The organism is Streptomyces sp. A0958, from assembly GCF_004795035.1.
Lineage (GTDB): Bacteria > Actinomycetota > Actinomycetes > Streptomycetales > Streptomycetaceae > Streptomyces.
In genome coordinates this window covers 57,672-173,014 of the sequence record NZ_SSBK01000002.1, presented here as the reverse complement: position 1 = coordinate 173,014, position 115,343 = coordinate 57,672, and the positions used below count along the sequence as shown (strand labels likewise).

General features: G+C 71.8%; 92 protein-coding genes, 3 tRNA genes and 4 pseudogenes (2 of these 99 cut by a window edge). 49 read left to right on the top strand and 50 right to left on the bottom strand.

Annotated features, from left to right (window positions below; genetic code table 11):
* Positions 1-509, top strand: the 3' portion of a protein-coding gene (locus E6P78_RS02850; RefSeq protein ID WP_136201882.1) for a M6 family metalloprotease domain-containing protein. The gene continues 706 nt to the left of window position 1, outside the view; the window shows 509 of its 1,215 coding nt (coding positions 707-1,215); its start codon lies off the left edge, out of view; it ends in the stop codon at positions 507-509.
* Positions 510-567: 58 nt separating this feature from the next.
* On the opposite strand, the gene E6P78_RS02845 is transcribed toward E6P78_RS02850, so the two are convergent.
* The 7 genes from E6P78_RS02845 to E6P78_RS02815 all read right to left on the bottom strand — a co-directional run bounded on the left by E6P78_RS02845 (position 568) and on the right by E6P78_RS02815 (position 6,977).
* Positions 568-641 (bottom strand) — tRNA-Lys (locus E6P78_RS02845).
* Positions 632-1,330: a bifunctional DNA primase/polymerase gene (locus E6P78_RS02840; protein ID WP_136201881.1), complete on the bottom strand. Its 699-nt coding sequence runs from the start codon at positions 1,328-1,330 to the stop codon at positions 632-634. The genes E6P78_RS02845 and E6P78_RS02840 overlap by 10 nt, the downstream gene beginning before the upstream one ends.
* A 225-nt stretch (positions 1,331-1,555) precedes the next feature.
* On the bottom strand, positions 1,556-1,897 hold the full coding sequence (locus E6P78_RS02835; protein ID WP_136201880.1) for a hypothetical protein: 342 nt from the start codon (positions 1,895-1,897) through the stop codon (positions 1,556-1,558).
* A gap of 107 nt (positions 1,898-2,004) precedes the next feature.
* Positions 2,005-3,339, bottom strand: a complete 1,335-nt coding sequence (locus E6P78_RS02830; protein WP_136201879.1) for an AAA domain-containing protein — start codon at positions 3,337-3,339, stop codon at positions 2,005-2,007.
* Positions 3,336-4,946 (bottom strand): hypothetical protein, encoded by a 1,611-nt coding sequence (locus tag E6P78_RS02825; protein WP_136201878.1) that lies wholly within the window; start codon positions 4,944-4,946, stop codon positions 3,336-3,338. The genes E6P78_RS02830 and E6P78_RS02825 overlap by 4 nt, the downstream gene beginning before the upstream one ends.
* Positions 4,937-5,977: a hypothetical protein gene (locus tag E6P78_RS02820; RefSeq protein WP_240799019.1), complete on the bottom strand. Its 1,041-nt coding sequence runs from the start codon at positions 5,975-5,977 to the stop codon at positions 4,937-4,939. Before E6P78_RS02820 ends, E6P78_RS02825 begins: the two co-directional genes overlap by 10 nt.
* 28 nt (positions 5,978-6,005) lie before the next feature.
* Positions 6,006-6,977, bottom strand: a complete 972-nt coding sequence (locus E6P78_RS02815; RefSeq protein ID WP_206307704.1) for a phosphatase PAP2 family protein — start codon at positions 6,975-6,977, stop codon at positions 6,006-6,008.
* A 281-nt stretch (positions 6,978-7,258) separates the two neighbouring features.
* Here E6P78_RS02815 and E6P78_RS02810 point away from each other — a divergent pair, with 281 nt between their 5' ends.
* Positions 7,259-7,855 carry a histidine phosphatase family protein gene (locus E6P78_RS02810; RefSeq protein WP_136201876.1) on the top strand — a complete coding sequence of 199 codons (597 nt, stop codon included), beginning with the start codon at positions 7,259-7,261 and terminating at the stop codon, positions 7,853-7,855.
* Between the two features lie 392 nt (positions 7,856-8,247).
* On the opposite strand, the gene E6P78_RS02805 is transcribed toward E6P78_RS02810, so the two are convergent.
* Entirely contained in the window at positions 8,248-9,612 is a 1,365-nt protein-coding gene (locus tag E6P78_RS02805; RefSeq protein ID WP_136201875.1) for a tetratricopeptide repeat protein, read from the bottom strand.
* A 240-nt stretch (positions 9,613-9,852) separates the two neighbouring features.
* Here E6P78_RS02805 and E6P78_RS02800 point away from each other — a divergent pair, with 240 nt between their 5' ends.
* Positions 9,853-10,299: a hypothetical protein gene (locus E6P78_RS02800; protein ID WP_206307703.1), complete on the top strand. Its 447-nt coding sequence runs from the start codon at positions 9,853-9,855 to the stop codon at positions 10,297-10,299.
* Between the two features lie 78 nt (positions 10,300-10,377).
* Positions 10,378-11,298, top strand: a complete 921-nt coding sequence (locus E6P78_RS02795) for a fused MFS/spermidine synthase (protein WP_136201874.1) — start codon at positions 10,378-10,380, stop codon at positions 11,296-11,298.
* Between the two features lie 17 nt (positions 11,299-11,315).
* On the opposite strand, the gene E6P78_RS02790 is transcribed toward E6P78_RS02795, so the two are convergent.
* Positions 11,316-11,855, bottom strand: coding sequence for a hypothetical protein (locus tag E6P78_RS02790; protein WP_136201873.1), 540 nt, complete (start codon positions 11,853-11,855; stop codon positions 11,316-11,318).
* Positions 11,856-11,966: 111 nt separating this feature from the next.
* On the opposite strand from E6P78_RS02790, the gene E6P78_RS02785 reads away from it, so the two are divergent.
* The 3 genes from E6P78_RS02785 (at position 11,967) to E6P78_RS02775 (ending at position 15,750) form a co-directional block, all read left to right on the top strand.
* Positions 11,967-12,671 (top strand): response regulator transcription factor, encoded by a 705-nt coding sequence (locus tag E6P78_RS02785; protein ID WP_136201872.1) that lies wholly within the window; start codon positions 11,967-11,969, stop codon positions 12,669-12,671.
* Complete coding sequence (locus tag E6P78_RS02780; RefSeq protein WP_136201871.1) at positions 12,668-14,089, top strand: HAMP domain-containing sensor histidine kinase; 1,422 nt, start codon at positions 12,668-12,670, stop codon at positions 14,087-14,089. Before E6P78_RS02785 ends, E6P78_RS02780 begins: the two co-directional genes overlap by 4 nt.
* A 170-nt stretch (positions 14,090-14,259) precedes the next feature.
* Positions 14,260-15,750 (top strand): cellulose binding domain-containing protein, encoded by a 1,491-nt coding sequence (locus E6P78_RS02775; protein WP_136201870.1) that lies wholly within the window; start codon positions 14,260-14,262, stop codon positions 15,748-15,750.
* Positions 15,751-15,854: 104 nt separating this feature from the next.
* On the opposite strand, the gene E6P78_RS02770 is transcribed toward E6P78_RS02775, so the two are convergent.
* Positions 15,855-17,675 (bottom strand): 2-isopropylmalate synthase, encoded by a 1,821-nt coding sequence (locus tag E6P78_RS02770; protein ID WP_136202048.1) that lies wholly within the window; start codon positions 17,673-17,675, stop codon positions 15,855-15,857.
* Positions 17,676-17,849: 174 nt separating this feature from the next.
* On the opposite strand from E6P78_RS02770, the gene E6P78_RS02765 reads away from it, so the two are divergent.
* From E6P78_RS02765 to E6P78_RS02740, 6 genes are all read left to right on the top strand, one after another.
* Positions 17,850-18,545: an FCD domain-containing protein gene (locus tag E6P78_RS02765; RefSeq protein WP_136201869.1), complete on the top strand. Its 696-nt coding sequence runs from the start codon at positions 17,850-17,852 to the stop codon at positions 18,543-18,545.
* A gap of 588 nt (positions 18,546-19,133) precedes the next feature.
* The gene (locus tag E6P78_RS02760) at positions 19,134-20,462 is read left to right on the top strand and encodes an extracellular solute-binding protein (protein ID WP_136201868.1); all 1,329 of its coding nucleotides are present in this window, start codon (positions 19,134-19,136) and stop codon (positions 20,460-20,462) included.
* Between the two features lie 208 nt (positions 20,463-20,670).
* The gene (locus E6P78_RS02755; RefSeq protein WP_136201867.1) at positions 20,671-21,669 is read left to right on the top strand and encodes a sugar ABC transporter permease; all 999 of its coding nucleotides are present in this window, start codon (positions 20,671-20,673) and stop codon (positions 21,667-21,669) included.
* A 15-nt stretch (positions 21,670-21,684) separates the two neighbouring features.
* Positions 21,685-22,605, top strand: coding sequence for a carbohydrate ABC transporter permease (locus tag E6P78_RS02750; RefSeq protein ID WP_136201866.1), 921 nt, complete (start codon positions 21,685-21,687; stop codon positions 22,603-22,605).
* A gap of 126 nt (positions 22,606-22,731) precedes the next feature.
* Positions 22,732-24,195 carry a GH1 family beta-glucosidase gene (locus tag E6P78_RS02745; protein ID WP_136201865.1) on the top strand — a complete coding sequence of 488 codons (1,464 nt, stop codon included), beginning with the start codon at positions 22,732-22,734 and terminating at the stop codon, positions 24,193-24,195.
* A gap of 268 nt (positions 24,196-24,463) precedes the next feature.
* Complete coding sequence (locus E6P78_RS02740; protein WP_136201864.1) at positions 24,464-25,495, top strand: LacI family DNA-binding transcriptional regulator; 1,032 nt, start codon at positions 24,464-24,466, stop codon at positions 25,493-25,495.
* Between the two features lie 239 nt (positions 25,496-25,734).
* Here E6P78_RS02740 and E6P78_RS02735 read toward each other — a convergent pair whose 3' ends face one another.
* From E6P78_RS02735 to E6P78_RS02720, 4 genes are all read right to left on the bottom strand, one after another.
* Complete coding sequence (locus E6P78_RS02735) at positions 25,735-27,276, bottom strand: FMN-binding glutamate synthase family protein (protein WP_136201863.1); 1,542 nt, start codon at positions 27,274-27,276, stop codon at positions 25,735-25,737.
* An 84-nt stretch (positions 27,277-27,360) separates the two neighbouring features.
* Positions 27,361-27,433: transfer RNA gene (locus E6P78_RS02730), tRNA-His, on the bottom strand.
* Positions 27,434-27,559: 126 nt separating this feature from the next.
* On the bottom strand, positions 27,560-28,162 hold the full coding sequence (gene orn, locus E6P78_RS02725) for an oligoribonuclease (protein ID WP_136201862.1): 603 nt from the start codon (positions 28,160-28,162) through the stop codon (positions 27,560-27,562).
* Positions 28,163-28,172: 10 nt separating this feature from the next.
* Positions 28,173-29,396: a helix-turn-helix domain-containing protein gene (locus E6P78_RS02720; protein ID WP_136201861.1), complete on the bottom strand. Its 1,224-nt coding sequence runs from the start codon at positions 29,394-29,396 to the stop codon at positions 28,173-28,175.
* A gap of 890 nt (positions 29,397-30,286) precedes the next feature.
* On the opposite strand from E6P78_RS02720, the gene E6P78_RS02715 reads away from it, so the two are divergent.
* Positions 30,287-30,808 (top strand): universal stress protein, encoded by a 522-nt coding sequence (locus E6P78_RS02715; protein WP_136201860.1) that lies wholly within the window; start codon positions 30,287-30,289, stop codon positions 30,806-30,808.
* Positions 30,809-31,010: 202 nt separating this feature from the next.
* Here the strand turns inward: E6P78_RS02715 and glmS are convergent, their stop codons facing one another.
* Together glmS and E6P78_RS02705 are read right to left on the bottom strand one after the other, a co-directional pair.
* Entirely contained in the window at positions 31,011-32,840 is a 1,830-nt protein-coding gene (gene glmS / locus E6P78_RS02710) for a glutamine--fructose-6-phosphate transaminase (isomerizing) (protein WP_136201859.1), read from the bottom strand.
* Between the two features lie 57 nt (positions 32,841-32,897).
* Entirely contained in the window at positions 32,898-33,173 is a 276-nt protein-coding gene (locus E6P78_RS02705; protein ID WP_136201858.1) for a hypothetical protein, read from the bottom strand.
* A 334-nt stretch (positions 33,174-33,507) separates the two neighbouring features.
* On the opposite strand from E6P78_RS02705, the gene E6P78_RS02700 reads away from it, so the two are divergent.
* On the top strand, positions 33,508-35,169 hold the full coding sequence (locus tag E6P78_RS02700) for a beta-N-acetylhexosaminidase (protein WP_136201857.1): 1,662 nt from the start codon (positions 33,508-33,510) through the stop codon (positions 35,167-35,169).
* Positions 35,170-35,222: 53 nt separating this feature from the next.
* Here E6P78_RS02700 and E6P78_RS02695 read toward each other — a convergent pair whose 3' ends face one another.
* From E6P78_RS02695 to E6P78_RS02665, 7 genes are all read right to left on the bottom strand, one after another.
* Complete coding sequence (locus E6P78_RS02695) at positions 35,223-36,206, bottom strand: ABC transporter substrate-binding protein (RefSeq protein ID WP_136202047.1); 984 nt, start codon at positions 36,204-36,206, stop codon at positions 35,223-35,225.
* A 116-nt stretch (positions 36,207-36,322) separates the two neighbouring features.
* On the bottom strand, positions 36,323-37,006 hold the full coding sequence (locus E6P78_RS02690; protein WP_136202046.1) for a YdcF family protein: 684 nt from the start codon (positions 37,004-37,006) through the stop codon (positions 36,323-36,325).
* Complete coding sequence (locus tag E6P78_RS02685) at positions 37,006-37,797, bottom strand: GntR family transcriptional regulator (protein ID WP_136201856.1); 792 nt, start codon at positions 37,795-37,797, stop codon at positions 37,006-37,008. Before E6P78_RS02685 ends, E6P78_RS02690 begins: the two co-directional genes overlap by 1 nt.
* 443 nt (positions 37,798-38,240) lie before the next feature.
* Positions 38,241-39,407, bottom strand: a complete 1,167-nt coding sequence (locus E6P78_RS02680; RefSeq protein WP_136201855.1) for an acyl-CoA dehydrogenase family protein — start codon at positions 39,405-39,407, stop codon at positions 38,241-38,243.
* Between the two features lie 31 nt (positions 39,408-39,438).
* On the bottom strand, positions 39,439-40,389 hold the full coding sequence (locus tag E6P78_RS02675; RefSeq protein ID WP_136201854.1) for a hydroxymethylglutaryl-CoA lyase: 951 nt from the start codon (positions 40,387-40,389) through the stop codon (positions 39,439-39,441).
* Positions 40,386-42,479, bottom strand: coding sequence for a biotin carboxylase N-terminal domain-containing protein (locus E6P78_RS02670; protein WP_136201853.1), 2,094 nt, complete (start codon positions 42,477-42,479; stop codon positions 40,386-40,388). Before E6P78_RS02670 ends, E6P78_RS02675 begins: the two co-directional genes overlap by 4 nt.
* A 7-nt stretch (positions 42,480-42,486) precedes the next feature.
* Positions 42,487-44,094 carry a carboxyl transferase domain-containing protein gene (locus tag E6P78_RS02665; RefSeq protein ID WP_136201852.1) on the bottom strand — a complete coding sequence of 536 codons (1,608 nt, stop codon included), beginning with the start codon at positions 44,092-44,094 and terminating at the stop codon, positions 42,487-42,489.
* A 121-nt stretch (positions 44,095-44,215) separates the two neighbouring features.
* Here E6P78_RS02665 and E6P78_RS02660 point away from each other — a divergent pair, with 121 nt between their 5' ends.
* Entirely contained in the window at positions 44,216-44,836 is a 621-nt protein-coding gene (locus E6P78_RS02660) for a TetR/AcrR family transcriptional regulator (RefSeq protein WP_136201851.1), read from the top strand.
* Here E6P78_RS02660 and E6P78_RS02655 read toward each other — a convergent pair.
* Positions 44,833-47,811, bottom strand: a complete 2,979-nt coding sequence (locus E6P78_RS02655; RefSeq protein ID WP_136201850.1) for an SGNH hydrolase domain-containing protein — start codon at positions 47,809-47,811, stop codon at positions 44,833-44,835. The two genes, E6P78_RS02660 and E6P78_RS02655, sit on opposite strands and share 4 nt — an antisense overlap.
* 15 nt (positions 47,812-47,826) lie before the next feature.
* Positions 47,827-49,500 carry a cellulose synthase catalytic subunit gene (locus E6P78_RS02650; RefSeq protein WP_168712544.1) on the bottom strand — a complete coding sequence of 558 codons (1,674 nt, stop codon included), beginning with the start codon at positions 49,498-49,500 and terminating at the stop codon, positions 47,827-47,829.
* Positions 49,501-49,745: 245 nt separating this feature from the next.
* Here E6P78_RS02650 and E6P78_RS02645 point away from each other — a divergent pair, with 245 nt between their 5' ends.
* Both E6P78_RS02645 and E6P78_RS02640 read left to right on the top strand, forming a co-directional pair.
* Positions 49,746-50,525, top strand: a complete 780-nt coding sequence (locus E6P78_RS02645; protein WP_136201849.1) for a phosphatase — start codon at positions 49,746-49,748, stop codon at positions 50,523-50,525.
* 107 nt (positions 50,526-50,632) lie between these two features.
* A pseudogene (locus E6P78_RS02640) lies at positions 50,633-51,076 on the top strand (epoxide hydrolase); the annotation flags it as partial.
* Positions 51,077-51,170: 94 nt separating this feature from the next.
* Here E6P78_RS02640 and E6P78_RS02630 read toward each other — a convergent pair.
* The 5 genes from E6P78_RS02630 to E6P78_RS02610 all read right to left on the bottom strand — a co-directional run bounded on the left by E6P78_RS02630 (position 51,171) and on the right by E6P78_RS02610 (position 56,698).
* Complete coding sequence (locus E6P78_RS02630) at positions 51,171-52,178, bottom strand: cation diffusion facilitator family transporter (protein ID WP_240799018.1); 1,008 nt, start codon at positions 52,176-52,178, stop codon at positions 51,171-51,173.
* Positions 52,179-52,244: 66 nt separating this feature from the next.
* Positions 52,245-53,117: an acyl-CoA thioesterase II gene (locus E6P78_RS02625; protein ID WP_136201846.1), complete on the bottom strand. Its 873-nt coding sequence runs from the start codon at positions 53,115-53,117 to the stop codon at positions 52,245-52,247.
* 32 nt (positions 53,118-53,149) lie between these two features.
* Positions 53,150-54,307, bottom strand: a complete 1,158-nt coding sequence (locus E6P78_RS02620; protein WP_136201845.1) for an acyl-CoA dehydrogenase family protein — start codon at positions 54,305-54,307, stop codon at positions 53,150-53,152.
* Positions 54,308-54,469: 162 nt separating this feature from the next.
* Positions 54,470-54,931, bottom strand: coding sequence for a hypothetical protein (locus tag E6P78_RS02615; protein ID WP_136201844.1), 462 nt, complete (start codon positions 54,929-54,931; stop codon positions 54,470-54,472).
* A 159-nt stretch (positions 54,932-55,090) separates the two neighbouring features.
* Positions 55,091-56,698 (bottom strand): PucR family transcriptional regulator, encoded by a 1,608-nt coding sequence (locus E6P78_RS02610; RefSeq protein ID WP_136201843.1) that lies wholly within the window; start codon positions 56,696-56,698, stop codon positions 55,091-55,093.
* 116 nt (positions 56,699-56,814) lie between these two features.
* Between E6P78_RS02610 and speB the strand changes: the two genes are divergently transcribed.
* The 4 genes from speB to E6P78_RS02590 all read left to right on the top strand — a co-directional run bounded on the left by speB (position 56,815) and on the right by E6P78_RS02590 (position 64,452).
* The gene (speB, locus tag E6P78_RS02605; protein ID WP_136201842.1) at positions 56,815-57,783 is read left to right on the top strand and encodes an agmatinase; all 969 of its coding nucleotides are present in this window, start codon (positions 56,815-56,817) and stop codon (positions 57,781-57,783) included.
* Positions 57,780-59,465, top strand: a complete 1,686-nt coding sequence (locus E6P78_RS02600; protein ID WP_136201841.1) for a thiamine pyrophosphate-binding protein — start codon at positions 57,780-57,782, stop codon at positions 59,463-59,465. The genes speB and E6P78_RS02600 overlap by 4 nt, the downstream gene beginning before the upstream one ends.
* 124 nt (positions 59,466-59,589) lie before the next feature.
* Positions 59,590-60,549: a serine hydrolase gene (locus E6P78_RS02595; protein ID WP_136201840.1), complete on the top strand. Its 960-nt coding sequence runs from the start codon at positions 59,590-59,592 to the stop codon at positions 60,547-60,549.
* Between the two features lie 114 nt (positions 60,550-60,663).
* The gene (locus tag E6P78_RS02590) at positions 60,664-64,452 is read left to right on the top strand and encodes an ABC transporter ATP-binding protein (protein WP_136201839.1); all 3,789 of its coding nucleotides are present in this window, start codon (positions 60,664-60,666) and stop codon (positions 64,450-64,452) included.
* Between the two features lie 12 nt (positions 64,453-64,464).
* On the opposite strand, the gene E6P78_RS02585 is transcribed toward E6P78_RS02590, so the two are convergent.
* Positions 64,465-64,962 carry a hypothetical protein gene (locus E6P78_RS02585; protein ID WP_136201838.1) on the bottom strand — a complete coding sequence of 166 codons (498 nt, stop codon included), beginning with the start codon at positions 64,960-64,962 and terminating at the stop codon, positions 64,465-64,467.
* A 246-nt stretch (positions 64,963-65,208) separates the two neighbouring features.
* Between E6P78_RS02585 and E6P78_RS02580 the strand changes: the two genes are divergently transcribed.
* Together E6P78_RS02580 and E6P78_RS02575 are read left to right on the top strand one after the other, a co-directional pair.
* The gene (locus tag E6P78_RS02580) at positions 65,209-65,565 is read left to right on the top strand and encodes a hypothetical protein (protein WP_240799027.1); all 357 of its coding nucleotides are present in this window, start codon (positions 65,209-65,211) and stop codon (positions 65,563-65,565) included.
* Positions 65,566-65,664: 99 nt separating this feature from the next.
* Positions 65,665-67,140 carry a S28 family serine protease gene (locus tag E6P78_RS02575; protein WP_136201836.1) on the top strand — a complete coding sequence of 492 codons (1,476 nt, stop codon included), beginning with the start codon at positions 65,665-65,667 and terminating at the stop codon, positions 67,138-67,140.
* A gap of 53 nt (positions 67,141-67,193) precedes the next feature.
* Here the strand turns inward: E6P78_RS02575 and E6P78_RS02570 are convergent, their stop codons facing one another.
* From E6P78_RS02570 to E6P78_RS02560, 3 genes are all read right to left on the bottom strand, one after another.
* Entirely contained in the window at positions 67,194-69,044 is a 1,851-nt protein-coding gene (locus tag E6P78_RS02570; RefSeq protein WP_136201835.1) for a glycoside hydrolase family 3 protein, read from the bottom strand.
* 203 nt (positions 69,045-69,247) lie between these two features.
* A complete protein-coding gene (locus E6P78_RS02565; RefSeq protein ID WP_136201834.1) occupies positions 69,248-70,036 on the bottom strand; it encodes a sugar phosphate isomerase/epimerase family protein in 789 nt (262 codons plus the stop codon).
* Positions 70,037-70,117: 81 nt separating this feature from the next.
* Positions 70,118-71,182, bottom strand: a complete 1,065-nt coding sequence (locus E6P78_RS02560) for a LacI family DNA-binding transcriptional regulator (protein WP_136201833.1) — start codon at positions 71,180-71,182, stop codon at positions 70,118-70,120.
* 130 nt (positions 71,183-71,312) lie between these two features.
* On the opposite strand from E6P78_RS02560, the gene E6P78_RS02555 reads away from it, so the two are divergent.
* From E6P78_RS02555 to E6P78_RS02545, 3 genes are read left to right on the top strand one after another with little or no spacing between them, the layout of a single operon-like run.
* Entirely contained in the window at positions 71,313-72,464 is a 1,152-nt protein-coding gene (locus E6P78_RS02555) for a Gfo/Idh/MocA family oxidoreductase (RefSeq protein WP_136201832.1), read from the top strand.
* A 37-nt stretch (positions 72,465-72,501) separates the two neighbouring features.
* Entirely contained in the window at positions 72,502-73,647 is a 1,146-nt protein-coding gene (locus tag E6P78_RS02550; protein WP_136201831.1) for a dihydrodipicolinate synthase family protein, read from the top strand.
* Positions 73,644-74,471, top strand: a complete 828-nt coding sequence (locus E6P78_RS02545; protein WP_136201830.1) for a sugar phosphate isomerase/epimerase family protein — start codon at positions 73,644-73,646, stop codon at positions 74,469-74,471. The genes E6P78_RS02550 and E6P78_RS02545 overlap by 4 nt, the downstream gene beginning before the upstream one ends.
* Positions 74,472-74,564: 93 nt before the next feature.
* On the opposite strand, the gene E6P78_RS02540 is transcribed toward E6P78_RS02545, so the two are convergent.
* Entirely contained in the window at positions 74,565-75,365 is an 801-nt protein-coding gene (locus tag E6P78_RS02540) for a hypothetical protein (RefSeq protein WP_240799017.1), read from the bottom strand.
* 199 nt (positions 75,366-75,564) lie between these two features.
* Between E6P78_RS02540 and E6P78_RS32635 the strand changes: the two genes are divergently transcribed.
* From E6P78_RS32635 to E6P78_RS02525, 3 genes are all read left to right on the top strand, one after another.
* Complete coding sequence (locus E6P78_RS32635) at positions 75,565-75,765, top strand: hypothetical protein (RefSeq protein WP_168712534.1); 201 nt, start codon at positions 75,565-75,567, stop codon at positions 75,763-75,765.
* 372 nt (positions 75,766-76,137) lie between these two features.
* Positions 76,138-77,538, top strand: coding sequence for an ATP-binding protein (locus E6P78_RS02530; protein ID WP_136201827.1), 1,401 nt, complete (start codon positions 76,138-76,140; stop codon positions 77,536-77,538).
* Positions 77,535-78,293: an HNH endonuclease gene (locus E6P78_RS02525; protein WP_240799016.1), complete on the top strand. Its 759-nt coding sequence runs from the start codon at positions 77,535-77,537 to the stop codon at positions 78,291-78,293. Before E6P78_RS02530 ends, E6P78_RS02525 begins: the two co-directional genes overlap by 4 nt.
* Before the next feature lie 52 nt (positions 78,294-78,345).
* Here E6P78_RS02525 and E6P78_RS02520 read toward each other — a convergent pair whose 3' ends face one another.
* Both E6P78_RS02520 and E6P78_RS02515 read right to left on the bottom strand, forming a co-directional pair.
* Complete coding sequence (locus tag E6P78_RS02520) at positions 78,346-78,567, bottom strand: DUF397 domain-containing protein (RefSeq protein WP_136201826.1); 222 nt, start codon at positions 78,565-78,567, stop codon at positions 78,346-78,348.
* On the bottom strand, positions 78,542-79,378 hold the full coding sequence (locus E6P78_RS02515; RefSeq protein WP_136201825.1) for a helix-turn-helix transcriptional regulator: 837 nt from the start codon (positions 79,376-79,378) through the stop codon (positions 78,542-78,544). Before E6P78_RS02515 ends, E6P78_RS02520 begins: the two co-directional genes overlap by 26 nt.
* 192 nt (positions 79,379-79,570) lie before the next feature.
* Here E6P78_RS02515 and E6P78_RS32630 point away from each other — a divergent pair, with 192 nt between their 5' ends.
* Positions 79,571-79,711: a hypothetical protein gene (locus E6P78_RS32630; protein ID WP_168712543.1), complete on the top strand. Its 141-nt coding sequence runs from the start codon at positions 79,571-79,573 to the stop codon at positions 79,709-79,711.
* Positions 79,708-80,046 (top strand): hypothetical protein, encoded by a 339-nt coding sequence (locus E6P78_RS02510; protein ID WP_136201824.1) that lies wholly within the window; start codon positions 79,708-79,710, stop codon positions 80,044-80,046. The genes E6P78_RS32630 and E6P78_RS02510 overlap by 4 nt, the downstream gene beginning before the upstream one ends.
* A gap of 54 nt (positions 80,047-80,100) precedes the next feature.
* On the opposite strand, the gene E6P78_RS02505 is transcribed toward E6P78_RS02510, so the two are convergent.
* Together E6P78_RS02505 and E6P78_RS02500 are read right to left on the bottom strand one after the other, a co-directional pair.
* Positions 80,101-80,655, bottom strand: coding sequence for a hypothetical protein (locus tag E6P78_RS02505; protein WP_206307702.1), 555 nt, complete (start codon positions 80,653-80,655; stop codon positions 80,101-80,103).
* A 144-nt stretch (positions 80,656-80,799) separates the two neighbouring features.
* Positions 80,800-82,023, bottom strand: a complete 1,224-nt coding sequence (locus E6P78_RS02500) for a PASTA domain-containing protein (protein WP_240799015.1) — start codon at positions 82,021-82,023, stop codon at positions 80,800-80,802.
* A 369-nt stretch (positions 82,024-82,392) separates the two neighbouring features.
* Here E6P78_RS02500 and E6P78_RS02495 point away from each other — a divergent pair, with 369 nt between their 5' ends.
* Complete coding sequence (locus E6P78_RS02495; RefSeq protein WP_136201823.1) at positions 82,393-83,235, top strand: endonuclease/exonuclease/phosphatase family protein; 843 nt, start codon at positions 82,393-82,395, stop codon at positions 83,233-83,235.
* Between the two features lie 201 nt (positions 83,236-83,436).
* Positions 83,437-83,835 (top strand): VOC family protein, encoded by a 399-nt coding sequence (locus E6P78_RS02490; protein ID WP_136201822.1) that lies wholly within the window; start codon positions 83,437-83,439, stop codon positions 83,833-83,835.
* 184 nt (positions 83,836-84,019) lie between these two features.
* On the opposite strand, the gene E6P78_RS02485 is transcribed toward E6P78_RS02490, so the two are convergent.
* Positions 84,020-84,376 carry a hypothetical protein gene (locus tag E6P78_RS02485; protein WP_136201821.1) on the bottom strand — a complete coding sequence of 119 codons (357 nt, stop codon included), beginning with the start codon at positions 84,374-84,376 and terminating at the stop codon, positions 84,020-84,022.
* 107 nt (positions 84,377-84,483) lie between these two features.
* Between E6P78_RS02485 and E6P78_RS02480 the strand changes: the two genes are divergently transcribed.
* Positions 84,484-86,784 carry an ATP-dependent RecD-like DNA helicase gene (locus E6P78_RS02480; RefSeq protein WP_136202041.1) on the top strand — a complete coding sequence of 767 codons (2,301 nt, stop codon included), beginning with the start codon at positions 84,484-84,486 and terminating at the stop codon, positions 86,782-86,784.
* 129 nt (positions 86,785-86,913) lie between these two features.
* Positions 86,914-88,212, top strand: a complete 1,299-nt coding sequence (locus E6P78_RS02475) for a citrate synthase (RefSeq protein WP_018518088.1) — start codon at positions 86,914-86,916, stop codon at positions 88,210-88,212.
* 540 nt (positions 88,213-88,752) lie between these two features.
* Here E6P78_RS02475 and E6P78_RS02470 read toward each other — a convergent pair.
* On the bottom strand, positions 88,753-91,176 hold the full coding sequence (locus E6P78_RS02470) for a heavy metal translocating P-type ATPase (RefSeq protein ID WP_136201820.1): 2,424 nt from the start codon (positions 91,174-91,176) through the stop codon (positions 88,753-88,755).
* Positions 91,177-91,282: 106 nt separating this feature from the next.
* Entirely contained in the window at positions 91,283-91,591 is a 309-nt protein-coding gene (locus E6P78_RS02465) for a heavy-metal-associated domain-containing protein (RefSeq protein WP_168712542.1), read from the bottom strand.
* Between the two features lie 371 nt (positions 91,592-91,962).
* On the opposite strand from E6P78_RS02465, the gene iolC reads away from it, so the two are divergent.
* From iolC to E6P78_RS02440, 5 genes are read left to right on the top strand one after another with little or no spacing between them, the layout of a single operon-like run.
* Positions 91,963-93,084 (top strand): 5-dehydro-2-deoxygluconokinase, encoded by a 1,122-nt coding sequence (iolC, locus tag E6P78_RS02460; protein WP_136201818.1) that lies wholly within the window; start codon positions 91,963-91,965, stop codon positions 93,082-93,084.
* Positions 93,081-93,998, top strand: a complete 918-nt coding sequence (locus tag E6P78_RS02455) for a deoxyribose-phosphate aldolase (RefSeq protein WP_136201817.1) — start codon at positions 93,081-93,083, stop codon at positions 93,996-93,998. Before iolC ends, E6P78_RS02455 begins: the two co-directional genes overlap by 4 nt.
* Positions 93,995-94,876 carry a 5-deoxy-glucuronate isomerase gene (iolB, locus tag E6P78_RS02450; RefSeq protein ID WP_136201816.1) on the top strand — a complete coding sequence of 294 codons (882 nt, stop codon included), beginning with the start codon at positions 93,995-93,997 and terminating at the stop codon, positions 94,874-94,876. The genes E6P78_RS02455 and iolB overlap by 4 nt, the downstream gene beginning before the upstream one ends.
* A complete protein-coding gene (iolD, locus tag E6P78_RS02445) occupies positions 94,873-96,789 on the top strand; it encodes a 3D-(3,5/4)-trihydroxycyclohexane-1,2-dione acylhydrolase (decyclizing) (RefSeq protein ID WP_136201815.1) in 1,917 nt (638 codons plus the stop codon). The genes iolB and iolD overlap by 4 nt, the downstream gene beginning before the upstream one ends.
* Before the next feature lie 12 nt (positions 96,790-96,801).
* Positions 96,802-98,301 carry a CoA-acylating methylmalonate-semialdehyde dehydrogenase gene (locus E6P78_RS02440; protein WP_136201814.1) on the top strand — a complete coding sequence of 500 codons (1,500 nt, stop codon included), beginning with the start codon at positions 96,802-96,804 and terminating at the stop codon, positions 98,299-98,301.
* A gap of 180 nt (positions 98,302-98,481) precedes the next feature.
* Here E6P78_RS02440 and E6P78_RS02435 read toward each other — a convergent pair whose 3' ends face one another.
* Positions 98,482-99,771: a sporulation protein gene (locus E6P78_RS02435; protein ID WP_240799014.1), complete on the bottom strand. Its 1,290-nt coding sequence runs from the start codon at positions 99,769-99,771 to the stop codon at positions 98,482-98,484.
* 534 nt (positions 99,772-100,305) lie between these two features.
* Entirely contained in the window at positions 100,306-101,031 is a 726-nt protein-coding gene (locus tag E6P78_RS02430) for a VC0807 family protein (protein WP_136201812.1), read from the bottom strand.
* 247 nt (positions 101,032-101,278) lie between these two features.
* On the opposite strand from E6P78_RS02430, the gene E6P78_RS02425 reads away from it, so the two are divergent.
* Positions 101,279-102,109, top strand: a complete 831-nt coding sequence (locus E6P78_RS02425; RefSeq protein ID WP_136201811.1) for a hypothetical protein — start codon at positions 101,279-101,281, stop codon at positions 102,107-102,109.
* Positions 102,110-102,154: 45 nt separating this feature from the next.
* A pseudogene (locus tag E6P78_RS02420) lies at positions 102,155-102,316 on the top strand (DUF4291 family protein); the annotation flags it as partial.
* Between the two features lie 53 nt (positions 102,317-102,369).
* Here E6P78_RS02420 and E6P78_RS02415 read toward each other — a convergent pair.
* From E6P78_RS02415 to E6P78_RS02400, 4 genes are all read right to left on the bottom strand, one after another.
* The gene (locus E6P78_RS02415; protein ID WP_136201810.1) at positions 102,370-102,669 is read right to left on the bottom strand and encodes a hypothetical protein; all 300 of its coding nucleotides are present in this window, start codon (positions 102,667-102,669) and stop codon (positions 102,370-102,372) included.
* A gap of 31 nt (positions 102,670-102,700) precedes the next feature.
* Complete coding sequence (locus E6P78_RS02410; protein ID WP_136201809.1) at positions 102,701-103,294, bottom strand: hypothetical protein; 594 nt, start codon at positions 103,292-103,294, stop codon at positions 102,701-102,703.
* 47 nt (positions 103,295-103,341) lie between these two features.
* Complete coding sequence (locus tag E6P78_RS02405; protein WP_240799013.1) at positions 103,342-105,654, bottom strand: site-specific integrase; 2,313 nt, start codon at positions 105,652-105,654, stop codon at positions 103,342-103,344.
* 130 nt (positions 105,655-105,784) lie between these two features.
* On the bottom strand, positions 105,785-106,834 hold the full coding sequence (locus E6P78_RS02400; protein WP_136202039.1) for a tyrosine-type recombinase/integrase: 1,050 nt from the start codon (positions 106,832-106,834) through the stop codon (positions 105,785-105,787).
* Positions 106,835-107,063: 229 nt separating this feature from the next.
* On the opposite strand from E6P78_RS02400, the pseudogene E6P78_RS02395 reads away from it, so the two are divergent.
* Positions 107,064-107,465: pseudogene (locus E6P78_RS02395) on the top strand (DUF4291 domain-containing protein); the annotation flags it as partial.
* 74 nt (positions 107,466-107,539) lie between these two features.
* Here E6P78_RS02395 and E6P78_RS33175 read toward each other — a convergent pair.
* Positions 107,540-107,668 (bottom strand): annotated as a pseudogene (locus E6P78_RS33175) (adenylyl-sulfate kinase); the annotation flags it as partial.
* Between the two features lie 175 nt (positions 107,669-107,843).
* Here E6P78_RS33175 and E6P78_RS02385 point away from each other — a divergent pair.
* The 4 genes from E6P78_RS02385 to E6P78_RS02370 all read left to right on the top strand — a co-directional run bounded on the left by E6P78_RS02385 (position 107,844) and on the right by E6P78_RS02370 (position 113,637).
* The gene (locus E6P78_RS02385; RefSeq protein ID WP_168712541.1) at positions 107,844-110,507 is read left to right on the top strand and encodes an alpha/beta fold hydrolase; all 2,664 of its coding nucleotides are present in this window, start codon (positions 107,844-107,846) and stop codon (positions 110,505-110,507) included.
* A complete protein-coding gene (locus E6P78_RS02380; RefSeq protein ID WP_136201808.1) occupies positions 110,504-111,382 on the top strand; it encodes an ABC transporter permease in 879 nt (292 codons plus the stop codon). Before E6P78_RS02385 ends, E6P78_RS02380 begins: the two co-directional genes overlap by 4 nt.
* Before the next feature lie 133 nt (positions 111,383-111,515).
* The gene (locus E6P78_RS02375; protein WP_136201807.1) at positions 111,516-113,096 is read left to right on the top strand and encodes a von Willebrand factor type A domain-containing protein; all 1,581 of its coding nucleotides are present in this window, start codon (positions 111,516-111,518) and stop codon (positions 113,094-113,096) included.
* Between the two features lie 91 nt (positions 113,097-113,187).
* Positions 113,188-113,637: a DUF1772 domain-containing protein gene (locus E6P78_RS02370; RefSeq protein ID WP_136201806.1), complete on the top strand. Its 450-nt coding sequence runs from the start codon at positions 113,188-113,190 to the stop codon at positions 113,635-113,637.
* A 157-nt stretch (positions 113,638-113,794) separates the two neighbouring features.
* Here the strand turns inward: E6P78_RS02370 and E6P78_RS32625 are convergent.
* Positions 113,795-113,875, bottom strand: a tRNA-Arg gene (locus tag E6P78_RS32625).
* Positions 113,876-114,041: 166 nt separating this feature from the next.
* Between E6P78_RS32625 and E6P78_RS02365 the strand changes: the two genes are divergently transcribed.
* A protein-coding gene (locus E6P78_RS02365) for a tyrosine-type recombinase/integrase (protein ID WP_136201805.1) crosses the window boundary here: on the top strand, positions 114,042-115,343 show its 5' portion. The gene runs 81 nt beyond the window's last position; 1,302 of the gene's 1,383 nt are visible here — the first part of the coding sequence; its start codon is at positions 114,042-114,044; its stop codon lies beyond the right edge, outside the window.

The following is a 115,343-nucleotide window of genomic DNA, read 5'->3' as shown; positions in this document are numbered from 1 at the left end:
CCTACGTCGGCGACTGGGACGTCATGGGCAGCCAGTTCGGGCTCGCCCCCGACCTCTTCGGCTGGCACAAGTGGAAGCTGGGCTGGCTGGACGACCGGCAGGTGGTCTGCGTCCAGAGCGGCCGGGTCGTCACCCTCGAACCGATGGCCGCCGTGCCCGTACCCGGCGCCTCCCTCGGCACCCGGCTCGCCGTGATCAGGACCGGCGAGGGCAACGCGGTCGCCGTCGAGGCCCGCAGCTCCACCGGCAACGACCGCTCGACCTGCGCCGAAGGCGTCCTGCTCTACCGGGTCCGCAACGAGACCCCGTCCGGCGGCGGCCCGGTCGACGTCCTCGACACGCACCCCGACACCGACGCCTGCTGGGACCAGTCGGTCTACCCGCCGCTCGCGGACGCCCCGCTGCGCGTCGGCGAGACGTACTCCGTCCCCGGCGCGCACACCACGATCGAGGTCGCCGACCGCACCCCGTCGGGAGCGTGGACGGTCCGCATCACCACGGGCACGTGACGCAGGGGCCGCACACGAAGAAGCCCCCTCGCTCTCGCGAGGGGGCTTCTCCCGTCTGTGCGCCGCCAGGGACTCGAACCCCGGACCCGCTGATTAAGAGTCAGCTGCTCTAACCAACTGAGCTAGCGGCGCCTGCTGACGTCGTAGACCTTAGCACCCGGATCGGTGAGAGGAAAAATCGAAATACGGGGAGTCGGAGCGGGCACCGACCGGGCCACCCGGACACACGCCCAGAGCAGTACGTCGGGTCCCGGCAGCCACGGGCTGCGGGTGTCCGGGGCGACCAGCCAGCGGGGCCCGGAGTAGTTCGCGCCGCAGGTCAGGGGCGGGACCGTCACCGCGTCACCGGTGCCGTGACAGAGCAGCGGAGGCACCTTCGCGCCGCCGCCGTGCGGGCCCCGCGGTCCGCCCGCGCCCCACTCCTCCCAGTCGAGGAGCGAGGGCAGCCGCTGGGCCGTGCCGGGGGAGGCGAACAGCAGCATCCGGCCCCGGTGCGAGGCCACCGGACCCGAACCCGGGCCGTCCGCCCACAGGTGCTCCAGCATCCGGCGCCCGAACAGCGTGGGCACGTTCACCACGTCGAAGGCCGAACCGCACGGCAGCACCCCGGGCGCCGTGGGGCGCGACTCCCACTGGGCCAGGGTGCTGCGCGGATACGCCGTAGCCCCGGCCAGCCACGCGGCGCCGGCCGCGGTGACCTGGGCCGTCTGGTGCCCCGCCTGCTCGCGCAGGGCGGAGAAGAGGTCGGCCTCGTGGCCGGCGGGGAGGCAGGGTCCGTCGCCGTGGTGCAGGGTCGTTTCGTCGGGCAGCCATGCGGTCATGCACACAGGTCTACCCGGAGTGATCAAGTGGATTCCGAGAGTTGCCGAAAACCGGGACAGGCCGGGGCCGCGAGGCGTAGGGTGCACCCGGGCATATGCCAGCGGTTGTACCAGGAGTCACGACCGGGCCCGGCCGAGACCCGGAAAACCTGGGCCCTGTCGTCGAATTCCCGTCTGCCGCGCGGCCCGCCCTTCGGGCGAACGACGGGAAGTCGACGACAGGACCTAGGACTGCGGGGTGTTCAACAGCGTCCGGCCGAACTCCACCATCTTCTTCGCGTAGTCCTCGGTCCACTCCGCGCGCTCCGCGATGTCCGCCGTCGTCAGCCGGTCGAACCGGCGCGGATCGGCCAGCTGGGCCGCCGCCATCGCCTGGAACTCCACCGCGCGGTCCGTCGCGGCGCGGAAGGCCAGCGCCAGTTCCGTGGCCCGGCCCAGCAGCTCCTTCGGGTCCTCCATCGACTCCAGGCCGAAGAAGTGCTCCGGGTCCGCGACCGCCGCCGACGGCTCGAACAGCAGGGGGGCGGGACGCAGCCGCTGCTGCTCGCTCCGCTCGGGTTGTGCCATGTGGACTTCCTCCTCCGGTGGACCGCCAGACGGCCACCCTCCATTCTCCAGCCCCCCGCAAGGGCGCCAGGAGCGAACCGACCGGGGCGCACCGCGCCCCGGCGCACTCAACAAGCCCAGCGCACGCGGTGTTCCGCCAGGTGCGCCAGCACCGCGTGGTTCGCCTCCCAGCCGTCGGGGAACTTCACCGTGACGCCCAGCTGGACCGGCTCCGTCGAGGGGTGCTCGTCCAGCAGGTCGGCCACGCCCTCGCGGCAGACCACGATGCAGGCGTGCCGGTGCCGGGAGGCCAGGACGCAGAGCCGGCCCGTCTCCAGGTGGAACGCGGTGGCGTCCGGGCGGCCCGACAGCGGGTGGAGCACCACCGTCACGTCGAACTCGCGGCCCTGGAGCCGGTTCGCCGTGTCCACCGCGACCCCTGCCACGCCCAGCTCCGCCAGCGCCGCGCGGACCGCCGCCGCCTGGTCGCGGTGGGCCGTGCCGACCGCGACCCGGTCCGCCGTCACCGGGGCCGGCTCCGGGGCGCGCTCGCTGGTGGCCGCGCCGCCCCGGTCCAGGAGCCGGCGCACCACCAGGGCGACGGCCCGCACCGCCTCCGGGTCGGTGCGCGGGGTGTGCCGGGCCGGCAGCTCCAGCAGCCCCCAGCCCGACTCCGCCGCCTCGTCCAGCACCCGGTCCGCCGCCGAACCGTCCGACGCCATCCCGAACGACAGCCGCCGGTCGCCGTGGCCCGTACCGCTGCGGAACGGGGTGTACGGGTAGAACGCGTCCGACACCAGCGGCGCCGCCGAGGCCGGGAGCCGCCACGAGACCGGCAGCCGGTGCTGCGGCAGTTGCGGGTTGTGCGCGAGCAGCGTGCTCACCGCGCTGGCCGACGGGTCGTAGCTCAGCCCCGCCCACTGGTCCGCGCCGACGATCGAGAACGGGTCCAGCTGGCCCGGGTCACCGACGAACAGCGCCCGCTCGAAGAGACCGGCCACCGCCAGCAGCGCGTCCGATCGCATCTGGTACGCCTCGTCCACGATCGCGTGCCCCCACGGCTCCACGTTCTTCACATGGGCCCACTTCGCCGCCGTCGAGATCACGACGTCAAGACCCGCCAGATCCGCCGCCTTCGCCGACTTGCGCACGTTCTCCAGGCCGTCCAGCACCTTGTCGTACGGGTCGGAGTCGTTGCTGTGCAGCCGGCCGACCGGCAGGCCGGGGTCCTTCTCGGCGAGCCGCACCACCAGGTCGTCCACCTGCGCGTTCGTCTGCGCGACCACCATCAGCGGGCGGCCCGCCGCGGCCAGCTCCAGCGCGGCGCGCACCACCAGCGTCGACTTGCCCGCGCCCGGCGGGGAGTCCACCACGACACCCCGCGCCGTGCCCTTCAGCGTGCCGTCCAGAATCGCGGCGGTCGCCAGGCCCGCAGCCGCCCCCGGGTCGAATACGGCCGTCACAGCAGGTCCTCCGGGGTCACGGGGTCGGGGCGCTCGGCCGCTTCGACCGCGCCCGGCGGGCCGCCGTGGGTCCACGGCGTCTCCTCCGCGTCCGGCAGCTGCGGCCCGCCGCGCTGGTCGTGCTCGAACAGGGTCCAGGCGATCCGGTCGCCCCGCTCCGGGACGGACCCCGGGGCCGGCTCCTTGCCGCGCCCCATCCGGTCGGTGATCCGCAGCACCAGCGAGGGCGCGCCGCCCTCCTCGTCCGCCGGGTCGTGGCGCACGAACTCCGCGGTCTGCGGCTTGCCGTCCAGCGAGCGGTAGACCTTCACCCGCTCGCTCAGCTGCGGTCGCTCCTCGGTGCGGACCGTGACCAGCGGGCGCGGAGAGGGCCGCTTCGACTCGCTGTACGCCATCTCCACCGCGCTCACCTCCCCGATGAACGCCTCCCCGGCCAGCCGGCGGCCCGCCAGCACCAGCGGATCGTCCAGCGCCTCCTGGGCCTCCAGTTGCGCCTGGGCCGTCTCCCGCGCGGCCAGCTTGCGGGCGGCCGTCACCGCGTCGTCCCGGCGCGGCTGGGGCGGCTCACCGGCGCGCACCCGGTCGCGGTGGGCGGTGAACGACCAGCGGTCCCGGGTCCAGCGGTCCTCGGTCCTGGTCCCCTCGGGCAGCTCCCGCAACAGGTCCAGACCCCGCCACACCGCGTCCCAGGTCGGCCGCAGCACCCCGGCCAGCAGCGCCCTGATCTCCCGCTCGGCGCCGGTCAGCTCGGCGAGCCGGGCGTCCGCCGCCAGGCCGTCCTCCGCCGCCGCGAGCGAGGAGCGCGCCCGGTCGTACTTCCCGATCGCGGGGGCCAGCAGCCGGTTGTCGAAGTCCGGGTCGGTGGCAGGACCGGCCGGCGGGCACAGCAACTGCCCCGAGCCGTCCCGGGCCAGCTCGGCGCGGAGCGCCGCCTCGGCGCCCGACTCACCGGCCGGCGGGTCGATCCAGGCGAGCAGGGCCCCCAGATGCTGGTCCTCCAGCGTCGACTGGCCGGTCGCCCAGTGCCGGTTGAGGAGATCGGTGCAGGACAGCAGGAGCGAGGAGCCCGGGACGCGGGCCCGCTCGCCGTAGTGCGTCAGCCAGCGGCCCAGCAGCGGAACCCGGGCGGGCGCCGGATACGGGGTGTCGGGGTCGTCCTCGGCGGTGCGCCGGAAACGCATGGAACGCCCCAGCAGCCGGACGAACTCGATGCCCGCCCGGCTCGGCACCACGATCTGCGCCGCGTCCACGCACAGCTCGGTCTCGACCTTGACCCGCTTGCCGGTCGCGGGATCGGTCTCGTTGCGTTCGGCGGGCTCGACGACGTCGGCGTACGCCTCGATGTGCGGCAGGACCGCCTCGGCCAGCTCGGCGAGGAAGGCGGACCGCAGGTCGCGGTCGCGCGGCTGGGGCACGGCCAGCAGCCGGGGCGCCTCGCGGTCGGTGCCGACGAGGGCGCCGAGCGGGGCGCCCGCCTCGCCCGCGGTGGTCAGCGGCACCAGGACGAGCGGCCGGTCGGTCAGCCGGCGGTGGCGGACGGTGGCCGTCGGCCGGGCCCGGCCGCTCTCCACGGCCTCCAGCCGGGCCAGTGTGCTGATCAGTGACATACGGGACGGCCCTCCAGTGCCTCGGCGCGCAGGGCCGCCGCGCGGCGCAGGGCGGCGACCGCGGGATCGGCCGGATCGCCCTCCTTGCCCGCGGCCGCCGCCAGCACCCCGGCGACCGTCGTCAGCCCGCCCAGCTCGCCCCGCACACCGCGGCCGAGCGCCTCCACGGCACCCTCGGCGCGGGCCCGGGTCCGGCAGTGGAACGCCAGCTCGCAGGAGGACAGGCACTCCGGCGCATAGGCCGCGGTCACCGCTTCGACGGCCGTCTCCAGCTCCTCGGGGGAGCGCTCCGGGTCGAACGTGGTGCCCTCGGGCAGGGCCGCCGCGATCTCCTCGACGCGGGTGAGCCTGGTCAGCTGCCGGCGGGTGACCGCGCGCTGCTTGCGTACGTCGACGACGGAGGCGGCCGGCAGGTTGGAGAAGTCCTTCGGGCACACCAGCAGCACCCGGTGGCCGACCCGCGCCCCGTCCGTGACCTCCGCGACCCGTTCGAGCGCCAGCACGTACACCGCGGACTGGCGGGCCGCGGCGCCCACCTTCGCGGCGTCGGCCGAGCCGTCGATCATCGGGAACGACTTGATCTCCACCACGGTCCAGGTGCCGTCGGGGTGCACCACCACCGCGTCCGGCTCCAGATAGGCCGGGGAGCCCGCCACCTCCAGGGCCAGCATCGGGTGGTCCAGCAACGCCCAGCCGCCCGCCCCCGTCGCCTCCCGCAGCGCCAGCGCGGTCCTGGCCGCACGGCCCTCGGGCCCGGCGGCCGTCAGATCGGGCACCCGGACCTCGCGCGGCGGCTCGCCGGGCCCGCCGAGCCGTTCGTACAGCAGGCGCATCAGCTCCGTACCGCCGTCGGCCTTGACCCTGGCCTCGAAGGCGTTGCCCCGCATGAAGGCGAACTGGGACTGGCCGAAGGGGGCCGGCGAGCCCAGCGCGGTGGCGAGCGCGCCCTTGTCGACGCCCGCCCCGTCGAGCAGGGCGCGGCGCTTGCAGCCGGGATTGGCGGCGAGGGCCGCGAGCGCGCGGGCGTCCAACGGGCGCGGGAGCGCCGGGCCCCTCAGCTCAGCGAGCCGCCGCCGCAGTGTCCCCGTCGGGGGCTCGTCCGGCCGGGGCGGCGGCGTCTGCCCGGGCGGGCGGGCCGGCCGCCGCTGCCGCGTCGGATGGTTCTGCGGAGGAGGTCCGCTGGCCGGGGATTCGCTCACCCGCCGAAGTCTTGCACCCGGCACTGACATCCGGGGACTCCGCGGTCGCGGACACCCCTGCGAAGCGGGCGAGTACCGCCTGCTTGACCCGGTCGGCGAGGCGCATCACGGGCCGGGCCAGCACCGCCCCGATGCCCATCACGGCGGCGCCGGCGACGGCGTCCAGCAGGTAGTGGTTGGCGGTGCCCATCACCACGAACGTCGTGAGCAGCGGGTAGGCGACACCGGCGGCCCGCAGGAGCGGGTGCTTGCCGTGGCGCCACAGGAGGATGCCGCACCACAGTGCCCAGCCGACGTGCAGGCTCGGCATCGCCGCGTACTGGTTGGTCATGCCGCCCATGCCGCGCGGGGCGCTCGCCTCCGTGCCCCACCAGCCGTACGAGCTGTACTGGGCCATCGTGTCGACGAAGCCGTGCCCCGCGGCCAGCAGCCGCGGCGGGCAGGTCGGCATCAGCGTGAAGCCGATCAGGCCGAGCATGGTCGAGGTCATCAGCCAGGTGCGCGCCCTGCGGTACGCGGCCGAGTGGCGTTGGAACATCCAGATCAGGACGGCCGGGGTGACCACGTAGTGCAGGGACGCGTACGCGAAGTCCGCCGGAATGCCTATGGAGGCGTGCGCCGTGAAGAGGCGGTTGAGCGGGTGCTCGGCGTTGAGGAAGAGGACCTTCTCCAGGTGCAGGATGCGCAGCCCGTGGTCTACGGCCGTCGACACGTCACCGCGCGCCAGGAGCCGGCCACCGGAGTACGCCGCGTAGACCAGGGCCAGGAGCGGCAGCTCGGTCCACCAGCGGGGCCGGTGGCGCGGCGCGGGCGCGGTGGTGGCATGCGGCATCCGGAACTTCTCCATCACGTGTTCATGCGGCCGACTGCGGGCGTTCAACCGTACGGTGCGGGTCGGCCGCGTTTCCCCCGGGGGTGTGGTCGGCACCCCTCAGCTGCTCGGATTCGTCTGTGGTCAGTGGGACGCCGCTGCGGCCCCCCGGGTTGCCCCACGGGCAGGTGCGGGATGATGGAAAACCGGACGATACGTTCGCCTCTGCTCCGTTGCTCCGCTCCGTACCAAGATCTCAGATTCCGCATCTCAGGTCTCAGCTTTTCAGGGAGAACCCTCTTATGGCACCGCGCATCCTCCTCGCCCGGCACGGGCAGACGGAATGGTCCCTCAACGGCAGGCACACCGGCAGGACGGACATCCCGCTGCTCGACGCCGGACGGGACGGGGCCAAGCTGCTCGGCGAGCGGCTGCACCGGGGGCCGTGGGCCGAGCTGCCCGGCCTGGAGGTCCGCACCAGCCCGCTCGTACGGGCCGCCGAGACCTGCGAGCTCGCGGGCTTCGGCGACCGGGCCGAGCGGTGGGACGCGCTGATGGAGTGGGACTACGGGGCGTACGAGGGGATGACGCCGGCCGAGATCAAGGCGGGGCGGCCGGACTGGTTCATCTGGCGCGACGGGGTGCCGGAGGGCGAGACCCCGGCCGAGCTCGCCGCCCGCGCCGACGAGATCGTCGCCTGGGCGCGCTCGGCCGACCGCGACGTCCTGGTCTTCGCCCACGGCCACATCCTGCGGGCGCTGGGCGCGCGGTGGCTGGGCGAGGACGTCTCCTTCGGCGCCCGCATCTGGCTGGCCCCGACGTCCCTCTCGGTCCTGGGCTGGGCGTACGGCGAACCGGCGATCCAGCGCTGGAACGACACGGGGCACCTTGAGCGGTGAGCATGAGCATTTCCAGCCGGTCCGGCGTTTGGGGACGGAGCCGGTGCGCCGTTGAAGCCCAGCCGGTCCGGCGTTTGGGGACGGAGCCGGTGCGCCGTTAACACCCAGCCCGTCCGGCGCTTGAGGACGGAACCGGTTGCCCCGGGGCAGGGCAAGGCTTCTGGTTCCCCGGGCCGGAGGGCCGAGCGGTGCGCCCCGGACCGGGGCCGAGGGTTCCGTCCTCAATCGCCGGACGGGCTTGATTGGGCGGGCCGAGGGTTCCGTCCTCAATCGCCGGACGGGCTGGAACGGGCGGGCCGAGGGCTCCCGGCTCAGGCGCCGGACCAGCTGGAATGGGCGCCGGACCAGCTGGAATGGGCGCCGGACCGGATGGAATCGGCCCGGCAGGGCCGCTACGTGGTGGCCGTCGCCACCTGGTAGCGGTCCAGGAAGTCCGCTACCTCCGCCGAGCCCCCGGCCCGCGGTCCCAGGACCGCCACCGCGTCCGTCAGCATCGTGCGGATGCGCGAGGACTGGACCTGCTCCAGGAGGTCCAGGACCTCGTGGCCCGTGGACGCCGCCTCCTCCGTACGGCCCGCGTGGGCCAGGTCCGTGGTGAGCTCGGCCCGGTACAGCGCGAGGTTCCGGGTGAAGTGCGGGTCCTGCAGCCGCACCGCCCGCCCCGCGTGCCGCGCGGCACGCGACCAGTCGCCCAGCGCCGCCCAGCACTGCGCCTCCAGGATCTCCAGCTCCGCCTCGCGGAAGAAGGTCATCCACTCCGGGTCCGCCCCCGACGGCCCCCGCGAGAACGCGGTGTGCGCCCGGCCGAGCGCCCGCTCGCAGCCCGTGCGGTCCCCGAGCCCCGCCCGGCCCCCCGCCTCCCGCAGAGCGAGCAGCGCCCGCAGCCGCGGTGAGCCCAGTGGTTGGGCGGCCCGCTGCCCGGCCTCCGCCGCGCGTACCGCCTCGCGCGGCCGCCCCGTGTCGCGGGCCAGGAACGACGCGTTGCAGAACGCGTGCGCCTCCAGGGCCGGGTCGCCGGCCACCCGCGCCGTGGCCAGCGCCTCCGCGTAGTGCGAGCGGGCGTCCTCGAAGCGGCCCGAGTCATGGGCCAGCCACCCCACCGAGATGGCCAGCTCACCGGCCCCGGAGTGCAGCCGGTCCGCCGTGGCGCCCCGGCTCGCGGTCCCGGCGTCGAGCAGCGCGTACGCCGCCCGCAACGGCTGCGAGGCGCGCCGGTAGAGCCAGTCGCCGCCGTGCCGGTCGTCCAGCAGCCGGATCTCCCGCACCGCCCGCTCGACGGCGCTCACCTCCGCCTCGCCGAACCGGCGCTGCGTGGGCAGGGAGGCGGACGCCGGGCCGCCGAGGCCCAGCCCCAGGGAGGCGGCGGCCACCGCGGTGGTGCCGCTCGTCATGAATACGCGACGCCGCACGTCGCTCTCCTCGTCGGTGTCGCTGCCGGGCGCGAGCAGCGGGGCAGTCGGGGGTTGCGGGGCGTCCGCAGCGGGCCTGGCCGCCCGGCCGCGTACCGATGCGCGCGGCGAGAAACCGAGGTCCTCCAGGGTCGTCCCGGGGAACATGTGCAGGAAGACCCGCTCGTACGCGTAGTTCGGGCAGCGGATCTCGCCCGACTCCACGCGCCCGATGTACCGGGCGTCGCACGCGACCTGCTCGCCGATCTCGCGCGCGGCCCTGCGTACCGCGGCGGCGAACTCCCCGGCGGAGCGCGGACCGCGCAGCCGCCGGAAGGCGAGGTTGGGAACTGCCCGTGTCGACACCATGGCGGGGCCCTCTCTGGTGCGAGCCGGGCGTTGTTTCCGGTGTCCCGGCGGAGCAAGAACGTACCTGGCGTGATGGGGCGCACACGCAGCGTTTAGCAACAAACCGGGCATCTCGGCCACGATCCGCCATGAACTGCCACCCTTTGCGGCAGTGCTGCACCGTAGCCCTTGACGCGGTTGGGGCGTTGGTCCATGCGGAGACGGATTCCGGCTCCGCCCGGCGATGAGAGGAGAGGTCCCTTGTTGCATATCGACATGGCGACCGGCTCGCGGACGACCGCGACGACGACCGCGACGACGACGGCGACGACGACGGCCGGCGGTACGGTACCCGCCGACGAGCCCTGCGATCTGGTGACCGTGCCCGCCCGACAGGGTCTGGAGGCCGTGGACATCCTGCGCCGGGGCGCGGACCAGGAGGCCGTGGGCCCGGTCATCCACGACGGCACCTGCGACACCCTCGGGTTCCTGGTGCCGCCCGGCACCGCCCAGGGCTGGGACGTACCCGGCAGCGCCTGTACGCGGACCGACGGCCGCGGGCTGCGCATCCCCGCCGAGCCGCCGGTCTCCGGCAGCGGCTGGCTGCTGCCGCCCGCCGAGGACATCCCGGTCACCGACCCGGCGGCGCTGCGGGCCGCGCTCGACCAGGCGGCCCGGCTGATCGAGGCGGCCGACAACTGCCGCTGAGCCCATAATGGCCGGACGGCGGGTCGTACCGATCGGCCCGTCACCGGACGCGATGAGCAGTGAGCAGGGCGAGAAGCAGTGGCACGTCGAGGAGCGGCCGGCGGCGGCGACCGCAAGCAGCGCGCGGACCGCAAGGCCGACCGCAGGGCCGCACGCGGCCCGGCGGCGGCCGGCAACGTCTGCGAGCAGGTCGACGGCGGCCTCGCCGAACTCGTCCCCGACCGGGAGCGCCGGCGCGCCTGGACGCTGACGATCGACGGCGCCCCGCAGTCCCATGTCGACCTCGACGACCCGGCGTACCTCTCCTTCGAGTACCAGCGCCGGATCGGCCACATCGCCGACCTGGCCGCCCCCGCCGGGCAGCCGCTGCACGTCGTGCACCTGGGCGGCGGGGCGTTCACGCTCGCCCGGTACATCGCCGCCACCCGCCCCCGCTCCACCCAGCAGATCATCGAGGTGGACGCCGCCCTGGTGCAGCTGGTGCGCCGCGAACTGCCGCTGGACCCGCAGGCCAGGATCAGGGTCCGGTCCACCGACGCCCGCGCCGGGCTCGGCAAGATCCAGGACGGCTGGGCCGACCTCGTCATCGCGGACGTCTTCAGCGGCGCCCGCACCCCCGCCCACCTCACCTCCACCGAATTCCTCGCCGAGGTGCGCCGCGTCCTGAAGCCCGGCGGGAGTTACGTCGCCAACCTCGCGGACGGGCCGCCGCTGGCCCACCTGCGCGGCCAGATCGCCACCGCCGCCACGGTCTTCCCCGAACTCGCCCTCGCCGCCGACCCCACGGTGTGGCGGGGCCGCCGCTTCGGCAACGCAGTCCTGCTCGCCTCGGACGTGGCCCCGAAGGCGGCGGAGCTGACCCGCCGGGTGGCGACCGATCCGCACCCCGGACGCGTCGAACACGGGCGTGCGCTCGCCGACTTCACCGGTGGCGCGGCCCCGGTCCACGACGCGGACGCCCGCCCGTCACCGCCGCCGCCCCCGTCCGCCTTCGACTGACAGTCCCGCCGACGGCTCTACGACTTGACGATGTCCACCAGCGGCGGATGGTCGTTCCAGGTGCAGAAGACGGAGACCGTCGTGCCGTCGTCCCGGGCGAAGTCCACACGAATCCAGGTGGTGTTCGTCCAGACCCGCATCGACCAGCCCGGTTCCGGTGTCGCGGACACCAGTTGCGCCGAGTGGGCGCCGATCTCGAACACGATCCGGCCGCCGTCCGTCGCGTAACTCCTCGCCTTCCCGGCGGAGGCGGTGGCCCCGGACGCCGGACGGGGCGTGTTCGCCGGGGTGCGCGACGGCGACGGCGTACGGGGCGTGGACGCGGCCGGCTTCGGGGCGGTGGCCCGGGACGTGGGGCTGGGGGAGGCCGAGGGGGACGGGGCGGGGCGGTGCGTCGAGGATGCCAGGGTCTGGGTGGTGGGCGCCGAGATCGGCACCGCGCGCGGCGGGTCGTACACCGTCCCCGCCAGTACGGCGTGCACACCCCACCACGACAGCGCGACCGCCGCGCCGGTGGCGAGCGACCACGCCAGCGCGTGTACGAGACCTCGTTGCATCGGGCACATCCTGCACCACCGCCGGTCCCGCCGTACCACCAGGGACCTGCGTGACGGCCCTTGTGCCCACCCGCCGGACCGGGCCGGGTCCGATGGCGTACGGTGCCGCCCATGCCAAGTGTGCTCGTGGTCGAGGACGACCAGTTCGTACGTTCCGCCCTCATCCGGCACCTGACGCAGGCCTCCCACACCGTACGGAGTGTCGGCACCGCTCTCGAAGCGCTGCGCGAGGTCGCCCACTTCCGCTTCGACGTGGTCATCCTCGACCTCGGGCTGCCCGACCTCGACGGGTCCGAGGCCCTGAAGATGCTGCGCGGCGTCACCGACGTCCCGGTCATCATCGCGACCGCGCGCGACGACGAGAGCGAGATCGTCCGGCTGCTCAACGACGGCGCCGACGACTACCTCACCAAGCCGTTCTCCGTGGAACACCTCTCGGCCCGCATGGCGGCCGTGCTCCGCCGCGCCCGCGCGTCCGGCGGCGAGGCACCGCCCTCGCGCGTCATCCGGGTCGGCGGGCTCGCCATAGACCCGCTGCGCCGGCAGGCCGAACTCGACGGCACCGCGCTCGACCTCACCCGCCGCGAGTTCGACCTGCTCACCTTCCTGGCCGGGCGGCCCGGCGTCGTCGTCCCCCGCAAGGAACTCCTCGCCGAGGTGTGGCAGCAGTCCTACGGCGACGACCAGACCATCGACGTCCACCTCTCCTGGCTGCGCCGCAAGCTCGGCGAGACGGCCGCCCGGCCCCGCTACCTGCACACCCTGCGCGGCGTCGGCGTGAAGCTCCAGCCCCCGGCCCCGGAGCGGCCGGCATGAGATGGGCGCTGGTCAAGGTCTGCCTGGCCGTCACCGCGATGGTCGTGGTCGCCTTCGCCGTGCCGCTCGGGCTCGTCGTCAAGGAGATGGCCCGCGACCGCGCGTTCTCCGACGCCGAACGCCAGGCCGCGACGATCGGCCCGACCCTCTCCATCACCACCGACCGCACCGAGCTCGAAAAGGCCGTGCTCACCGCCGAACCCGGCGCCGCCCGCCGGATGGCCGTCCACATCCCGGCCTCCGACGAGGCGGACGGCGTCGCGGTGGACATCGGCCGCCGGCGCGCCACCCGCAAGGACGTGGAGACCGTACGCACCTCCGGCCGCGCCTCCATCACCGAGGTGACCGGCGGCTCCGCGCTGCTCCAGCCCACCGCACTGAGCTCAGGCGGCATCGCGGTCGTCGAGGTGTTCGTCCCCGAGGACGAGGTCTCCAACGGGGTCGCCACGGCCTGGCTGACGCTGGCGGGCGTCGGCATCGCGCTGATCGTCGGCTCGGTCGCCGTGGCCGACCGCCTCGGTGTCCGCATGGTCGGGCCCGCCCGGCGCCTCGCGGGCGCCGCGCACGACCTGGGGGAGGGGTGGCTCGGCACCCGGGTGCCGGAGGAGGGCCCCACCGAACTGCGGTCCGCCGCCACCGCGTTCAACTCCATGGCCGACCAGGTCGTCCAGCTCCTCGCCAACGAACGGGAGCTGGCCGCCGACCTCTCGCACCGGCTGCGCACCCCGCTCACCGTCCTGCGGCTGAACGCCGCGTCGCTCGGCGAGGGCCCGGCCGCCGAGCAGACCCGGGCCGCCGTCGAACAGCTGGAACGCGAGGTCGACACGATCATCAGGACCGCCCGCCAACAGCGCCCGCAGACCCAGCCGGGCGGGCCGGGGGCCGGCTGCGACGCCTGCGAGGTGATCCGCGAACGGATGGCCTTCTGGTCCGCGCTGGCCGAGGACGAGGGCCGCGAGGTGCGCCTCGCGGGGGTGGACCGCACGGTACGCATCCCGGTCGCCCGCGCCGAACTGGCCGCCGTACTCGACGCGTTGCCCGGCAACGTCTTCCGGCACACCCCGGAGGGCACCGCCTTCGCGGTCGACGTCCACCACAGCGGGGACGCGGTGATCGTGCTGGTCTCGGACGCGGGCGGCGGCATCGCGGACCCGAAGGCCGCCCTGGCGCGCGGCGGCAGCGGACGCGGCGGGGCACGGGGCGCGGTGGGCTCGACCGGCCTCGGCCTCGACATCGTCCGCCGGGTCGCCGAGTCCACCGGCGGCGATGTGCGCATCGGCCGCTCGGTGCTCGGCGGCACCGAGGTGCGGGTCTGGATCGGGCTCGACGGGCAGCGGCCCGAGCGGCGGGGGCGCGGCCACCGGGTCGGCCGGCAGCGACGCGGGGCCAAGCGGCGCGGCACCCAGGGCGTGGCCTGAAATACGGCCTGGGGCCGCGCCCTGGGCGGTCCGAACCTTTAGGGCGGCCGATGCCTTCCTTAAGCCAACCTAAGAACATCAACTCGGGCCCGGATCGCACCATTTACGCCTTTCGTTGCCGCTAGCGTGCTCCCGCATCCCCCACTTCCGTACGACGAGGCAGGAACGCGATGGGCACCAGCAGGCACCGGCGCACGGTGGGCACCAGGACCAAGGCGGTCGGCGCGGTCGTCGCCGCGGCCGTGATCGGCGGAACGGTCTTCGCCCTCACCGGCACGGCCCAGGCCGCGGCGGTCGGCGCCGCCTACACCCGGACCAGCGGCTGGACCGGCGGTTACACCGGGCAGTACGTCGTCACCAACGACACCGACCGGACCAAGACCGACTGGACGCTCGAATTCGACCTGCCCGCGGGCACGAAGCTCAGCTCCCTGTGGAACGGCGAGCACACCGTCAGCGGCAGCCACGTCACGGTCAAGCCGGCCGACTGGGACAAGGAGCTCGCCGCCGGCAAGTCCGTCACCATCGGCTTCGTCACCAGCTCCGACGGCACGGCCGCCGACCCCACCGGCTGCCTCATCGACGGCGAGAAGTGCTCCGTCGACACCGGAGCGACCCCGGAACCCAGCGGCCGCCCCACCGAGACCGCGACCCCCACCCCCACGGCCACCCCCACCGAGAAGCCCACCGAGAAGCCCACCGGGACGGCAACCCCCACCCCCACGCCGACACCCACCAGGACCGACGACGGTGACGGCGGAACGGCGAGCGGCGCCCGCTTCGCCCCGTACGTCGACACCTCGCTCTACCCGGCGTACGACCTGGTCGACACCGCGACCAGGACCGGGGTCAAGGAGTTCAACCTCGCCTTCATCACCTCCGGCGGCAGCTGCGCCCCGCTCTGGGGCGGTGTCACCGGCCTCGGTGACGACCACGTCGCCTCCCGGATCGGCGCCCTGCGCGCGGCGGGCGGCGACGTCCGGGTCTCCTTCGGCGGCGCCGCCGGCTCCGAACTGGCCCTGCGCTGCTCCTCGGCCGCCGGCCTCGCCGCCGCCTACGGCAAGGTCGTCGACACGTACGAGCTGACCAAGGTCGACTTCGACATCGAGGGCGGCGCGCTGCCCGACACCGCCGCCAACACCCGCCGCTCGCAGGCCATCGCCCAGCTCCAGAAGTCCCACCCCGGCCTGGACGTCTCCTTCACCCTGCCGGTGATGCCCGAGGGCCTGACCCAGCCCGGCGTCGACCTGATCGCCGACGCCAAGAGGAACGGCGTGGACGTCGGCGCGGTCAACGTCATGGCGATGGACTACGGCGCCTCCTACAGCGGCGACATGGGCACGTACGCCATCCAGGCGGCCACCGCCACCCAGGCCCAGATCAAGGGCGTGCTCGGGCTCTCCGACGCGGACGCGTGGAAGGCCGTCGCCGTCACCCCGATGATCGGGGTGAACGACGTCAGCACCGAGGTCTTCGAGGTCGAGGACGCCACCCAGCTGGTGGCCTTCGCCAAGGAGAAGGGCCTCGCCCGGCTCGCGATGTGGTCGGGCACCCGCGACAAGGAGTGCGCGGGCGGCGCCAAGCCGACCGCCGACGCCACGTGCAGCTCCATCACGCAGGAACCGCTCGCCTTCACGAAGGCGCTCGGCGCCTACAAGTAGCCCGACCGCCGTCACCCCGGGAACCACCTCCCCCCGCGCATCCCGGCCGGTCCCCATCCCCCCACCCCCGGCCGGGGTGCGCCCCCTCCGTTTCCCGGTGGCCGCTACCCCCGCGCCCGGTTCACCGCCGACAGCACCGCCGCCACCGACGCGGCGACGCCCGAGACGTCCCGGCCCGCGCCCCAGCACTCCTCGCCGCCGACCCGGCAGCGCGCGTACGCCGTGATCCCCCCGGCCCCGGCCGCATCCGTCGGCCCCTGCTCCGTGAGGCCGAGGACGCCCACCTCCACCCCGGCCGCCGCCAGCGCGTCCGCGAACGCCGTGACCGGGCCGGTGCCCGTCCCCTCGTAGTCGCCCTCCCGGTCGTCCATCCGCAGCGTGCAGACGAACCGGTGCTCACCGGCCGGTCCGGTCTGCGCCGACCAGGACGTCAGGGCGACGGACCCGTCCCGCCCGGGGACCAGATAGGCCCTCTCGAAGAGGCTCCACAGGTCCTTCCCGGTGGCCTCCAGACCGCTCTCGTCGGTCGCGTGCTGCACCGTACGGGAGAAGTCCGCCCGCATCCCGGCCGGCAGGTCCACACCGTGCCCGGCGCGCAGCAGATGGGCGATGCCGCCCTTGCCCGACTGCGAGTTGACCCGGATCACCGCCTCGTACGTACGCCCCACGTCCGCCGGGTCGATCGGCAGGTACGGCACCTCCCACAGCTCCGCGTCGCCGCTCGCGCGGTGGGCGAAGCCCTTGCTGATCGCGTCCTGGTGGGTGCCGGAGAACGCGGTGTACACCAGGTCGCCGCCGTACGGATGGCGCGGCGGCACGGGCAGCCGGTTGCAGTGCTCGACCGTGCGGCGGATCTCGTCGATGTCCGAGAAGTCGATCATCGGGTCCACGCCCTGGGCGTGCAGGTTGAGCGCCAGGTTGACCAGGTCGACGTTGCCGGTGCGCTCCCCGTTGCCGAACAGGCAGCCCTCCACCCGCTGGGCGCCCGCCAGCACGGCCAGCTCCGCGCAGGCCACGCCCGTGCCCCGGTCGTTGTGCGGGTGGACGGAGAGGATCACCGAACCGCGCCGGGCCAGGTGGCGGTGCATGTACTCGATCTGGTCCGCGTACACGTTGGGTGTGGCGATCTCCACCGTGGCCGGCAGGTTGTGGACGACGGGGCGGTCCGGCGAGGCGTCCCACAGCTCGGTCAGGCTGTCGCAGACCTCCAGGATGAAGTCCGGTTCGGTCAGGATGAAGACCTCCGGCGAGAACTGGAACCGGATGTCCGCCCCGGGCCTGGCCCGTGCCAGCCGGTCCATCTGCCGTGCGGCCTCCAGCACCACGCCGTGCACCCCGGCCCGGTCGCGGCCGAGGACGACCTCGCGCCAGACGGGCGCGGTCGCGATGTAGAGGTGGACGACGACCCGGTCCATGCCGGCGACCGCCTCGAAGGTGCGCTCGATCAGGTCCGGTCTGGCCGGGGTGAAGACGACCACCGTGACGTCGTCGGGCACCGCCCCGCTCGTCGCCAGGTGCCGTACGAAGTCGAAGTCGGTGCGGCTCGCGGACGGGTAGCCGATCTCGATCTCCTTGAAGCCCATCGCGACCAGCAGATCGAACATCCGCCGCTTGCGCGGGGTGTCCATCGGTTCCGCCAGCGCCTGGTTGCCGTCCCTGAGGTCGACCGGAACCCACAGCGGGGGCCGCTCGATACGGGCCTGCGGCCAGCTCCGCCCGGTCAGCGGGATCTCGACGCGGTCGAACGCGGAGCGGTAGCGGTGCGACGGCATGGAGCTGGAGCGCTGGGGATTCCAGCGGGGCGCGTCATCGGGGACCGGGCCGCGCGGGGTGCAGATCGTGGGGAAGCCGTGCAGGGGTGACCGGGCGTCGGACGCGGCCGCGGACGTGGCCGTGGACATGGACTCGGGCATGAACTCGGGCATGAACGGTGTCTCTTCTCGCATCGCCGGATGCGACCGGCACAGCACGGCACCCCGCGGCGGGGTGCCGATCGCTTCAGGCCCCGCCGCGGCAGCCGAGAAGAAGGAGACCGCGGTACGTCATGGCCGGTACAGTAACCAGACCGCAACCCCTCAGACAACCTGACAGGTGATCCCGTGTCCTCGCTCGGCCCGCTCCGCCCCAGCCCCCTCGTCGAACAGGCCACCAGCCATCTGCGCACGCGGATCACCGAGGGGCACTGGCCGGTCGGCACGAAGCTCCCTGGCGAGACGACCCTCGCCCGGGAGCTCGGCGTGGGCCGCTCCACGGTCCGCGAGGCGGTGCGTACGCTCGCCACGCTCGGCCTCCTCCGGTCCCGGCAGGGCGCCGGCGTCTTCGTCGTCGCCGACCACGCCGTGGAGGACTGGCCGGTGCGGCTGCGGCGGGCCTCGGTCGCCGACGTCTACGAGGTGCGCATGCTGATCGAGGTGCAGGCCGCCCGCCTGGCCGCGCGCCGCCGCACCGACGAGGACCTGGCCGCCCTGGACGCGGCGCTCACCGCCCGGCTGACGGCGGGCGCCGGGACCGACGACGCCGGCTTCGTGGACGCGGACATCGCCGTGCACCGGGCGGTCGTGGCGGCCGCGCACAACCCGGTGCTGAGCGACCTGTTCGCCGAGTTCGTGCCCGCGTTGCGGCAGGGGCTCATCGATCTGGTGGAGCTGCTCGGGCTGCGCCGGGAGGACCCGCAGCACGGCCACGCGGGCCACCGGGCGCTGGTCGCGGCGGTCGTCGCGGGCGACGCGGAGTCGGCGGCGCGTGCGGCCCAGGAGGAGCTGGAGGGCACCCTGGCCTGGCTGCGCACGACCTGACCGCTCGGCGGAGGACAACGTTCCGGCCACCACGCCGACTTCGTTCCGGCCACCCCCGGGCCCCCCGCTCCTGTCACCATCCGGACGTCGAGTTCGGGCAAAGAACGCGTGAGTGTGCTCAAGCGCCCCCTCCGCGCGGTGCCCCGTTCACTTCCCGGCGGGCCCCCGGGGGGAGTTCGGAGGTTCGGAAAAGTGTTTCCGGGGGATGCCGAGAAACCGACAGACTAGCCGGTTTCTCCCGGTCGGCACTCCGTGATCCACCCTCAATACGTCTCTCACCTGCGGGAATTCGGGAACCTCGGCTTCCGCATCTCAGGGCGGTCCGCTTTGGCAAGCCTTCGGCCGGACACGGTCTCGTGACTTGCAGGACACGCTCGCGCAACGGAAGCGTCTTCAACTCTTGACACCCACCCCTCCCAGGCAGCAATCTTCCGACATCGACGCATGGGAGCGCTCCCACATCGCACGAGGATTTCTCGCGTGAACGGCACTGCCCGTGTCCTCCCCCCTGAACCATCCGGCACCCGCACTCACCAGCGCGTATGCCACGCAGTGAGCCAGTCCCACCCTGGAACAAGGAGTAGTGGAATGCGTATCACCCGCACCGCCGCCGGTCGGAGCCGCAGAGTCGCGGTTCTGGCCACCACGGGCCTGACAGCCACGGCCCTGTTGCTGACCGGCTGCAGCAGCGACTCGGACGACTCGGACAGTGCCGGCGCCGATGCGAACGGGAAGATCACGCTGACCGTCGCCGACTTCGGCCAGTTCGGCTACAAGGAGGCCGGCCTCTTCGAGAAGTACCACGAGCTGCACCCGAACATCACGGTGAAGGAAGAGACCACCGCCAAGGAGGAGGACTACTACCCCAAGCTGCTCCAGCAGCTGAACGCGGGCAGTGGTCTGGCCGACATCCAGGGCCTTGAGGTCGGACGCATCAAGGAGATCGTCGACACCAAGGCGGACCAGTTCGCCGACCTGAGCAAGGTCATCGACGTCAACGAGTGGGTGTCCTGGAAGGCGAAGCAGGCCACCACGGCCGACGGCAAGGTGATCGGCGCGGGTACCGACATCGGCCCGATGTCGCTCTGCTACAACACCGAGCTCTTCAAGAAGGCCGGTCTGCCGACCGACCGCAAGGAAGTCGCCGCCAAGATCTCCGGTGGCTGGGAGGACTACCTCAAGCTCGGTGAGGAGTACAAGAAGAACGCGCCTGCGAAGACGTACTTCATGGACTCCGCCAGCGCGATGTTCAACGCCGTGGTCAGCTCGAACTCGAAGCAGTACTACGACGAGAGCGGCAAGGCGATCTACAAGGACAGCCCCAGCGTCAAGCAGGGCTGGGACCTGTCGGCCGAGGCCGCGGACAAGGGCTTGACCGAGGGCCTCGCCCAGTTCGGTGACCCGTGGAAGGCCGGTCTGCGCAAGAGCACCGTGGCCACCGTGGTCTGCCCCGCCTGGATGGCCGGACAGATCTCGATCGCCGCCGGTGACGCCAACAAGGGCAAGTGGGACATCACCACCGCCCCGGGTTCGTCCGCCGCCAACTGGGGCGGATCGTTCCTCGGTGTGCCCAAGTCGGGCAAGAACGTCGAGGAGGCCGGCAAGCTCGTCAAGTGGCTGACCGCCCCCGAGCAGCAGGCCGCCGTCTTCAAGGCGATCGGTGTCTTCCCGTCCAACAAGGGCGCGTACGACCTGGACGACGTGAAGGGCGCCACGCTCCCGTACTTCAGCGACGCCCCGATCGGGCAGATCTACGCCGACGAGGCCAAGTCCATCCCCGAGGCCGTCATCGGCCCGAAGGACGCCGCCATCAAGGAAGCCATCTCCACCCAGATCAACAACATGGAGCAGCGCGGAACCAAGCCCGACAAGGCGTGGGACGCGGCGACGGAGAAGATCGACAAGGTGATCGGCTGACGTTCGCGGCGGCGGGCGGCCTCCGGGCCGCCCGCACCCGCACGTCTCCATCCCGCGGGTGCGGAGCCGTGCGGGGCGCGTCTGCCGGCGGGCTTGCACGGGGCGACCGGGCACCTCCCCGGCCGCCCCGTGGAAGCCCACCGCACACGTCCTCGGCCCCCGCCTCGTACCCGGGTAACTCAAGCACTCCAGGGAAGGAATCCCGCCCGTGGCCACCTCGTCTCCCACCCGGGACGTATACGCCCCGCCGCCTCCTGGCTCCCAGCGGAAGCCGGCGAACACCCGCCGGCAGACGTGGCGGAGCCGCCTCTGGCGGTTCGATGACAAGGCGTCGCCGTACGCCTACATCGCCCCGTTCTTCCTCGTCTTCGGCGCCTTCGGGCTCTACCCGCTGATCTACACCGGCTGGATCGCCCTGCACCGGATCGAGATGACCGGCCTGGACCAGATGGAATGGGTCGGCTGGGACAACTTCGACACGATCCTGCACGACTCGGAGTTCTGGACGGCCGTCAGCAACACCTTCCTGATCGGTGTCATGTCGACGGTCCCGCAGTTGCTCGTGGCCCTGGGCCTGGCGCACCTGCTGAACTACAAGCTCCGCGCCAGCACCTTCTGGCGGACGGTCATCCTCACCCCGTACGCCACCTCGGTGGCCTCGGCCGCCCTCGTCTTCGCCCTGGTCTTCCGGGCCGACGGCGGTCTGCTGAACTGGGCGCTGCACTTCGTCGGCCTCGGTGACACCAACTGGGCCAACGGCCACTGGACATCCAAGATCGCCATCTCCGCCATCGTGATCTGGCGCTGGACCGGCTACAACACCCTGATCTACCTCGCCGCGATGCAGGCCGTGCCGTCCGACCTGTACGAGGCCGCCTCGCTCGACGGCGCCTCGCGCTGGCAGCAGTTCCTCAAGGTGACCATCCCCTCGCTGCGGCCCACGATCCTCTTCACGATCGTCATCTCGACCATCGGTTCCATGCAGCTGTTCGGCGAGCCCCTGCTGCTGGAGGGGGGCAAGCTCGGCGCTATCGGCGGCAGCGAGAACCAGTACGAGACCCTCAGCATCTACCTCTACAACTACGGCTGGAACCTCGGGCATCTCGGTCCGGCCGCCGCAGTGGCCTGGGCGATGCTCGCCCTCCTGCTGCTCATCGCCGCGGTCAACTGGCTCATCGGCCGCTTCGTACGCAAATCCGCGGTCTGACCGGGAGCGATATCCATGACCATCACCAGCCCCACCGAAGTTCCCGGGTCCGTCCGCCCGGTGCGCACCGCGCAGCGCGCGCAGAAGCGCCCGAGCCGTTTCAAGCCCGGTGCCGGTCAGCAGCTGAAGGGCGGCCCGTTCGCCTACATCGCGCTGGCCGTCGTCGGCATCGGCTCGCTGCTGCCGCTGTACTGGACCCTGGTGGCCGCGTCCCACACCCAGGACGAGGTGCTGGCCACCACCCCGCCGTTCCTGCCGGGCGGCCGGCTCTTCCACAACCTCGAAGCCGCCTGGGACCAGGCCAACCTGGGCAAGGCGATCGTCAACAGCTTCATCGTCTCCGGCTGCATCACGGTGGCGACGCTCTTCTTCTGCACCCTGGCCGGCTACGCCTTCGCCAAGATGCGTTTCCGCGGCCGCGGCGCGCTGATGACCGCGGTCATCGCGACCCTGACCATCCCGCCGCAGCTCAGCGTCGTCCCACTGTTCATGATGATGGCCGACCTCGGCTGGGGCGGAAGCCTGGAATCGGTGATCTTCCCGACCCTGGTCAGCGCGTTCGGCGTGTTCTTCATGCGGCAGTACCTGATCGAGGCGCTGCCGTACGAACTGATCGAAGCCGCCAAGATCGACGGTGCGAACAACTTCCGCATCGTGCTGAGCGTCGTCCTCCCGGTGGCGCGCCCCGCGATGATGGTGCTGGGCATGCTCACCTTCGTCCAGGCGTGGAACGACTTCTTCTGGCCCTACCTCGCCCTGAACCAGCAGAACCCCACCCTCCAGGTGGCCCTCGGCCAGCTGAAGGCGTCCTACACCCCCGACGAGAGCATCGTGATGGCCGGCGCGCTGATCAGCACCCTGCCGCTGCTCGTGGTGTTCGTGGTCTTCGGCAAGCAGATCGTCGGCGGGATCATGTCCGGCGCCGTCAAGGGCTGACTCCTCCGCCTGCCTCTCATCCGTCCCGGACGCCCCGTACGGTCCTCGCCCGCCCCGCGGACCGTACGGGCTCCGGAGCCCCACCTGTCCCCGCCCCTGTCCGCACCTCTCTGGGAGCGCTCCCGCATGACTGCTGTACGACCCGACACCGCACCGAAGCCGGCGCCCGAGGCCACGAAGTTCCCGACGGGCTTCCTCTGGGGGGCGGCCACCGCCGCCTACCAGGTCGAGGGGGCCGCCGCCGAGGACGGGCGCACGCCCTCCATCTGGGACACCTTCAGCCGCACCCCCGGCAAGGTCCTCAACGGCGACACCGGCGACATCGCCGCCGACCACTACCACCGCTACCGCGACGACGTGGCCCTGATGAAGCAGCTGGGGCTGAAGGCGTACCGCTTCTCCATCTCCTGGTCCCGGGTCCAGCCCACCGGCCGCGGCCCTGCCGTCGAACGCGGTCTGGACTTCTACCGCAAGCTCGTCGACGAGCTGCTGGAGGCCGGCATCACGCCCGTCGCCACCCTCTACCACTGGGACCTGCCCCAGGAGCTGGAGGACGCGGGCGGCTGGCCGGAGCGCGCCACCGCCGAGCGCTTCGCGGACTACACCGCGATCATGGCGGGCGCCCTCGGCGACCGCGTCGGTACGTGGACCACCTTCAACGAGCCGTGGTGCTCGGCCTTCCTCGGCTACGGCTCCGGCGTGCACGCCCCCGGCCGCACCGAGCCCGCCTCCGCCCTGCGGGCGGCCCATCACCTCAATCTCGCACATGGCCGGGCGATCGAGGTTCTGCGCGGTCAACTCCCCGCTAGCGCGCAGACCTCGGTCACCCTCAACCTCCACCAGGTGCGCCCGCTCACGTCGAGCTCGGCGGACGTGGACGCCGCCCGCCGCATCGACGCGGTCGGCAACCGGGTCTTCACCGGCCCGATGCTGCACGGCGCCTACCCCGAGGACCTGCTCACCGACACCGGGCACCTGGTGGACTGGTCGAAGCTGGTCCAGGACGGCGACCTGGAGGCGATCTCGCGCCCGGTCGACGTACTGGGCATCAACTACTACACGCCGACACTGGTCTCCACGCCCGCCGAGGGCGCCGGCGACACCCGCAACGACGGCCACGGCGCGAGCGACTACTCGCCGTGGCCCGGCTCCGAGCACGTCGCCTTCCACCTCGCGGAGGGGAAGGCGACCACCGCCATGAACTGGTCGATCGATCCCAACGGGCTCTACAACCTGCTCATGGACGTCACCCGGGACCACCCCGGCATCCCGCTGATGGTCACCGAGAACGGCGCCGCCTTCGACGACTACGTCTCGCCCGAGGGCCGGGTGCAGGACCCCCAGCGCATCGCGTACCTGCACGGCCACCTCGACGCCGTGCAGCGCGCGGTGGCAGACGGGGCGGACGTGCGCGGCTACTTCCTCTGGTCGCTGATGGACAACTTCGAGTGGGCGTACGGCTATTCGAAGCGTTTCGGTGCCGTGTACGTGGACTACGCCTCCCAGCGCCGCATCCCGAAGGCGAGCGCCCACTGGTACGCCGACGTGATCCGCCGCCACGCCCTCCCGCCGCAGGACGGGCGCGCCTGACACATCCCCCCCCTCTCCGGTACGTCCTGACCCGTACCGGCCGCTGAGACCCGGCACCCGTGCCGGGTCTCAGCCGTTTCCGCCCCCTTCGCGGTCCGCGGCGCCCCGACCTGTACGTCCCGCTTGACCGCGCGCGTAGAGTGGGAGCGCTCCCATAGAACGGGGCGGGGGAACGGCCGACCGGTCCCGCAGAGTGTCAAGGGAACCAACTCCAGGACTTGGTTTGGTTATCCGACTGTGAGAAATTGACCGCGAACGGGAGGCAGCCATGACGGCAGCGCGAGTACGGAGCGGGGGCCGGCCCACGCTCGAAGAGGTCGCGGCACGGGCGGGGGTCGGTCGAGGCACGGCCTCGCGCGTCATCAACGGATCGCCCCGGGTCAGCGCCCACACCCGGGAGGCGGTGGAGGCCGCCGTCGCCGAGCTGGGTTACGTACCCAACCGCGCGGCCCGCGCCCTGGCCGGCAACCGCACGGACGCCATAGCGCTCGTCGTACCCGAGTCGGAGAGCCGCTTCTTCGCGGAGCCCTACTTCTCCGACATCGTGCGCGGGGTCGGCGCCGCCCTGGCCGACACGGAGATGCAGCTGCTGCTCACCCTCGCCGGCAGCGACCGGGAACGCCGCAGGCTCGCCCAGTACCTCACCGCGCACCGCGTGGACGGCGTGCTGCTGGTCTCCGTGCACGCCGACGACCCGCTGCCCGACCTGCTCGAACAGCTCGGTATGCCCGCCGTGATGAACGGCCGCAGATCCGCCACCGAACCGCTCTCCTCGGTCGACTCGGACAACTTCGAGGGGGCCCGTGGCGCCGTGGAACACCTCGCCTCGCGCGGCCGCCGCACCATCGCCACCATCACCGGCCGGCTCGACGTCTACGCCTCCCAGCGCCGCCTGGACGGCTACCGCCAGGCCGTCCGCGAAGCCGGCCTGGAACCCGACGAGCGGCTGATCGCCCCCGCCGACTTCTCCGAGGAGGGCGGCGTCCGCGCCATGCGCGACCTGCTCGCCCGCCGCCCCGACGTGGACGCCGTCTTCGCCGCCTCCGACGTGATGGCCGCCGGCGCCCGCCAGGTCCTGCGCGAGGCCGGCCGCCGCATCCCCGACGACGTCGCCCTCATCGGCTTCGACGACTCCGCCGTGGCCCGCCACATGGACCCCGCCCTCACCAGCGTGCGCCAGCCGATCGAGGAGATGGGCCGCACCATGACCAGGGTCCTGCTCGACACGATCGCCGGCGAGAACGCCGACCGCCCCCAGATCGTGCTCCCCACGGAGCTGGTGGTCCGCGACTCGTCGTGAGGGCCGCCGTGTCCAGCCTGCGCGGAGCCCGCGACCGCCCGGCGCCGGGCAGAAGCGTTCACCGCACACCGCACACCGCACTGTCGGCGCCGTGAGGGCACGGGCCCTGCGCCCGCGCCCTCACGTGACCCCCGGACAGGCCCTGCGCGTAGAGGGCTTCCGCGGCACGCACGGGCACCGCAGCACCCCCGCGATGGGCCAGGGTGAGGGCCACGTGCGCTCAGGGTGCTCGTCGCGCGTCAGGCATGCCCCTCGGGCGCCGGGCCCGCCCCGGTGAGCAGGGCGGTGATCTCCTGGGCGAGGTGCGGGGCCAGCTCGCCCCAGCCGTCCTTGTAGCCGTATACGCTCGCCAGGCCACGGGCGTCGTAGTCGCCGTTCATGACTTCGATGTCGGCGGTGGTGATGAGCCCGGGGTGGGCGACGCCGACCGCGCCGGAGACCTTCAGCAGCTCCCTGCGGAGGGTGCGCAGGTAGACGGCGGCACGTATCGCCTTCGAAGGCGCGTCGACGCCGCGCACCAGCCACGGGTCCTGGGTGGCGATGCCGGTGGGGCACTTGTCGGTGTGGCACTTCTGCGCCTGGATGCAGCCGATGGAGAGCATCGCCTCGCGGGCGACGTTGACCATGTCGGCGCCCAGGGCGAACGCGACGACGGCGTTCTCGGGCAGGCCCAGCTTGCCGGAGCCGATGAAGGTGATGTCGTCGGTGAGGCCCTGCTCGGCGAAGGTGCCGTAGACGCGGGAGAAGCCCATCCGGAACGGCAGGGACACCGAGTCGGAGAAGATGAGCGGAGCCGCCCCGGTACCGCCCTCGCCTCCGTCCACGGTCACGAAGTCGACCCCGCGGTCGCCCCGCGCCATCAGGGCGGCCAGCTCCTCCCAGAAGCCCATGTCGCCCACGGCGCTCTTGATGCCGACCGGCAGACCGGTCTCCCCGGCGAGGAGCTCGACGAAGTCGAGCATCGAGTCGACGTCGTGGAACGCGGTGTGCCGGGAGGGCGAGGCGCAGTCCTCGCCCTGCGGGATACCCCGGATCTCCGCGATCTCGGGGGTCACCTTCGCCGCCGGCAGCAGCCCGCCGAGCCCCGGCTTCGCGCCCTGCGAGATCTTGATCTCGATCGCCCTGACCGGGGCCCCCGCGACGATCTCCTTCAGCTTGTCGAGGCTGAAGGTGCCGTCCTCGTTGCGGCAGCCGAAGTACGAGGTGCCGATCTGGAGGATCAGGTCACCGCCGTTGCGGTGGTACGGGGAGAGGCCGCCCTCGCCGGTGTTCTGCAGGGCGCCGGCCAGTGCCGCGCCCTTGTTCAGAGCCGTGACGGCCGCGCCCGACAGCGAGCCGAAGCTCATCGCGGAGATGTTGACCACGCTCGCAGGACGGAACGCCTTGGCCCGCCCGCGCGGACCGCCCAGCACCTTGGCCGAGGGCAGCGGGGCCTGCGGGTCGTGGAGGTCGGGCAGTGGGCCGGCGAACGTGCGCTGCTTCACGTACGCGTGGCCCTGCACATGCTCCACGTCCATGTCCGTGCCGAACCCGAAGTAGTTGTTCTCCTCCTTCGCGGAGGCGTAGATCCAGGTGCGCTGGTCGCGGCTGAAGGGGCGCTCCTCCTCGTTGGAGGTCACGACGTACTGCCGCAGCTCCGGCCCGATCCTCTCCAGCAGATACCGGGCGTGGCCGATCACGGGAAAGTTCCTGAGCAGCGCGTGCTTCTTCTGTACGAGGTCGCGGGCTGCCACCAGCGCCAGTGCCGCCGCTGCGGCCGTGCCGATACTCCGGGCGCGCATGAGCGTTCCTCTCGTCGACTGTGGGATAGCCCGACCATAGAGAAGGGCCGGTTCGCCCAAGCGAACCGGCCCTTCTTCATCAAGGGTGAGTAACGGGACTCGAACCCGCGACATCCTGGACCACAACCAGGTGCTCTACCATCTGAGCTATACCCACCATGTCCGGTCGTTTCCGACCGGCCGAGAAAAAGTGTACAGGGTCTCGGAGGGTGCTCGCGCCCTCATTCCCCGGCCGCCGGTCGCGGCCTCCGGAAGGGCGGTGACCAGCGGCTTCCCGGAGGCGTCAGCCCCGGGGCCCCGAGACCCGTGCCGCGATCGCCTTCGCCTGCTCGGAGTCCGGGCCGGGCTGCGGTACGAAGACCGCCTCGCGGTAGTACCGCAGCTCCGTGATGGAGTCGCGGATGTCCGCGAGGGCGCGGTGGTTGCCGTTCTTCTCCGGGCTGTTGAAGTACGCCCTGGGGTACCAGCGGCGGGCCAGCTCCTTGACCGAGGAGACGTCCACGATCCGGTAGTGGAGGTAGCCCTCCAGCAGCGGCATGTCGCGGGAGAGGAAGCCGCGGTCGGTGCCCACCGAATTGCCGCAGAGCGGGGCCCTGCCGGGCTCCTTCACGTGCTCGCGGACGTAGGCGAGGACCTGCTCCTCGGCGTCGGCCGGCGTCGTGCCGGCGGCCAGCTCGTCGAGGAGGCCCGAGGCGGTGTGCATCTGCCGCACCACCTCGGGCATGGTCTCCAGCGCCGCGTCCGGCGGGCGGATCACGATGTCCACCCCTTCGCCGAGCACGTTCAACTCCGAGTCGGTGACCAGTGCGGCCACCTCGATGAGTGCGTCTTCCGTCAACGAGAGCCCGGTCATCTCGCAGTCGATCCACACCATGCGGTCGTTCATACGCCCCACCCTACGGGGCGCCCCGCTGTCCGGGCAGGGCCGGGCGCCCCGCGGCGTACACGTCGGCACCCGCCTTCCCGTGCTCGGCGCGCCCCGCGTCCAGCGCCACGGGGGCGGCGGCGGACGGGCCCGCGACGGCGGTCCGGCGGTTCGCGGCGGTGCCCTGGGCGGGTACCGCCGCCTCCGTCACCGTCGCGACCGGCTCCGGCACCCCGCTCTGCGGACGGCGGGCCCGGTAGGCGGCCCGGTAGGCGGCGGGGGAGGAGCCCAGCTGGCGGCGGAAGTGCCCGCGCAGCGCGACCGGCGAGCGGAAGCCGCAACGGCCCGCGACCTCGTCCACCGAGTAGTCGGACGTCTCCAGCAGCCGCTGCGCCTGCAGCACCCGCTGGGTGATCAGCCACTGGAGCGGTGCGCTGCCGGTGAGCGAGCGGAACCTGCGGTCGAAGGTCCGCCGGCTCATGTAGGCGCGCGCGGCCAGCGTCTCCACGTCGAACTGCTCGTGCAGATGCTCCAGCGCCCAGGCGACGACCTCGGCGAGCGGGTCGGAGCCGATTTCCTCCGGTAAAGACCTGTCGAGGTAGCGCTCCTGGCCGCCACTGCGCCGGGGCGGCACGACGAGCCGGCGGGCGAGTGCCCCGGCGGCCTCCGTGCCGTGGTCCGAGCGGACTATGTGCAGGCAGAGGTCGATGCCGGCCGCCGTCCCCGCGGAGGTGAGCACATCGCCGTCGTCGACGAACAGCTCGCGCGGATCGACGTGGACCGACGGGTAGCGCTTGGCCAGCGTCGGCGCGTACATCCAGTGCGTGGTGGCCGGGCGGCCGTCCAGCAGCCCGGCGGCGGCGAGCACGAAGGCCCCCGTGCACAGCCCGACGATGCGGGCGCCCTCCTCATGGGCGCGGCGCAGCGCCTCCAGGGCCTCCACGGGCGGCGGAGAGGTGATCGAACGCCAGGCGGGCACCACGACGGTGCCGGCCCTGCTGATCGCCTCCAGCCCGTAGGGCGCGGTCAGTTCGAGGCCACCGGTGGTGCGCAGCGGTCCCTCTTCACCGCCGCACACGAGCAGGCGGTAGCGCGGAACTCCCGCGTCCTGCCGGTCGATTCCGAACACCGACAGCGGGATGGAGCTCTCGAAGATGGGGCCACCGCTGAACAGCAGTACGGCGACGACTTCCCGGCGTCGTCGTCCGCCCAGCTTCCGTACAGCCTCCGTTGCGGTGGCGGAGTCCTGGCTCATGACGCTAAGCCCCCCTCGGTGTTCGCGTCTTCCTGGTCCTTGCGGGCCTGTCGCACCTGCACTTGTCCCCTCGGTCGTGCACGAGTCCCCGGCCTTCGACGCCCAAGATCGAATCTACTGCGTCCCGTGGTGCCGTCGTGACAAGTTCACCAACCGGCTCATTGTCGACAAGGCAACCTGGCGGGAAGCGTTCGATCACGAAGCGTTTCACTCGTGGGTCGCGCAGGGAAGTGCGTCCGGCGTTCATGGCCCGTCCCCATTGGGCGGAAGCGTACCGCTCGGTCTCTTCCTGCCTGGTGGCAAGGGGGTTGACCGGCCATTTCGGCAAGGAATCAACCGGCCCCCGAAGTTGGCTGGAAATGTACGGTCGCGTGTGCGGAAATCAGTCGTTCTACCGGCGCACAACCCGGGGCGCCCGTCCGCCCCCGCACGCCCCCTCGCCGGGGCGCGCCGCAGAGTCGGCGGGGCCGGCGCGCCGGGTGGAGCGGGCAGCCGAATACCGGCCACCGGGCCGTGGCTGCGGCCGGTCGTCCGATCGGTTCCGGACGCGCCCCCGTGTGACGGCCCCGTCGCCCGGACGAGTGGATTCCGTTTTGGTGGGGCGAGGCCGTTGGGCGGCCGAGGGCCGGGCCCGGCGGCCCTGTGCGGGGCGCCGGGCGGGGGTCGCGACGTCGGTGTACCGGGCAACCGGCATTGCCATCCGGGGCCGGTCTCGGGCATGCTCCCGGAAACGGCGCGTGCGCCGTGCGCGGGACGGGCGGTGGAGGAATGGCGCCGTACCCTTGGGGGTAAGGGGTTGGGAAGATGATTCCCGGACACCACGACACCACCCGCTGACGCGTCTTCCCCACGTCGCTCTCCTCACGAGGACTCTCTTCGCCGAGACACCGATGGCCGGTCACGAAATCCCCGAACCCGCGGACCGCAAGCAGGTAGCCGACCCCATGTCGGACCCGCAGGCGGCCGAAGAAGCGCGCCGCCCGTGCGACCCCGCCTTCCGGCATGGGGTCGTCGTCGGCTTCGACGGCTCGACCTCCAGCGAGCGGGCCCTCGCCTATGCCATCGGCATGTCCCGGAGGACGGGCTCCGGGCTGATCATCGTCCATGTCGCCAACCGGCTGCCGACCACGGTCTGGGCGGGCTGCGAGCCCCCCGTCTTCGTGGACGTGCCCGACCACCGCACCGAGGTCCTCGGCCTGGAGCTCGCCTGCGCGGACTACCTCGCCGAGGTGCCCTGGGTGCTCGTGGAGCGCGGCGGGGACATCTGCCACGAGCTGGAGGAGGTCGGCCGGGAGTACGCGGCCGACGCGATCGTCGTGGGCTCCACGCACGGCATCGTGGGCCGGATCTTCGGCTCGGTCGCGGGCCGGCTGGCGCGCCGCGCCCAGCGTCCCGTCGTCGTCATCCCGTAGTCGACCGCCGAGCCGTCCCGTAGTCGCGCCGAGCCGTCCCGTAGCCGCGCTGTCCCGTAGCCGAGCCGTCCTGCGGTCCGGCCCTCCGGGCCTGTCGTGCACCTGCTCGCGGTGGCGTCAACTCACCTGTGGAAAACGTCGATCGAGTGACGCCACCAGCGCGCGGCAGGGCTTCCGCGGCCCCTGCGGGGGCCGCGGCCGGTCACTCGACGGTGACGGACTTGGCCAGGTTGCGCGGCTTGTCGATGTCCCGGCCCATGGCGAGGGCCGTGTGGTACGCGAAGAGCTGGAGCGGGATGCCCATGAGGATCGGGTCCAGCTCGTTCTCGTTCTTCGGTACGACGATGGTGTGGTCGGCCTTCTCCTGGACCTGGTGGGCCACGGCGAGGATGCGGCCGCTGCGGGCCTTGATCTCCTCCATCGCGGCGCGGTTCTTCTCCAGCAGGTCGTCGTCCGGCACGATCGCCACCGTCGGCATCGCGGGCTCGATGAGCGCGAGCGGGCCGTGCTTCAGCTCGGACGCGGGGTAGGCCTCGGCGTGGATGTACGAGACCTCCTTGAGCTTCAGCGAGGCCTCGCGGGCGACCGGGTAGCCGCGCACCCGGCCGATGAACATCATCGACTTGGCGTCCGCGTACTCGGCGGCCAGCCTCTTGATCTCGTCCTCGCCCGCGAGGATCTCGCTGATCTGGGCGGGCAGCTTGCGCAGGCCCTCGATGATCCGCTTGCCGTCGGCGACCGACAGGTCCCGGATGCGGCCCAGGTGCAGGGCGAGCAGCGCGAACGCGACCACGGTGTTGGTGAAGCACTTCGTGGAGACGACGCACACCTCGGGTCCCGCGTGCACATACGTACCGCCGTCGGCCTCCCGGGCGATCGCGGAGCCGACCACGTTGACCACGCCGAGCACCCGGGCGCCCTTGCGCTTCAGCTCCTGGACGGCGGCCAGCACGTCGTACGTCTCACCGGACTGCGAGACCGCCACGTACAGCGTGTCCGGGTCCACCACCGGGTTGCGGTAGCGGAACTCGGAGGCGGGCTCGGCGTCCGCGGGGATGCGGGCCAGCTCCTCGATCAGCTGCGCGCCGATCTGGCCCGCGTGGTACGAGGTGCCGCAGCCGAGGATCTTGATCCGGCGGACCCCGCGCGCCTCGCGGGCGTCCAGGTTGAGCCCGCCCAGGTGCACGGTGGAGAACCGGTCGTCGATCCGGCCGCGCAGCACCCGGTCGACGGCGTCGGCCTGCTCGGAGATCTCCTTGTGCATGTACGTGTCGTGGCCGCCCATGTCGTACGACTCGGCCTCCCACTCCACGGTGGTCGGCGTGGCCGTCGTGGTCGAGCCCTCGGTGGTGTACGTACGGAAGTCGTCGGCCTTGAGGGTGGCCATCTCGCCGTCGTCCAGGGTGACGACCTGGCGGGTGTGGGCGACCAGGGCGGCGACGTCCGAGGCGACGAACATCTCCTTCTCACCGATGCCGAGGACGACCGGGGAGCCGTTGCGCGCCACCACGATGCGGTCGTTGAAGTCGGCGTGCAGGACCGCGATGCCGTAGGTGCCCTCGACGGAGCGCAGGGCCTCGCGGACCTTCTCCTCCAGGGTGCTGGCGTCCGAGCGGGCGATCAGGTGGACCAGCACCTCGGTGTCGGTCTCGGAGAGGAAGACGACGCCCTCGGCGGTCAGCCGGGTGCGCAGCTCGGCGGCGTTGTCGATGATCCCGTTGTGGACGACGGCGACCTTGCCCTCGGCGTCCAGGTGGGGGTGGGCGTTCTCGTCGCTCGGGGCGCCGTGGGTGGCCCAGCGGGTGTGGGCGATGCCGGTCGTGCCGGCGAAGCGCTTGGGGACCCGGGACTCCAGCTCGCGGACCCGGCCCTTGGCCTTGACCGACTTCAGCGCGGCGGGCTTGCCGGCCGCCGGCTTCCCCGTGATCACGATGCCCGCGGAGTCGTACCCCCGGTACTCCAGCCGCTGAAGACCCTCCAGCAGCAGCGGGGCCACGTCACGCTTTCCGATGTAACCGACGATTCCGCACATAGAGCCTTCTGCCCTCCATCGACGTACAAGTAAGTGGTGCCCGGCCGTGAGGCGGCCTCAGCCGTAGACGATGCGGCGCAGCTGACGGAGCGAGAGCTCCGGGGGCGCGACCGCCCGGTGCGGCAGTTCGGCCGCGATCCGTTCGAAGATCTCCGTGTTGACCAGGCCGCCGGACTGCAGTTCGCGGTGGCGGCGGCGGACGAAGGCCTCCGTCGTCTCGTCGAAGTACGCCAGCACGTCGAGGATCACCCGGGCGGCTTCACCGCGGGGGAGCGCGGTGCTGCGCACCACGTGGTCAATGAGGTCGTCGTACGACGAGCGGCGTTCGAGCACCCGTCGATACTGCGGCGATAGGGGCCCGAGCGCAACAATCCTGCCCGATTTCGGGCAGGGAAGTGGGCGAGTGGCCCCCTTTTTCGGGCTTGGGTGGATTTCGCGGGGCCGTTTCCGGCGGTGCGGCGACCTGTCGGGGCCGCCCGTCGCGGCACTGGTCGGAGCCGATGGGGTGAATTCTCTGATAAGACGCAAACCGCTCACCGGGCGTCGAGGCGGGCAACGCCCGGATCTGGTCTAAACCTTGACCATCCGTGAGGCGCGCGGTACGCATGGCGACGGTGGACTCCAGACAGGACCCAGCAGAGTGAACCCGAAGAAAAGGACCCGGCTTGTGAGACCGCACACGGTCCGGCGCAGTGCTCTTCTCCGTGCTCTACCCCGGCTTCTCGGCTCGCTGCTCCTCGTCGCGGCGGCCGGTGCCTCCAGCGCGTGCGCGGCCCCCGTCGCCTCCGCCGCCGACAGCGCCGGAACGGCCTGGGCGCCCCGCCCCCTCGGCCAGGTGGTGCCCGCCCCCGCCTCCGTGAGACCGGGCGGCTCCCCGTACGTCCTCACCGGTGCCACCCGCATCCGGGCCATCGGCGCCTCCGGCGAGGCCCGGAAGGTCGGCGAGTACCTGGCGGGCGTGCTGCGCCCCTCCACCGGGTACGCCCTCCCGGTCACCGACGCCGACGGCACCGACGGCATCCGGCTCCGGCTCGACCCCCGCGCCGGCCAACTGGGCGCCGAGGGCTACACCCTCACCTCGGGGACCGGTGCCGTCACCATCACCGCCCGGCAGCCCGCAGGGCTCTTCCACGGCGTCCAGACGCTGCGTCAGCTGCTGCCGGCCCAGGTGGAGCGCGACAGCCCCCAGAAGGCCACGTGGCGGGTCGCGGGCGGCAGCATCACCGACACCCCGCGCTACGCCTACCGGGGCGCGATGCTCGACGTCTCCCGGCACTTCTTCTCGGTCACCGAGGTCAAGCGCTACATCGACCAGGTCGCCCAGTACAAGATGAACACCTTCCACCTGCACCTCTCCGACGACCAGGGCTGGCGCATCGCCGTCGACTCCTGGCCGAAGCTGGCCACGTACGGCGGCTCCACGGAGGTCGGCGGCGGGACCGGCGGCTACTACACCAAGGCCCAGTACCAGGAGATCGTGCGGTACGCGGCCTCCCGCTACCTGGAGGTGGTGCCGGAGATCGACCTGCCCGGCCACACCAACGCCGCCCTCGCCTCGTACGCCGAGCTGAACTGCGACGGCGTCGCGCCGCCGCTCTACACCGGCACGAAGGTCGGTTTCAGCTCCCTGTGCGCCGGCAAGGACGTCACGTACGACTTCATCGACGACGTCGTGCGCGAGGTGGCCGCGCTCACGCCCGGCCGGTACTTCCACATCGGCGGTGACGAGGCGCACTCCACCAGCCACGAGGACTACGTCACGATCATGGAGCGGGCCCAGGCCGTCGTCGGGAAGTACGGCAAGACCGTGATGGGCTGGCACCAGCTCACCGGGGCCGACCCGGTCAAGGGCGCGGTCGCCCAGTACTGGGGCTACGACGCCACCAGCGCCGCGGACCGCGCACAGGTGGTCGACGCGGCGAAGAAGGGCACGAAGCTGGTGCTCTCCCCGGCGGACCGCGTGTACCTCGACATGAAGTACAACGACCAGACCGAACTGGGCCTGAAGTGGGCCGGTCTGGTCGAGGTCAAGCGCTCCTACGACTGGGACCCGGCGACGTATCTCAACGGCACGCCCGAGGGCGCCGTCCTCGGCGTCGAGGCGCCGATCTGGTCGGAGACCCTGACCGACAGCGACGACATCGACGCGATGGCGTTCCCGAGGCTGCCCGGCGCGGCGGAGCTGGGCTGGTCACCGGCCTCGACGCACGACTGGAACACGTACAAGGTGCGGCTGGCGGGGCTCGGGGAGCGGTTCACCGCACAGGGGATCGACTACTACCGCTCGCCCCAGGTCCCGTGGCCGGCGGAGGCGACCGCGGCGCGATGAGGCGCGGGCCGTCCGGCGGCCGGGTGCCCCCGGCCGCCGGACGGCCCCGGTCGTCAGGCGACCTTCTTGGCGTCCTCGATGGCCTTCGCCAGGTCCTCCAGGATCGGTGCGCACTTGTCGTAGCTGTAGATCGGCTCGGTGGTGCGCGGGACGACCTGGCCCGCCTTGACGGCCGGCAGTCGCGTCCAGGTCGGCTTGGAGGTCAGCGCGTCCGGCTGGAGGGCCGAGGAGCGGTTGTCCATCATGATGATGTCGGCCCCGTACTTGTCGACGTTCTCCCAGCTCAGATTCTCGAAGAAGCCCGCCTCGTCGACCTTCGGCTCGACGAAGTCCACGCCCAGCTCCTGGAAGTACAGGGTGTCGGCGGACATCTTGGCGAGCGAGACGTAGAACAGGTCCTGGCTGGCCGAGCCGATCATGACCTTGATGTCCGGCTTGGACTTCGCGGCGGCGCGCAGCCGGGCCGCGGCCTTCTCGAAGCGGGCCTTTGCGTCGGTCACCTTCGCGGCCTTGACGTCGGCGCCGAGCGAGGCCGCGAGGTCCTCGTGGCGCTGGATGGCCTTGGGGATCGTGGTCTGGGCGGCCCACAGGGCGACGCTCGGGGCCAGCTTCAGGATCTTGTCCTTGGACTGGTCCGGCACGTACCAGAGGGCGTCCTTCTCCCACATCGCGGTGACCAGCAGCTCCGGGCCGAGCGCCGCGTACTTCTCGACGTTGAACTCGCCCCAGACGTTGCCCAGGATCTCGACCTTGCTGATGTCCAGGTCGCCGGCCTGCACATCGGCCTTGCCGTCCTTGGTCTTCGTCGGGCCGAAGACGGCCTTGACCTCGACGCCGTAGTCGTGGAGGGCCGCGGCGACACCGGTGAAGGCGACGATGTTCTTCGGGACGGACTTGGCCTCGGCGGTCTGCCCGCGGTCGTCCTCGAACTTCCACGGCCCGGCGTCGGCGCTCTTGGAGCCGGTGGCTGCGGAGCCCTTCGAGTCGCTGTCGCCGCAGGCCGCGAGCACGGCGCCGAGACCTATGGCGCCGCCCATGGCCAGCAGGCCGCGGCGGGTGGGGCGGGACGCTCGGGCAGTGCGCATGACGGAATCCGCTTTCGTACGAGCCGGAGACCGGCAGGTGACATGTTCGAAGGAAGGCTAGCCTAACCTCAGCGTTTGTTGATCTGTCGACGGCCCCCGGCCCCGTCCACGACGAGCCGGCTCGTGAACCCGGCCCGGCACAGCCGCTCGTACGCGGTGGCCACCTCGACGGGGACGGGATCGGCGGCCATGAAGCCCCGGGCCGGATAGACCAGCAGGCGCTGCAAGGTGCCGACCAGCATGTCGATGACCATGCGGTCGTCCTGGAGGGCGGCCACGTACTGCTCGAACGTGACCGGCTCCGACGCGCTCACGAAGGTGACGTCCGGCCAGAGCCTGCGTGCCGTGGCATGGGCGCGCCGTTCCTCGTACGGCTTGCTGACCAGCAGCACGGAGGAGACCGGGACGCCCGCCTCGGCGAGAACCGCCCGCGAGAAGCGGATGTTCTCTCCCGTGTTGCGGGCGCGCGGTTCGATGAGCACCGCACGGTCGGGGACGCCGAGTTCGAGTGCCCGCTCCCGGTAGTGCACGGCCTCGCCGCGCGGCATGCGCACCCGCGTGGTGGGGCTGGTGGCGCCGGTGAACAGGATGAGGGGCGCCATGCCGCGCTGGTAGAGGCGCGCGGTCGCGTCGGCGACTTTGAGGTCGTGGCTTCCGAGGCCGATCGCCACCGAGCAGGGGCGCGGGTCGTGGTGCATCAGGTGGTGCTCCCACAGGAGCCGGGCATCCGACCACGACTGGGACGAGATGATCACGTAGTGCCTCTGCCGTGGGCCGAGTCCGGAACGGTGAAGTCGTACGACCAGGTGAAGCGTGAGGCCGCGTGCACTCCTATCGCGAACTCGACGACGGTTCCGTCGGCCGTGTACGCGGTCCTGCGCAGTTCCACCACCGGCTCACCGCCGGCCAGCATGAGCAATTTCGATTCCTCCGGGGTCGCTACGCGTGCGAAGAGCTCCTCGCGCATGCGGTCGATCTCGTAGCCCGCGTCGTAGAGCACGCGGAATCCGCCGCCGCGGCCCGCGGGGCCCGGGGTGGGGTCGACCAAGGGGGTGCCCTCGACATGCTCGGGGCGGTAGTAGCTGGTCAGCGTATGCGTCGGCTGCCCGGCCTCTCGCACGACGCGTGCGCGGGCGTAGACGTGCGAACCGGGAGTCAGGCCGTGCGCGGCAGCGGCGGCGGGTGGTGCCTCGACCCGTCTCACCGTCTGCGTCTGGTCGTCTCGCTTGTGAGCGCGCCCGGAAGCCACGCGGTCCGCGATGAACGCGACCTCGTCGCTGTCGCGCCACTTGGCCTTGTCGTACCGGCTGACACCGAGACGCTTGAGCGGACGTCGTTGCCGTACGACTGTGCCGTGTCCGCGGGACGAGGTGACCAGACCCTCGGCCTCCAGGGCCCGGTATGCCGCGTGGACCGTGGACTTGGAGCCCTCGCCCGCTTCGACGAGATCCCTGATGTGCGGCAGTCGGTCCCCCGGGGAGTAGGCGCCGCTCCGGATTCGGTCGGCCAGCCTGTCCGCCAACTCCCGCCACTTGGGCGCCATGCGCAGCTCCTCTCGCAACGTCTCAGGGAGCAGTCAAGCACAGCACCGATGAGGTTGACAGTCCCAGGACTGCGAGTCATTATCCACTTCGATGGGGCGTAATCCTAGGACTGTGGTTCTTTTGATGGGGCTTCCGGATGCGGTTCAACTGAGAGGTGTGGTGCCATGACGGCCGGCAGCAAGGCGCGACAGGGTCTGTCCCGGTTAACGGAGCGCTTCGGGAGGGACGGCGTCCTCATCGTCCCGACAACCGATTCGGGGGCGGAGGGAGCCGACCTCGTGCCCGGTGCGGCGCTCCGCTGGCCTCCGTGCGAGTGCGGGCACTCGTTGTGCCCCGACTACGTGCCGGAGGGCGAGGACTGAGGGGTTCGGCCCACGCGGGGCCGGATAACCGATCGGGGGCCCGGTGCCGGACCCCCGATCGGTGCGCTCGGTGCCGTTCCTCAGGCTTGGAGGCCCAGCTCTCGGGCGATCAGCATCCGCTGCACCTCGCTCGTGCCCTCGCCGATCTCCAGGATCTTGGAGTCGCGCCACATCCGGGCCACCGGGTACTCGTTCATGAAGCCGTAGCCGCCGTGGATCTGGGTCGCCTCGCGGGCGTTGTCCACGGCCACGGTCGAGGAGTACAGCTTGGCGATCGCCGCCTCCTTCTTGAACGGTTCGCCCGCCAGCAGCCTCGACGCCGCGTCCCGCCAGCCGACCCGGGCCATGTGGGCCCGCGTCTCCATGTCCGCGATCTTGAACTGGATGGCCTGGTTGGAGCCGATCGGCTTCCCGAAGGCGTGACGCTCGGCGGCGTACTTCACCGACTCGTCCACACAGCCCTGCGCCAAGCCCGTCGAGAGCGCCGAGATGGCGATCCGGCCCTCGTCCAGGATGCGCAGGAACTGGGCGTAGCCCCGGCCCTCCTCGCCCAGCAGGTTCTCCAGCGGGACGCGCACGTCGGCGAAGGACAGCTCGCGGGTGTCCGAGGCGTTCCAGCCGACCTTGGAGTAGGGGGCGGCGACCGTGAAGCCGGGGGTGCCGGACGGGACGATGATCGAGGAGATGAGCGGGGCGCCGTTCTCCTTGCGGCCGGTCACCGCCGTGACCGTCACCAACTCGGTGATGTCCGTACCGGAGTTGGTGATGAAGCACTTGGAGCCGTTGATCACCCACTCGCCCGCCGCCTCGTCGCGCACGGCCGTCGTCCGGGTGCCGCCCGCGTCCGAACCGCCGTCCGGCTCGGTCAGGCCGAACGCGCCGAGCGCGTCGCCGGAACAGAGCCTCGGCAGCCACCGCCGCTTCTGCTCCTCCGTACCGAAGCGGTACACCGGCATGGCGCCCAGCGAGACCCCGGCCTCCAGCGTGATCGCCACCGAGGAGTCGACCCGGGCCAGCTCCTCCAGGGCGATGCCGAGCGCGAGGTAGTCGCCGCCCATCCCGCCGTACTCCTCCGGGAACGGCAGCCCGAACAGGCCCATCCGCCCCATCTCGCGCACGATCTCGTACGGGAACTCGTGCCGCTCGTAGAAGTCGCCGATCTTCGGGGCGACGACGTCGCGCGCGAACTCCTCGACGGTACGGCGCAGTTCCTCGTGCTCGGCGGTCAGCCGGTGGTCCAGGGACATGGGGACGTTCACTCCTTGTGGGACGGGACGTTCACTGCGCCGCGAGTGCGCGGACGGTACGGGACGGGCTGGGTCGGCCCAGGTGTCCGGCGAGCCACACGCTGGTGGCGGTGAGCTCGTCGAGGTCGACCCCGGTTTCGATACCGAGGCCGTCGAGCATCCACACGAGATCCTCGGTGGCGAGGTTTCCGGTCGCGCTCTTCGCGTACGGGCAGCCGCCGAGGCCGCCGGCCGAGGCGTCCACCGTGGACACGCCGTGCCGGAGCGCGGCGAGGGTGTTGGACAGGGCCTGACCGTACGTGTCGTGGAAGTGCACGCCGATCGCCTCCGTGCGCACCCCGGCCTCGTTGAGCCCGGTCAGCAGGGCCTGTACGTGGCCGGGGGTGGCGACGCCGATGGTGTCCCCGAGCGACAGCTCGTCGCAGCCGAGGTCCATCAGCGCCTTCGCCACGCGTACGACCTGGCCGACCGGCACGGGCCCCTCCCACGGGTCGCCGAAGCACATCGACAGGTAGCCGCGCACATGCACGGCCTCGGCCTTGGCGCGGGCCACCACGGGCTCGAACATGGCCAGCGACTCGTCGACCGTGCGGTTGAGGTTGCGGGCGGCGAACGTCTCGGTCGCGGAGCCGAACACGGCGATGTGGCGCGCCCCGAGCGCCAGGGCCCGGTCGAGCCCGCGCTCGTTCGGCACGAGCACCGGAAGCGCCACGTCGCCCACGTCCCCGATGTCACCGAGCATCGGGAACAGCTGCTCGGCGTCGGCGAGTTGGGGCACCCACTTGGGGTGCACGAAGCTCGTCGCCTCGATCGTCGTCAGCCCGGCGACCGCGAGCCGGCGGATGAACTCCGCCTTCACCCCGGTCTCCACGACCGCCTTCTCGTTCTGCAACCCGTCGCGGGCGCCGACCTCGTGGATACGGACCCGGGCGGGCAGGCCCTCGGCGGGCACGGTCATCGGCAGGGTGCGGGCGGTCGTCATGCTTCCTCCCCGGCGGAGACGGGGACCACTACCGCCAGTACCTGGTCCATGGCGACCGTGGCCCCGGCCGTGACATCGAGTTCGGTGACGGTGCCGGCGTGCGGGGCGGAGATGACGTGCTCCATCTTCATCGCCTCCACCACCAGCAGGCTCTGCCCGGCGACGACCTCGTCCCCGACCGCCACCTTGACCACTGTGACGGTGCCGGGCATGGGCGCGGCGAGTGTGTCGGCGCCGGAGCGGGCGGCGCCGGTCAGCGACGCCTCCACCGGGTCGTGGTCCCGTACGTGCCAGCTGTCGCCGTCCCGGCCGAGCCAGTGCCCCTCCGGGGAGGCGGCGTACGCGAACACATGGGTGACCCCGGCGAGTTCGAGCGTGATGCGGCCGTCGTCCACCGAGAGGGTCCGCGCCGTCTCCGGGCCGCCGGGCAGCGGTCCGAGCGGGCCGCAGGCCCCTGATTCCGGGGCCGGGGGCTGCGCGCCCTCACCGACATGGCCGAAGGCCAGCTCCGTGGACCCGCCGCCGCACGGCCGCAGGCCCACCTGGACCGGGTCGTGGCCGGGGATGTGGAAGTCCCGCAGCGTCCGGGCCGGGGTGCCGCCGAGCCGCCAGCCGTCACCGGCCGAGAACGGGTCGGCCCAGGCCCCGGCGCGGGCGCGGGCGGCGGCGGACGCGGTGTGCTGCCGCAGCAGAGCGGCCGCCGCGTACACCTCTTCCGGCACGCCCTCGGGGACCAGCGCGTCCACCTCGCGCTCCACCAGGCCGGTGTCCAGCTCGCCCGCCACCACCGCCGGGTGGCCGAGGAGCCGGCGCAGGAAGCCCGCGTTGACCGGGACACCGAGGACGACGGTGTCCGCGAGCGCCGCCCGCAGTCGGCGCAGGGCGGTCGCCCGGTCGGGGCCGTACGCGATGACCTTGGACAGCATCGGGTCGTACAGGCTGCCGACCTCGCCGCCCTCGGCGAGCCCCGAGTCGGTCCGCACCCCGCCGCCCTGCGGCTCACGGAGCGCCAGCACCCTCCCGCCCGAGGGCAGGAAGCCGCGCGCCGGGTCCTCGGCGCAGACCCGGGCCTCGACGGCGTGCCCGGTGAGCGTGATGGCGTCCTGCCCGTACGGCAGGGGCTCACCGGCGGCGACCCGCAGCTGCCACTCCACCAGGTCCAGGCCGGTGACCAGCTCGGTCACCGGGTGCTCGACCTGGAGGCGGGTGTTCATCTCCATGAAGTAGTACGAGGACGGGTCGTTGCCCGGGACGATGAACTCCACCGTGCCCGCGCCGACGTACCCGCAGGAGCGGGCCGCCTGGACGGCCGCCTCGCCCATCGCCGCCCGGGTCTCCTCGTCGAGCAGGACGGACGGCGCCTCCTCGATGATCTTCTGGTGGCGGCGCTGGAGCGAGCACTCGCGCTCACCGAGGTGCACCACGTTGCCGTGGGCGTCGGCCAGCACCTGGATCTCGATGTGGCGCGGCCGGTCGATCCACCGCTCCACGAGCAGCGTGTCGTCCCCGAAGGAGGCGCGGGCCTCGCGCCGGGCCGCCGCGATCTCGTCCGCGAGCAGCGCCGCGTCCCGCACCAGCCGCATGCCCTTGCCGCCGCCGCCCGCCGAGGGCTTCAGCAGCACCGGCATGCCGATCGCACCGGCCGCCTCCGCCAACTCGCCGTCGCTCAGCCCGCTGCCGGAGGACCCGGGCACCACCGGGACGCCGGCCGCCGCGACCGTCTCCTTGGCCCGGATCTTGTCGCCCATCAGGGAGATCGCGGTGGCGGGCGGCCCGATGAAGACGAGCCCCGCCTCCGCGCACGCCCGCGCGAAGGCCGCGTTCTCCGCGAGGAAGCCGTAGCCGGGGTGGACGGCCTGGGCGCCGGTGCGGCGGGCCGCCTCCAGGAGCCGGTCCGCGCTCAGGTAGCTCTCGGAGGCGGGCGCGGGGCCGATCCGTACCGCCGTGTCGGCCTCCCGTACGTGCCGCGCGTCGGCGTCCGCGTCGCTGAAGACGGCGACCGAGCGCACGCCCAGCTCGCGCAGGGTCCGGATGACCCGGACCGCGATCTCGCCGCGGTTGGCGACGAGGACCGTGTCGAACATCGTCATCTCTTCCTCACATCCGGAAGACGCCGAAGCCGGCGTCGCCCAAGGGCGCGTTGGCGCACGCGGTCAGGGCGAGCCCCAGCACCTGCCGGGTCTCCAGCGGGTCGATCACGCCGTCGTCCCAGAGCCGGGCCGTGGCGTAGTACGCGTTGCCCTGGGTCTCGTACTGCTCGCGGATCGGGGCCTTGAAGGCCTCCTCGTCCTCGGCGCTCCAGTCGTCGCCCAGCTGGTCGCGCTTGACGGTGGCGAGGACGGACGCGGCCTGCTCGCCGCCCATGACGGAGATCTTCGCGTTGGGCCACATCCACAGGAAGCGGGGGCTGTAGGCCCGGCCGCACATGGAGTAGTTGCCCGCCCCGTAGGAGCCGCCGACCACCACGGTCAGCTTCGGCACCCGGGTGCAGGCGACGGCGGTGACCATCTTCGCGCCGTGCTTGGCGATGCCGCCGGCCTCGTAGTCCCGGCCGACCATGAAGCCCGAGATGTTCTGGAGGAAGACCAGCGGGATGCCGCGCTGGTCGCACAGCTCGATGAAGTGCGCGCCCTTCTGGGCGGACTCGGAGAACAGGATGCCGTTGTTGGCGACGATGCCGACCGGGTGGCCGTGGATGTGCGCGAAGCCGGTGATCAGCGTCGTGCCGTACTCCGCCTTGAACTCCGCGAACCGCGAGCCGTCCACGACCCGGGCGATCACCTCGCGCACGTCGTACGGGGTGCGCGAGTCGACGGGCACCGCCCCGTACAGACCGGCCGGGTCCGCCTTCGGCTCGTCCACCGGCCGCACCGACCACGGCAGCGGGCCCCGGTCCGGCAGCGTCGCCACGATGTTCCGCACGATCCGCAGCGCGTGCGCGTCGTCCTCCGCGAGGTGGTCGGTGACGCCCGACGTACGGGAGTGCACCTCACCGCCGCCCAGCTCCTCGGCCGTGACCACCTCACCGGTCGCGGCCTTCACCAGCGGCGGGCCGCCCAGGAAGATCGTGCCCTGGTCGCGGACGATGACGGCCTCGTCGCTCATCGCCGGGACGTACGCCCCGCCGGCCGTGCACGAGCCCAGCACCGCCGCGATCTGCGGGATGCCGGCCCCGGACATCCGGGCCTGGTTGTAGAAGATCCGCCCGAAGTGCTCCCGGTCGGGGAACACCTCGTCCTGCATCGGCAGGAAGGCGCCGCCGGAGTCCACCAGGTACAGGCACGGCAGCCGGTTCTCCAGCGCCACCTCCTGGGCGCGCAGATGCTTCTTCACGGTCATCGGGTAGTACGTGCCGCCCTTGACGGTCGCGTCATTGGCGACGATCACGCACTCGCGGCCGCTGACCCGGCCGATCCCGGCGATCACCCCGGCGGCCGGCGCGGCGCCCCCGTACAGCCCCTCGGCCGCCAGCGGGGCCAGCTCCAGGAAGGGCGAGCCCGGATCGAGCAGGGTGTCCACCCGCTCCCGGGGCAGCAGCTTGCCGCGCGCCACATGCCGGGCGCGGGCCTTCTCACCCCCGCCGAGCCTGGCCGTGGCGAGCCGCTTGCGCAGCTCGTCGGCGAGCGCGTGATGCGCCGCCTCGTTGGCCTGCCAGGCCTCCGAGGCGGGATCGGCCGCGCTCGCCAGCACCGGTGCCTGCTGCATCCTGTCGAGCCCCCTTGCCCGTACCGCAGTGTGTGGATCAGCGTCAACGTGACGGTGTTAATGACCGTTAACGTGCCAACAGGTTAACGACCGCTAACCCGCCTGTCTAGAATGGCTGCTCATGAGCACCCATGCCGCCGCCCGCGTCGCGGCTCCCACCCGCCGCGAGCAGATCCTCCGGGAGGCCGCCCGCCTCTTCGCCGAGCGCGGCTTCCACGGTGTCGGCGTCGACGAGATAGGGGCCGCCGTCGGCATCAGCGGTCCCGGCCTCTACCGGCACTTCCCCGGCAAGGACGCGATGCTCGCCGAGCTCCTCGTCGGCATCAGCGAACGGCTGCTGGCCGGCGGGGAGCTGCGGGTCACCGAGGACGCCGCCTCCGGCGACGGATCGCCGGAGGCCCTGCTGGACGCGCTCATCGAGGGCCACATCGACTTCGCCCTCGACGACCGCCCCCTGATCACCCTGCACGACCGCGAGCTGGACCGCCTGCGGGACACCGACCGCAAGCGGGTGCGCCGGCTCCAACGGCAGTACGTCGAGGTCTGGGTCGCCGTCGTCCGCGACCTCTACCCGGACCTCCCCGAGCACGAGGCCCGCGCCGCCGTCCACGCCGTCTTCGGCCTGCTGAACTCGACCCCGCACCTCGGCCGCCCCGGGGCCCTGCCGGGCCGCACCGAGACGGCCGCGCTGCTGCACCGGCTGGCCCGGGGCGCCTTCGCCGCGGCGGGGGAGCGGGGTTAGGAAGCCCCCTCCCGCACCGACACGGTGACCCGCGCCACCCGCATCGGGTGCCCGGCCTCGGTGTCGGGGCCCGCGGTGGCACCGTCGGCGGCCGGCAGCGCGCCGCCCACGGCCACGTCCAGGATCAGGAACTGGCCGCGCAGCAGCGCCTCGTCCCAGGTCGCCGCGTCCATCGCGGACGCCTTCACCCGGTGGTACACCCGGCCGTCCAGGGACCAGCGGACCTCTTCGGCGCCGGGCGTGGTGTCGACCTCCACGGCGTACGTGTGGAACGCGCCGCGGCAGCCCGCGCACTTCTGCCGGGGCGAGGTGAGCCCCACCGGCTCCTTGCAGGGCCCGCCGTCGAGCGTCCCGCAGTGCAGGGTGCCGAAGACGGCCTCCGGCCCGTTGACGGACTCCATGACGTCGATCTCACCGGTGGCCGGCCAGCCGGTGTACCCGTCGCGCAGCCCGGCGCCCATGGTCCAGAACGCGGGCCAGTAGCCGCCGGCCGCGGCGCCCGACACGTCCGGCAGGGCGATCGACGCCTCGATGCGCAGGACGCCTCCGGGCGGCGGCGCGAAGTCGGAGCGCCGGGATTCGATGCGGCCCGAGTACCACCGCCCGTCGCGGCGCGTCGGGACGATCTCCAGAGCCCCCTTGCCGTCCAGCCGGACGTTGTCCGTGGAGTCGGTCATGGTCTCGATCTCGCCCGTGCCCCACTGCGCGGCCGGGCAGCCGGGGTAGCAGGTGCCCCGGTCGTACAGCCACCGGGAGGCGGCCGGACGGCTGCCCGCCGGCCCGTCGAACTCCTCGTCCAGCAGCGCGGTCCAGCCGTCGCCGGATGCCTCGCCGGACGCCTCGCCGGACGCCTTTTCGGTTCCGAGGCCCGCTGCCCGGGTGAGGAGCCGTTCGATCCGGGGCGCCAGCACCACGGCGGCCACATCGGTCAGATGGGTGTCGTCCCGGTAGAGCAGGACGCCGTCCAGGACCGCCGGGCACGTCGGGCCGGCGGCCGGGCACAGCACCGGGTTCACCGACACGGCCCGCACCCCCGGCAGCCCGCCGGCCGCCGCCTTCTCCGCCAGCGGGTCGGGCCACCGGGACCTCTTCCGGTCGAAGGCGCACGCATCCGGGTCCGCGAGATGGCCGGAGACGCAGGCGGGGACGTCGCGGCCCGGGACCGGGGTGTCCTCGATGTAGACGATCGGCACCCCGAGCGCCCGCAGCGGCTTCAGCGTCCGCTCCCAGCCCTGGAGCAGCAGGCGCTCGTCGTCGGTGTAGCGGTTGAGGGCGGAGACGACGATCAGCCGGGGCTTCGGGCCCTCGGCCAGCCTGGCCAGGCTGTCCGCCCGCCAGGCGTCGCACTCGTGGTACGTACGCCCCAGCTGCGGGTTCACCACGGACAGCTCCGGCAGCGGGCAGCCCTGCTTTACCAGCTCCTGGAGCGCCCAGCCCCGCTCGGCCGCCAGGCTCAGCAGCGGCGAGAACCACTGCCCGGCGTGCGAGTCGCCGAGCAGGACGACCCGGTCGGGGCTGTCCACCGCCCCGAACAGGCAGGGCGGGCTGCTCGTCACCGCCGGCGCCACCTCGCACGCCCCGTCCGGCGGGAAGCTCTGCCGGGCCTGGACCGGGCTCGGCACCACGGGGCCGTCCCCGGCCGGTGCCCCGGTCCGCGCCAGCAGCGACGGCCCGGCGGCCGCGCCCGGCGGCAGCCCCTTCAGGTCCACCGGTGTGGCCGGTCCGAGCAGCCGCAGCGTGGTGGTGCCGACCACGAGCGCCAGGACGACCGGGATGATGACGGCGGCGACGCCCAGCGCGAGGCCGCGCCGGGGGAGTTCCACGACCGTACGGCTGTGCCGCAGCGGGCGTTCGACCCAGCGCCGGGTGGCCAGGGCCGGCAGCACCGAGGCCGCCGTGAGCGCCACCCGGGCCGGCCAGCCCAGCGTGCCGAAGCGGGCCTCGGCGAGGACGAGCAGCGGCCAGTGCCACAGGTACAGGGTGTAGGACAGCCGGCCGACCGCCCGGGGGCCGCTGAGGCCCAGCAGCCGCCCGACCTCGAAGCGCGCGGGCGTGTCCGGGCCCCGGCCGGGCGCCCCGGCGAGCAGGACGGCGGCCGTGGCCAGGGTCGGGACGAGCGCCGCGTACCCCGGGTACGGCGTCGAGGTGTCGTACCGCAGCACGCACCACACGAGCGCGGCCGCCCCGGCCCACCCGCACAGCAGCCGCAGCAGGCGCGGCCCGCGCAGCAGGTGCCAGGGCAGCAGCGCCAGCAGTGCGCCGACGCCGAACTGCCAGATGCGCGAGGGCGTTCCGAGGTACGCCAGCGAGACGGAGTCGTCCGTCCAGCGCACCGCGAGGGCGAAGGAGACCAGGGTCAGCGCGGCGGTGACGGCGACGGCCACGGGCCGCAGGGCGCGGCCCCGGCGCGCCGCGCGGGCGGTGAGGACGGCGAGCAGGGCGAGCAGCGGGCCCCAGCACAGATAGAACTGCTCCTCCACCGCCAGTGACCAGAAGTGGAGCAGCGGGCTCTCGTCCTGTCCGGCGGCCAGGTAGTCGGTGCGCTGGTGGACGAACCGCCAGTTGGCCACGGACAGGGCCGCCGCGACGACGTCGTTCTCGAGGTCCGTGCGGCGCAGCGGCACGGTCAGCCAGGCCCCGGCCGCCGCGACCGCGACGAGCACCACGGCGGCCGAGGGCAGCAGCCGGCGGGCCCGGCGCGAGAAGAACTCGCCCAGCCTGATCCGGCCGGTGGTGACGGCTTCCCGGACGAGGAGCCCGGTGATCAGGTAGCCGGATATGACGAGGAAGACGTCCACGCCGACGAAGCCGCCGGCCAGCCCCGGTACGGAGGCGTGGAAGGCGAGGACGGACAGGACCGCGAACGCGCGCAGTCCCTCGATGTCGGGGCGGAAGCGGGGCCGGCGGGAGGGCGGGGCCTTCGGAGCGGGAGCGCGGCGGCCGGGCCGCGGGGTGGCGGGGGCGGGAGCGGACATCGCGGTGAGGACCTTTCAGGTCGACCAGGGCAGCATGGGGTTGACCCAGCCGGACGCGAGCAGCGCGGTGAGCACGAGGGTGGCGGTGACGGCCAGCGCCTCGGGCCAGCGCCTGGGCAGGAGGGCGGTGCGGCCGGTGCGCGGGGCGCGGGCGGGCCGGGGCGCGGAGGCCGGGCGCAGCTCGGTCAGCAGGTCGCGGATCAGCGGGACGTTGATCTGGAGCTGGACCAGCAGGTAGAGGCCGAGCCCCCAGTTGGGCTCCCAGCCGTTGCGGGCGACGGCCAGGGCGAGCCCGACGGCCGCCGCCGAGGTGGAGCAGGCCAGCCAGCCGAGCGAGACGAGTACCACCCGGCGGGCCAGGGCGCCGGACTTCCCGCCGCCGGCCCCGGTCGGCACCCAGGCCGCGCTGCGGCCGCGCAGGGTGTGCCAGACGGCGGCCCCGGCGGCCACGCTCATCAGGACGTTGGCCCGGATCACCTCGATGCGCCAGCGGGTCCGGCTGATCCGGGGCAGCAGCACGTGCCACAGCCAGAGCGGGGCGAGCAGCGGCAGGACGTGCCAGGGCCGGATGTGGTCCGGGTACCAGATCATCATCACGAGCGGCGGGAGCGGGGCCGCGAAGGTGTTCACCACCGTCGTCAGGTAGCCGACGATGCCCTCGTAGAAGCACAGCCGCATCCGCCAGGGCGCGCCCATCCGCCTGAGCACGGGTGTGCCCAGCAGGTGGAGGTTGCCCATCGCCCAGCGGTACTGCTGGTTGAGGTAGGAGGCGAGGTTGTCCGGCGAGGTGCCCTTGGCGACCAGCACCGGCACGTACAGGGTCCTGAACCCCTCGGCGTGCAGGGCGAGTCCGGTGTACAGGTCCTCGCTGTGGTCGAGCCGGGCGAAGCCGCCGGCCAGGTCGATGGCGCTGCGCCGGTAGACCGCGTTGCTGCCGCAGCAGATCGCCGCGTCGCTCGCGTCCCGGGACGGCTGTATCCACCGGAAGAACCACTCCTGGGCCGAGCCGGCGGCGCGCTGAATCCACCCCATGGTCTCGTCCGTGTCGAAGCACTGCGGGCTCTGCACGATGCCGACGCCGGGGTCGGCCAGGTACGGCACGAGGTGGCGCAGGAAGTCGGGCCTGGGCGCGAAGTCGGCGTCCAGGATGGCGATGTACTCGGCGCTGCCCAGGGTGAGCGCGTGGTTGAGGTTGCCCGCCTTCTTCAGGTGGCCCCGGTCGGGCCGGACGACGTAACGGAAGCCGTACGAGGCGGCCAGCGCGGCCACTTCGGGGCTGTCGGCGTCGTCCAGCACCCAGACGGTGAGCGCGTCCGGCCAGTCCACGGCGGCGACGGCCCGGTAGGCGTTCTCCAGGACCGCGAGGGGTTCCCCGCAGGTCGGCAGGTAGAGGTCCACGGAGGGGAGGGCGGGCGGCTTCCAGGCGTGGACGAGCACCTCGTGCGAACGCCTGGTCAGCCGGCGGGCGCGCAGGCTGTTGACCGACGAGAGCGCGAGTGCGATGACGTTCAGGGAGAGCACCGCGAGAAAGGCCCAGAGGGCCGGGGTGCGCAGGGCGAAGGTGAGCATGGTCGCCGCCGTGAGCACGAAGGCGAGCGAGGAGCTGATCAGTACCCAGCGGCGCTGCGGCCCGAAGTACCAATACAGCTCATGATCGGACGGAGGTTGCGGCAAGTGATGCACGGTCATAAAGCCCCCCACGGCTGTGCATGTCCCGGTATCGGGTGACCAACCCTAGTGCCAAAGGTATAGACCACTTGCCGTCCGTCGGTGAATGAGACACCGGGTTGGCGCAAAGTGAGTGGTCTGGACCTATTTCACGCCGAGGGCCGGGTGGAGCGGAAAGTTCCAGGTCACAGGCGGGTGAACGGTCGCTCAACATCCAGGTGCCGGACGCCGGGCACACAGCGCACACGCCACGGCACAATGGGCCCATGCCGATACCCAGCCGCGCCGCCCTCGTCGAACACCTCGTCCGCACGCGCATCGCGGGAGACGTCGCGACCCCGCGCGACAACAACCTCTCGCACTACCGCAAGCTCGCCAACGGCGACCGGCACTTCTGGCTGGGACTCGAACTGGGCGACCGGTGGCGCGACGAGCAGGACGTCCTGGCCGTGATGGCCGAGCGGTGCGGGGTCAGCGACGACCCGGAGCACCGGTTCGGCCAGGACACCATCGACCCCGAGCTGACCGTCGCCGCCCTGGACCGGGCCGCTGCCCGGCTGCGGAAGGCCGCCGACGGGGCGCAGCGGGTCCTGTTCGCCACCGGCCACCCCGGCGGCCTGCTGGACGTCCACCGGCAGACGGCGGCGGCGCTGCGGGCGGCCGGCTGCGAGATCGTACGGATTCCGTCCGGGCTGATGGCGGACGAGGGCATGGTCTTCCAGTTCGCGGACGTCGCCGTCCAGGAGCGCGGCGCCACCCTCTGGCACACCCACTCCCCGGCCCCGATGGCCGCCGTCCTCGACGGCCTGGAGCGGGAGGACCGCCCCCTGCCGGACCTGGTCGTCGCCGACCACGGCTGGGCCGGATGCGCGGCGCAGCGCGGCCTGGACGCCATCGGGTACGCGGACTGCAACGACCCGGCCCTGTTCCTGGGGGAGGCCGAGGGCACCCTCCAGGTGGCCGTACCCCTGGACGACCACGTCCTGGACCCGCGCTTCTACGACCCGATGACGGACTACCTGCTGGACGCGGCCGGGCTGCTCTGAGCGGAGCCGTCACCTTCCCCTCCGACGACCCGGCCGACTTCGCCGGGCTCACCGAGTCCGAGCAGACCCGGCTGGAGCGCCTTCAGCACTTCCGCGACGACAAGATGGGCTTCAACGTCATCCAGTCGACCCGCCCCGAGACCCTGGCGTTCGGCCTGCACGACTCACCGGTGGGCCAGCTGGCCTGGATCATCGAGAAGTTCAAGGAGTGGACCGACCCGGCCGCGGAGCTGCCCGAGGACGCCGTCGACCGCGACACCCTGCTGACCAACGTCAGCCTCTACTGGTTCACCGGCACGGCGGGCTCCTCGGCCCACCTCTACTACGAGATGGCCCACGACCCGGCCGCCTGGGCGCCTAAGGACCGGGGCACCGTCCCGACCGCCGTGGCCGTCGCGCTCCCGGCCGATGTGGCGATCCGCCGGTTCGCGGAGCGCGACCACCACGTGGTGCGCTGGACGGAGTTCGACCGGGGCGGCAACTTCCTCTCGCTGGAGCAGCCGGAACTGCTGACGAAGGACATCACCGAGTTCTTCACGACGCTCGGCTGAACGACGCTCGGCTGAACGATGCCCAGCCGAACGACGCCCGGCTGAACGATGCCCAGCCGAACGACGCCCGGCTGAACAACGTCCGGCCGAGCGGTCAGGGGGTGGGGCCCCGGTCCCCGTCGCCGGGCCCGGCCGTCGGATCACCACCGGCGGGACGGGCCCGGCGCCGCTGTTCCCGCCCCGAAGTCGGGTCCAGATACACCCGCTTGATCGACGCGTACCGCTCCCGCAGCCGCCGCTCGGCCAGCTCGCAGGCCGATTCGACCTGCTCGGCGCTGACCGTGTCCAGGAAGTCGACCTTCGCGGCGACCAGGATCTCGTCCGGCCCCTGGATGAGCGTGGTCAGCTCCAGTACTTCGATGAGATGCGCCACCGAGAGCAGTTCCTCGCGGATGCCCTCCCGCATCGGCGCCGACACCGGCCGGCCGATCAGCAGCTGGGCGTTGGACCGGCCGAGCACCCAGGCCACGTACACCAGCAGCGCACCGATCAGCAGCGAGGCGACGCCGTCCCACACCCCGGAGCCCGTCAGTTGGCCGCCGAGCAGCCCGCCCGCCGCCAGCAGCAGCCCCACCAGGGCCGCCGAGTCCTCCATCACCACCGCTTTGACGGCGGTGTCGGGCGTGCGCCGGAAGTAGTGCCTGGCGGGCGCGCCCAGCCGGACGGCCTCGCCGCGCACCTGCTTCAGCCCGGTCCGCAGCGAGAAGCCCTCCAGCAGGAAGGCGACGACGAGCACGAGGTACGAGAGCAGCGGATCGCCCAGGTCCTCGCCCGCGAGCAGGGTGTGCACACCGTCGTAGATCGAGAAGACCGCACCGCCGACGAAGGTGGCGACGGAGGCGAGCAGCGCCCAGACGTACCGCTCGGGGCCGTACCCCAGCGGGTGGTCCTCGTCGGCCGGCTTCTCGCTGCGCTTGAGCGAGGTCAGCAGCAGCACCTCGGTGACGGTGTCGGCGACGGAGTGGGCCGCCTCGGAGAGCATCGCGCTCGACCCGCTGATCAGTCCGGCTACCGCCTTCGCCACGGCGATGCCGAGATTGGCGAGCGCCGCGACGACGACGGTGAACGTGGACCCACCGCCACTGCTTTTCTCGTCAGTCATGCAGGGGAGTATGTCCGCAGCCGGGCGCGCCATGTCCGACGCGCGGCCGTGGACCGCGGGACCGGGTCACCGGGGGACGCGGACCACGCCCTCCTGGATGACGGTGATCGCCAGGCGCCCGTCCTGGGTGTAGATCCGGGCCTGGCCGAGCCCGCGCCCGCCGGACGCGGACGGCGACTCCTGGTCGTACAGCAGCCACTCGTCGGCCCGGAACGGCCGGTGGAACCACATCGCGTGGTCCAGGCTCGCGCCCACCACGTCGCCGACCGCCCAGCCGCCGCGCCCGTGGGCGAGCAGCACGGAGTCGAGCAGCGTCATGTCGGAGACGTACGTGGCCATGCAGACGTGCAGCAGCGGATCGTCCGCCAGCTTGCCGTTGGTACGGAACCACACCTGGGAGCGCGGCTCGCGCGGCTCACCGACCGTGCCGAACGGCGGCGCGTCCACGTACCGCAGATCGACGGCCGCCCGCGCCTCGGTCAGCCGGTCCACGACACCGGGGCCGCTGAACCGGTCGGCGTAGCGGGGCAGCATCTCGGCGGCCGTGGGCAGCGTCTCGGGATCGGGTGCGGCCGGCATGTCCGCCTGGTGCTCGAGACCGTCCTCGTACGTCTGGAACGACGCGGAGAGGTGGAAGATCGGCTGCCCGTGCTGGACGGCGACGACCCGCCGGGTGGTGAAGGACCGGCCGTCGCGGATGCGGTCGACGGTGTAGACGATCGGCGCGCCCGGGTCGCCCATCCGCAGGAAGTAGGAGTGCAGCGAGTGGGCGGGCCGGTCCGCGGGGACGGTGCGGCCCGCGGCGACGAGCGCCTGGGCCGCTACCTGTCCGCCGAAGACCCGGGGCACGAGCGCGGAACGGCTGCTGCCCCGGAAGATGTCCTGCTCGATCTGCTCCAGGTCGAGCAGATCGAGCAGGGAATCGAGTGCGGTGCTCATGGAAGGAACGTAGCCGTTCTGCGGGCCCTGCCCTACAGGCCCATGGACTTGGCGATGATCGACTTCATGACCTCGCTGGTGCCGCCGTAGATGCGGTTGACCCGGTTGTCCGCGTACAGGCGGGCGATCGGGTACTCGTTCATGAAGCCGTAGCCGCCGTGCAGCTGGAGGCAGCGGTCGATCACGCGGTGCGCGACCTCGGTGCAGAACAGCTTCGCGGAGGCGGCCTCGGCGGCGGTCAGCTCACCGGCGTCCAGCGCCTCCAGCGCGCGGTCGGCGACGGCCTGGGCCGCGTCGACCTCGGCCTGGCAGGCGGCCAGCTCGAACTTGGTGTTCTGGAACGAGGCGACGGTCTTGCCGAAGACGGTGCGGTCCTGCACGTACTCCTTGGCGAACCGCACGGCGGCGGCGGCCTGCGCGTACGCGCCGAAGGCGATGCCCCAGCGCTCGGAGGCCAGGTTGGTGCCGAGGTAGCCGAAGCCCTTGTTCTCCTCGCCGAGCAGGTCCTCGGCCGGCACCTTGACGTCGACGAACGCCAGCTCGGCGGTGTCGGACACCCGCAGCCCCAGCTTGTCGAGCTTGCGGCCGACGGAGTAGCCCTCGGACTTGGTGTCCACGGCGAACAGCGAGATGCCGAAGCGGCGGTCGTCCTCGCGCGGGGCGGAGGTCCGGGCACAGACGATCACACGGTCGGCGTGCACCCCGCCGGTGATGAAGGTCTTGGCGCCGTTGAGGACGTAGTGCGTGCCGTCCTCGGAGAGCTTGGCGGTGGTCTTCATCCCCGCCACGTCCGACCCGGTGCCCGGCTCGGTCATCGCGAGGGCCCACATCTCCTCGCCGGTGACGAACTTCGGCAGCCAGCGCTTCTTCTGCTCGTCGGTGGCGAGCATCTTGATGTACGGCAGGCCGAGCAGCGTGTGCACCCCGGAACCACCGAAGGAGACGCCCGCCCGAGCGGTCTCCTCGTAGATGACCGCCTCGTACTTGTGCGAGTCGATGCCCGCCCCGTCGTACGCCTCGTCGACCGTGATCCCGAAGACGCCCAGCTCCGCAAGCTTCAGATAGAAGTCGCGCGGCGCCTGCCCCGCGGCGAACCACTCGTCGTACACGGGCACGACCTCGGCCGCGATGAAGGCGCGGATGGTCTCCCGGAACGCCTCGTGGTCCTCGTTGAATACCGTACGGCGCACGGGGTGCCTCCCTGATCGGCGATCTCGGCTGCTGCGGTCTGCCGGACCCTGCTGAGGTTCTTCTCCGACATGGCTAAGCGCTTGCTCAGCCTTGGTTAGAAGTTACCCGGCGGTCACGGCGCTGTCCAGGGTGATGCGGAGCACGCGGGGGGAGGGAGGGGGCTACCCCTTGATCGTGTAGGTGCAGCCCTTCTCGTTCTTGCCGGCCGCGTTGTCCACCACCCTCTTGCCGTCGACCTTGATGACGCAGGGCGCCTGCTTGAGCATCCCGTCAGCGCCCATCACGCTCCCCGGGACGACGGTCACGAGATAGCCCACCTTCTGCTCGGCCGCGGTGAGTTCGACGGTCTCCGTGAGCGTCCACGGAAGCGTCTTCTCCTCGAAGCCCTGGCTGGCGGCGTTATACATGACATTGGTCTTGCCCGTGCCGTCGACCTCCAGCGTCACCGTGTGGGACGCATGGCCCGGGTGGGCCGCGGCCGAAGGGCTCGTGGATACGGGCGCCTTGTCGTCGGCCTGTTCCGCACCGCCCTTGCCGCCCGCCGGCCCGCTGTCGCTTCCGCAACCGGTCAGCAGTGCTGCCGTGGCGGCGACGAGAGCCATTCCCGTAACCGTCTTACGCATGTTCCCCGTTACCTCTCTCACTCGTGCTGGTCCGGTTCCCTTTTCCCGTTCGCGAACGAAAAAGGGAACCGGGGGAGATCCCATCACATCCGCGACCCGGGTCCTGCGGCCGGTACTTGAACCGGCCTCCGTGGCAACGGTGTTGCGGCGCATCCGCGCTCACCCCCGCCGCAGCGCGAGCCACAACTCCGTGCGTACGTCCATGGCGTCGAGATCCACCCCCAGCAACTCCCCGCACCGCGCGATCCGTTGGCGGACGGTGTTGCGGTGGACGGACAGGGCCACCGCCGTCCGGTCCCAGCTGCCGTGCAGGGAGAGCCAGCAGCGCAGGGTCTCGGCGAGCGGCGCGGTGAGCGGGGCGAGGAGGGCGCGGGCGTGGGCGGCGGCCGGGCCGGGCGGGAGCAGGGCGGCGAGGCCGGTGAGCGGGGTCTCCGTGTGCAGCGGGGCGCGGGTCGCCTCCGCGTGGCCCAGGGCGCGGGCCGCCCCGGTGTCGGCGTCGGCGAGATCGGCGGCGGGGCGGGGAGCGGAGGCGCCGAGCGTCCACCCGGGCTGCGGGGCCGCCGTACGGCCGGCGGGGAGCAGCACGCGTACGGGGGCGGGGCGCGCGCCCGCGTCGGCCCCGCGCACCCGCGCGTCCGCCGCCGCGTCGGCCCCGCGCCCTTGGTCGGCTCCCGGCTCCGGCGCCGCGCCCCACTCCGACTCCGCCTCGCGCCCCCCGTCCACCAGCCCCGAGCCCAGTGCCGCCCCCAGCGCCTCCGCCGCGAACCGGTCCGCCGGGGTGCCGTCGGTGCGGTGGGCGTGCACCACCGTCCACGGGTCTTCGCCGAGCAGCGGGGCCACTTCGTCGGGGGCGGCCCCGAGGAGCATCCGGACGAGGGCGGCCGAGCGGGCGGTGGCGGTCGCGCCCTGGTGGGGGGCGGTGAGGAGGGAGAGGAGGACCGCGGCGACGCCCGCGATCGTGTGGTCGCCCGGCAGCCGGTGCCGGGTCGCCACCGCGAGGGCCGGCCGTTCGGTGCCGCCCAGGGGGTACGCGAGCAGGTGGGAGCCGTCGACCGTGTCCGTCGCGGAGGCGGGGGCGCCGGGCCCCTCCCGCGCGACGAGCCGGGCGAGGCGCCCCAGCGCGTCGGTCACCCCGGGGGCCGGACGCGGGCCCGCCGCGTGCAGCTCCTCGCCGCCGGCCGTCAGCAGGGCCGCCCGGCCGTCGAGCCGGACGGCCAGCCGGCGCAGCACCTCCGGCACCGGGTCCGGGCGGGCCGCCGCCGTGGCCAGGGCCTGCTGGGCGCGGGTCACCCGGCGCAGCTCGCGCTCCCGTGCGGCGGCCATCAGCCCCCACACCGCCCGCGCGATCGCGGTGAACGGGGTGCCCGGCCCCACCTCGACCAGCGGCATCCCGTGCCGGTCGCACGCCGCGACCAGCTCCGGCGGCACCGCCTCGTGCACCGGCCGCACCCCGAAACCGAGCGCCGCCGCCCCCGCCTCCACCAGCCGGGCCACATACGCGTCCGGGTTCGTGAGCAGCACCCCGGCACTCAGCAGCAGCTCGCCCCCGAGCAGGTACGGGTACGGGTCGGCCATCTCCGACGCGTGCACCCACAGCAGCTCCGCCTCGCCGGGGCCCGCGATCAGCCTCAGCTCCAGTTCCTCGCGCGCCAGCAGTTCGGCCAGCGCCACGGGCGGGGTCGGGGGAGCGGACGCGGAGGGCGTTGCGGGGAGGCCGGGCGGGCCGGGCAGGTCGGGGAGGCCGGGGAGACCGGGGAGGTCGGGCATGGATGGTTCGTCCGTTCCGAGGGGCTGGAGTGGAGGAAACGTACACTTCAGTGCGGGCCCCGGGCCACCTAGCGTCGCTCCGGCACCCCGCACACCGAAGGAAAGGCACCCCCACCATGAGCAGCAGCCAGACGCCGCGCGGCCCCGTCGACTCCTCCCGCGTCCCCCGGTACGCCGGGCCCGCGACGTTCGCGCGGCTGCCCCGCCTGGACGAGGTCGGCACGGCGGACGTCGCCGTGGTCGGGGTGCCGTTCGACTCGGGCGTCTCCTACCGGCCCGGCGCCCGCTTCGGCGGCAACGCGATCCGGGAGGCCTCGCGGCTGCTGCGCCCGTACAACCCGGCGCAGGACGCCTCGCCGTTCGCCCTCGCACAGGTCGCCGACGCCGGTGACATCGCGGCCAACCCCTTCAACATCGAGGAGGCCGTGGAGACCGTCGAGGCCGCCGCCGACGAACTGCTCGGCACGGGGGCCCGGCTGATGACCCTCGGCGGCGACCACACCATCGCGCTGCCGCTGCTGCGTTCCGTCGCCAAGAAGCACGGCCCGGTCGCCCTGCTCCACTTCGACGCCCACCTCGACACCTGGGACACCTACTTCGGCGCCGCCTACACCCACGGCACGCCGTTCCGCCGGGCCGTCGAGGAGGGCGTCCTCGACACCTCGGCGCTCTCCCACGTCGGCACGCGCGGCCCGCTCTACGGCAAGCAGGACCTCACCGACGACGCCAAGATGGGCTTCGGGATCGTCACCTCGGCCGACGTCATGCGGCGCGGCGCCGACGAGGTCGCCGACCAGCTGCGCCAGCGCATCGGGGACCGGCCGCTGTACATCTCCATCGACATCGACGTGCTGGACCCGGCGCACGCGCCCGGCACCGGCACCCCCGAGGCCGGCGGCCTCACCTCCCGCGAACTGCTGGAGATCGTGCGCGGCCTGTCCTCCTGCCACCTGGTCTCCGCCGACCTGGTCGAGGTGGCCCCCGCGTACGATCACGCGGAGATCACCTCCGTCGCCGCCTCGCACACCGCGTACGAGCTGACGACGATCATGACCCGCCAGATCGCGGAGGCCCGGCACCAGTGAGTCACGACCACCACGACGAGCGGCCCGCGCTCACCCCCGCGCAGATCGGGGCCGCACTGAATCCCCCGCCCGGACGGACCGGCGGCGACCTCGTCGTGGAGACGCTGCGGGGCCTCGGCGCGACCACCGTCTTCGGGCTGCCCGGACAGCACGCGCTCGGCCTGTTCGACGCGCTGCGCCGCTCGTCGCTCGACTACGTCGGCCTGCGCGTCGAGAACAACGCGGGCTTCGCCGCCGACGCCTACGGGCGCGTCACCGGCGAGGTCGCCCCGCTGTTCCTGTCGACCGGGCCCGGCGCCCTGACCTCGCTGGCCGCGCTCCAGGAGGCGGCGGCCGCGTCGGCGCCCGTACTCGCGGTGTCCAGCCAGATCCCGGCCCGGGGCCTGGGCGGCGGCCGGCACGGCCATCTGCACGAACTGCGCGACCAGCAGGCGTCGTTCCGGGACGTCGTGAAGTCCGTCCACATCGTGCGGACCGCCTCGCAGATCCCGTCCGCGATCGGCGCCGCCTGGGAGTCCGCGCTGACGGCCCCGCACGGCCCCGTCTGGGTCGAGATCCCGCAGGACGTCCTGGAGGCCGTCACGACGCTGCCCGTCGTCTCCGGCCTGGACGCCACCCCGCGCGAACTGCACGCCCGCCCGGAACTCATCGCCGTCGCCGCCGACCTGCTGTCGCGGGCCGAGCGCCCGGCGATCATCGCGGGCGGCGGTGTCGTACGGTCCGACGCGTCAGGCAAGCTGCGCGCGCTGGCCGAGCGACTGGACGCCCCGGTCGTCACCACGTACGGCGGCAAGGGCGCCTTCCCCTGGGAGCACCCGCTCTCGCTCCAGTCCTGGGTGGAGGACCGGCACACCACCGACTTCCTGGAGGACGCCGACGTCCTGCTCGTCGTCGGCTCCGGACTCGGTGAACTCTCCTCCAACTACTACACGTTCGCCCCGCGCGGCCGGGTCGTCCAGATCGAGGCCGACGCCGGGAAGCTGGAGGCCAACCACCCGGCGCTCGGCATCCACGCCGACGCCCGCGGCGCCCTCGCCGACCTCATCGAGGCGGTCACCCCGCGCGAGGACCCGGCCGCCGCCGAGCGCGTCGCCGGGGTGCTCGCCCGCGTACGGGAGCGGATCGCCGCCCAGGGGCGCGACCTGGAACAGCACCTCCTGGCCGAGATCCGCACCGCCCTGCCCGACGCCTCGCCCAGCTTCTGGGACATGACGATCCTCGCCTACTGGGCCTGGGCCGCCTTCGACGCGCGCCGCCCGAACACCATGCACTCGGCCCAGGGCGCGGGCGGCCTCGGCTACGCCTTCCCGGCGGCGCTCGGCGCGGTGGTGGCCGACCCCGGCCGGCCCGTCCTCGCGGTCTCCGGCGACGGCGGCGCGATGTACTCGCTCGCCGAACTCGCCACCGCCCGCCAGTACGGCCTGCCGGTCACCTGGCTCATCGTGGACGACGGCGGCTACGGCATCCTGCGCGAATACCTCACCGGCGCCTTCGGCGAGACCACCGCGACGGAACTGGCCCGCCCGGACTTCGTCGCCCTCGCCGAGTCCTTCGGCGTCCCGGCGGTCCGTACGAGCCCCGGAACGCTCGCCGCCGACCTGGCCGAGGCGTTCGCGCGGCCGGGCCCCTCGGTCGTCGTACTCCCGGCCCTGCTGAAGATGTTCGAGCCGACCCACCTGTAGGACCCCCGGCCCCCGCGTTCCCGCCGGTGCGTACAACCTTCCGGACGCCCGCGAGTCATCTCTGACGGGCGTGCCGGGGGGCCGCCCGCAGGAACCGTTCAGGGGGAAACGCACCATGGCCACCATGACCACATCCCGTATATCCGGGCGCGCTTGGACCGCGCTCTGTGCCGCAGTCGCCACCGGGGTCCTCGCGCCCGTGGCCCTCGGCGCGGCGCCCGCCTCGGCCGCCACCGCGAAGGTGAGCTGCACCTCCGGCCGGGCCGGGCTCGCCGCACAGCTGACGAAGGACATCACCGCCGCGCTCAAGGGCCGCAAGTCGACCGTGGCGGTCGCGCTCCACGACCGCACCACCAAGACCACGTGCACGCTGCGCGCCACCTCGAAGTACGACTCCGCGAGCGTCGTGAAGGCGACCGTGCTGGCCACGCTCCTGTGGGACAACGCCAAGCACAACCGCTACCTCACCCAGCGCGAGACCGACCTCAGCACCAGGATGATCACCAAGTCCGACAACGACGCGACCACCAGCCTGTGGAAGCAGCTCGGCGTCGGCAAGGTCAACGCCTTCCTCAAGGCGGCCGGGATGACCCACACCGTGCCCGGCTCCGGCGGCTACTGGGGCCTCACCCAGATCACCGCACAGGACGAGCAGCGGCTGCTGACCCTGCTCACAGAGAAGAACTCCGTGCTCAGCGACAGCGCCCGCTCCTACGAACTCGGGCTGATGCGCAAGGTCGTCTCCTCGCAGCGCTGGGGAACCCCGGCCGGCGCCCTGACCGGGACCACCGTCCAGGTCAAGAACGGCTGGCTGCAGCGCGCCACCCACGGCTGGCGGGTGCACAGCATCGGCGCCTTCACGGGCAACGGCCACGACTACACGCTGACCGTCCTCACCCAGGACAACAAGACGATGAACGACGGCGTCAACACCATCCAGGCCGTCGCCCGCGCCGTTCACAAGGACCTCAACCCGCGCATCATGAAGGCCAGGGTCCTCACCGTGCCCGTCGCCCCGCAGGAGGCCGTCCCGCCGGTCCCGGAGGCCCCGGCCGGCCGGATGCTCACGGCCAAGCCGAGGTAGGCGCCGCCGCCCGGGGACCTACGACCAAGGTCCCGTATTCGTTACGGCGGGATGAAATCCGCAGCCCACCGCGTTGGTGCCTTCCGTCGGATCAGGTCGAACGGGAGGCACCGGGTGGCGGACGCACGGGAGACGGGGCGCGGGCAGCAGGGCGGCTGGGCGCGGAGACTGAGCGGCTACGCCTGGCGCTACCGGCGCAACGCCCTGCTGGCGCTCGGCTCCTCGCTCGGCGGCATGGCCGTGATGGCCCTCGTCCCGCTCGTCACCAAGGTGATCATCGACGACGTGGTCGTCGGCCACACCCGGTCCCTGGCCGTCTGGACCGGACTGCTGATCGCGGCGGCCGCCCTCGTCTACGCCTTCACCTACATCCGCCGCTACTACGGCGGCCGGCTCGCCCTCGACGTCCAGCACGACCTGCGGACCGGCATGTACGGGACGATCAGCCGGCTCGACGGCAGACGGCAGGACGAACTGTCCACCGGGCAGGTCGTCGGACGCGCCACCAGCGACCTCCAGCTCATCCAGAGCCTGCTCTTCATGCTCCCGATGACCATCGGGAACGTCCTGCTCTTCCTGATCTCCCTGGTCATCATGGCGTGGCTGTCGCCGCTGCTGACCCTCGTCGCCGTCGCCGTCGCCCCCGCCCTCTGGTACATCGCCCACCGCTCCCGCGCCCGCCTCTTCCCCGCCACCTGGTACGCCCAGTCGCAGGCCGCCGCCGTCGCCGGGGTCGTGGACGGGGCCGTCTCCGGCGTCCGTGTCGTCAAGGGCTTCGGGCAGGAGGACCAGGAGACCGGCAAGCTGCGCGAGGTCGGGCGCAAGCTGTTCGCCGGCCGGCTGCGCACCATCCGGCTCAACTCGCGCTACACCCCCGCCCTCCAGGCCGTCCCCGCGCTCGGCCAGGTCGCGATGCTGGCCCTCGGCGGCTGGCTCGCCACCAGGGGCGAGATCACCCTCGGCACGTTCGTCGCGTTCTCCACGTACCTCGCCCAGCTCGTCGGCCCGGTCCGGATGCTCGCCATGGTCCTCACCGTCGGCCAGCAGGCCCGCGCCGGCGTGGAACGCGTACTCGAACTCATCGACACCGAGCCGTACCTGACGGACGGCACCAAGGAGCTGCCCGCCGACGCCCCGGCGAGCGTCGAGTTCGAGGACGTCCGCTTCGGCTACGCTCCGCAGCGCTCCGCCTCCGCCAGCGACGAGGACCTCGGAGGCGGAGCCGAGACTCGGCGCCCGGTCCTCGACGGCTTCTCGCTGACCATCGAGCCCGGCGAGACCGTCGCCGTCGTCGGCGCGTCCGGCAGCGGGAAGTCCACCGTCTCGCTGCTGCTGCCCCGCTTCTACGACGTCTCGCACGGCGCGGTCCTCGTCGGCGGCCACGACGTGCGCGAACTGACCCTCGACTCGCTGCGGGCCGCCATCGGACTCGTCCCCGAGGACAGCTTCCTGTTCTCCGACACCGTCCGCGCCAACATCGCCTACGGCGTCCCCGACGCCACCGACGAGCAGATCGAAAAGGCCGCCCACTCCGCCCGGGCCGACCGGTTCATCGCCGAGCTGCCGGACGGCTACGACACCAAGGTCGGCGAGCACGGACTCACCCTCTCCGGCGGCCAGCGCCAGCGCATCGCCCTCGCCCGCGCCATTCTCACCGACCCCCGCCTGCTCCTCCTCGACGACGCCACCTCCGCCGTGGACGCCCGCGTCGAGCACGAGATCCACGAGGCGCTGAGCCAGGTGATGGCCGGCCGCACCACCCTGCTGATCGCCCACCGCCGCTCCACCCTGAACCTCGCCGACCGGATCGCCGTCCTGGACAACGGCCGCCTCGCCGACCTCGGCACCCACGAGGAGCTGGAGCGCCGCTGCGCGCTCTACCGGCGCCTGCTCACCGACCCGGGCGAGCTCGGCACCCCCTCACCCGGCCACCCCCCGGCCGCCGCCCCCGAGGACCCGGCACAGGAGCGCGCGCTCCTGGAGGAGATCGACGCCGAGTTCGACGCCGAGCGCGGCATCACCCCCGAGCTGTGGGTCCGCCGGGAGGAGGACCGGAGCGCCGGCGCGGCCGGCATGCCCGCGACGCCCGAACTGCTCGCCCAGGTCGACGCCCTGCCCCCGGCGAACGACGTCCCGGACGTGGACGAGGCCCGTGCCGTCCACGCCGAGGACTCCTACGGGCTGCGCAGGCTGCTGCGCGGCTTCGGGCTGCCCCTGCTGGTGAGCCTCGGCCTGGTGGCCGTGGACGCCGGGGCGGGGCTGCTGCTCCCGGTCCTGATCAGGAACGGCATCGACGACGGGGTCACCAAGCTGGCGCTGGGCGCGGTCTGGGCGGCGTCCGCCGTCGCCCTCGTCGTCGTCCTCGTGCAGTGGGCGGCCCAGATCGGCGAGACCCGGATGACCGGCCGCACCGGCGAGCGGGTGCTCTACGCGCTGCGCCTGAAGATCTTCGCCCAGCTCCAGCGCCTCGGCCTCGACTACTACGAGCGCGAGCTGACCGGCCGCATCATGACCCGGATGACGACGGACGTGGACGCGCTGTCCACGTTCCTCCAGACCGGCCTGGTCACCGCCTTCGTCTCCGTCGTCACCTTCTTCGGCATCATGGTCGCGCTGCTGGTCCTCGACGTGGAACTGGCCCTCGTCGTCTTCGCGACCCTGCCGGTCCTCGTCGTCGGGACCGTCTTCTTCCGCCGCAAGAGCGTCAAGGCGTACGAGCTGGCCCGTGAACGGATCGGCGTCGTCAACGCCGACCTCCAGGAGTCGGTCGCCGGGCTCAGGATCGTGCAGGCGTTCCGGCGCGAGGGGGACGGGGCCGACCGGTTCGCCGCGCGCAGCGACGAGTACCGCCAGGCCCGGGTCCGGGGCCAGTGGCTGATCTCGGTGTACTTCCCGTTCGTCCAGCTGCTGTCGTCGGTGGCCGCGGCGGCGGTGCTGATCGTCGGCGCGGGCCGGGTCGACAACGGCACGCTCACCACCGGCGCGCTGGTCGCCTACCTGCTCTACATCGACCTGTTCTTCGCGCCCGTCCAGCAGCTCTCCCAGGTCTTCGACGGCTACCAGCAGGCCGCCGTCTCCCTCGGCCGCATCCAGGAACTCCTCCAGGAACCGGCGTCCACCGCCGACGCGGGCGAGGCCCGCGAGGTGGAGTCGCTGCGCGGCGAGATCGCCTTCGAGGACGTGTCGTTCGCGTACGGCGGCGAGGAGGCCGCGCTCAGCGGCGTCGACCTGCGCATCCCGGCCGGGCAGACCGTCGCGTTCGTCGGCGAGACCGGGGCCGGCAAGTCCACCCTGGTCAAGCTCGTCGCCCGGTTCTACGACCCGACGAGCGGCCGGGTCACGGCGGACGGCACCGACCTGCGCGACCTCGACCGCACCGCGTACCGGCACCGGCTCGGGGTCGTACCGCAGGAGGCGTACCTCTTCTCCGGGACGGTCCGGGACGCCATCGCCTACGGGCGGCCCGACGCCACCGACGCCGAGGTGGAGGCGGCCGCCCGGGCGGTCGGCGCGCACGACATGATCGCCACCCTGGACGGCGGCTACCTCCACGAGGTCGCCGAGCGGGGCCGCAACCTCTCGGCCGGGCAGCGCCAGCTGATCGCGCTCGCCCGCGCCGAACTGGTCGACCCCGACATCCTGCTGCTGGACGAGGCCACCGCATCCCTCGACCTGGCCAGCGAGGCCCAGGTCAACCGGGCGACCGACCGGCTCGCGGGCCGGCGCACCACCCTCGTCGTCGCCCACCGCCTGACCACCGCCGCGCGCGCCGACCGGGTCGTGGTGATGGACCACGGCCGGGTCGTCGAGGACGGCACGCACGACGAACTCCTCGCCCGGGACGGGCACTACGCGGTGCTGTGGCGCACCTTCATAGGGGAGGACGAGCCGGCCGGGGTGTGAACCGGACGGGCGCTACTCCCTGATGCCGGAGACCTTCCCGGTCGCCAGGTCCGAGCGCACGGCCAGGTAGGTGTACGTGGGGTTCGCCGGGGAGCCCCAGGTGAGGCGGACCGTGCACCAGGTGTGTCCGGCGCCGCTGTCGCCCGCGGTGACCCGGTAGGCGGCCGGGACGTCCTGGGCGCGCAGGACACCGTCGGCGTGGTTGGCCGCCTCCCAGTCGTCCAGCTCGGCGCGCAGGGCGGGCGTGAGGTAGAAGCCGCGCAGCGCGGTGGCCAGGGCGCCGCCGTCCTCGGCGGACACGGCGTCGATGTACGCGCCGTAGAAGTGGTCGACCAGCCGGGACTCCTGGGAGGCGACCTCGTCGCGGACCGGCGCCGCCGCGGTCGTCCCGCGCGGGGTGGCCGCCGCGGCCGGGACGGCGACGGCCGCGGCCAGGAGCGCGGTGGCGAGCAGCGTACGGCCGACGGCGCGCCGGGCGCGGGGGTGCCGGGAGGAGCTGATGCGGGTCATGGCGGTTCCTGCCTTTCGTGGCGGTCTGTCCTGTCCGGCTCCATGGTGGGGCGCTTCGGCCGCCGGGGAGACCGAGTACGCCGGGTGCAACCTCCGGGTGGCCTCCGGCGTCGTAGGGCAGGTACACGCATGTGCGTCCAGGTGTCGGGTAGGGGCGCTGATGTTCGATGAGGCGATGGGGCTGCTGTGACCAGAGGGACCGAAGGACACGTTCGGGGCGTGCGGCGCGGGGTCTGCCGCCGCTTTGTGGCCCTCTCCCTGGCGACCGCCTTCGCACTGGTTCTCGGTGGGGCGGTGGCGGGTAGCGCGGACGCCGCGTCCGCCTGCGTGGGACGGCCCCGCAAGACGGTGAAGTTCGCGACGGGGGAGCTGCGCGTCTACAAGTCGCGTGCGTACGCCTGCGCCACCGCCGTCGCCGCCAAGCCCGGGAAGCGCCGCGCCATGTCGGTGACCATCCAGCCGCGCGGCGGCCACCCCGTCACCGACAGCGGCAGCTTCACCCAGTTGGCGGGGCCGGTGACCGTCCACGCGCTGAACCGGTGCGTGCGGGTCTCCGGCACGATCGCCGGGAAGAGTGGCGGTACGAGCTGGATTCTGTGCTGACCGGGTGACATGTTGCCGACCCCGGCAACGCGGTCTGGCGGCCCCGGTGTTGCCCCGCTAGGTTCACCGCGTCAGCTGTGAACCCAGGGGAGGAAGTGCATGCGCAAGGCGCTCAGAGGAATCCTGTCGCTCGCGGTGCTCATCGGCACGGTCAGTGCGACGGGTGCCTCGGCCGGGGCGGCCACCGCCGCCGGACCGGCCGCGCTCCGTACCGCCGTCGGTGACAGCGGAACGAGCACGGACATCAAGGACCGCATCCTGGCCATCCCGGGAATGAGTCTCATCGAGGAGAAGCCCTACGCCGGCTACCGCTACTTCGTCCTCGACTACACCCAGCCGATCGACCACCGCCACCCGTCCAAGGGAACGTTCCAGCAGCGCATCACCCTGCTGCACAAGGACACCTCCCGCCCCACGGTCTTCTACACCGGCGGCTACAACGTCTCCACCAACCCCAGTCGCTCGGAGCCGACCCGGATCGTCGACGGCAACCAGGTCTCCCTGGAGTACCGTTTCTTCACCCCGTCGCGCCCCTCGCCCGCCGACTGGTCCAAGCTCGACATCTGGCAGGCCGCCAGCGACCAGCACCGGGTCTTCACCGCTCTCAAGCGCATCTACTCCAAGAACTGGCTGACCACCGGCGGCTCCAAGGGCGGCATGACCGCCACGTACTACGAGCGCTTCTACCCGAAGGACATGGACGGCGTCGTCGCCTATGTCGCGCCCAACGACGTGGTCGACGACGAGGACTCGGCCTACGACCGGTTCTTCGCGCGGGTCGGCACCAAGGAGTGCCGCGACAAGCTGAACGGCGTGCAGCGCGAGGCGCTGATCCGCCGTAAGCCGCTGGAGGAGAAGTACGCCCGGTACGCCGCCGACAACGGCTACACCTTCGACACCGTCGGCTCCCTGGACAAGGCCTACGAGGCCGTCGTCATGGACTACGTCTGGGCGTTCTGGCAGTACAGCCTGCTCGCCGACTGCGACACTGTCCCGGCCGACGCGAAGCACGCCACCGACCAGGCGATCTGGGACTCCGTCGACACGATCTCCGGCTTCTCCGCCTACGCCGACCAGGGCCTGGCCAACTACACGCCGTACTACTACCAGGCGGGCACCCAGCTCGGTTCGCCCGACATCAAGCAGCCCTGGCTCGGCGGTCTCAGCCGCTACGGCTACCAGCCGCCGCGCACCTTCGTGCCCCGTTCCATCCCGATGAGGTTCCAGCCCTTCGTGATGCGCGACATCGACACCTGGGTCAAGCACCACGCCACGCACATGCTGTACGTCTACGGGGAGAACGACCCGTGGGGCGCCGAGCGATTCCGGCTCGGGGCGGGCGCCCGCGACAGCTACGTCCTCACCGTGCCCGGCGGGAACCACGGCTCGAACGTCGCGGGTCTCGTCCCGTCCGAGAACGCCACGGCCACCGCGGCGATCCTGCGCTGGGCGGGTGTCGCCCCGGCCGCCGTCCAGCAGGACGAGTCGAAGGCGAAGCCGCTCGCGAAGTTCGACGCACGGCTCGACAACAAGGACCTGACGACCGAGCACCGGCTCGGCTTCCGGCGCCCGTAGGGAAATCCCCGCACCGGCGGCCGTGGTCGCACGGCCGCCGGTGCGGGAACGCCTCAGTACCTCAGCCCGTGACCCACCGGGTACAGCACCTCCGAGGGGTCGTCCGCGCGCTGCACCGGCACCGGCAGCCTCCCCTCCGGCCGCGCCCGGCCCGCGATCACCCGGGCCGCCGCGCGCAGTTCGACATCCGTCCAGGAGTACGCGGCCAGGTGTGCCGCATGCCCGGTCCCGGCCAGCCGGGCGATGTCGTACGGATTGCGGATGGCCAGGGTGATCACCGGGACGCCCGTCGCGGCCAGCGCGCCGACCAGCGTCCGCTGCGAACTGGTCGCCGATACGTTGTACGTCCCCACGACCACCGCGTCCTTGCCCCGCGCCGCCGCCACCGCCGCGTCGATGGACGCCTGGGTGGGCGCGGTACCGGTGGACAGGGCGGTCGCCCGGTACCCCAGCTCGTTGAAGGCCTCCGCCAGCGTGGTCGTCGGCGGGCCCGTCGTGCCCGAGGGGGAGGCCGGGTCGGCGCCCACCACCAGCAGCTTCTTGTGGGAGCGGCGCGACAGCGGCAGCAGCCGGCCCTCGTTGGCCAGCAGGGTGGTGGTGTGCTCGGCGATCCGGTCGGCGGCGGCCAGGTGCGCCCGGGTGCCGACCGTACGGTCCACCCCGCGTCCGGTGACGAACGGCCGGTCGAAGAGCCCCAGCTTCGTCTTCAGCCGCAGGATGCGCAGGATCGATTCGTCGAGCCGGGCCTCGCTGACCTCACCGCTCTTGACGGCCGCCAGCAGGGCGTTCCAGGAGACGTCCAGGCTCGGCGGGTTGAGCAGCTGGTCGACACCCGCCCGGAGGGCCAGGACCGGCACCCGGTCGTCCCCGTACTTCGTCCGCACGCCCTCCATGCCCAGCGAGTCGGTGACCACGACGCCGTCGTAGCCCAGCTCCTCGCGCAGGATGCCGGTGAGGATCGGCCGGGACAGGGTCGCCGGGTCCTCGGACGGGTCGAGCGCGGGCACCACGATGTGCGCCGTCATGATCGAGTCGATGCCCGCGGCGATGGCGGCCCGGAACGGCGGCGCGTCCAGCTCCGCCCACTGCTCGCGGGTGTGGCCGATGACCGGCAGGCCGGTGTGGCTGTCGGTGCTCGTGTCGCCGTGGCCGGGGAAGTGCTTGGCCGTGGAGGCGATCCCGGCGCTCTGGTACCCCTTCACCTGCGCGGCGACCATCCCGGCCACGGACTGCGGGTCCGAGCCGAAGGACCGTACGCCGATCACCGGGTTGGCCGGGTTCACGTTGACGTCCGCGTCCGGCGCGTAGTTCTGGCAGATCCCGATCGCGGCCAGCTCGGCGCCCGCGATCTGCCCGGCCCGGCGGGCGTCGGAGCGCGAACCGCCCGCGCCCAGCGCCATCGCGCCCGGCATCAGCGTGGCGGGCTCGCCGACGCGGCAGACGATGCCGTGCTCCTGGTCGGTGGAGATCAGCAGCGGCAGGGGCGTCGGGCCCGCGAGGCCGGCGCGCTGGATGCCGTTGGAGAGGTCGGCGATCTGGTGCGGGTCGCGGGTGTTGTGCGCCCAGGAGAAGTAGATGATGCCGCCGACGTGGTACTTGGCGATCATCTCGGCCGCCGTGCGCACCCCGATCTCGGCGAGGTTGGCGTCGATGTCGGCCTGGTCCGGATCGGTGGCGGAGTGCCCGTAGACCCGCATGACGAAGAGCTGGCCGACCTTCTCCTCCAGGCTCATCCGGGAGATGAGCCGCTTCAGCCGCCGGGTCGTGGCGGCGGAGGTGTGGCTGCTGTGCGCGGAGCCCTGGGAGGCGAGGGCGCCGGGGGCGGCCGCCACGCCCGTGGCCGCCGCGACGGCGGTGGCGGCGGTGGCGGTGAGAAGGGTGCGTCTGGAGGTGCGGTGGGGCACGTGAGCTCCTTCGGCCGTACTCGGTGACGAGGGGGTGGTGAAAGAAACTTCCAAGGAGCACGGATATCCAGAAAATAACTTCCGGTCAAGGGTGCGGGTCATTTCGAGCGCGTCCCCGCGCCGCCCCACGCAGCTCCACAGCCGCCCCGTGCGCCGCGCGCCGCCGCCCCCGCGCCGGAACGGGCCCCCGCCTGAGCCGGCCGCTACTGCTTGGGCGCCCCCAGCCGCAGCAGGTGCTCACGCCCCGCGCCCAGCAGCCCCGGCAGCTCCGCCGCCTGCGGGTACCAGCGCTTCTCGTACTCCCAGCAGACCCAGTCGTCCGCGTCCAGCGCGTCCAGGCACGCCCGCAGCGGCAGCACCCCCGCGCCCAGCGCCACCGGCGTGGTGTCCTCGGCGGACACGACGTCCTTCACCTGTACGTATCCCAGGTGCGGGGCCAGCACCGCGTGGCTGGCCACCGGCTCCTCGCCCGCCAGCCAGGTGTGCATGACGTCCCACAGCGCGCCGATGTTCTTGTGCCCCACCGTGCCGGCCACCCGGGCCACGTCGGCCCCCGCCCGGTGCGAGTCATGGGTCTCCACCAGCACCCGCACGCCCAGGTCGGCGGCGTACGGGGCGGCCGCACCCAGCCGGCGCGCGGCGATCGCGTCGGCCGCCTCCGGGTCCTGGTCGCCGCCGCCGGGGAAGACCCGGACGTTCGGCGCGCCCAGGTCCCGGGCCAGCTCGATCAGCGCGGCCAGCTCGTCCAGGACCGGCTGGTCGTCCCCCTCGGCGGCGACCCGCGCGTACCCCGCGACGGCCAGGATCTCCACCCCGCCCCGGCCGAACTCCTCGGCCACACCGGCACGTTCGGACGCGGTGAGCCCCGGGTGCACCGGCTCCTCGGGGTGGGCGCGCAGCTCCACCCCCTGGTATCCGTGCCCGGCGGCCAGCCGGACGACCTCGGGCATCGGCAGCCCCGGAACCCCGAGGGTGGAGAAAGCGAGCTTCACGTGTGTTCCTTCCGTCGGTCCGTGCCGCCGCAGCCTACGAGGAGGCCGCCGCACCGTCCGCGTACCCGGTGACTGTCGCACTCACCCCCGGGGCGCGGCCGTCGATCCGCGCACCATCAGCTCGGCCGGGATCAGCGCGATGCCGCCCGGCGGCGGGTTCTCCTTGCCCATGGCCAGCCGGCCCGCGCGCGCCCCCGCCTCGAAGAGCGGCAGCCGCACGGTCGTCAGGGCCGGGACCACGTCCACCGAGAACGGCAGGTCGTCGAAGCCGGCCACCGAGATGTCCTCCGGGATGCGCAGCCCCCGGTCGCGGAGCGCCGCCGCCGCGCCCAGCGCCACCGTGTCGTTGGCGGCGACGACGGCGGTGATCTCCGGGTCGCGGCGCAGGAGTTCGACCGTGGCGTCGTAGCCGGACCGGCGGTCGTAGGAGCCGTGCACGGTCAGCCGGCCCTCGTCGCCGGCCGCTCCCGCCTCGCGCATCGCCTCGCGGTGGCCCGTCAGGCGGTGGCGGGTCGTGGTGCGTTCCGGCGGCCCCGCGGCATAGCCGATCCGGCGGTGGCCCAGGGAGAGCAGGTGCCTTGTGAGGAGCCGGCCGCCGCCCTGGTTGTCGAAGGCGAGCGTGGCCACCACGGCCGCCCCGTCCGGCAGCGGCGGCCGCCCGCACAGCACGACCCGGGTCCCCGCGTCAGCGAGCTTGGCCAGCTTCGCGGCCACCGCCGCCTGGTGCGCCGGGTCCTCCACCGCGCCCCCGGTGAGGACGACGGCGGCGGCGCGCTGGCGCTGGAGCAGGGTGAGGTAGGTCAGCTCGCGGTCGGGGGAACCGCCGGTGTTGCAGACGACCGCCAGCTTCTCGCCGCCCGCCCGGCCCGAACCGTCGCCGGGGCCGCCGATCTCGCTCTGCGCCGCCCCCGCCATGATCCCGAAGAACGGGTCGGCGATGTCGTTGACGAGGATGCCGACCAGGTCGGAGGTGGCGGCGGCCAGGGCGCTGGCCTGCCCGTTGAGCACGTAGTCGAGGTCGTCCACCGCGCGCAGCACCCGCTCCCGGGTGGACGCCGCCACCGGGTAGTTGCCGTTCAGCACACGGGAGACGGTGGCCGGGGACACCCGGGCGCGGGCCGCCACGTCCGCCAGGGTGACTGTCATCGCATTCCTCCGTGGAGTGATGAGGGGGTCGGGACCAATCAGGGCGCCCCCTCTTGTCCGGGCCGCTGTCGGCAGGCTAGCGTCATCCCGTATAGAAAGCGCTTGCTACGGCTGTACGGAGGGAACTTTCGTGACACGCAGGACAGTGCGCATCGCCATGAACGGCGTCACGGGGCGCATGGGATACCGGCAGCACCTGGTGCGCTCGATCCTCGCGATCCGCGAGCAGGGCGGCCTCGATCTCGGCGACGGCGACGTGCTGTGGCCGGAGCCGGTCCTCGTCGGCCGCCGCGCCCACGCGCTGGAGGAACTCGCCGCACGGCACGGGCTGACCGAATGGTCCACGGACCTGGACGCGGTCCTCGCGGACGACACCGTCGACATCTACTTCGACGCCCAGGTCACCTCGGCACGGGTGGAGGCGATCAAGAAGGCCGTCGCCGCCGGCAAGCACGTCTACACCGAGAAGCCCACCGCCACGGACGTCGAAGGCGCCCTGGACCTGGCCCGCCTGGCGCAGGACGCCGGCATCAAGCACGGCGTCGTCCAGGACAAGATCTTCCTGCCGGGCCTGCTGAAGCTGAAGCGCCTGATCGACGGCGGCTTCTTCGGCGAGATCCTGTCCGTGCGCGGGGAGTTCGGCTACTGGGTCTTCGAGGGCGACTGGCAGGAGGCCCAGCGCCCCTCCTGGAACTACCGCGCCCAGGACGGGGGCGGCATCGTCGTGGACATGTTCCCGCACTGGGAGTACGTGCTGCACGAGCTGTTCGGCCGGGTCACCAGCGTCCAGGCACACGTCCAGACCCACATCCCCGAGCGCCGGGACGAGCACGGCAGGCCGTACGCCGCCACCGCCGACGACGCCGCCTACGGCATCTTCCAGCTGGCGGGCGGCGCCGTCGCCCAGATCAACTCCTCCTGGGCGGTCCGGGTCAACCGCGACGAGCTGGTCGAGTTCCAGGTCGACGGCACCCACGGCTCCGCCGTCGCGGGCCTGCGCAACTGCCGCGTCCAGCACCGCTCGGTCACCCCCAAGCCGGTCTGGAACCCCGACCTCCCGGTCACCGAGTCCTTCCGCGACCAGTGGCAGGAGGTCCCGGACAACGCGGTCTTCGACAACGGCTTCAAGGCCCAGTGGGAGCTGTTCCTGCGCCACATCGTGCTGGACGAGCCCTACGCCTGGGACCTGATGGCCGGCGCCCGGGGCGTGCAGCTCGCCGAGCTGGGCCTGAAGTCCCACGCGGAGGGCCGCCGCCTCGACGTACCGGAGCTGTCCCTGTGACCCGCCGTCTCCCCCAGGGACCACCGGAGGCAACCCCATGACCATCCACCTCCCGCAGGGCCCGTACGAACCCCGGGCCACCCCGCTCGACCTGACCCCGACCGGGACGCCCCTCGCCTCCCGTACGGTCTTCTCCGCCGCGCACGTCGTGGCCGACCCGTACGCCGACGTCACCCCCGACTCACCGGCCGCCGTCGACTGGGACGCCACGCTCGCCTTCCGCCGCCACCTCTGGTCGCACGGCCTGGGCGTCGCCGAGGCCATGGACACCGCGCAGCGCGGCATGGGCCTGGACTGGGCGGGCGCCGAGGAGCTGATCCGCCGCTCGGCCGCCGAGGCGAAGTCGGTCGGCGGCCTGATCGCCTGCGGTGTCGGCACGGACCAGCTGCCCCCGGGCCCGGCCACCCTCGCCGAGGTGCGTGGAGCGTACGAGGAACAGCTCGCCGTCGTCGAGGAGAACGGCGCCCAGGCCATCCTGATGGCCTCTCGCGCCCTCGCCGCCGCCGCGCAGGGCCCCCAGGACTACCTGGAGACGTACGCCCACCTCCTGCGCCAGGCCACCGAACCGGTCGTCCTGCACTGGCTCGGCCCGATGTTCGACCCGGCGCTCGACGGCTACTGGGGCTCCACCGACCTCGACCGGGCCACCGACACCTTCCTCCAGGTCATCGCGGAACACCCCGACAAGGTCGACGGCATCAAGATGTCCCTGCTCGACGCGGACCGCGAGATCGACGTCCGGCGCCGGCTGCCGAGTGGGGTGCGCTGCTACACCGGGGACGACTTCAACTACCCCGAGCTGATCGCCGGCGACGACCGGGGCTTCAGCCACGCGCTGCTCGGCATCTTCGACCCGCTGGGCCCGCTCGCCGCGCACGCGGTACGGGTCCTGGACACGGGCGACACCAGGGGTTTCCGCGAACTGCTCGACCCGACGGTCGAGTTGTCCCGGCACCTCTTCCGGGCGCCGACCCGGTTCTACAAGACGGGTGTGGTGTTCCTGGCCTGGCTGGCCGGCCACCAGGACCACTTCACGATGGTGGGCGGCCTGCAGTCGGCCCGCTCCCTGCCGCACCTGGCCAAGGCGTACGAACTCGCCGACCGGCTCGGCCTGTTCCCCGACCCGGAACTGGCCGAGTCCCGGATGCGCGCCCTGCTGACCGTCCACGGAGGTACCCGATGAGCGACGGCCGTCTCTCCGTCAACCAGGAGACCGTCAAGCAGTGGTCGCTGCCCGAGCTGGCCGAGGGCTGCGCGAAGGCGGGCATCGACAAGGTGGGCCTGTGGCGGGCCCCGGTCCAGGAGTACGGGGTCGAACGCACCGCCCGACTCCTCTGCGACCACGGCCTGTCCGTCACCAGCCTGTGCCGGGGCGGCTTCTTCACCGCCCTCGACCCGGCACAGCGGGCCCGCGCCCTGGACGACAACCGCGCCGCGATCGAGGAGGCGGCCGGCCTGTCCACGGACACCCTGGTCCTGGTCTCGGGCGGCCTGCCGGAGGGCAGCAAGGACCTGTACGGGGCCCGCGAACGCATCGCGGACGCCCTGGCCGAGTTGGGCCCCTACGCGGCCGAACGCGGGGTGCGCCTGGCCATCGAGCCGCTGCACCCGATGTTCGCCTCGGACCGCTGCGTGGTCTCCACGCTGTCCCAGGCCCTCGACATCGCGGAGCGCTTCCCGGCCGAGCAGGTCGGCGTGGTGGTCGACACCTACCACCTCTGGTGGGACGACCAGGCCCCCGCCCAGATCGCGAGGGCCGGTGCGTCCGGCCGCATCCACTCCTTCCAGCTGGCCGACTGGATCACCCCGCTCCCGGCGGGCGTCCTGCTGGGACGCGGCCAACTGGGCGACGGCAGCGTGGACTTCAGGGCGTTCCGTGCGGCGGTGGAGGCGACCGGCTTCGACGGCCCGATCGAGGTGGAGATCTTCAACGAGGCCCTGTGGGCGCGCGACGGCGCCGAGGTCGTGGCCGAGGTCGCCGCCCGGTACGCGGAGCACGCCTGCTGAATCCGGTGACTCCGGCGAGTCCGGCGAGTCCGGTGAATCCGGCTTCCTCCCCGGGGCCCGGCTGTGCGGTCCGGGCCCCGGGGGAGGGCGGCTCTACACGGCGGGAGCCTCGATGGTGACCGGCTCCCCGAGGTCGTAGAAGTGCTGGGACACGGTGCTGGGCGCCCCTCCCGTATGCGAGGTGGCCTGGGCGCCCACCGGGGTGCCGTCGTCCTCGATCCACAGGATGTACTCGGTCATCTCCGCGCCCTGGTAGTCGAAGTGCGCCGCGTTGGTGATGCGCCAGGCGTGGGTGTCCTTGCCGTTCTCCAGCGAGATCAGGGCCTTCTCGGTGTCGACCTTCCAGGTCGCGAACGTGCCGACGATGTCCGAGACGACCTGCGGATCGGAGAGCGTCCGGTACTTCCGCCCGAGCTCGGCGTCCACCGCCTCCTTGGAGTCGCTCTTCTCCCAGGCCCCGTCGGACTTGATCCACTCCTCGCCGCCGAGGAAGACGAACGAGTTCTTGGCGCGTTCTCCGCCCGCCCCGTCGACATCCCCCGCCAGCTCCGGATCGTCCCCGACCCGGAACCGCGTGGTGCCCGCCCGGTCCTTGTTGAGCATGTACTCGGTCCCCGTGCCGTAGGCCGCGAACGCGGCGGTCACACACGCCGCCAGGTCCTTGCCGGCGAGCTTCGCGTCCGACGCCAGCCCCAGGCTCTCGCACTCGGCCGGCTCCACGTACGCGGTGGCCTCGCTCTCCTCCGGTGCGGGCGAGGACGCGGAGGCGGGCGCGGAGGGAGGCGCGGAGGGGGAGCCGGCGGGCGACGAGGCCGCCGGCTGCGCCGCGTCCGTGTCCGGGTCGTCGGACGAGCAACCCGTGAGGAGAGCGGCGCCGACCGCGGTGACCGTCAAGGCTGTTATGAGGTGCTTCGATCTACCCATGGCCGGGATGGTAGCGGGACCGGGGCCCTCTCGACGGATGGGCCGGATCGCCGCTCCACTGACGGCCAGTCACCCCCACACCCCATCGGCCCTGCGGAGGATTCCCGATCCCCCTGGCCGGACCGCTCCTTCGACGGCGGCCGGACCTGGGCATCAGGCAGCAAGCTCGGTGCCATCGCCGTACCCGCCGGTCAAACCGGTCGACTGCACGCACCCCAAGGTCGTCCACCACAACCACGGGGTCAGCACCCACTGCTTCCGCAAGGCCACCGCCAATGACGCCCCCCGGAGAACCACCTCGGCGTCCGGCACCACGCCCCCCTGGCCGAAGGCGCTCCCGGCGGACGTGCCGTTCAACCCGGAGAGCTGAGCGGTCGGGCCGGGGCACGAGCGCCGGCCCGCAGCCGGGCGAGGTCCGACGCGTCCTGTCGGGCCTCGCCCCCTTCCGGTGCTTCCGTGGCGGGAGGACTCCTCGCAGGTCCATGCCTCGTAGACTCGGCCCTCCGAGTGATCCGCACGCTTTCGGTACCATCTATCAGTATCAGCCACCCGTCAGTTCCCTATGGTGCGCGAACCGAGTCCAATGCCCTCAACCATCCGCATACCGCTCAGGTCCGGGCAGATCGGTTCGGTGAAGCCGCGGCCGATGAGGAGTTCGCCGAGACGCTGGGCGGCGTGATCCGGCCGACGTGGAACCGGAACAGCCTGCCCCGCCCCTCCACACCGGACGGAACCGTTACTCATGTACGTCTCCCGCGTGTACGTCGAGAACATCAAATCGTTCCACGGCCCGCGCGTCGTCGATCTGACACTGACCCGCCCGGACGGCACGCATGCCGGCTGGACGGTCCTCGCCGGACGGAACGGCGCGGGAAAGACGACACTGCTGCGGGCGCTGGCCCTGGCACTCAGCGGGCCGGTCGCCGCGCGGGGACTCGTGCAGGGGTTCGAGAACTGGATGTCGCGTGGAGCAGTCGAGGGCTCGGCGCAGGCGAAGATCGTCAGGGACGCGGCCTTCGACCGTTTCAGCGCGTCCGGGCGCACCCAGACCAACTTCTGGGCGGGCCTGCGCTGGACGGCTCCGGCGGAAGACATGAGCAGCCGCAAGAGCGCGCAGCCGGCACTGGAAGGCATCAGGCAGAACCCCGAAGCCACGAGCGCCACCCCCGCACAACGCGGTCCCTGGGCGGACAACCCGACGGGCTGGTTCTGCGCCGCCTACGGCCCATTCCGGCGGATGGCCGGAGGATCGGGCGAGGTCCAGCGGCTGATGCTCGCCTCCGGCCCGGTGGCCCGACAGGCGAGCCTCTTCCACGAGGACGCCTCACTGGCCGAAGGAGTCGCCTGGCTGATCGAGCAGCACCTACGGGCGCTCGAAGGCCGGGAGGGCGCCGCAGCACTCAAACGTGCAGCGCTGTCGGTCCTTGGCCACGGGCTGCTTCCCGACGGCTACCGGGTCGAGGACGTCGACTCCGAGGGGCTGTGGGTGACCCGCGACGGTCACCGGTACCCGCTACGGGAGATGAGCGACGGATTCCGCACGGTGGCCGCACTCGTGGTCGATCTGCTCAAGCAGATTCACGATGCCTTCGGCGACGACGCGTTCAGCGGAGACGAGGGCGAGCGCGGTCCCGGCCTCCTGCCAGTGCCCGGTGTCGTGATCATCGATGAGATCGACGCCCACCTCCACGTCTCCTGGCAGCGCCGCATCGGCCCCTGGCTGACCGAACACTTCCCCAACATCCAGTTCATCGTGACGACCCACAGCCCGTACATCTGCCAGGCGGCCGATCCCGGCGGCCTCATCCGCCTGCCCGGTGTGGAAGAGGAAGGGGCCCCCGAGGTGGTGTCGGAGGACCTGTACGAGCGAGTGGTCTACGGCAGCGGTGACGACGCGGTCCTCTCCGAACTCTTCGGCCTCGACACCCCGTACTCCGAACAGGCCGAGCGCCGCCGTGCCGAATTCGTGGCGCTGGAGTCCCGGGTGTACGAGGGGGACACGTCACCGGAGACGGTCGAGCGCTACAAAAAGCTCAAGGAACTGCTCACCAGCTCACCGGCCGCGCGGGTCCATGAAATGTCCGCCCAGCTCCACCGCCTCTCCGAGGAGATCGGTGACGGAGAGGGCGGCAAAGGTCAGTGATCCGGCTGGAACGGGCTCCGCTGCCTCCGGGCACGGCAGCGCACCTCACCACGTACACCGATCGGATCGAGCGGACCGCCGAGGCCGACCGCAAGGCGAAGGCCGCTGACCTCTGGGCCCACACCACCGTCCGCCGTCGCGTACGTGGCGGTCTCCTGGCCACCCTCGCGGACATGGCCCCCGGCCACCAGCGCTGCATGTACTGCGGCGACAGCCAGGGCACGGACATCGACCATTTCGAGCCGAAGAGCCTCGCCCCGCTGCGCACGTTCGAGTGGCTCAACCACCTGCTGGCCTGCGCGTACTGCAACAGCAACCAGAAGCGGAACACCTTCCCGCGCTCGGAGAGGGACGGCAGCCCGCTCCTTCTCGATCCCACACTTCAGGAGCCGCTGGAGCACCTGCGGCTGATCCTGCCGGTGGGCAGGTACAAAGGGCTGACGCCCCAGGGCGAGGCGTGCATAGCCGTGTTCGGACTCAATTCCCGGGGAGTCCTCGTCGACGGCCGCAGAACGGCTTACGCAACCGCCAAGCAGTCGGTCGAGCTGTGGCGGATCGCCACGGACCGAGGTCAGCATGACAAAGCGGCGGAGATCGTCCGGGTGGCCTGGAACCGGCCGCTCGCGGACGTGCTGGCGGCGATGTTCCACCAAGCCGGCCATCGCGCGGCGGAGCTGTTGTTCACGGGCGAGGAAGAGACCCTGGGACTGCTGCGCGACCAGGGCCTGCGCGCGTCGTTCCTGTCCCGCGCCTGACATCGGCCCGGCGGCCCCGTCCGGGCGGGGCCGCCCCCGGCGTGGGGTGAGGTCAGGCGGAGAGGTGCCCGTCCTTGAGCGCGGTGACGAAGGAGGACCAGCCGGCGGGGGAGAAGGCGATGGCGGGGCCGGCGGGGGTCTTGCTGTCGCGGACGGGGACGGTGGCGTGGCCGGCTGCTACTTCGAGGCAATCGCCGTTGGCACCGCCGCTGTAGCTGGACTTGCGCCATTCGGTCAGGGGCGCGCTGTCAGTGGCGGGCTCGGTGATGTGCATTTTCGTACTCCTTCGCGATGCTTCTGACGAGCGCCACCGACTGTTGCCTTGAGGCCGCGTCACTCAGGGCGAGAGTGTAGGAGGTGTGGCAGGAGCCAACCAGCGCTGGGTCATCCACCAAGCGCCCGTTGTGAAGTCCCTCGATGTACGCCAGCGGGGCCGCGTCTGCGAAGGACAGCAAGTAGAGCATGCCCTCCAGAAGCGCGTGTGCTCCGGATGCGAACGGCAGCACATGCATGCGCACGCGCCCGGAATCGGACATGTCCGCCAACTTGTGCAGTTGCTCTGCCATCACCTCTGGTCCGCCGACGCGGCGCCTGAGAGCCGCCTCATCGAGCAGAATCCACGTTACCGGTGCCGATGGCTTATCCAGCAGCACGGCTCGTTTGGCACGGCTGACAACCAGCTCGTCAAGTTCCTCTGCGCTGTGGTTAGGGCGGTATGCCTCGAACACGGCTCGCGAATACGTTTTCGTCTGGAGCAGCCCCGGGATGAGAGAGCCGCCGTAGTGACGGATCTCCGTAACCTCACGCTCCAACTCGGCCACTACACCGAAGTAGTGTGCGTACGCCGGGTCCAGATCCTCCAGCCACCGCTCGAAGAATCCGTCCGTCCCCAACGCCCGGTCGATCCGCTGCGCGTCCTCCGGACTCGGCAGCCGCCGCCCCGCCTCGTAATGGCTGATGAGGGTGGGCGAGCAGACCACCATCTCGCTCAGGGCTTCCTGCGTCAGGCCCGCCGCGATGCGCCGCAGCCGCAGCTCCTCGCCGTACTTCTGCCTCGGCGTACGCGGACCGTGTTTCGTTCCCATGCAGTCCAACTCCCCGTCTTGACACACGCGCTGTCATCCCCGACCCCCTGGCAGCGTAGCCACGAATGACCCCACTCTGTGATGGGTTCGCTACGGAAAGAAGCGGCCGACCCTCGAACGAGGAAACCGAGAGACCCCCGCGACCGACGCAACCGGTCCGGGGGCATGGTCACCCCCAGAAAGCAGGCTGACATGAAGCACGCTATCGCCCGACTCCTGAAGCCGGTACGCCGACGGCTGTCCCCCGCGCAGCGCCAACAGCCCCCCGTGGTCCACCCGCACGCCTACGCGTACCCCTACTCGTGCACCTGCGCCCACCGGGCCGTGGCATGAGGACGAGCACCGAACCGACCGACCGCGCCGACGCGTCGGGGATGCGGCTGCTGCCGTGGACGGGGGCGGGCGGGAAGCCCTGTTACGTCGTCGGGGACGGCACTGGCTACGTCTCGCGGATGGCCGACGACGTGGAGGACATCCAGCTGGACATGGCGAACGAACTGCTCGGCCACGCCGCCGATCTGCTGGCGGACGACGCGTCCACCGGGTCGCAGGTCCGCTTCGTCGCCAACAGGCTGAACGAGTCGCTGCGCCAGATCGTGCGCGTCGCGGAGAGCCGCGGGGCGCGGCTCGAATTGCTCGCCCCGGTGAACGGGGCGCCGGACGGCTGACGCCCACCCGTCCGGCGCTCCCCGCACCGGGGGGCGCCGGACGGGCGAGGGGCCCTACATCCCGGCGACGCTCCCGCAGGTGATGGTGCCGTCGACGGTGATCGAGTCACCGGTCGGGTCGGTCGGTCCGAGTTCCAGCCCGGCCACGGTGACGACCCAGGTGCCGCCGCTCTTGCTGCCGGTGATCCCGGGCGCGGAGGTGTGGAGGTAGCTCGTGCCGTCGTCCGTGGTGAGCGTGGTCATCGCCTTGTCGTCGGTCACGACGGCGGTGAACGAGGGCTTCGCGGGGGTGGAGCTGTCCGCGCTGTCCGGTGCGGTGATGGCGGCGAGCTTCCCGTTCATCACTGCGCACCCGACGCTCTTGATGGAGACCTCCCCGCTCGCGCCACCCTTGTAGCTGAGCTGCGCGGACCCCTTCCCGTCCCCCGCCGGCTCCGAGCCCTCGTCGTCCTTCGCCTTGTCGTCCTTCCCCGCGTCGGCGGGCGCGCTCGCCGAGGAGTCGGACGCGTCCTTCTTGGAGTCATCGCTGTCCGACGAACACCCGGTGAGGGCCAGCGCGGCGGCGGCCAAGGCTATGAACGGGACGGTCAGGGCGCGGGACCTGTGCATCTTCGAAACCTTTCGACAGCCTGTGAGGACGCTCACCGTACAGGGACCGCACCTGCGGACGGCGGGACTCCGGGGAGCGTGCGGACACAGGCGGCGCGGGTGGCCGGCTGCGCTCGGGGACCGGGCAGCGGCCGGAGGGGGCGGTCAGGCGTGGTGCCAGCGGTTACGCCCGTCGGCGGCGGGGCCACAGACCATCGGGGTGCCGGCGGCGGTGACGCCCGTGGCGGGGGGAGAGCAGAACGCCCCGGGGTGCACGGTTCCAGAGCTGCCGCCCGAGGTGCCTCCGCCCGAAGCGCCTCCGCCCGAGGAACTGCCGCCGGAGGACGACCCGCCGGAGGAGCCGTCGCTCGGAGTGTTTCCGCCCGAAGGAGCCCCGCTGCCCCCGGAACTTCCGGACCGGGCGGCGCCGGATGAATGCCCGTCCCCACCCGAGGCGCTTCCGCTTCCGTCCCCGTCCTCGTCCTCGTGACTGTCGGGAGCGTTGGCCGGGTCCTCATAGGTGGTGTCTTTGGAGTCGGGACAACTCCGCACGCTGCTGTCGTCGGTCCATCGCCCCAGATCGAGCCGGACCTCGGTGGTGGAGTGAACCTGCTTCTTGTCGTCCGGCGACTGGAAGCAGACGTGCCATTCGTTGCCGTTCTTCGCCGCCTCATCGGCGGTGGGGGCGTCGACATCGAGGTAGACGTCGTCGAGCGTGACGCGGCTGAGCGAGATGCCGGAGTGAGTCAGGGACTTGACCGCCGAGGCGTAGGTGGCGCCGACGACATCCGGCATCATCGGCCACGCAAGCGGGCCCCCGTCCTCCTTCGGGCACGGCTCGCCGCTTTTGGCCGCCGCGAAGTCGATCGTCATCCTGGCCGTGTCGGAGTCCTGAAAACACACGCGCCAGTTCGCGCTGTTGTGGATGGCGCGGTTCTCCGTGGATGCGTCGTGACGGGTGGTGGTGAAACCGACGGACCGGGTCCGCTCCTCGGCCTCGGCCAGTGACCTGCCGGTGTAGTCGGCGATCTCCGGAGGCGCGGATGCGGTGGCGGACGACGCGGGTGTATGCCGCTCGTCCGCCGCTGCGGGAGCCTTCGCGTTGGCCTTGTCCGTGCTGCCGTCATCGAGTTGGCCACCGATACCCCCGCCGATGGCGAACAGCAGGAGGGCGCCGAACGTCGCGCCGAGCTTGGCGAACCAGCGCCACGGCGGAACGGTCCACATCGCCACCATCGCGGCCATCATCGAGAGGAGGCCGAGGTAGGGATTGAGTGCGCCGGTGAGAGCGACAAGAAGGAGAAGCCCCAGCGCGACCGGGGTGGACTTCCACCGAGGCCGGGGCCGAGGCGGAGGCGGAGGCGGGGACGGGACGTTGTACGGGTTCATCGACGTTTCGTTTCTCTGGCACCTGTGGGCGGTCGGCGTACTTCCGGTGAAGTGGTGCCACGGCGGAGGCGAGATCCTGCGGCCGAACCGTGCCGTATCGGCCGGTCGGCGTGAGCGGAATTTCGGGAGTCCTCGCCGTGGGCGCCCGCCCGTGCTTGGAGTAACGATCATTCGGGCGTGACGCTACGGGCGGTGGATGTGCACGGCATTCCGGGGAGGGGTCCGGGGTGTCGAGAAGCCCTGAGCGATGTCATGCCGCCACCCACGAGACGGGTTCCAGGCATCCCATGTGCTGCGTACAACCCGTCACATAACCTCGTGCGGGAGTCCTTACATGAGGGTGTGTTCCTCTGGCCCGAGGAGGCGAAGGTGACCGGAACCGGCGCGCGGTGGCTCGTGGGCGTGCTGGTCGTGGCCTGCGTGCTGCTAGCCGGCCCCAGCGCACCGGAGGGCGCCTACATCGCCAAGCCGCTGCCGGCCGGCGCTCCCCAGGAAGTCGTGCCGAACCGCGTCATGACGTGGAACATCTGCAATCCCTGCAAGGGGAGCGGCCGGAACGTCGGCCGGGCGGCGGAGATCGCCACGTACGCGCCTCAGGTCATCGGCCTGCAAGAAGCGTGCGTGGGTGATGTCGAGAGAATCCGGGATCATCTCCAGTATCTGTACGGGCTGGTCTACCACGTCGAGTACGGATCGGTTCTGCGGAGTTGGAGCCGCTGCGGGGGAGTGCCGTGGAGTCCGGGGGGCTTCGGCCAGGCAATCCTCTCGGCCGCTCCGATGACCGACCCCGTGAACGTGGAGTACCCCGACGGCGGTTCCGAGGACCGCGGGTACATGGCCGTCACCACCCTCGTGGACGGCACGCCCGTCCGGGTCTTCAACACGCACCTGGCCCAGTGGAGTCAGGATTCAGTCCGCGCCAAGCAGACCGCCGTGCTGGCGAAGGCGGTCGCCCGGCATGACCGCACGATCGTTCTCGGAGACTTCAACGCGGTGCCGGATGCCGCTGAACTCGCCGTGATGTGGGGCCCGGCCGCGGACGCGGACCCCGAGTGCGGTCCCTCGGCGGCCCGTACGTGCGAGCCGACCACCGATTGGCGCAGCAAGTTCGACTACATCTTTCTGCGCGGCTTCGCCCCACTCGACCACGGTGCGCATCTCACTCCGTACTCCGACCACGATCTGGTGCGGGCCGATCTGAGGCGGGCGTAACGAGGTGCTTCTGCGGGCGGCCCACAGGGAGGGGGAGGCGAGTCCCGACCTGGTCAATCGGGCCGCCCCTGCCACCCGCAGCCGTGTCGTGCGGACGCGAGGTGAAGCGAGGCCGGTACCCCGAGGGTGGTGCCGAGGATTCGACCCCGGCCGGCCCACCACTCCAAGGATCAGCACAGGACAAGGCCTAGGCTCGCGTTCATGCTGAGACTAGGAATCCCCGTCATCGGTGTCACGGACGTTCCCCGCGCAGAGGCTTTCTGGACCGCCGCCCTGAACCTGGTCGCCACCGAGGAGTGGAGGACCGAAACGTGGCGGACGCTCACCTACCCCGACGGCTCCGGCCGAGCCCTTGGCCTGTTGCGCAGCGCCTCCCCGGCCGAGCCGCACCCCCGCCTCCACCTGGACCTCTTCACGGACACGGCCGAGGAACAACAGGCGGAGGTCCGGCGACTGGTCGGTCTCGGCGCGCGAACCGTCGACTGGGACCACTACCCGCCCGATCCCGACTTCGTTGTTCTCGCCGATCCGGACGACAACATCTTCTGTGTCGTGGACCTGAGCCGTGCACCCAGCGGCGGTGACCGGCCGACGCCCTGACGGCCCTGGCGACGGCCGGACCGGCGAGAGTCCCGCTGTCCCGGACGGGGGCCCCGGTGTCACCGCACAGCGGCCCCCTCGGCCGGCGGCGCGGAGGCCGACTCCTCGTACTCGGCCCGCGCCGCCGAGACGGACATCGACCGGCTCGTCGTCGCCCCGTCGCCCGGGTCGCCCGGGTCGGAGGTCAGAACGGCGGGCGCCCGTGGGTCCGCCGGTACCTGCGGTACCAGGGATGGCGGACGACCCCCACGACGAACAGGAACGCGCCGAGGCCGCTCACGACGGCGCAGATGAACAGGGCGACCACATCGCCCCAGCTCCCCAGCGCGTCGCTCACGGAACTCCCGCGGCTGCTGTGCCCGCCGTTGAGGCCGCTGACGAGAGTGCCGATGCCGAGGACGAGCACCAGCAGTCCGGCGATGACGGCGTCCTTCGGCCTGCGCAGAGCCCCGAACCGGTGCGGGCCGTTCCTGCCGCCGCCGAACCACGGCAGTGGCTCGGCCGGCTCGGGAGTGCGGGGCCGGCCCTCGGACGGGTCCATGCCTGAAGCGTAGTCCGGGAGCCGGGGCATCCCGGACGGGCCCCACGCGGCCCCCGGTCCCGGAGCCCGGTGTCAGCCCGGCCCGGTACCGTCGAGCCATGTCCAGCATGCCGAACATGGCCGTCCTCGAAGGCGTACTCGAGCGCATCACGTACGCGAACGAGGAGAACGGGTACACGGTCGCCCGCGTCGACACCGGGCGCGGGGCCGGGGATCTGCTCACCGTGGTGGGCTCGCTGCTCGGGGCGCAGCCGGGGGAGTCGCTGCGGATGGAGGGGCGTTGGGGCTCCCACTCGCAGTACGGGAAGCAGTTCACCGTCGAGAACTACACGACGATCCTCCCGGCCACCATCCAGGGCATCCGCCGCTATCTCGGCTCCGGGCTGATCAAGGGCATCGGCCCGGTCATGGCCGACCGGATCACCACCCACTTCGGCGTCGACACCCTCGACATCATCGAGCGGGAGCCGAAGCGCCTGGTCGAGGTCCCCGGGCTCGGGCCGAAGCGGACGAAGATGATCGCCGCCGCCTGGGAGGAACAGAAGGCGATCAAGGAGGTCATGGTCTTCCTCCAGGGCGTCGGCGTCTCGACGTCCATCGCCGTCCGTATCTACAAGAAGTACGAGGACGCCTCGATCTCCGTCGTGAAGAACCAGCCCTACCGGCTGGCCGCCGACGTCTGGGGCATCGGCTTCCTCACCGCCGACAAGATCGCCCAGGCGGTCGGCATCCCGCACGACAGCCCGGAACGGGTCAAGGCCGGACTCCAGTACGCGCTGTCCCAGTCCACCGACCAGGGGCACTGCTTCCTGCCCGAGGAACGGCTGATCGCGGACGCGGTGAAGCTCCTCCAGGTGGACACCGGCCTGGTCATCGACTGCCTGGCCGAGCTGGCCGAGGAGCCGGAGGGGGTCGTGCGGGAGAAGGTGCCGTCGCCCGAGGGCGGGGAGCCGGTCACGGCCGTCTATCTGGTGCCCTTCCACCGGGCCGAGATCTCGCTCGCCTCGCAGGTGCGGCGGCTGCTTCGGACGCCGGAGGAGCGGATGCCGGCCTTCGCGGACGTCGACTGGGACAAGGCCCTGAAGTGGCTCGCGGGCCGCACCGGCGCCAAGCTGGCGCCCGAGCAGGAGGCCGCCGTACGGCTCGCGCTCAGCCGGAAGGTCGCCGTCCTGACGGGCGGGCCGGGCTGCGGCAAGTCGTTCACGGTCCGCTCCATCGTGGAGCTGGCCCGCGCGAAGAAGGCGAAAGTGGTGCTGGCCGCGCCCACCGGGCGGGCGGCGAAGCGGCTCTCGGAGCTGACCGGGGCCGAGGCGTCCACCGTGCACCGGCTGCTGGAGCTGAAGCCCGGCGGCGACGCGGCGTACGACCGGGACCGTCCGCTGGACGCCGACCTGGTCGTCGTGGACGAGGCGTCGATGCTCGATCTGCTCCTCGCCAACAAGCTCGTCAAGGCGGTGGCACCGGGTGCCCATCTGCTGCTCGTCGGCGATGTGGACCAGCTGCCCTCGGTGGGGGCGGGGGAGGTGCTGCGGGACCTGCTCGCGGACGGCGGCCCGGTCCCGGCGGTCCGGCTGACCACCATTTTCCGCCAGGCCCAGCAGTCGGGCGTCGTCACCAACGCCCACCGGATCAACTCGGGCGTGCCGCCCCTCACCCAGGGGCTCAGCGACTTCTTCCTCTTCGTCGAGGACGAGACGGAGGACGCCGGGGTGCTGGCGGTGGACGTCGCCTCCCGTCGTATTCCGGCCAAGTTCGGACTGAATCCGCGCCGGGACGTACAGGTCCTCGCCCCGATGCACCGGGGCCCGGCCGGGGCCGGTCATCTCAACGGGCTCCTCCAGCAGGCGATCACCCCGGGCCGGCCCGGGGTGCCGGAGAAGCGGTTCGGCGGCCGGGTGTTCCGCGTGGGCGACAAGGTGACCCAGATCCGCAACAACTACGACAAGGGCGAGAACGGCGTCTTCAACGGCACGGTGGGTGTCGTCACCGGCCTTGACCTGGACGAACAGCGGCTGACGGTCCTCACCGACGAGGACGAGGAGATCGGTTACGACTTCGACGAGCTGGACGAGCTGTCCCACGCGTACGCCATGACGATCCACCGTTCCCAGGGCAGCGAGTACCCCGCCGTGGTCATCCCGGTGACGAGGAGCGCCTGGATGATGCTCCAGCGGAACCTGCTGTACACCGCCGTGACGCGGGCCAAGAAGCTCGTCGTGCTGGTCGGCTCCCGGCAGGCGATCGGCCAGGCGGTCCGCACGGTTTCCGCAGGCAGACGGTGTACGGCGCTGGATTACCGGCTGCACGGAGGCCCCGGAGGAGGATTCCCGGAAAAAATGATCGATCAAATCGGTGGGAAACATCACGGAGGTCTTCCGGAACCGCAGTCAAGGGGGCAGGATGGCTAAGTTCGCGGCACTCAGTGCCGCGAGTAGGTCCAATGGACGACCCCGAGTGCACTCTCCTGAGCCAAATGGGGGAGGGTGGAGACAGTCAGGGAACCTCGAAGAAGAGGCACTACGTCGGTGAGGGATGACGTGAGCGAGCACACCAACAACGCTGTGGTACTGCGGTACGGCGATGGCGAGTACACCTACCCGGTGATCGACAGCACCGTCGGCGACAAGGGCTTCGACATCGGGAAGCTCCGGGCGAACACCGGCCTGGTGACGCTGGACAGCGGATACGGCAACACCGCTGCCTATAAATCGGCCATCACCTACCTCGACGGCGAGCAGGGCATCCTGCGGTACCGCGGCTACCCGATCGAGCAGCTCGCCGAGCGCTCGACGTTCCTCGAGGTCGCGTACACGCTCATCAACGGTGAGCTTCCCAAGGTCGACGAGCTGTCGACCTTCAAGAACGAGATCACCCAGCACACCCTGCTGCACGAGGACGTCAAGCGGTTCTTCGACGGCTTCCCGCGCGACGCCCACCCGATGGCCATGCTGTCCTCGGTCGTCAGCGCGCTGTCCACGTTCTACCAGGACAGCCACAACCCGTTCGACGAGGAGCAGCGCCACCTCTCCACGATCCGGCTGCTCGCCAAGCTCCCGACCATCGCCGCGTACGCGTACAAGAAGTCGATCGGTCACCCGTTCGTCTACCCGCGCAACGACCTCGGCTACGTCGAGAACTTCCTGCGGATGACCTTCTCGGTCCCCGCCCAGGAGTACGAGCTGGACCCGGTCGTCGTCTCGGCGCTCGACAAGCTGCTCATCCTGCACGCGGACCACGAGCAGAACTGTTCGACCTCCACCGTGCGCCTGGTCGGCTCCTCGCAGGCGAACATGTTCGCCTCGATCTCCGCCGGCATCTCGGCGCTGTGGGGCCCCCTGCACGGCGGCGCCAACCAGTCCGTGCTGGAGATGCTGGAAGGCATCCAGGCCAACGGCGGCGACGTCGACTCCTTCATCCGCAAGGTGAAGAACAAGGAGGACGGCGTCCGCCTGATGGGCTTCGGCCACCGGGTGTACAAGTCCTTCGACCCGCGCGCCAAGATCATCAAGGCCGCGGCCCACGACGTGCTGTCCGCGCTCGGCAAGTCCGACGAGCTGCTCGACATCGCGCTCAAGCTGGAGGAGCACGCGCTCTCCGACGAGTACTTCGTCTCGCGCAACCTCTACCCGAACGTGGACTTCTACACGGGCCTGATCTACCGCGCCATGGGCTTCCCGACCGAGATGTTCACCGTGCTCTTCGCGCTCGGCCGCCTCCCCGGCTGGATCGCCCAGTGGCACGAGATGATCAAGGAGCCGGGTTCCCGCATCGGCCGCCCGCGCCAGATCTACACCGGCGAGGTCCTGCGCGACTTCGTCCCGGTCGAGGGCCGCTGAGCGCCTGACCGGACCCTCGTATCGCCCCGGCCCTGACTGACGCCGGACTCCTTCGCCCCCGACTGCCGCGCACTCACCCCGAGCGAGCGCGGAGTCCGGGGGCGTTGTGCGTTTCAGGGCGCCGGCCGTGGGTGCCACGGAATGGAGCCCGGGGCTCGGGGCGCTCCCGTGTACAGCGAGAAGCGCCCCGCCATCGATCCCCCCACGGGCCGACAGCGAGGCGCTTCCCATATCCCGGAGCGGATTCCCCCCACGGGATCCGGCCGGGCGTTCTGTGGGAGCCGAAGCTCCTGGGTGTTCCTCGGTCCTGCTTGTCCTGCGCTTCTTCCGCCTGCTCCTGTGGTCTGCCGGGGTACGTACTGACGGGAGGGCCGCTCAAAGCTCCCCGGTGTACGTGCCCCGGCCCACGCTTGCCCGGAGCATCCCCCAAGACGCTCCGCCGGACGTCCCCCAAGACATCCTTGGCATCGCACTCTAAGACTCGCGAACCCATCGAATGGTTACCCTGAAACCGATGTGATCTGAATCTCATTGTGGAAATTACGTGAAGGACCGCAGGCGCAGGCTGTTCGTCACGACGAAGACCGATGAGAAGGCCATCGCCGCTCCAGCAATCATAGGGTTGAGCAGGCCAAATGCCGCAAGGGGTAGAGCGGCAACGTTGTAGCCGAATGCCCAGAAAAGGTTGCCCTTGATCGTAGTGAGGGTGCGCCGGGAGAGACGGATGGCGTCAGCGGTCACCTTGAGATCTCCACGAACCAGCGTCAGATCGCTCGCCTCGATCGCCGCGTCCGTGCCGGTGCCCATGGCCAGGCCGAGGTCGGCGGTGGCCAGCGCGGCGGCGTCGTTGACCCCGTCACCGACCATGGCGACCACCCGCCCCTGGGCCTGAAGACCCTCGATGACGTGCGCCTTTTCCTCCGGCAGCACCTCCGCGCGGACCTCCTCGATGCCGACCTCGCGGGCCACGGACTGCGCCACGGCCCGGTTGTCGCCGGTCAGCAGGATCGGCGTCAGGCCGAGCGCCCGGAGCGCGGCGACGGCCTCCGCGCTGGATTCCTTGACCGCGTCGGCGACTTCGAGGACGCCGCGCGCCTCGCCGTCCCAGGCGACCGCGATTGCCGTACGTCCCTGAGTGGCGGCCTGCGTCAGTGCGGCGGTCAGTGTGTCGGGGAGGTTCGTTCCGGTGTCGGTGAGCAGCCGGGGGCGTCCGACGAGGACGGTGTGGTCTTCGACGGTGCCCCGGACGCCGAGTCCGGGGACGTTGGTGAAGTCCTGGGGGGTGGGGAGGGGGGCGCCGGTGCGGTCGGTGGCGCCGGTGGCGACGGCCTGGGCGATGGGGTGCTCGGAGGCGTGTTCCAGGGCGCCGGCCAGGCGCAGGACGTCGGTCTCGGTGGTGCCGGGGGCGGTGTGGACGGCCTGGAGGGTCATGCGGCCGGTGGTGACCGTGCCCGTCTTGTCGAGGACGATCGTGTCGACGCGGCGGGTGGACTCCAGGACCTCGGGGCCCTTGATCAGGATGCCCAGCTGGGCGCCGCGCCCGGTACCGACCATGAGGGCGGTCGGCGTGGCGAGGCCCAGGGCGCACGGGCAGGCGATGATCAGGACGGCGACGGCTGCCGTGAACGCGGCCGTCACGTCGTCCGTGGTGAGCAGCCAGACGATCAGCGTGCCGAGGGCGATGAGCAGGACGACCGGGACGAACACCGCCGAGATCCGGTCGGCCAGGCGCTGCACCTCGGCCTTGCCGTTCTGCGCGTCCTCGACCAGCTTCGCCATCCGGGCCAGCTGCGTGTCGCCGCCGACCCGGGCCGCCTCGACGACGAGCCGGCCGGAGACGTTCACGGTGGCACCGGTGACCTGGTCCCCCACGCCCACGTCGACCGGGACGGACTCGCCGGTGAGCATGGACGCGTCCACCGCCGAGGCGCCCTCCACGACGGTCCCGTCCGTCGCGATCTTCTCGCCCGGGCGGACGACGAAGCGGTCGCCCACGGCGAGCCGGCCGACGGGGATGCGTACTTCGGCGCCGCCCCGCAGGACGGCCACGTCCTTGGCGCCCAGATGCATCAGGGCCCGCAGGGCCGAACCCGCCCTCCGCTTGGACTTCGCTTCCAGATAGCGGCCCAGCAGGATGAAGGTGACGACGCCCGCCGAGACCTCCAGATAGATGGTGGCCGAGGCCTCGGTGCGGGAGGCCGTCAGGTCGAAGCCGTGCCGCATGCCGGGCATCCCGGCGTCACCGAGGAACAGCGCCCACAGGGACCAGCCGAAGGCGGCGAGGGTTCCGACGGAGACCAGGGTGTCCATGGTGGCCGCGCCGTGCCGCAGGTTGGTCCAGGTGGCCCGGTGGAAGGGCAGCCCGCCCCAGACGACGACGGGAGCGGCGAGGGTGAGCGAGAGCCACTGCCAGTTGTCGAACTGCAGGGCCGGGATCATCGCGAGGGCGACGACGGGGGCGGCGAGGACGGCGGAGACGATGAGCCGCTGCCGGAGGGGGGCGAGCTCGGACGCGGCTCCGGACTCCGGTTCCGGTTCCGGTTCCGGTTCCGGTTCTCGGTCGGGTTCGTGCTTCGGCCCGGATTCCGGTTCTTGTCCCGGTCCCTGTCCCGGTTCTCGTTCCGGTTTTTGCTGCGGGCCGGATTCCGGTTCTGTCGCCGTCTCCGGTTCCGGGCGGGTGGTCTCGGCGGGCTCGGCGGCCTTCGGGGCGGGTCGGGCTACCGGCTTCGCGGTGTAGCCGGTCTTCTCGACCGTGGTGATGAGGTCCTGTACGGAGACGTCGGCGTCCCGGTAGCTGACGCGGGCCTTCTCGGTGGCGTAGTTGACGGTGGCGGTGACGCCGTCCATCCGGTTGAGCTTCTTCTCGACGCGGGCCGCGCAGGAGGCGCAGGTCATGCCGCCGATCACGAACTCGGCTTCCGAACTCGCCGCCGCAGCGGTTCCGGCCTCTGGTGCGCTGTGCATGTCCGAACTCCTGGAACGCCGACCGGGCCGTACCCCACCAGTATCTGCTGGTCGGTCCGGCCCGGCGGAAACGGGGTGGTGCGGGGAGGGGCGGTTCCCGAGGCGGTCAGGCGCGCCCGGCGAGCTCGTAACCCGCCTCGTCGACGGCGGCGCGTACGGCCTCGTCGTCCAGGGCGGCCCGGGAGACCACCGTCACCTGTCCGGTGGACGCCACGGCCTTCACCGAGGTGACACCGTCGATGGCGGAGATCTCCTCGGAGACCGCGCCCTCGCAGTGCCCGCAGGTCATGCCGGTCACCTGGTAGACGGTGGTCACGCCGGCCTGTCCGGCGTCCGTGCCCGCGCTGTCGTGGCAGGAACCGCTGGGCGAGCAGCAGGAGCCGGTCGCCTGGGGGAGCTGGGTCTCGGCGGTCATCGTGTTCTCCTCTTCGACGGGCACACAGGTGGGTGGGCGGGCGCACGCCGGTGCGCCTCCACGTTCTCCACTTTATACCCCTAGGGGGTATGACGCGAGTCGACCCGTGCGGGCGTGTCGTCGCGGACCTTGGTGCATTCCGGTGAAAACGGTGCCCGCCGAGACGGAGAGCCCGCGGCTGCGGGTCGTGCGGGGAGGGGAGGGCATGCGTCCAGGCTCATCACGCGGGGAGACGTGCGTCAAGGATACGTCCGTATGTCCGTACAAATGGTTGACAGTGATCAGGGGAAGAGTTAGACCGGAGACCGGCAGCCGCCGCGGCAGCCGCCCCCACCGGTAGCCCGAAGGGCGCCCAGCCGAAGGGACGCTGAATGCCTGAGCCGTACGACGTGATCACGATGGGGCGGATCGGGGTGGACCTCTATCCCCTCCGGACCGGTGTGCCGCTGGCCCGGGTCGACACCTTCGGGAAGTTCCTCGGCGGTTCCCCCGCCAACGTCGCCGTCGCCGCTGCCCGCCTGGGCCGGCGTACCGCCGTGGTGACCCGGACCGGGCAGGACCCCTTCGGCACCTACCTGCACGACCAGTTGCGGGGGTTCGGGGTGGACGACCGCTGGGTGACACCCGTCGCCGCCTACCCGACGCCGGTCACCTTCTGCGAGGTCTTCCCGCCCGACGACTTCCCCCTCTACTTCTACCGGCAGCCCAAGGCCCCGGACCTGGAGATCCACGCGGCGGAGCTGGACCTGGAGGCGATCAGGGCCGCCCGGGTGTTCTGGATGACCGGAACCGGGCTGTGCGCCGAGCCGAGCCGTACCGCGACGCTCGCCGCGCTCCGCGCCCGCGACCGCTCCGGGGGCATCACCGTCTTCGACCTCGACTGGCGCCCCATGTTCTGGGAAACCGGCGAGGAGACCGGGACGACGGCAGGAACGACGGCCGGGACCACACCCGCGCCGACGGCCGGGACCATGACCACGGCGTCGGCCGGGACCACACCCGCGCCGGCAACCGGGACCGCGGCCGGGACAACCCCCGCGCCCGCGTCCACCCCGTCCGCCCGTTACCGCGAAGCCCTCGCGTACGCCACGGTCGCCGTGGGCAACCTGGACGAGTGCGAGATCGCGACCGGCGAGCGCGAACCGTACGCGGCGGCCCGCGCCCTCATCGACGCGGGCGTCGAGCTGGCCGTCGTCAAGCAGGGCCCGGCGGGCGTCCTCGCCGTCCACCGGGACGGCACCGTCGCCGATGTGCCACCGCTGCCCGTCGAGGTGGTCAACGGCCTCGGCGCGGGCGACGCGTTCGGCGGCTCGCTCTGCCACGGGCTGCTCGCCGGCTGGGAGACCGCCCGCATCATGCGCTACGCCAACGCGGCCGGCGCCATCGTCGCCTCCCGGCTCGCCTGCTCCTCCGCCATGCCCTTCCCGCACGAGGTCGAAGCGGCCCTCGCGGAGGGCGCCGTCACCTCCCACGCCCCCGGAGCGGCCCGATGAGCCCGGCGGCCTCCCGGGTGTCCGAGCTGGTCCACCTGCGGATGCACCACCCGGAGGCCGTCGCGGAGTCCGCCGCCCGGCGCGCCAGGCGCCCGCTCGTCACCGGGCGCGGCCGGCTGATGATCGTCGCCGCCGACCACCCCGCCCGCGGCTCGCTCGCGGTCGGCGGACGCGAACTGGCCATGGCCAACCGCTTCGAGCTGCTGGAACGGCTCTGCCTCGCCCTCTCCCGGCCCGGCGTCGACGGCGTCCTCGCCACCGCCGACATCCTGGACGACCTGCTGCTCCTGGGCGCCCTGGAGAACAAGGTCGTCATGGGCTCGATGAACCGAGGCGGACTGGTCGGCGCCTCCTTCGAACTCGACGACCGCTTCACCGGATACCGCCCCGAGGACCTGGCCCGCCTCGGCTTCGACGCCGGAAAGCTCCTGCTGCGGATCGACCACCAGGACCCCGGCTCCCTCGACACGATGCACGCCACCGCCCGCGCCATCGACGCCATGGCCGCGCACCGGCTGCCCGTCTTCGTCGAACCCTTCCTCTGCCGCCGCGCCGCCGGCCGGGTCCGCAACGACCTGGGTGCCGCCGCCGTCAGCACCGCCATCGCCATCGCCTCGGGGCTGGCCGGCACCTCCGCGTACACCTGGCTCAAGGTCCCCGTCACCGAGAGACCCGAAGACATGGCGCGGGTCATGGAGAGTTCGACGCTGCCCGCCGTGCTGCTCGGCGGCGAGGTCGGTGACGACCAGGACGCGGCGTACGAGAAGTGGCGGGCCGCGCTGCGGCTGCCGACCGTCCGGGGCCTCGTGGTGGGGCGCTCGCTGCTCTACCCGGCCGACGGGGACGTGACCGCCGCCGTCGACACGGCCGTATCACTGCTCGCACCGGGCGGCACATCCGGGGAAGGGACATGAGTATGCGAGGACAACCGACGTACCACCTGCCCGCGGGCCGTACCGCCCACGGCCCCTACGCCCTCGACATCGGCCCGGAGCAGGCCGGATGGGAGCGGTCGAGCCTACGAGTGGTGGAACTGGAGCCAGGAGGAGTTCACACACTTGTCACCGGGGAGAGCGAGTGGATCGTACTGCCGTTGACCGGCAGCTGTACGGTGCACATCTCAGATGAGATCTTTGAACTGCTGGGCCGTAAGAGCGTGTTCAGCGGCGTAACCGACTTCGCCTATGTACCGCGCGACGCCCACGCACAGATCGCCTCCGGCGCAGGCGGCCGCTTCGCCCTGGCAGGAGCGAAGTGCGAGCGACGACTCCCCGCTCGCTACGGCCCCGCGCCGGAGGTACGCGTGGAACTGCGCGGCTCCGGCACCTGCTCCCGCCAGGTCAACGACTTCGCCGCCGCCGACACCTTCGACTGCGACCGGCTGATCGCCGTCGAAGTCCTCACCCCCGGCGGCAACTGGTCCTCCTACCCGCCGCACAAACACGACGAGCACCACCCCGGCGAGGAATCCGTCCTGGAGGAGATCTACTACTTCGAGGTGGCCGACGGCGGCCTCGGCTACCACCGCGTGTCCCCGTCCCGGCCCGGCGGCACCGACGTCCTGGCCGAGGTCCGCAGCGGCGACACGGTCCTCATCCCCGACGGCTGGCACGGCCCCACCATCGCCGCGCCCGGCCGCACCCTCTACTACCTCAACGTCATGGCGGGCCCCGGCGAGCAGCGGGAGTGGCTGATCCGCGACCACCCCGACCACCGCTGGGTCCGCGACACCTGGCCGTCCCAGCCGGTCGACCCCCGGCTGCCGCTCTACGGACCGGAGGACCGGGGATGACCGGGACGACCGGAACCGCCGGAAGGGCCGGGGCGACCACCCGCCGGCTCACCACCGCCCAGGCGCTCGTCGCCTTCCTCGCCCGCCAGTACACCGAGCGCGACGGCCGCCGCCACCGGCTGATCGCCGCCACCTGGGGCATCTTCGGCCACGGCAACGTCGCGGGCATCGGCCAGGCGCTCCTGGAGACCGGGCCCGCCATGCCCTACCTCCAGGGCCGCAACGAACAGGCCATGGTGCACGCGGCGGTCGGATACGCCCGCCAGTCCGGCCGGCTGTCCGCGCAGGCCGTCACCACCTCCATCGGCCCCGGCGCCACCAACCTCGTCACCGGCGCCGCCCTCGCCACCGTCAACCGCCTCCCGGTCCTGCTGCTGCCCGGCGACACCTTCGCGACCCGCCCCGCCGACCCCGTTCTCCAGCAGTTGGAGGTGCCGTTCGCGGGCGACGTCTCCGTCAACGACTGCCTGCGCCCCGTCTCCCGCTACTTCGACCGCGTCACCCGCCCGGAGGCCCTGATCCCGGCCGCGCTGCACGCCATGCGGGTCCTCGCCGACCCGGCGGAGACCGGCGCGGTCACGCTCGCGCTGCCGCAGGACGTGCAGGCCGAGGCGTATGACTGGCCGGCGGAGTTCTTCACCGAACGCGTCTGGCACGTACGCCGCCCCGCCCCCGACCCGTACGAACTCGACCGGGCGGTCCGGGCGGTGCGTACCGCCCGCAGGCCGCTGGTCGTCGCGGGCGGCGGGGTCCACCACAGCGCGGCCGAGGAAGCCCTCGCCGCGTTCGCCGCCGCCACCCGCATCCCCGTCGCCTCCACCCAGGCGGGCAAGGGCTCCCTGCGCCACGACCACCCCGCCGACGTCGGCGGCATCGGCCACACCGGCACCGCCACCGCAGACGACCTGGCCCGCACCGCCGACCTCGTCATCGGGATCGGCACCCGCTACACCGACTTCACCACCGCCTCCGCGACCCTCTTCGAGCGCCCGGACGTCCGCTTCCTCAACGTCAACATCACCGGCTTCGACGCCCACAAGCTCGCCGCGCTCCCGCTCGTCGCCGACGCCCGCACCGCCCTGGAAGCCCTCACCGCCGCCCTGACCGACCACCAATACCGCACCGACCCGGCGTACGAGAGCGAGTACACCGGGGCCAAGGACCGCTGGGAGCAGCGCGTCGACGCCGCCTACGCCACCCCCGACCCGCACGCCCGCCCCACCCAGACCCAGGTACTCGGCCTCCTCGACGCGCTGGTCACCGACGACGACATCGTCATCAACGCGGCCGGTTCCCTCCCCGGCGACCTGCACAAACTGTGGCGGGCCCGCTCCCCGCGCCAGTACCACGTGGAGTACGGGTACTCCTGCATGGGCTACGAGATCCCGGCCGCGATCGGTGTCCAGCTCGCCGCCCCCGGCAGCCCCGTCTGGACGCTCGTCGGCGACGGCACCTACCTCATGAACCCGACCGAGATCGTCACCGCCGTCCAGGAGAACCTGCCGGTCAAGCTCGTCGTCCTGAAGAACCACGGCTACGCGTCGATCGGCGGCCTCTCCGAAGCCACCGGGGGCGAACGCTTCGGTACGGCCTACCGCCACCGCGCCGCCGACACCCGCTTCACCGGACCCCCGCTCCCCGTCGACCTCGCCGCCAACGCCGCCTCGCTCGGGATGCGGGTCCTGCGCGCCGGGACGGTGGGCGAGCTGCGCGAGGCCCTGGCCGAGGCGCGCGCGGCGGACCGTCCCGTCTGTGTGCACGTGGAGACGGAAACGCCCGGTGCGGGACAGGGGCCCCCGCAGGCGCAGGCGTGGTGGGATGTCCCCGTGGCCGAGACGGCCACCCGCCCCGCGGCGGTCGCGGCACGGAAAGAGTACGAACGTCACAGCGCCGACCGACGCCGTCACCTCTGAAGGAGCCGCAGCATGAAGACCGTGAACCACTGGATCGGCGGCAAGACCGTCGAGGGCGCGTCGGGCACGTACGGCCCGGTGACCGACCCGGCCACCGGCGCCGTCACCACCCGGGTCGCGTTCGCCTCCCCGGACGAGGTCGACACGGCGGTGGCCGCCGCGAAGGACGCGTACACGACGTGGCGCACCTCGTCGCTGTCCGCCCGTACGGCGATCCTGTTCCGCTACCACGCGCTGCTGGACGCCCACCGGGACGAGATCGCCGCGCTCATCACCGCCGAGCACGGCAAGGTGCACTCCGACGCGCTCGGCGAGGTCGCGCGCGGCCTGGAGATCGTCGAACTGGCCTGCGGCATCACCACCCAGCTCAAGGGCGAGCTGTCCACCCAGGTCTCGAACCGGGTAGACGTCTCCTCGATCCGCCAGCCGATCGGGGTCGTCGCCGGCATCACCCCGTTCAACTTCCCGGCCATGGTGCCGATGTGGATGTTCCCGCTGGCCATCGCCTGCGGCAACACGTTCGTGCTCAAGCCCAGTGAGAAGGACCCGTCCGCCGCCAACCTGCTGGCCGAGCTGGCCGCCGAGGCCGGTCTGCCGGACGGCGTGCTGAACGTCCTGCACGGCGACAGGGCCGCCGTCGACGGCCTCCTGAACCACCCGGACGTCGCCGCCGTCTCCTTCGTCGGCTCGACCCCCGTCGCCCGCCACATCCACGCCACCGCCTCGGCCAACGGCAAGCGCGTCCAGGCGCTCGGCGGCGCGAAGAACCACATGCTGGTCCTGCCCGACGCGGACCTCGACGCCGCCGCCGACGCCGCGGTCTCCGCCGCGTACGGCTCCGCCGGTGAGCGCTGCATGGCGATCTCCGCCGTCGTCGCCGTGGGCGCGATCGGCGACGAGCTCGTCGCCCGGATCAAGGAGCGGGCCGCGAAGATCAGGATCGGCCCCGGCACCGACCCGGCCTCCGAGATGGGCCCGCTGATCACCGCCGCCCACCGCGACAAGGTCGCCTCCTACGTCACCGGCGCGGCCGCCCAGGGCGCCGAAGTCGTCCTGGACGGCACCGGACACACCGTCGAGGGCTTCGAGGACGGCCACTGGATCGGCCTCTCCCTCCTCGACCACGTCTCCACCGACTCCGACGCGTACAAGGACGAGATCTTCGGCCCGGTGCTGTGCGTGCTGCGCGTCGGTACGTACGAGGAGGGCGTCGCCCTCATGAACGCCTCGCCGTTCGGCAACGGCACCGCGATCTTCACCCGCGACGGCGGCGCGGCCCGCCGCTTCCAGATGGAGATCGAGGCCGGCATGGTCGGCGTCAACGTGCCGATCCCGGTGCCGGTGGGCTACCACTCCTTCGGCGGCTGGAAGGACTCCCTCTTCGGGGACCACCACATCTACGGCAACGACGGCGTGCACTTCTACACCCGCGGCAAGGTCACGACGACCCGCTGGCCCGACCCCGCCGACACCCCGGCAGGCGTGGACCTGGGCTTCCCCAGGAACCACTGACGAAGGCCCCGACCGGGCCGGGACCGACACCGGCGAGAACCGGAACGGGCCACGACCGATGCCGACCCCGGCCCCGGCCGATGCCGACCCCGGCCACGGCCCGTTCCGGCCGCCACGACCAGGCCGGTCCCGGCTCCGGCCCCGGCCTGTGCCGGCCGTGACCGGCCCCGGTCCTCCGGTTCAGGCCGCGGCCAGTGACCGCGTCGCCTTCCGGACGTCCGACAGGTACGTGACGACCTGCGGGTCCCTGCGCCAGGGCTCCAGGGACCTGCTGTAGACGCGCAGATACTCCATCCCGCGCAGGCTGCCCAGGCGGGTGAAGAGGTTCAGCGACTCGCGGCCCAGGTGCAGGCTCTGCGCGAGGTCCCCGTTCTGGGCGTGCGCCGAGGCCAGGACCGAGAGCCGGACGCTGCGCGAGCGGGCGAACGCGTCCGACGGCATGGGGCCGGCCGCGTGCCAGGCGAAGGTGGCGCGGTGGTTGCCGAGGTCACGGAATGCCTCGGTCGCGTCCGTGATGATCCGCTGCTGGGTGAAGAACCCGATCCAGGCCGGTCCCTCGCTGCCCGCGCCCCGTTCGGCCAGCCGCTCCGACTGCGCGATGCACGCGCTCGTCGCGCGTTCGTCGCCCGCGCGGGCGTGCGACCTGGCCTCGATCAGTTTGGCGAAGCCCGCCACGCGCGGATCGAGGGTGTGCCCGCGCTGGTAGGCGCCCTGCGCCATGTCGATGGCCTCCGAGGTGAACCCGCGCATCAGCGACTGCATGGCCATGGTGGTGAGGATGTACGACCCCAGATCGGCGTCGCCCCCGGCCCGTGCCAGCCGCAACGCCTGGATGAAGTGGCGCTGGGCGATGCTGTGCCGGCCCGCGTCGAACGCCGTCCAGCCCGCCAGCCGCGCCATCTCCGCGGTGACCCGGAACAGATCGCGGCCCACGGCCTGCGAGTAGCTGCCGCGGAGCAACGGCGCGACGCGTTCGTACAGATACTCCGTGAGAGACGTCGACTTCCTGTTCGCCCCGCCGAAGCGGGAGTCCCACAGGCGGGCGTTGTCGGCGGCCTCCCTGAGCTCCGCGATGTGTCCCCGGTCGACCGCCGGACCGGTCTCGCGTGCCCGGGTGGTCTCCGCCGGATCGATGAGCCAGCGGGTGAACGGGGTGGCGAAGGCGGAGATGGCGAACGTCTGGCTGGTGAGGAACTGGCGGCGGTTCACTGCGCTCCAATAGGCTGATGCTTCGGTCACTGCGTCGTCCTGACCGCGGGCGAACTCCAGACCCAGCCGCTCCGCGTCGCGCTCCGCGCTCTGCATCCCGATGTCTGCCAGGGACACCGGCCTGCCCAGCAGTTCGGATAAGCACGTACAGAGGAGTCGCGGGGTCGGCCACTTCGGGTTCATGCCGCGGCGGCACCAGTTCGCCACGGACGTGTGCGTGTACTGGGTGGCCTGCCCTTCGAGGGAGGCGAGTTCGTTCACCCGGTGCGCGATCCTTTTATGACTTGCGTCTGATGCGGCCACGATCTTTTCGAGAAGTGGATTTCCCTGGCGTTCGTTTCCTCGGGTGTCCGTCATACTGCCTCCTTTCTCTCGCAGAGTACCGACGCCGTGGGCTTTGTGGACCTGTCCCGCGAGTTGTGAGCCCCCTTGTGAGCCCTGCGCGCCCGCGTGCTCCCGCGGTGTCATGGAGACATCGACCCCGCAGGGCCCCAAGAGGCCGCGACACCGGTGGACATGCCCGGAACGTAGGTGCGGAGGGCGGTGCATGCTGAGGCGGAGGTCCGAAAATGTTCGATCTGATCGAGTTATCGGTGGTTCTTTCACCGGCGGCGACGCTGGAAGTCCACCTTCCGGTGGGATTCATTCTCTACATGATCTTCTCGCGCACTTCCCGAAAATAGATCCGCCGGGTGGCGCCGTCCGAAGAAGCAGCGACCGCCGCCCCCGGGGATACCCGGAATGACCGCAGGGCCGCTCCCCCCGGAAGCGGCCCTGCGGAGTTCTACGGGACGGTCAGCGTTCCGTGATACGGGCCTCGTCCTCGATCATCCGATCCATCGGCGCGACCGCGAACCGGCCCGAGACGACGAACGCCAGCACCATCGCGACCATCAGGACCACGGTCCCGGCCCACACCATCGTCTCGACCGGCACGGTGTACGCCCCCACGGCCCGCACCGCGCACTCGGCGAGCAGCGCCACGCCCCACACCGCCGAGAACCGCTCCTCGGCCCGCCGGAACGCCGCGGAACCGGTGGAAAGCCGCTCCCAGGCCGCCGACTTGGCCGCCTCGCCCCGCGTCAGCCACGGCCGCAGACCCGCCGTCATCATCGGCCGCCCACGCAACGCGGTCACCAGGAACGTCAGCCCGATGGTGCTGCTCACCGCGCTGTCCTTGAGGAGCATCAGCCGCGGATCACCGGCCACCAGGCCCAGCAGCAGCGAGACCGCGTTGACCGACACCATCAGCGCGGCAAGCCCGTTGAGCCGCCGCTCGCGCACCACGCCCCACACGGCCCGCACCGCCGGGACCACGCTGCTCCAGGCCAGCGCGCCGAACGTGCCCAGACCCGCCGCCTTCAGCGCGTAGTAGGAGGCGAGCGGCACCCCGACGTCCACCAGCAGCGGCATCAGGCTGTCCAGGAGGGCCTTGCGGGGCGCGATCGGAGCGGCGGCGGGGGCAGCGGGGGCCGGGGCGGCGGCGACAGGTGCGGTGAGTGTGGCGGCCGGGCTGCTCATGTCGGTTCCTCCCGTTCAGCGGCGCCTTCGTGGCTCCCGCTCTCGACACGTACAGACTCTCGCCCCGGCCCGCTCCCCGGCAGAGCCGCGTGTACCGACCTCCGCATGACGAATGTCATTGCGCTCAGGTGCAGTTGTACGGCTCCGAGCGCGTGACCGGATCGTTGCCGTACGGCGTACAACCGCGAACGGCCCTTCCTGGTCCCACAGTCGGACCGGTTTTCAAGGAAAGAGTGAGCGCACCCATATGACGAAGAAGTTGTGGAACGCGGTGGTCGCCGGGGGAGCGGTGGCCGTGTTCACCGCGATGGCGGCGGCACCCGCCGATGCCGCGACGGGCGCGGTCTCGTACTCCCAGCTCTCGATCAACGGCGGCAAGCCGATCGTGATCGGCATCCAGGAGACGGTCAGGGTGCCGGTGACCTTCCGGATGACGACTTCGCGCACCTGGCGCTGGCCGCCGGTCGTCTACCTCTACCGGGGAAAGGGCGACTACTGGGAGTCGGACAGCCTGCGCAGCGGCTTCGGCGCTTCCGACGACTACTGCCCGACCAAGGGCAAGGGGAGCTGCGTGATCAATGACGGGTGGCTGTCCATCAGCCCGACGGTCCTCGACGCGAATGGGTTCGCCGGTACCTGGAAGAGCGGTGCATACCTTTCCCTCCCCAAGGACGACGATGTCTCCACGGACCTGAAGCGCTCGGTCCAGGTCCAGCGCGCCACTCGCGTCACCGTCAACGCCGCGCCCGAGCCCGTCGTCAAGGGCAAGACGATCACCGTGACCGGCAAGGTCTCCCGGGCCAACTGGGAGACCGGCACGTACCAGGGGTACGCGGGCCGCACGGTCAGCCTGCAGTTCAAGGCGGACGGCGCGTCCTCGTACACGACGGTCAAGAAGGTGACGTCCGGGTCGGCGGGGGCGCTCAAGACCACGGTGAAGGCCGCCAAGTCGGGCACCTGGCGGTGGAATTACTACGGGAACTCCACCTCCGGGGCGAAGGCGTCGACCGGGGACCACGTCGCCGTGTGGTCCGGAGTCCGCGTGATGCACGCACCTCGCGTGATGCACGCGCGGTAGGAAACCCGTTCGCCGTCCCCCACCGCACGGTGCTGTGATGCCCGTATGACCGCATCCGCGACCACCACGCCCCAGTACGAGATCCGCGCGCTCCACACCGCCGGCACCGTGACCGTCTACCAGGCGTACGCCCCGTCGCTCGGCCGTCCCGCCGCCCGCGACGGGCGTTTCCCGGACGCCTGGAAACGTGACCGCATGACGTGGATCTTCTCTGCACCAACGCGAGCGTTAGAAGTCCGAAGGAGCGTCACTGCGTCGGATCAGTGACGGAATCGGGCGACTTCCCCCTCGATCCGAATCAGGAACTCCGTGATCGGGGCGCCGCCGCTGTCTGGAACGAGGACAAGGTCTTGGGCGTAGATCGTCTCGTCTGCGGCCAAGGCCGCATCCTCGTCACCACGGCGCCAGGCATCACGGGACGCGGCGAACAGGGGAGCAAGCCCTTCCCAAGCTGGGCCGGGTTCGAAGCGACAGTCAGACCAGAACATGTCGCCGCTTTCGAGGGCCAAGGTTCCCACCAGCCGCTTACCCTGTCTGAGCTGCCAACTCTGTTCCGCCATGTGCCCCTCCCGCGCTGCTGATCGTTCGACTCTATGCCGTGGGCGTGGCCGCAGGTCCCTGAACCTCCAGGACGACTGCCGTCCCGGCCACGGATCGGTCCTCGTGCATGGTGATCACTTGGCCGGGCTCAAGGTGCTGCCACTGCTGAGGGTCAAGGGGCGCGAGTCGCACCGAGGCGCGCCCGCCAGGTTCGAGGAAGGGCGTGCACTCAACCCAGAGCATGGCGATGTTGAGGGCAGGTTCGCCGGTCGGGGTTCGGTTTCCGATGTTCCACATCGGTCGCAGGACGCCGGCGCCGGAGATGGGCGTCTGCCGTCGGGCTTCGGCGGCCGGGCGGAGGGTGAGCTCGGCTCGGATGATGCCGTTGCGCGTCTCGTAGCAGCGCCAGTGGCACCAGGCCGCACTCTTCTCCATCCGCATCTGTTCGGCGGCGGTGGCCAGGGCTTCCCAGAAGCTGAGTGGAAGCGGTTGGACGTCTCCGAGTTCCTCCAGCAGCCCGAGAGCCACCTCCCACTCGTCCTGGGTGAGGTACTCCCAGACATCGGCCACCGTGATGTCGTTCTCGGTGGCGATGTCCTCGGGAACGAGCAGGGAAGCAGCTTCCAGCAGCTTGGGAACATCCATGCCCCCGATTCTGACCCAGGCCGCGATTCTGGTGTTCGCAGCGCTGCTCACCTGTCTGTGGCCTGGGGTTTCTGATGCGGGATCGGAGGCATTCCGAGGGAGACAGGATCGCTGCGCTGGAAGCGGCGGGCCTGCTCGCGCTTGCTCCGCAAGAAGGTGAGCGTCAGATCGAGACCTTCGATCTCGCCGCGCCAGTCCTCTTCGACAGCTCGCTTGCGACGGGCGAGGAGGTCCTCCTCCAACTCGTTGAGGCGAGGCAGCATCTTCGGGTTGATGTTGAGCATCGGGCAGCGGATGCAGGCGTGTTCGTGCGCGCACGGAGTGCCGTAGGGACGACCACAGGAGCCGAGTTCCACGCGGCGCTTGTCGAAATGCTCCTGGAAGTCCTCCCACTCGTCCCGGGTGGGCTCCCGGTACTCCTCCACTGGTCGCGTTCCTCGGCGTCGGGCGAGGAATTGGTGGTAGTGGCTGATGACGTCCTCGTCGAAGACCGCGACGTAGCCGCGGGTGGTGCGGATGTCGAGGTGCCCGAGCAGGGCGGCACCGATGTGAATGGGCAGACCGTTGTTCACCAGCTCGGTCGCGAACAGCCGTCGGAAGTCGTGTGGGGCGAAGTGCACGTTGGCGAACTCCGGGTGCGTGGCGGCCAAGTCATTGCACGCACGTCGGACGATGCGCCACACCGTCGTGCTGGACATGCCGCGCTGGCTGCTGCTGTGGACGGTCTGGAAGAGGTAGGGCAGCTCCTCGCTCCACACCTTCTCGTGCAGGTCGTATCGGGCGCAGACCGGGACGGTGCCGTGTTCCTCGCGATGGCGGCGGATGACCTGGGCGATGACGTGGAACAGCTCGGCCGACATGGGGATGACGCGTTCACGGTCGCTCTTGGACGGGCTGACGACCAGGAGCGCGACGACCTCGCCGTTCGGGCGCTGGTACTGCCGGACGCTGAGGTGACTCAGTTCGGTGAGTTCCTCGGCGCGCAGGCCGGCCAGCCGGAGTGTCTCCACGACGGCCCACTGCCAAAACGCGGCGTTCTCGTCCTGGGAGACGCGTACGAGGTCGCCAGTGGAACGGTTGACCACACGGACTGGTGGCCGGTTGTGGCGCTCGTTGCAGGACACTCGAAGCCACGTGGTGCCGTCGTGTACGAACTCTTCGCCGGGGTTCACGCTCTGCGCGGCCTTGAGCAGTTCTCTGCGCTGGTGCCAGGTGTCGTTGACGTGCTGGGAGAGGATTGGCAGCAGCGGCTGGCGGACTCGCGTGCGGTTGGCGATCCGTTCGTTGAGGCGGCGTCGACGCAGCTGGAAGTGACGCAGGTCGGCGTCCCGGACCGGGCAGGGCGCGACCCATTTCGCCCACCGCTCGGGCTCGGCGACGGACCAGGTGTGCAGGTCGAGGTAGAGGGACCGGACCGCCAGCAGCGGGCCGTCCATGTCCAAGCGCGGCTTGCCACCGGGCAGGACCAGCAGCTTCTCCTTCCACTGTGTGAAGGTCTCCTCCGACAGCCGCAGGTCGGCCTGCTCAGGATTGATCTCCTCGATCACCTTCCAGAACGTCTTGACCAGGCGGGTGATCAGGTGCCGCAGGGTCGAGTAGTCCAGCTCGGCGGAGCGGCGGCGTACGTACTCCACCAACAGGTCCCGCACCTCGCGGTTGCGCAGCTGATGGCGGTCCACGGCTTCCTCGATCGACAACTGCCCCCGGGTGACAGCAGCCCGCAGAGTTCGCGGAGCGGAGCGCGGAAACTGCCCCATCTCGTGCAACACCGGCCAAGCCAGTGTTCCGGAGAAGGTGCCCGACTCGGCGTCTTCCCCGGCCAGAGCATGGGCTCGGCATTCGACGGCGTAGTGCAGCAGGGCCTCGGGCGTGAGCCCATCCAGGTCGATCCCGAAGACCGTCAACGCGTAGCAGACGTCGGACTTCGCCCGGCCACGACGAGAGGAGCCGACGGGCAGCTGATCGACCCGCTCGCAGAACTCCTCCAGCCACGGATCATTCGCGATGCTGCGGAACCACGGGGTGTAGCGGGTGAAGGTGTTGGAGCGCAGGCCCAGCAGCGTGGGTCGGATCAACCGCATGGCGAAGCAACGGCCCGCCGCCGCGCTCAGCCGACGACTCAGGGCACGGTCGTCCCCAGCGACCCGGCCGACGGGAATGCCCGCATCGTGGCCGGCCGCTTCCCAGCGCTCCTGCCAGGTATCTCCGGGAAAACCGGTCAGATAGCCGAGGAACTCCTGCATTTCTTGACGTGCTCGCCACGTCTTGGAGCCGGCAGGCAGGAAGTGCCCGATGACCACCTCGATGATCTCCTCCACCGAGGCCGTCGCGAAGTCCCCAAGCGAGCGAGGCGGCCGCATCGGCCGTGGCGGAGGGGCGGGAACGATGGCAGTAGGCTCGAAGTTTCCGGTCGCCACCCGGCCTTCGGCACTCTCATGACGGCGGACTCGATTGGTCGTCGGGCCTTGGAGCCGCAGGCTGTCGCCGACTTTAGCGCCCGGCACCGAACACCGCCTCGATGTCGTTCGCCTCGTATCGCTGCGGCCACGTGGTCGGCTGGACCGGCCGTGCGTAGTGCTCTGCGAGCTTGTCCACCAGGTCGTCCAGCCCGACCACGGTGTAAAGGGCCGTGGTGCTGATATGGGCATGTCGCAGGATCGTCTGCACCTCCACCAGTGTCAGCTCCGGGTCGCGGGCGAGTCGGGTCGCGGCGGTGTGCCGCAGGTCGTGCAGCGTCCAGTTCGCCCCGATCGCTTCGTCCGCGCGCTGAATGATGCGGCGGGCCGCCCAGTAGGTCAGCGGTCTCGGCTGGCCGCGGCGGGTGCGCCAGAGCGGCATGCCGTCGGGTGGGAGCCCGGCCTCCTCCAGGTAGGCGGCGAGGTGGGCGAGGGCCTCGGGCGATACCGGAACCGGTTGTCGGGCCCGGCTGCCTTTGGAGATCACCCACAAATGGCCCTTGGTCCAGTCGACGTCTCCGAGTTCGACCCCGAGTAGTTCGGATGCTCGGGCGCCAGACGAGACGTAGCAGGACAGCAATGCCCGGTCCCGTGCGCACTTCATCTGCGTGAACAGTTCGTCCCACTGGTGATCGGGCAGTGCCCGCGGTTGCCGGGCAGGCACCTTCGGCCGCAGCCGGCCGCGCCGGTACGCGGCCCGAGCCTCGATCGGCGACAGGTGCGCGAGCGCAGCACGGCGTGCCCTGTTCTCAGGCACCGGATTCACCACCGGCCCCCGGCCGAAGTGCAGGTGAAAGGCGTAGAACCCATGAACTGCCGAAAGGTTGTGAGCGATGGTCGCCGGCGCGTACCCCGCCCGAAGCGTCGGCTTGCCCGTCTTCGGGTTCACCGTCCCGGCCCGGTGGCCACCTGCCCGGCGCTGGCGCTGTGGGTTGCGAGCCGAACGAAGCCAGCCCACCAACGCGGCGGTCTCCGCCTCGGTGGCCTGCTCCCAGCCCACATCCAGTGCCCAGAGCACCCGGTACCAGCGCAGCAGGTCAAAGCCGTAGCTGCGACATGTCAGCGGACTGACATCGCCCAGCATCCGGTCCCGAAGGTAACTGCTGACCGGCTCGATCTCCCGACCAGCAGCATCCACCACCCGCCACGGCAACGAAGGTGATTCGCCTTCTACCACCGCCCCCATCCGGGGCAGCCGTACCCGGCCGTCAATCAGATCTCGATGAATCGAAGGAGCTTCATGCACCCCCGAATGCTCGTGAACCAAGGTCACGGAGTCGAGCCGTGGCCTGAGCTAGTGCAGTCAACTGACCAAGCCGAGCTTCCTGTGGATGATGTACCGCTGCGGCTGGGGTTCGAAGGAGGGCCAGGAGACCGTCCTCGCCGTCGAGATCATCCGTGAGGGCTTCGACTGGGCCCTCGCCCACGCCGAACTCTCGCACTACGAACGGGGCGTGCACCCCGACCGCGCCACCTGGCAGCGCGACCTGCGCCGCGCCCCCGCCCGCGTCCAGTGGGACCCCGAGCGCGACCTGCACCTGAACCGGCTCCCGTACCGCTCGCTCCAGCTCGGCCTGGCGGGGGAGGCGTCGCGGCGGTACGCGGACGAGTGGACGGTCGCGATCCGCGATGTCACTCCGGCGGCCCGGGAGATCCACGAGCTGGTCCGGGCGGGCCGCACGGACGCGGCGGCCGCACTGCTGCCCGAGGAGACCGCGTACCCCCTCCCGCAGGGCACCCCGCTGCCCGTGGCGCCGGCCACCGACCAGGCCGCCCTCCCCACCGCGCTCATGGAGTCGCCGTCCACGGCCGCGTGCGCCGCCCCGGCCTCCCGCAGCCGCGTCGACACCTCCCAGGCCGCCGTCGTCTTCCCCGCGCCCGCGCGTCCGCCGATCAGCAGTACCCCCGGTTGATCCATGGCGGCGGCGTTCCAGACCGCCGGGGCGGTACGCGACGCAATTGGCGCGGGCGCGAAGCCGCTGTCGTATACCGCGTGCGGAGTACGCGGGGGCGGTGGCGTACGCCTGGAGGATGCCCGGGACTTCCGCCTGACGGCAGGCCGGGCCAGGTGGCGGGCCGCATAGGCTCGACCCATGGAGACCCCTGTTGCGCGTACGTCCCGGTGGCGGCGCCTGCTGCCCCGCACCCGAGGCCGGTGGGCGGCGGGCGTGGCCGCGCTCCTCGTGCTGGCCGGCGCGGGCACCTGGACGGCGGTGGCCGACGACAGCGCACCGGCCGTGCACCGCGAGGACCGGATGATGCGCGTCGACGGGGTGTCCCTCGACACCTCGTACTTCACGACCGGCGGCACCGAGCGCCGCCCCGCCGTGCTCATCGGCCACGGATTCGGGGGCAGCAAGGCGGAGACCCGGGCCCAGGCCGAACAGTTGGCCGCCGACGGGTACGCCGTGCTCACCTGGTCCGCGCGCGGCTTCGGCAAGTCCGGCGGCAAGATCGGGCTCAACGACCCCGACCGCGAGGTCAAGGACGTCTCCCGGCTGATCGACTGGCTCGCCGGCCGGCCCGAGGTGCGGCTCGACGCCGAGGGCGACCCCCGGGTCGGCGTCACCGGGGCCTCGTACGGGGGCGCCATCTCGCTCCTGGCCGCCGGGTACGACCACCGCGTCGACGCCATCGCCCCGCAGATCACCTACTGGAACCTCGCCGACGCGCTGTTCCCCGACGGGGTGTTCAAGAAACTCTGGACCGGGATCTTCGTCAACAGCGGTGGCGGCTGCGGGAACTTCGACAAGCAGTTGTGCGACCTGTACGACCGGGTCGCCGTCAGCGGCAAACCGGACACCGCCGCGCGCACCCTGCTCACCGAACGGTCCCCGAGCGCCGTCGCCGACCGCATCAAGGTCCCCGCGCTGATCGTGCAGGGTCAGACCGACTCCCTCTTCCCGCTCGGCCAGGCCGACGCCATGGCCAAGGCCATCGCGGCCAACGGCGCCCCCGTCTCCGTCGACTGGATCGCCGGCGGACACGACGGCGGCGACATGGAGACCGGCCGGGTGCGAAAGAGGATCGGGAACTGGTTCGACCGCTATCTGAAGGGGGAAGAGGGCGCCGACACCGGCCCCGCCTTCCGCGTCACCCGGACCGGCGGCATCGACTCCACCGACGGCGCCGCCCTCACCCGCGGCGCGAGCAGCGACACCTACCCCGGCCTGCACAGCGGCGGCGAGCCCGTCGAACTGCACGGCACCACCCAGAAGGTGTCCAATCCCGCCGGGGGCAACCCGCCGGCCATCTCCGCCGTCCCCGGAGTCGGCGGCTCACTCGCCCAGCTGTCCACCCTCGGTGTCGGCGGCCTCTCCCTCGACTTCCCCGGCCAGTACGCCCACTTCGACTCCGCCCCGCTGACCACCTCGCGCCGCATCACCGGCGCACCCACCGTGCGGGTGACCGTGCGTGCAGACAAGGGCGACGCGGTGCTGTTCGGCAAGGTGTACGACGTGTCCCCGGACGGCAAGCAGCAGGTGCTGCCCGCCCAGCTCGCCGCCCCCTACCGGATCACCCCCGCACAGCAGGGCAAGCCCCTGGAGCTGACCCTGCCCGCCGTCGACCACGCGCTCGACGCGGGCCACCGGCTCCGCCTCGTGCTCTCCTCGACCGACCTCGGCTACGCGTCCCCGGCCGAGCCGGCCACGTACACCGTCTCCCTCGACGGCCCCCTGACCATCCCCACCGCCCCCGCGCTCGCCACCGCATCGGCCGCGCTGCCCTGGTGGACCTGGGGGCTCCCGGCCGCCGCCGTCGTGATCGCCGCCGCCCTGCTGCTCACCGCCCGGCGCCGTACCGCCACCCCCGCGCCCGATCCCGCGCTCGCCGACGTACCGCTCCAGATCACCGGCCTGTCGAAGAGGTACGCCAAGTCCGCCGAAAGGTACGCCGTCCGCGACCTCTCCTTCCGTGTCGAGAAGGGGCAGGTGCTCGGCCTCCTCGGCCCCAACGGCGCCGGCAAGACCACCACGCTGCGCATGCTCATGGGGCTCATCACCCCCGACGACGGAGAGATCCGCGTCTTCGGGCGGGCCATCCGGCCCGGCGCGCCCGTGCTGTCCCGGGTCGGCTGCTTCGTGGAGGGCGCCGGATTCCTGCCGCACCTGTCCGGCCGCGCCAACCTGGAGCTGTACTGGAAGGCCACCGGGCGCCCCGACGAGGACGCGCGCATCGACGAGGCCCTGGAGATCGCCGGCCTCGGTGACGCCCTGGCCCGTGCCGTGCGCACGTACTCCCAGGGCATGCGGCAGCGCCTCGCCATCGCCCAGGCCATGCTCGGCATGCCGGACCTGCTCATCCTGGACGAGCCGACCAACGGGCTCGACCCGCCGCAGATCCGCGAGATGCGGGACGTGATGATCCGGTACGCGGCCGGCGGCCGTACCGTCATCGTCTCCAGCCACCTCCTGTCCGAGGTCGAGCAGTCCTGCACCCACCTGGTCGTCATGGACCGAGGCCGGCTCGTCCAGGCCGGCCCGGTCGCCGAGATCACCGGCTCCGGCGACATGCTCCTGGTCACCGCCGCCGACGCGCTCACCGAACCCCTCGTGGAGAAGATCGCCGACCTGCCGGGCATCGGCTCCGCCGTCCGCACCGACGACGGGCACGGGCTGCTGGTCCGGCTCGACGGGGCGACCTCGCCGCAGCTGATCGCCGAACTGGTACGCCTCGACGTGCCGCTCACAGGGGTCGGCCCGCACCGCCGCCTGGAGGACGCCTTCCTCACCCTGATCTCCGGAGGCACCGCATGAGTACCGCAGCCGACCTCGCCGCGGCCCCCGAGGCGCCCGGCTACCGCGCCCGCCACACGCTCCCGCTGCGCGTCGAGGCGGTCCGGCAGCTGCGCAGACGGCGCACCCAGCTCATGGGCGGGGTGCTGGCCGCACTGCCGTTCATCCTGATCATCGCCTTCGCGATCGGCGGCACCCCGGACGGCGGCCCCGGGGGCGCCGAGCGCATCACGCTGATGGACACCGCGACTGCGTCCGCCGCGAACTTCGCCGCGACCTGCCTGTTCGTCTCGGCGGGCTTCCTGCTCGTGGTCCCGGTCGCGCTGTTCTGCGGAGACACCGTGGCCTCCGAGGCGAGCTGGTCCTCGCTGCGCTACCTGCTGGCCGCGCCCGTGCCCCGGGCCAGGCTGCTGTGGAGCAAGCTCGTCGTCGCGCTCGGCTTCAGCCTCGCCGCGATGGTGCTGCTGCCGCTCGTCGCGCTGGCCGCCGGGGCGGCCGCGTACGGCTGGGGGCCGCTCGAACTGCCCACCGGGGGTGCGCTGGCGGCCGGGGACGCGGTGCCGCGCCTCGCGCTCGTCGTGGCGTTCGTCTTCGTGTCCCAACTGGTGACCGCCGGGCTGGCGTTCTGGCTGTCCACGAAGACCGACGCCCCGCTCGGCGCGGTCGGCGGAGCGGTCGGGCTGACCATCGTCGGCAATGTGCTGGACGCGGTCACCGCGCTCGGCTCCTGGCGCGACTTCCTGCCCGCCCACTGGCAGTTCGCCTGGGCGGACGCGCTCCAGCCCGGCATCGAGTGGGGCGGCATGGTGAAGGGCGCGGCCGTATCGGTGACGTATGCCCTGATCCTGTTCGCTCTCGCCTTCCGAGGGTTCAGCCGTAAGGACATCGTGTCCTGACCTCGACATTCCGTCGGCCAACCGCCCGCCGTTGCCGCATCGAAACCGTTCCGCAACGCTTTCGACCGGTCCGCGGAGCCCGCTCGCACGTCACATTCACCAGTGCTGACGTGACGACACAAAGGGTTACGGCATGGAACGCCGCACACGGGGGTACCGAGGCGCGCTGGGGCTGTTGGTCGCGGCCGGCGTGCTGCTCACCGGCTGCTCGGGGGAGACGGGCGGCCGGGACACGGCGTCCGCCCGGAGGCAGGGGGGAGCGCCCGCACCCGCCTACACCGGCGGCACGGCCGAGGACGGTGCGAAGGGCGAGGAGGGGGCGGACAAGGCGGACGGACTGAAGGAGTCCGCCCCGCCCGACTACCTCTCCACCTTCGCCCTGGACGTGGACACCGCCTCGTACGGCTACGCGCGCCGCACCCTCGCCGACGGCCGGCTGCCCGGCCCGGAGACCGTACGGCCCGAGGAGTTCGTCAACAGCTTCCGCCAGGGCTACCACCGCCCCGAAGGCAACGGCTTCTCGGTCTCCGTCGACGGGGCCCGGGCCGGCGGCGAGGACGGCGACTGGTCACTGGTCCGGGTCGGCCTGGCCACCAAGGCCGCCCCCACCACCGCCGAACGGCCCCCGGCCGCCCTCACCTTCGTGGTCGACATCTCGGGCTCGATGAACTCGCCCGACCGCCTCGGGCTGGTGAAGACCTCGCTCGGCATCCTCACCGACGAGCTGCGGGACGACGACTCGGTCTCCCTGGTCACCTTCAGCGACGAGGCGGCGACCGTCCTGCCCATGACCCGCCTGCGCGGCCACCGCGGCACGGTCCACGACGCCGTCGACTCGCTGGAACCCGCCGACTCCACCAACGTGGGGGCGGGCGTGCGGCGCGGGTACGAGGAAGCGGTGGAGGGCCGCCGCAAGGGCGCCAACAACCGGGTCGTCCTGCTCTCCGACGCGCTGGCCAACACCGGCGAAACCGACGCCGACGTCATCCTCGAACGGATCGACTCGGCCCGCCGCGACCACGGCATCACCCTGTTCGGCGTCGGCGTCGGCAGCGACTACGGCGACGCCTTCATGGAACGGCTGACCAACAAGGGCGACGGCCACACCACGTACATCGCGGACGAGGAACAGGCCCGCAAGGTCTTCGTCGACCAGCTCCCCGCCCACCTCGAACTGACGGCCCGCGACGCCAAGGCCCAGGTCGCCTTCGACCCGAAGACCGTCGAGAAGTTCAAGGTGGTCGGCTACGAGGACCGCAAGGTCGCCGACGAGGACTTCCGCGACGACAGCGTGGACGGCGGCGAGGTCGGCCCCGGCCACACGGTCACCGCCCTGTACGCGGTGCACCTGCGCGAGGGCGCGTCCGGCCATGTGGCCACCGCGACCGTACGCTGGCTCGACCCCAGGACCCGCGCCCCGCACGAGAGGACCGGCTCCGTGGAGACCGGCGCGATCGGCGGCAAGCTGTGGGGCGGCAGGAGCGCCCGGCTCCAAGTGACGGCGGTCGCCGCGTACTTCGCGGACACCCTGCGCGGCAGCAGCCTCCCGGGCACCCCCGCCCTCGGCGAACTCGCCTCCCGCGCCCGGAAGCTGGCCACGGCCACGGAGGACGACTCGGTGACCGAGCTGGCCGACGCGATCGGCCGCGCGGACCGGCTCAGGAGCGGTGACCGGGACGGCGGGGGAGACGACGCGGAGGGCGAGATGGACTGACGGGCACTCGGCAGCGGGCCCGAGGGGAACGGTTCGCACACATCTGCGAAATCCGACGGTGTGGCCGCTTCCCGCAGGCCATCATGGCCCCATGGCCTCCCTGTTCCTCACCCTCGCCCTGATCGCGACCGGTCTCTACGCGGGCTTCCTGCTGACGTTCCTCATCGCGGTGATGCCCGGTCTGGCCGCTCTGTCCGACGAGGACTTCACCACGGCGATGCGCCGCTTCAACGAGAAGGTGCCCGGCCCGGTCTTCCTCGTGATCTTCCTCGGCGCGGTCGCCTTCCCGGTGGTCCCGATCCTCACGGAGACCGGCGAGCGGGGCTGGCCGCTGCTGACCCTGGCGCTGGCCTGCGCCGTCGTCTCCCACCTGGTCACGATCGCCGGCAACATCCCGCTGAACAAGGCGCTCGCCGACTCCGAGGGCGGCGACGACACCGCGGCCCGCGCGGCGTTCGAAGCCCGCTGGAACGCCCACCACTACTTCCGGACCGCGCTCTCGCTCCTGGCCTTCGTCCTGCTGGCGGTGGCCGCGACCTGAAACCGGCAGGCGCCGAACCGGGTTTATGCCGCCACTACGCGGGCCTCGCTACCGTGCTGTGATCTGCTGCGCGAAGGGCCTGCCGCTCGGATACCTGTCGCCCCCAGGACGAAGGCCCTCCCGGGGGAGGGCCTGGTAGGCATGAGCTGGGCTGAGGCGCCCCCGGCAGGACTCGAACCTGCGGCCAAGTGCTTAGAAGGCACTTACTCCAACGTTATCTCTACCGTCCTGACCTGGCATTTTGTGACCCAGTGATGCATCGTCAGCCGTTTTGGGGGGACGCATGTGGGACGATCTTGCTCGCCGACTGCTGGTGGGACCATGGAGGGAGAGTCTGTAGCGATTCAAGGACCCGTTTCCTTGACGAGGGGCGCCACGGGCGAGACCTGATCGAGGTGCCGACCATGGATACCACCTTTGACGTCAGGGTCTGGCAGATCGAGCGGGGCTCCGGGAAGCTGCGCGAGTCCTACGGGGTCCGCTGGGCCGTCGCTGGAACGCGCCATCGCAAGACGTTCCAGACATTCGCGCTGGCCGACGGTTTCCGAGCGGAGCTGGTGACCGCGACGCACGCCGGAGAGCCGTTCAACATGTCGACCGGCCTGCCGGATCGACATGAGCCGAGAGCATCCATGGTCGGGTGGTACGACTTCGCCGTCCAGTTCGTGGACGCCCAGTGGCCACGTGTGTCGGCGAATCACCGGAAGAACACTGCGCGCACGCTGATGATCGTCACCACTGCGCTGATGGACCGGGATCCACCGGGCGTCCCTTCCCGCCGGGTCCGCACGGCCCTGAGCGATTGGGCTTTCAATACCAATCGCCGCGGCGAGGCCCCGGATGACGTGGTCGCGGTGCTCGGCTGGGTGCGACGGCACACTCCGACCATGGACGCCTGGACCGATCCGCTCATCGTCCAGGACGTGCTACTGGTACTGGGAACGCTGCTGGACGGGGGACGGGCGGCCGCTTCGTCCGTGCAGCGGCATCGACGGGTCCTGCATTTGCTGATGAGGTACGCGATCGTCCGCGGCATTCTGCCGTCCGACCCTGTTCCCGAGTCGCGGAACCTCACACAGCGGTCTACCAGTGCGATCGACCGACGCCGTCTGCTGAACGAGAGGCAGGCTGCGCAGCTCCTCAACTGGATTCGCGGCCGGCCACGCAGCGGGCAAAGACTGCAAGCATTCTTCGCCACGCTGTACTTCACGGGGCTGCGCCCGGAAGAAGCGGTAGCGCTGCGTGTCTCGGACCTTGTCCTGCCTGCCTCGTTGGTAGGGCGGTGGGCCGACATCGTGGTCCACACCGCCGAGCCCGAGATCGGGCGCACGTGGACCGACAGTGGAACCCGGCACGATCAGCGACGTCTGAAAGCCAGAGCAGAGGGCGAAACACGCATAGTGCCGTGCCCTCCGACCCTGTCCACCCTCTTGCGATCGCGTATCCAGGAGGCGGGCCTGCTCCCCGACGATCGACTCGTTCCCGGGGAACACGGCGGAGTTCTCGCCGGTTCCGTCTACCGCCGTATGTGGGACCACGCCCGCAGGGCAACCCTGCCACCCCATGTATACGCGTCACCGACAGGACGACGCGTATACGACCTTCGGCACACCAGGCTGACGATGTGGCTGAACAACGGCATTCCGCCTGCTCAGGTGGCTGAGTGGGCCGGCACCAGCGTTGCCATGCTGTTCGCCACGTACGCG

Coding starts and splice junctions, on each gene's coding strand:
- E6P78_RS02575 (WP_136201836.1), top strand. CDS start 65,665: ATGCGCAAGGCGCTCAGAGGAATCCTGTCGCTCGCGGTGCTCATCGGC.
- E6P78_RS02505 (WP_206307702.1), bottom strand. CDS start 80,655: ATGCACAGGTCCCGCGCCCTGACCGTCCCGTTCATAGCCTTGGCCGCC.
- E6P78_RS02520 (WP_136201826.1), bottom strand. CDS start 78,567: ATGCACATCACCGAGCCCGCCACTGACAGCGCGCCCCTGACCGAATGG.
- E6P78_RS02735 (WP_136201863.1), bottom strand. CDS start 27,276: ATGCGCGCCCGGAGTATCGGCACGGCCGCAGCGGCGGCACTGGCGCTG.
- E6P78_RS02465 (WP_168712542.1), bottom strand. CDS start 91,591: ATGACCGCCGAGACCCAGCTCCCCCAGGCGACCGGCTCCTGCTGCTCG.
- E6P78_RS02610 (WP_136201843.1), bottom strand. CDS start 56,698: ATGCCCGACCTCCCCGGTCTCCCCGGCCTCCCCGACCTGCCCGGCCCG.
- E6P78_RS02670 (WP_136201853.1), bottom strand. CDS start 42,479: ATGACGATGTTCGACACGGTCCTCGTCGCCAACCGCGGCGAGATCGCG.
- E6P78_RS02410 (WP_136201809.1), bottom strand. CDS start 103,294: ATGGATGTTCCCAAGCTGCTGGAAGCTGCTTCCCTGCTCGTTCCCGAG.
- glmS (WP_136201859.1), bottom strand. CDS start 32,840: ATGTGCGGAATCGTCGGTTACATCGGAAAGCGTGACGTGGCCCCGCTG.
- E6P78_RS02380 (WP_136201808.1), top strand. CDS start 110,504: ATGAGTACCGCAGCCGACCTCGCCGCGGCCCCCGAGGCGCCCGGCTAC.
- E6P78_RS02400 (WP_136202039.1), bottom strand. CDS start 106,834: ATGCTGGGCGATGTCAGTCCGCTGACATGTCGCAGCTACGGCTTTGAC.
- E6P78_RS02685 (WP_136201856.1), bottom strand. CDS start 37,797: ATGGCGCCCAAGTGGCGGGAGTTGGCGGACAGGCTGGCCGACCGAATC.
- E6P78_RS02805 (WP_136201875.1), bottom strand. CDS start 9,612: ATGGTGTCGACACGGGCAGTTCCCAACCTCGCCTTCCGGCGGCTGCGC.
- iolD (WP_136201815.1), top strand. CDS start 94,873: ATGACCGGGACGACCGGAACCGCCGGAAGGGCCGGGGCGACCACCCGC.
- E6P78_RS02790 (WP_136201873.1), bottom strand. CDS start 11,855: ATGCAACGAGGTCTCGTACACGCGCTGGCGTGGTCGCTCGCCACCGGC.
- E6P78_RS02675 (WP_136201854.1), bottom strand. CDS start 40,389: ATGACGACCGCCCGCACCCTGCCGATGACCGTGCCCGCCGAGGGCCTG.
- E6P78_RS02680 (WP_136201855.1), bottom strand. CDS start 39,407: ATGTCCCTGGACCACCGGCTGACCGCCGAGCACGAGGAACTGCGCCGT.
- E6P78_RS02440 (WP_136201814.1), top strand. CDS start 96,802: ATGAAGACCGTGAACCACTGGATCGGCGGCAAGACCGTCGAGGGCGCG.
- E6P78_RS02470 (WP_136201820.1), bottom strand. CDS start 91,176: ATGCACAGCGCACCAGAGGCCGGAACCGCTGCGGCGGCGAGTTCGGAA.
- E6P78_RS02780 (WP_136201871.1), top strand. CDS start 12,668: ATGAGATGGGCGCTGGTCAAGGTCTGCCTGGCCGTCACCGCGATGGTC.
- E6P78_RS02770 (WP_136202048.1), bottom strand. CDS start 17,675: ATGCCCGAGTTCATGCCCGAGTCCATGTCCACGGCCACGTCCGCGGCC.
- E6P78_RS02775 (WP_136201870.1), top strand. CDS start 14,260: ATGGGCACCAGCAGGCACCGGCGCACGGTGGGCACCAGGACCAAGGCG.
- E6P78_RS02625 (WP_136201846.1), bottom strand. CDS start 53,117: ATGAGCACCGCACTCGATTCCCTGCTCGATCTGCTCGACCTGGAGCAG.
- E6P78_RS02750 (WP_136201866.1), top strand. CDS start 21,685: ATGACCATCACCAGCCCCACCGAAGTTCCCGGGTCCGTCCGCCCGGTG.
- E6P78_RS02500 (WP_240799015.1), bottom strand. CDS start 82,023: ATGAACCCGTACAACGTCCCGTCCCCGCCTCCGCCTCCGCCTCGGCCC.
- E6P78_RS02515 (WP_136201825.1), bottom strand. CDS start 79,378: ATGGGAACGAAACACGGTCCGCGTACGCCGAGGCAGAAGTACGGCGAG.
- E6P78_RS02785 (WP_136201872.1), top strand. CDS start 11,967: ATGCCAAGTGTGCTCGTGGTCGAGGACGACCAGTTCGTACGTTCCGCC.
- iolB (WP_136201816.1), top strand. CDS start 93,995: ATGAGTATGCGAGGACAACCGACGTACCACCTGCCCGCGGGCCGTACC.
- E6P78_RS02385 (WP_168712541.1), top strand. CDS start 107,844: ATGGAGACCCCTGTTGCGCGTACGTCCCGGTGGCGGCGCCTGCTGCCC.
- E6P78_RS02560 (WP_136201833.1), bottom strand. CDS start 71,182: ATGACAGTCACCCTGGCGGACGTGGCGGCCCGCGCCCGGGTGTCCCCG.
- E6P78_RS02695 (WP_136202047.1), bottom strand. CDS start 36,206: ATGGGCGGCGCCATAGGTCTCGGCGCCGTGCTCGCGGCCTGCGGCGAC.
- E6P78_RS02430 (WP_136201812.1), bottom strand. CDS start 101,031: ATGAGCAGCCCGGCCGCCACACTCACCGCACCTGTCGCCGCCGCCCCG.
- E6P78_RS02760 (WP_136201868.1), top strand. CDS start 19,134: ATGCGTATCACCCGCACCGCCGCCGGTCGGAGCCGCAGAGTCGCGGTT.
- E6P78_RS02545 (WP_136201830.1), top strand. CDS start 73,644: ATGAGCGACGGCCGTCTCTCCGTCAACCAGGAGACCGTCAAGCAGTGG.
- E6P78_RS02455 (WP_136201817.1), top strand. CDS start 93,081: ATGAGCCCGGCGGCCTCCCGGGTGTCCGAGCTGGTCCACCTGCGGATG.
- E6P78_RS02745 (WP_136201865.1), top strand. CDS start 22,732: ATGACTGCTGTACGACCCGACACCGCACCGAAGCCGGCGCCCGAGGCC.
- E6P78_RS02835 (WP_136201880.1), bottom strand. CDS start 1,897: ATGGCACAACCCGAGCGGAGCGAGCAGCAGCGGCTGCGTCCCGCCCCC.
- E6P78_RS02655 (WP_136201850.1), bottom strand. CDS start 47,811: ATGTCCGCTCCCGCCCCCGCCACCCCGCGGCCCGGCCGCCGCGCTCCC.
- E6P78_RS02840 (WP_136201881.1), bottom strand. CDS start 1,330: ATGACCGCATGGCTGCCCGACGAAACGACCCTGCACCACGGCGACGGA.
- E6P78_RS02530 (WP_136201827.1), top strand. CDS start 76,138: ATGTACGTCTCCCGCGTGTACGTCGAGAACATCAAATCGTTCCACGGC.
- E6P78_RS02815 (WP_206307704.1), bottom strand. CDS start 6,977: ATGCCGCATGCCACCACCGCGCCCGCGCCGCGCCACCGGCCCCGCTGG.
- E6P78_RS02595 (WP_136201840.1), top strand. CDS start 59,590: ATGACCACATCCCGTATATCCGGGCGCGCTTGGACCGCGCTCTGTGCC.
- E6P78_RS02510 (WP_136201824.1), top strand. CDS start 79,708: ATGAGGACGAGCACCGAACCGACCGACCGCGCCGACGCGTCGGGGATG.
- E6P78_RS02375 (WP_136201807.1), top strand. CDS start 111,516: ATGGAACGCCGCACACGGGGGTACCGAGGCGCGCTGGGGCTGTTGGTC.
- orn (WP_136201862.1), bottom strand. CDS start 28,162: ATGAACGACCGCATGGTGTGGATCGACTGCGAGATGACCGGGCTCTCG.
- E6P78_RS02490 (WP_136201822.1), top strand. CDS start 83,437: ATGCTGAGACTAGGAATCCCCGTCATCGGTGTCACGGACGTTCCCCGC.
- E6P78_RS02630 (WP_240799018.1), bottom strand. CDS start 52,178: ATGACTGACGAGAAAAGCAGTGGCGGTGGGTCCACGTTCACCGTCGTC.
- E6P78_RS02405 (WP_240799013.1), bottom strand. CDS start 105,654: ATGCGGCCGCCTCGCTCGCTTGGGGACTTCGCGACGGCCTCGGTGGAG.
- E6P78_RS02645 (WP_136201849.1), top strand. CDS start 49,746: ATGCCGATACCCAGCCGCGCCGCCCTCGTCGAACACCTCGTCCGCACG.
- E6P78_RS02650 (WP_168712544.1), bottom strand. CDS start 49,500: ATGACCGTGCATCACTTGCCGCAACCTCCGTCCGATCATGAGCTGTAT.
- speB (WP_136201842.1), top strand. CDS start 56,815: ATGAGCAGCAGCCAGACGCCGCGCGGCCCCGTCGACTCCTCCCGCGTC.
- E6P78_RS02550 (WP_136201831.1), top strand. CDS start 72,502: ATGACCATCCACCTCCCGCAGGGCCCGTACGAACCCCGGGCCACCCCG.
- E6P78_RS02485 (WP_136201821.1), bottom strand. CDS start 84,376: ATGGACCCGTCCGAGGGCCGGCCCCGCACTCCCGAGCCGGCCGAGCCA.
- E6P78_RS02480 (WP_136202041.1), top strand. CDS start 84,484: ATGCCGAACATGGCCGTCCTCGAAGGCGTACTCGAGCGCATCACGTAC.
- E6P78_RS02740 (WP_136201864.1), top strand. CDS start 24,464: ATGACGGCAGCGCGAGTACGGAGCGGGGGCCGGCCCACGCTCGAAGAG.
- E6P78_RS02415 (WP_136201810.1), bottom strand. CDS start 102,669: ATGGCGGAACAGAGTTGGCAGCTCAGACAGGGTAAGCGGCTGGTGGGA.
- E6P78_RS02720 (WP_136201861.1), bottom strand. CDS start 29,396: ATGAGCCAGGACTCCGCCACCGCAACGGAGGCTGTACGGAAGCTGGGC.
- E6P78_RS02715 (WP_136201860.1), top strand. CDS start 30,287: ATGGCCGGTCACGAAATCCCCGAACCCGCGGACCGCAAGCAGGTAGCC.
- E6P78_RS02660 (WP_136201851.1), top strand. CDS start 44,216: ATGAGCACCCATGCCGCCGCCCGCGTCGCGGCTCCCACCCGCCGCGAG.
- E6P78_RS02370 (WP_136201806.1), top strand. CDS start 113,188: ATGGCCTCCCTGTTCCTCACCCTCGCCCTGATCGCGACCGGTCTCTAC.
- E6P78_RS02665 (WP_136201852.1), bottom strand. CDS start 44,094: ATGCAGCAGGCACCGGTGCTGGCGAGCGCGGCCGATCCCGCCTCGGAG.
- iolC (WP_136201818.1), top strand. CDS start 91,963: ATGCCTGAGCCGTACGACGTGATCACGATGGGGCGGATCGGGGTGGAC.
- E6P78_RS02585 (WP_136201838.1), bottom strand. CDS start 64,962: ATGACCCGCATCAGCTCCTCCCGGCACCCCCGCGCCCGGCGCGCCGTC.
- E6P78_RS02425 (WP_136201811.1), top strand. CDS start 101,279: ATGACGAAGAAGTTGTGGAACGCGGTGGTCGCCGGGGGAGCGGTGGCC.
- E6P78_RS02615 (WP_136201844.1), bottom strand. CDS start 54,931: ATGCGTAAGACGGTTACGGGAATGGCTCTCGTCGCCGCCACGGCAGCA.
- E6P78_RS02810 (WP_136201876.1), top strand. CDS start 7,259: ATGGCACCGCGCATCCTCCTCGCCCGGCACGGGCAGACGGAATGGTCC.
- E6P78_RS02825 (WP_136201878.1), bottom strand. CDS start 4,946: ATGTCACTGATCAGCACACTGGCCCGGCTGGAGGCCGTGGAGAGCGGC.
- E6P78_RS32630 (WP_168712543.1), top strand. CDS start 79,571: ATGAAGCACGCTATCGCCCGACTCCTGAAGCCGGTACGCCGACGGCTG.